The sequence below is a fragment of the Kitasatospora sp. NPDC051705 genome (assembly GCF_044453265.1).
GTDB lineage: Bacteria > Actinomycetota > Actinomycetes > Streptomycetales > Streptomycetaceae > Kitasatospora.
The window spans coordinates 1-115,343 of record NZ_JBITCO010000015.1; the positions used below are offsets into that span (position 1 = coordinate 1).

Annotated in this window: 88 protein-coding genes, 1 tRNA gene and 1 pseudogene (1 of these 90 running past the window's edge); 59 read left to right on the top strand and 31 right to left on the bottom strand. The window is 72.8% G+C overall.

The features are described 5' to 3' along the window. Positions 1 to 160: 160 nt before the first annotated feature. Positions 161 to 2,440 carry an FdhF/YdeP family oxidoreductase gene (locus ACIA8Q_RS20095; protein WP_396317503.1) on the bottom strand — a complete coding sequence of 760 codons (2,280 nt, stop codon included), beginning with the start codon at positions 2,438 to 2,440 and terminating at the stop codon, positions 161 to 163. 163 nt (positions 2,441 to 2,603) lie between these two features. Here ACIA8Q_RS20095 and ACIA8Q_RS20100 point away from each other — a divergent pair, with 163 nt between their 5' ends. Beyond that, positions 2,604 to 4,592, top strand: a complete 1,989-nt coding sequence (locus ACIA8Q_RS20100; RefSeq protein ID WP_396317504.1) for a protein kinase — start codon at positions 2,604 to 2,606, stop codon at positions 4,590 to 4,592. 47 nt (positions 4,593 to 4,639) lie between these two features. Here the strand turns inward: ACIA8Q_RS20100 and ACIA8Q_RS20105 are convergent, their stop codons facing one another. Both ACIA8Q_RS20105 and ACIA8Q_RS20110 read right to left on the bottom strand, forming a co-directional pair. Beyond that, positions 4,640 to 6,559: an FAD/NAD(P)-binding protein gene (locus ACIA8Q_RS20105; RefSeq protein WP_387902291.1), complete on the bottom strand. Its 1,920-nt coding sequence runs from the start codon at positions 6,557 to 6,559 to the stop codon at positions 4,640 to 4,642. Then, positions 6,556 to 7,541, bottom strand: a pseudogene (locus ACIA8Q_RS20110) (amino acid ABC transporter permease). The gene ACIA8Q_RS20105 and the pseudogene ACIA8Q_RS20110 overlap by 4 nt, the downstream one beginning before the upstream one ends. Positions 7,542 to 8,207: 666 nt before the next feature. Between ACIA8Q_RS20110 and ACIA8Q_RS20115 the strand changes: the two are divergent. The 8 genes from ACIA8Q_RS20115 to ACIA8Q_RS20150 all read left to right on the top strand — a co-directional run bounded on the left by ACIA8Q_RS20115 (position 8,208) and on the right by ACIA8Q_RS20150 (position 16,246). After that, positions 8,208 to 9,380: an LLM class flavin-dependent oxidoreductase gene (locus tag ACIA8Q_RS20115; RefSeq protein WP_396317505.1), complete on the top strand. Its 1,173-nt coding sequence runs from the start codon at positions 8,208 to 8,210 to the stop codon at positions 9,378 to 9,380. Beyond that, positions 9,377 to 9,898, top strand: a complete 522-nt coding sequence (locus tag ACIA8Q_RS20120; RefSeq protein ID WP_360204524.1) for a GNAT family N-acetyltransferase — start codon at positions 9,377 to 9,379, stop codon at positions 9,896 to 9,898. The genes ACIA8Q_RS20115 and ACIA8Q_RS20120 overlap by 4 nt, the downstream gene beginning before the upstream one ends. 10 nt (positions 9,899 to 9,908) lie before the next feature. After that, positions 9,909 to 10,853 (top strand): ABC transporter substrate-binding protein, encoded by a 945-nt coding sequence (locus ACIA8Q_RS20125; protein ID WP_396317506.1) that lies wholly within the window; start codon positions 9,909 to 9,911, stop codon positions 10,851 to 10,853. A 49-nt stretch (positions 10,854 to 10,902) separates the two neighbouring features. Continuing rightward, a complete protein-coding gene (locus ACIA8Q_RS20130) occupies positions 10,903 to 11,991 on the top strand; it encodes an amino acid ABC transporter permease (RefSeq protein WP_396317507.1) in 1,089 nt (362 codons plus the stop codon). 62 nt (positions 11,992 to 12,053) lie between these two features. Continuing rightward, on the top strand, positions 12,054 to 12,806 hold the full coding sequence (locus ACIA8Q_RS20135) for an amino acid ABC transporter ATP-binding protein (protein ID WP_360204858.1): 753 nt from the start codon (positions 12,054 to 12,056) through the stop codon (positions 12,804 to 12,806). Positions 12,807 to 12,896: 90 nt separating this feature from the next. Further along, complete coding sequence (locus tag ACIA8Q_RS20140; protein WP_396317508.1) at positions 12,897 to 13,883, top strand: ABC transporter substrate-binding protein; 987 nt, start codon at positions 12,897 to 12,899, stop codon at positions 13,881 to 13,883. Between the two features lie 84 nt (positions 13,884 to 13,967). After that, positions 13,968 to 15,188: a serine/threonine-protein kinase gene (locus ACIA8Q_RS20145; protein ID WP_396317509.1), complete on the top strand. Its 1,221-nt coding sequence runs from the start codon at positions 13,968 to 13,970 to the stop codon at positions 15,186 to 15,188. Positions 15,189 to 15,394: 206 nt separating this feature from the next. Then, positions 15,395 to 16,246: a fumarylacetoacetate hydrolase family protein gene (locus tag ACIA8Q_RS20150; protein WP_360204539.1), complete on the top strand. Its 852-nt coding sequence runs from the start codon at positions 15,395 to 15,397 to the stop codon at positions 16,244 to 16,246. Between the two features lie 244 nt (positions 16,247 to 16,490). Here ACIA8Q_RS20150 and ACIA8Q_RS20155 read toward each other — a convergent pair whose 3' ends face one another. Beyond that, positions 16,491 to 17,246 (bottom strand): helix-turn-helix domain-containing protein, encoded by a 756-nt coding sequence (locus ACIA8Q_RS20155; protein WP_360204542.1) that lies wholly within the window; start codon positions 17,244 to 17,246, stop codon positions 16,491 to 16,493. Between the two features lie 163 nt (positions 17,247 to 17,409). Between ACIA8Q_RS20155 and ACIA8Q_RS20160 the strand changes: the two genes are divergently transcribed. The 4 genes from ACIA8Q_RS20160 (at position 17,410) to ACIA8Q_RS20175 (ending at position 23,058) form a co-directional block, all read left to right on the top strand. Further along, positions 17,410 to 19,116, top strand: a complete 1,707-nt coding sequence (locus ACIA8Q_RS20160) for a DUF885 domain-containing protein (RefSeq protein WP_396317510.1) — start codon at positions 17,410 to 17,412, stop codon at positions 19,114 to 19,116. A gap of 211 nt (positions 19,117 to 19,327) precedes the next feature. Further along, complete coding sequence (locus tag ACIA8Q_RS20165) at positions 19,328 to 20,914, top strand: MFS transporter (RefSeq protein WP_387902273.1); 1,587 nt, start codon at positions 19,328 to 19,330, stop codon at positions 20,912 to 20,914. Positions 20,915 to 20,993: 79 nt separating this feature from the next. Beyond that, complete coding sequence (locus tag ACIA8Q_RS20170) at positions 20,994 to 21,902, top strand: carbohydrate kinase family protein (protein WP_360204551.1); 909 nt, start codon at positions 20,994 to 20,996, stop codon at positions 21,900 to 21,902. Between the two features lie 103 nt (positions 21,903 to 22,005). Beyond that, positions 22,006 to 23,058, top strand: coding sequence for a trypsin-like serine protease (locus ACIA8Q_RS20175; protein WP_360204554.1), 1,053 nt, complete (start codon positions 22,006 to 22,008; stop codon positions 23,056 to 23,058). A 122-nt stretch (positions 23,059 to 23,180) separates the two neighbouring features. Here ACIA8Q_RS20175 and ACIA8Q_RS20180 read toward each other — a convergent pair. Then, positions 23,181 to 23,252: transfer RNA gene (locus ACIA8Q_RS20180), tRNA-Arg, on the bottom strand. A 199-nt stretch (positions 23,253 to 23,451) separates the two neighbouring features. Here ACIA8Q_RS20180 and ACIA8Q_RS20185 point away from each other — a divergent pair. The 26 genes from ACIA8Q_RS20185 to ACIA8Q_RS20310 all read left to right on the top strand — a co-directional run bounded on the left by ACIA8Q_RS20185 (position 23,452) and on the right by ACIA8Q_RS20310 (position 51,490). After that, a complete protein-coding gene (locus tag ACIA8Q_RS20185; RefSeq protein WP_396317531.1) occupies positions 23,452 to 23,871 on the top strand; it encodes a response regulator in 420 nt (139 codons plus the stop codon). Between the two features lie 84 nt (positions 23,872 to 23,955). Next, the gene (gene argS, locus ACIA8Q_RS20190) at positions 23,956 to 25,617 is read left to right on the top strand and encodes an arginine--tRNA ligase (protein ID WP_360204560.1); all 1,662 of its coding nucleotides are present in this window, start codon (positions 23,956 to 23,958) and stop codon (positions 25,615 to 25,617) included. 86 nt (positions 25,618 to 25,703) lie between these two features. Further along, on the top strand, positions 25,704 to 27,095 hold the full coding sequence (gene lysA / locus ACIA8Q_RS20195) for a diaminopimelate decarboxylase (protein ID WP_360204563.1): 1,392 nt from the start codon (positions 25,704 to 25,706) through the stop codon (positions 27,093 to 27,095). A gap of 138 nt (positions 27,096 to 27,233) precedes the next feature. Next, positions 27,234 to 28,526, top strand: coding sequence for a homoserine dehydrogenase (locus tag ACIA8Q_RS20200; RefSeq protein ID WP_360204566.1), 1,293 nt, complete (start codon positions 27,234 to 27,236; stop codon positions 28,524 to 28,526). 9 nt (positions 28,527 to 28,535) lie between these two features. Further along, positions 28,536 to 29,633 (top strand): threonine synthase, encoded by a 1,098-nt coding sequence (thrC, locus tag ACIA8Q_RS20205; RefSeq protein ID WP_387902265.1) that lies wholly within the window; start codon positions 28,536 to 28,538, stop codon positions 29,631 to 29,633. Positions 29,634 to 29,994: 361 nt separating this feature from the next. Next, positions 29,995 to 30,933 carry a homoserine kinase gene (gene thrB, locus ACIA8Q_RS20210; RefSeq protein WP_360204572.1) on the top strand — a complete coding sequence of 313 codons (939 nt, stop codon included), beginning with the start codon at positions 29,995 to 29,997 and terminating at the stop codon, positions 30,931 to 30,933. A 593-nt stretch (positions 30,934 to 31,526) separates the two neighbouring features. After that, positions 31,527 to 33,617 (top strand): transcription termination factor Rho, encoded by a 2,091-nt coding sequence (gene rho, locus ACIA8Q_RS20215; RefSeq protein WP_360204575.1) that lies wholly within the window; start codon positions 31,527 to 31,529, stop codon positions 33,615 to 33,617. A gap of 140 nt (positions 33,618 to 33,757) precedes the next feature. After that, positions 33,758 to 34,867: an LCP family protein gene (locus ACIA8Q_RS20220; protein WP_360204577.1), complete on the top strand. Its 1,110-nt coding sequence runs from the start codon at positions 33,758 to 33,760 to the stop codon at positions 34,865 to 34,867. 202 nt (positions 34,868 to 35,069) lie between these two features. Continuing rightward, complete coding sequence (rpmE, locus tag ACIA8Q_RS20225) at positions 35,070 to 35,291, top strand: 50S ribosomal protein L31 (RefSeq protein ID WP_153462614.1); 222 nt, start codon at positions 35,070 to 35,072, stop codon at positions 35,289 to 35,291. A gap of 112 nt (positions 35,292 to 35,403) precedes the next feature. Beyond that, positions 35,404 to 36,480, top strand: coding sequence for a peptide chain release factor 1 (gene prfA, locus ACIA8Q_RS20230; RefSeq protein WP_360204580.1), 1,077 nt, complete (start codon positions 35,404 to 35,406; stop codon positions 36,478 to 36,480). Positions 36,481 to 36,540: 60 nt separating this feature from the next. Continuing rightward, positions 36,541 to 37,407, top strand: a complete 867-nt coding sequence (gene prmC / locus ACIA8Q_RS20235) for a peptide chain release factor N(5)-glutamine methyltransferase (protein WP_360204583.1) — start codon at positions 36,541 to 36,543, stop codon at positions 37,405 to 37,407. A 126-nt stretch (positions 37,408 to 37,533) separates the two neighbouring features. After that, the gene (locus ACIA8Q_RS20240) at positions 37,534 to 38,181 is read left to right on the top strand and encodes an L-threonylcarbamoyladenylate synthase (protein WP_360204586.1); all 648 of its coding nucleotides are present in this window, start codon (positions 37,534 to 37,536) and stop codon (positions 38,179 to 38,181) included. Between the two features lie 32 nt (positions 38,182 to 38,213). Beyond that, positions 38,214 to 38,855 carry a protein-tyrosine-phosphatase gene (locus ACIA8Q_RS20245; protein WP_360204860.1) on the top strand — a complete coding sequence of 214 codons (642 nt, stop codon included), beginning with the start codon at positions 38,214 to 38,216 and terminating at the stop codon, positions 38,853 to 38,855. Positions 38,856 to 39,015: 160 nt separating this feature from the next. Then, positions 39,016 to 40,296 (top strand): serine hydroxymethyltransferase, encoded by a 1,281-nt coding sequence (gene glyA / locus ACIA8Q_RS20250; RefSeq protein WP_360204589.1) that lies wholly within the window; start codon positions 39,016 to 39,018, stop codon positions 40,294 to 40,296. Between the two features lie 175 nt (positions 40,297 to 40,471). Then, complete coding sequence (locus tag ACIA8Q_RS20255; RefSeq protein WP_360204592.1) at positions 40,472 to 41,761, top strand: MraY family glycosyltransferase; 1,290 nt, start codon at positions 40,472 to 40,474, stop codon at positions 41,759 to 41,761. A gap of 296 nt (positions 41,762 to 42,057) precedes the next feature. After that, a complete protein-coding gene (locus ACIA8Q_RS20260) occupies positions 42,058 to 42,501 on the top strand; it encodes a hypothetical protein (protein ID WP_360204594.1) in 444 nt (147 codons plus the stop codon). 285 nt (positions 42,502 to 42,786) lie between these two features. Then, positions 42,787 to 43,602: a F0F1 ATP synthase subunit A gene (atpB, locus tag ACIA8Q_RS20265; RefSeq protein ID WP_360204597.1), complete on the top strand. Its 816-nt coding sequence runs from the start codon at positions 42,787 to 42,789 to the stop codon at positions 43,600 to 43,602. Between the two features lie 93 nt (positions 43,603 to 43,695). Beyond that, a complete protein-coding gene (gene atpE, locus ACIA8Q_RS20270) occupies positions 43,696 to 43,932 on the top strand; it encodes an ATP synthase F0 subunit C (RefSeq protein WP_030282059.1) in 237 nt (78 codons plus the stop codon). A gap of 33 nt (positions 43,933 to 43,965) precedes the next feature. Continuing rightward, complete coding sequence (locus tag ACIA8Q_RS20275; protein ID WP_329927974.1) at positions 43,966 to 44,526, top strand: F0F1 ATP synthase subunit B; 561 nt, start codon at positions 43,966 to 43,968, stop codon at positions 44,524 to 44,526. After that, positions 44,523 to 45,338, top strand: coding sequence for a F0F1 ATP synthase subunit delta (locus tag ACIA8Q_RS20280; RefSeq protein ID WP_360204600.1), 816 nt, complete (start codon positions 44,523 to 44,525; stop codon positions 45,336 to 45,338). Before ACIA8Q_RS20275 ends, ACIA8Q_RS20280 begins: the two co-directional genes overlap by 4 nt. Before the next feature lie 156 nt (positions 45,339 to 45,494). Continuing rightward, positions 45,495 to 47,069, top strand: a complete 1,575-nt coding sequence (gene atpA / locus ACIA8Q_RS20285; RefSeq protein WP_360204603.1) for a F0F1 ATP synthase subunit alpha — start codon at positions 45,495 to 45,497, stop codon at positions 47,067 to 47,069. 32 nt (positions 47,070 to 47,101) lie between these two features. Then, a complete protein-coding gene (locus ACIA8Q_RS20290; protein ID WP_396317511.1) occupies positions 47,102 to 48,004 on the top strand; it encodes a F0F1 ATP synthase subunit gamma in 903 nt (300 codons plus the stop codon). Positions 48,005 to 48,006: 2 nt separating this feature from the next. Continuing rightward, a complete protein-coding gene (gene atpD / locus ACIA8Q_RS20295; protein ID WP_360204608.1) occupies positions 48,007 to 49,452 on the top strand; it encodes a F0F1 ATP synthase subunit beta in 1,446 nt (481 codons plus the stop codon). 184 nt (positions 49,453 to 49,636) lie between these two features. Further along, the gene (locus tag ACIA8Q_RS20300) at positions 49,637 to 50,020 is read left to right on the top strand and encodes a F0F1 ATP synthase subunit epsilon (RefSeq protein WP_360204611.1); all 384 of its coding nucleotides are present in this window, start codon (positions 49,637 to 49,639) and stop codon (positions 50,018 to 50,020) included. Between the two features lie 149 nt (positions 50,021 to 50,169). Further along, positions 50,170 to 50,670: a DUF2550 domain-containing protein gene (locus ACIA8Q_RS20305; RefSeq protein ID WP_218201846.1), complete on the top strand. Its 501-nt coding sequence runs from the start codon at positions 50,170 to 50,172 to the stop codon at positions 50,668 to 50,670. Positions 50,671 to 50,917: 247 nt separating this feature from the next. Beyond that, the gene (locus ACIA8Q_RS20310) at positions 50,918 to 51,490 is read left to right on the top strand and encodes a cob(I)yrinic acid a,c-diamide adenosyltransferase (RefSeq protein WP_360204614.1); all 573 of its coding nucleotides are present in this window, start codon (positions 50,918 to 50,920) and stop codon (positions 51,488 to 51,490) included. Between the two features lie 19 nt (positions 51,491 to 51,509). On the opposite strand, the gene ACIA8Q_RS20315 is transcribed toward ACIA8Q_RS20310, so the two are convergent. Next, positions 51,510 to 52,103 (bottom strand): hypothetical protein, encoded by a 594-nt coding sequence (locus ACIA8Q_RS20315; RefSeq protein WP_360204617.1) that lies wholly within the window; start codon positions 52,101 to 52,103, stop codon positions 51,510 to 51,512. Positions 52,104 to 52,259: 156 nt separating this feature from the next. Between ACIA8Q_RS20315 and ACIA8Q_RS20320 the strand changes: the two genes are divergently transcribed. The 5 genes from ACIA8Q_RS20320 to ACIA8Q_RS20340 all read left to right on the top strand — a co-directional run bounded on the left by ACIA8Q_RS20320 (position 52,260) and on the right by ACIA8Q_RS20340 (position 58,425). Beyond that, positions 52,260 to 53,462 (top strand): histidine kinase, encoded by a 1,203-nt coding sequence (locus ACIA8Q_RS20320; protein WP_360204620.1) that lies wholly within the window; start codon positions 52,260 to 52,262, stop codon positions 53,460 to 53,462. Beyond that, positions 53,459 to 54,109 (top strand): response regulator transcription factor, encoded by a 651-nt coding sequence (locus ACIA8Q_RS20325; RefSeq protein ID WP_360204623.1) that lies wholly within the window; start codon positions 53,459 to 53,461, stop codon positions 54,107 to 54,109. The genes ACIA8Q_RS20320 and ACIA8Q_RS20325 overlap by 4 nt, the downstream gene beginning before the upstream one ends. A gap of 188 nt (positions 54,110 to 54,297) precedes the next feature. Beyond that, positions 54,298 to 55,167, top strand: a complete 870-nt coding sequence (locus tag ACIA8Q_RS20330) for a 3-hydroxyacyl-CoA dehydrogenase family protein (protein WP_360204626.1) — start codon at positions 54,298 to 54,300, stop codon at positions 55,165 to 55,167. A gap of 395 nt (positions 55,168 to 55,562) precedes the next feature. Next, positions 55,563 to 55,886 (top strand): STAS domain-containing protein, encoded by a 324-nt coding sequence (locus ACIA8Q_RS20335; protein WP_360204629.1) that lies wholly within the window; start codon positions 55,563 to 55,565, stop codon positions 55,884 to 55,886. Positions 55,887 to 56,115: 229 nt separating this feature from the next. Continuing rightward, positions 56,116 to 58,425: an ATP-binding protein gene (locus ACIA8Q_RS20340; protein ID WP_360204632.1), complete on the top strand. Its 2,310-nt coding sequence runs from the start codon at positions 56,116 to 56,118 to the stop codon at positions 58,423 to 58,425. A gap of 4 nt (positions 58,426 to 58,429) precedes the next feature. Here the strand turns inward: ACIA8Q_RS20340 and nucS are convergent, their stop codons facing one another. Further along, positions 58,430 to 59,089, bottom strand: a complete 660-nt coding sequence (nucS, locus tag ACIA8Q_RS20345) for an endonuclease NucS (RefSeq protein WP_030057515.1) — start codon at positions 59,087 to 59,089, stop codon at positions 58,430 to 58,432. Between the two features lie 480 nt (positions 59,090 to 59,569). On the opposite strand from nucS, the gene ACIA8Q_RS20350 reads away from it, so the two are divergent. Further along, on the top strand, positions 59,570 to 59,962 hold the full coding sequence (locus ACIA8Q_RS20350) for an SCO5389 family protein (protein WP_360204637.1): 393 nt from the start codon (positions 59,570 to 59,572) through the stop codon (positions 59,960 to 59,962). 77 nt (positions 59,963 to 60,039) lie between these two features. Here the strand turns inward: ACIA8Q_RS20350 and ACIA8Q_RS20355 are convergent, their stop codons facing one another. Next, positions 60,040 to 61,362 carry an LLM class flavin-dependent oxidoreductase gene (locus ACIA8Q_RS20355; protein WP_360204640.1) on the bottom strand — a complete coding sequence of 441 codons (1,323 nt, stop codon included), beginning with the start codon at positions 61,360 to 61,362 and terminating at the stop codon, positions 60,040 to 60,042. A gap of 230 nt (positions 61,363 to 61,592) precedes the next feature. Between ACIA8Q_RS20355 and ACIA8Q_RS20360 the strand changes: the two genes are divergently transcribed. Then, positions 61,593 to 61,916, top strand: coding sequence for an ATP/GTP-binding protein (locus ACIA8Q_RS20360; RefSeq protein ID WP_360204643.1), 324 nt, complete (start codon positions 61,593 to 61,595; stop codon positions 61,914 to 61,916). 6 nt (positions 61,917 to 61,922) lie between these two features. Here the strand turns inward: ACIA8Q_RS20360 and ACIA8Q_RS20365 are convergent, their stop codons facing one another. Both ACIA8Q_RS20365 and ACIA8Q_RS20370 read right to left on the bottom strand, forming a co-directional pair. Continuing rightward, positions 61,923 to 62,690 (bottom strand): ABC transporter permease subunit, encoded by a 768-nt coding sequence (locus tag ACIA8Q_RS20365; protein ID WP_360204645.1) that lies wholly within the window; start codon positions 62,688 to 62,690, stop codon positions 61,923 to 61,925. 1 nt (position 62,691) lies between these two features. Then, the gene (locus tag ACIA8Q_RS20370) at positions 62,692 to 63,696 is read right to left on the bottom strand and encodes an ABC transporter ATP-binding protein (RefSeq protein ID WP_360204648.1); all 1,005 of its coding nucleotides are present in this window, start codon (positions 63,694 to 63,696) and stop codon (positions 62,692 to 62,694) included. A 92-nt stretch (positions 63,697 to 63,788) separates the two neighbouring features. Between ACIA8Q_RS20370 and ACIA8Q_RS20375 the strand changes: the two genes are divergently transcribed. Both ACIA8Q_RS20375 and ACIA8Q_RS20380 read left to right on the top strand, forming a co-directional pair. Then, positions 63,789 to 64,586 (top strand): alpha/beta hydrolase, encoded by a 798-nt coding sequence (locus ACIA8Q_RS20375; protein ID WP_360204650.1) that lies wholly within the window; start codon positions 63,789 to 63,791, stop codon positions 64,584 to 64,586. Continuing rightward, positions 64,583 to 64,894 (top strand): hypothetical protein, encoded by a 312-nt coding sequence (locus ACIA8Q_RS20380; RefSeq protein ID WP_360204652.1) that lies wholly within the window; start codon positions 64,583 to 64,585, stop codon positions 64,892 to 64,894. The genes ACIA8Q_RS20375 and ACIA8Q_RS20380 overlap by 4 nt, the downstream gene beginning before the upstream one ends. A gap of 78 nt (positions 64,895 to 64,972) precedes the next feature. Here ACIA8Q_RS20380 and ACIA8Q_RS20385 read toward each other — a convergent pair whose 3' ends face one another. The 3 genes from ACIA8Q_RS20385 to mce all read right to left on the bottom strand — a co-directional run bounded on the left by ACIA8Q_RS20385 (position 64,973) and on the right by mce (position 71,647). Beyond that, on the bottom strand, positions 64,973 to 65,902 hold the full coding sequence (locus ACIA8Q_RS20385; protein WP_360204654.1) for a cellulose-binding protein: 930 nt from the start codon (positions 65,900 to 65,902) through the stop codon (positions 64,973 to 64,975). Positions 65,903 to 66,009: 107 nt separating this feature from the next. Next, positions 66,010 to 70,683: a hypothetical protein gene (locus tag ACIA8Q_RS20390; protein ID WP_396317512.1), complete on the bottom strand. Its 4,674-nt coding sequence runs from the start codon at positions 70,681 to 70,683 to the stop codon at positions 66,010 to 66,012. A gap of 520 nt (positions 70,684 to 71,203) precedes the next feature. Beyond that, positions 71,204 to 71,647: a methylmalonyl-CoA epimerase gene (gene mce / locus ACIA8Q_RS20395; RefSeq protein ID WP_360204660.1), complete on the bottom strand. Its 444-nt coding sequence runs from the start codon at positions 71,645 to 71,647 to the stop codon at positions 71,204 to 71,206. A 252-nt stretch (positions 71,648 to 71,899) separates the two neighbouring features. On the opposite strand from mce, the gene ACIA8Q_RS20400 reads away from it, so the two are divergent. Both ACIA8Q_RS20400 and meaB read left to right on the top strand, forming a co-directional pair. Next, positions 71,900 to 73,093, top strand: a complete 1,194-nt coding sequence (locus ACIA8Q_RS20400) for an acetyl-CoA C-acetyltransferase (RefSeq protein WP_360204663.1) — start codon at positions 71,900 to 71,902, stop codon at positions 73,091 to 73,093. 79 nt (positions 73,094 to 73,172) lie between these two features. After that, positions 73,173 to 74,129 (top strand): methylmalonyl Co-A mutase-associated GTPase MeaB, encoded by a 957-nt coding sequence (gene meaB / locus ACIA8Q_RS20405; protein WP_360204665.1) that lies wholly within the window; start codon positions 73,173 to 73,175, stop codon positions 74,127 to 74,129. A gap of 65 nt (positions 74,130 to 74,194) precedes the next feature. Here the strand turns inward: meaB and ACIA8Q_RS20410 are convergent, their stop codons facing one another. The 5 genes from ACIA8Q_RS20410 to ACIA8Q_RS20430 form a co-directional block, all read right to left on the bottom strand. Continuing rightward, complete coding sequence (locus ACIA8Q_RS20410) at positions 74,195 to 74,710, bottom strand: MarR family transcriptional regulator (RefSeq protein ID WP_360204668.1); 516 nt, start codon at positions 74,708 to 74,710, stop codon at positions 74,195 to 74,197. Between the two features lie 39 nt (positions 74,711 to 74,749). Continuing rightward, positions 74,750 to 75,571, bottom strand: a complete 822-nt coding sequence (locus ACIA8Q_RS20415) for an AIM24 family protein (RefSeq protein ID WP_360204862.1) — start codon at positions 75,569 to 75,571, stop codon at positions 74,750 to 74,752. 236 nt (positions 75,572 to 75,807) lie between these two features. Beyond that, positions 75,808 to 76,458, bottom strand: a complete 651-nt coding sequence (locus ACIA8Q_RS20420) for an AIM24 family protein (RefSeq protein ID WP_360204671.1) — start codon at positions 76,456 to 76,458, stop codon at positions 75,808 to 75,810. After that, on the bottom strand, positions 76,458 to 77,096 hold the full coding sequence (locus ACIA8Q_RS20425) for an AIM24 family protein (protein WP_360204673.1): 639 nt from the start codon (positions 77,094 to 77,096) through the stop codon (positions 76,458 to 76,460). The genes ACIA8Q_RS20420 and ACIA8Q_RS20425 overlap by 1 nt, the downstream gene beginning before the upstream one ends. An 80-nt stretch (positions 77,097 to 77,176) precedes the next feature. Next, entirely contained in the window at positions 77,177 to 77,971 is a 795-nt protein-coding gene (locus ACIA8Q_RS20430) for a DUF2127 domain-containing protein (protein ID WP_360204676.1), read from the bottom strand. Between the two features lie 264 nt (positions 77,972 to 78,235). On the opposite strand from ACIA8Q_RS20430, the gene ACIA8Q_RS20435 reads away from it, so the two are divergent. Continuing rightward, positions 78,236 to 78,547, top strand: a complete 312-nt coding sequence (locus ACIA8Q_RS20435; RefSeq protein WP_360204679.1) for a DUF3817 domain-containing protein — start codon at positions 78,236 to 78,238, stop codon at positions 78,545 to 78,547. 130 nt (positions 78,548 to 78,677) lie between these two features. Here the strand turns inward: ACIA8Q_RS20435 and ACIA8Q_RS20440 are convergent, their stop codons facing one another. Beyond that, positions 78,678 to 80,303 carry a M4 family metallopeptidase gene (locus tag ACIA8Q_RS20440; protein ID WP_360204682.1) on the bottom strand — a complete coding sequence of 542 codons (1,626 nt, stop codon included), beginning with the start codon at positions 80,301 to 80,303 and terminating at the stop codon, positions 78,678 to 78,680. Between the two features lie 480 nt (positions 80,304 to 80,783). Continuing rightward, positions 80,784 to 82,418 (bottom strand): M4 family metallopeptidase, encoded by a 1,635-nt coding sequence (locus tag ACIA8Q_RS20445; RefSeq protein ID WP_360204684.1) that lies wholly within the window; start codon positions 82,416 to 82,418, stop codon positions 80,784 to 80,786. Positions 82,419 to 82,909: 491 nt separating this feature from the next. On the opposite strand from ACIA8Q_RS20445, the gene ACIA8Q_RS20450 reads away from it, so the two are divergent. From ACIA8Q_RS20450 to ACIA8Q_RS20460, 3 genes are all read left to right on the top strand, one after another. Continuing rightward, positions 82,910 to 83,449: a MarR family transcriptional regulator gene (locus ACIA8Q_RS20450; protein ID WP_360204687.1), complete on the top strand. Its 540-nt coding sequence runs from the start codon at positions 82,910 to 82,912 to the stop codon at positions 83,447 to 83,449. A gap of 76 nt (positions 83,450 to 83,525) precedes the next feature. Beyond that, positions 83,526 to 83,867 carry a DUF3817 domain-containing protein gene (locus ACIA8Q_RS20455; protein ID WP_360204689.1) on the top strand — a complete coding sequence of 114 codons (342 nt, stop codon included), beginning with the start codon at positions 83,526 to 83,528 and terminating at the stop codon, positions 83,865 to 83,867. Between the two features lie 193 nt (positions 83,868 to 84,060). Beyond that, positions 84,061 to 85,746: a methylmalonyl-CoA mutase family protein gene (locus tag ACIA8Q_RS20460; RefSeq protein ID WP_360204692.1), complete on the top strand. Its 1,686-nt coding sequence runs from the start codon at positions 84,061 to 84,063 to the stop codon at positions 85,744 to 85,746. A gap of 129 nt (positions 85,747 to 85,875) precedes the next feature. On the opposite strand, the gene ACIA8Q_RS20465 is transcribed toward ACIA8Q_RS20460, so the two are convergent. Then, positions 85,876 to 86,565, bottom strand: coding sequence for a TetR/AcrR family transcriptional regulator (locus ACIA8Q_RS20465; RefSeq protein ID WP_396317513.1), 690 nt, complete (start codon positions 86,563 to 86,565; stop codon positions 85,876 to 85,878). A 363-nt stretch (positions 86,566 to 86,928) separates the two neighbouring features. Here ACIA8Q_RS20465 and ACIA8Q_RS20470 point away from each other — a divergent pair, with 363 nt between their 5' ends. From ACIA8Q_RS20470 to ACIA8Q_RS20485, 4 genes are all read left to right on the top strand, one after another. After that, on the top strand, positions 86,929 to 87,921 hold the full coding sequence (locus tag ACIA8Q_RS20470) for a tetratricopeptide repeat protein (protein WP_360204695.1): 993 nt from the start codon (positions 86,929 to 86,931) through the stop codon (positions 87,919 to 87,921). A gap of 759 nt (positions 87,922 to 88,680) precedes the next feature. Next, positions 88,681 to 89,343 carry a DUF6230 family protein gene (locus ACIA8Q_RS20475; RefSeq protein WP_396317514.1) on the top strand — a complete coding sequence of 221 codons (663 nt, stop codon included), beginning with the start codon at positions 88,681 to 88,683 and terminating at the stop codon, positions 89,341 to 89,343. Between the two features lie 130 nt (positions 89,344 to 89,473). Further along, on the top strand, positions 89,474 to 90,148 hold the full coding sequence (locus ACIA8Q_RS20480; protein ID WP_396317515.1) for a DUF6114 domain-containing protein: 675 nt from the start codon (positions 89,474 to 89,476) through the stop codon (positions 90,146 to 90,148). Continuing rightward, positions 90,145 to 91,662 carry a hypothetical protein gene (locus tag ACIA8Q_RS20485; protein WP_396317516.1) on the top strand — a complete coding sequence of 506 codons (1,518 nt, stop codon included), beginning with the start codon at positions 90,145 to 90,147 and terminating at the stop codon, positions 91,660 to 91,662. The genes ACIA8Q_RS20480 and ACIA8Q_RS20485 overlap by 4 nt, the downstream gene beginning before the upstream one ends. Before the next feature lie 74 nt (positions 91,663 to 91,736). Here the strand turns inward: ACIA8Q_RS20485 and pyk are convergent, their stop codons facing one another. The 9 genes from pyk to ACIA8Q_RS20530 form a co-directional block, all read right to left on the bottom strand. After that, positions 91,737 to 93,164 carry a pyruvate kinase gene (pyk, locus tag ACIA8Q_RS20490; RefSeq protein WP_360204703.1) on the bottom strand — a complete coding sequence of 476 codons (1,428 nt, stop codon included), beginning with the start codon at positions 93,162 to 93,164 and terminating at the stop codon, positions 91,737 to 91,739. Between the two features lie 111 nt (positions 93,165 to 93,275). Further along, a complete protein-coding gene (locus tag ACIA8Q_RS20495; RefSeq protein WP_360204706.1) occupies positions 93,276 to 94,490 on the bottom strand; it encodes an acetate kinase in 1,215 nt (404 codons plus the stop codon). Next, positions 94,487 to 96,616, bottom strand: a complete 2,130-nt coding sequence (gene pta / locus ACIA8Q_RS20500) for a phosphate acetyltransferase (RefSeq protein ID WP_360204709.1) — start codon at positions 96,614 to 96,616, stop codon at positions 94,487 to 94,489. The genes ACIA8Q_RS20495 and pta overlap by 4 nt, the downstream gene beginning before the upstream one ends. Before the next feature lie 180 nt (positions 96,617 to 96,796). Next, positions 96,797 to 97,486 carry a hypothetical protein gene (locus ACIA8Q_RS20505; protein WP_396317517.1) on the bottom strand — a complete coding sequence of 230 codons (690 nt, stop codon included), beginning with the start codon at positions 97,484 to 97,486 and terminating at the stop codon, positions 96,797 to 96,799. A gap of 87 nt (positions 97,487 to 97,573) precedes the next feature. Beyond that, positions 97,574 to 102,256 (bottom strand): ricin-type beta-trefoil lectin domain protein, encoded by a 4,683-nt coding sequence (locus ACIA8Q_RS20510; protein ID WP_396317518.1) that lies wholly within the window; start codon positions 102,254 to 102,256, stop codon positions 97,574 to 97,576. A gap of 627 nt (positions 102,257 to 102,883) precedes the next feature. Then, positions 102,884 to 105,337, bottom strand: coding sequence for a 1,4-alpha-glucan branching enzyme (glgB, locus tag ACIA8Q_RS20515; RefSeq protein WP_396317519.1), 2,454 nt, complete (start codon positions 105,335 to 105,337; stop codon positions 102,884 to 102,886). A 64-nt stretch (positions 105,338 to 105,401) separates the two neighbouring features. Beyond that, entirely contained in the window at positions 105,402 to 106,892 is a 1,491-nt protein-coding gene (locus ACIA8Q_RS20520; RefSeq protein WP_360204717.1) for a phosphotransferase, read from the bottom strand. A gap of 242 nt (positions 106,893 to 107,134) precedes the next feature. Then, entirely contained in the window at positions 107,135 to 108,859 is a 1,725-nt protein-coding gene (gene treS, locus ACIA8Q_RS20525; RefSeq protein WP_396317520.1) for a maltose alpha-D-glucosyltransferase, read from the bottom strand. Next, positions 108,856 to 110,811, bottom strand: a complete 1,956-nt coding sequence (locus ACIA8Q_RS20530) for an alpha-1,4-glucan--maltose-1-phosphate maltosyltransferase (protein WP_360204868.1) — start codon at positions 110,809 to 110,811, stop codon at positions 108,856 to 108,858. The genes treS and ACIA8Q_RS20530 overlap by 4 nt, the downstream gene beginning before the upstream one ends. A 1,033-nt stretch (positions 110,812 to 111,844) precedes the next feature. Here ACIA8Q_RS20530 and glgP point away from each other — a divergent pair. Further along, complete coding sequence (gene glgP, locus ACIA8Q_RS20535) at positions 111,845 to 114,526, top strand: alpha-glucan family phosphorylase (RefSeq protein WP_360204721.1); 2,682 nt, start codon at positions 111,845 to 111,847, stop codon at positions 114,524 to 114,526. A gap of 81 nt (positions 114,527 to 114,607) precedes the next feature. Here the strand turns inward: glgP and ACIA8Q_RS20540 are convergent, their stop codons facing one another. After that, positions 114,608 to 115,343, bottom strand: the end of a protein-coding gene (locus tag ACIA8Q_RS20540) for an ABC transporter ATP-binding protein (protein WP_360204723.1). The gene runs 1,097 nt beyond the window's last position; 736 of the gene's 1,833 nt are visible here — the last part of the coding sequence; its start codon lies beyond the right edge, outside the window — the gene reads right to left on this strand; it ends in the stop codon at positions 114,608 to 114,610.

Below are 115,343 nucleotides of genomic sequence, written 5' to 3' on the forward strand. Positions count from 1 at the left end.
CCCGGGGCCGCCCCGGCGCGCCGCGCCGGCGGGGGGCCCAGTGCGCTGGGTGGTCCCCGGGGGGGGGGGGCGGGGTATGGGGGGGCCCCCCCCGCGGGCCCGCCCGCCCGCCCCCCGGGGCGCGGGGCGCCCGTCCCGTTCCGTTCCGGGGCCTGCGCCGCTACTCCCCGCTGTCGGGCTCGAAGCGGACGACCACGGCCTTGGACGTCGGGGTGTTGCTGATGTCGGCCGTGGAGTCCAGCGGGACGAGCACGTTGGTCTCCGGGTAGTAGGCCGCCGCACCGCCGCGCGCGACGGGGTAGTGGACGACCCGGAAGTGCGGGGCGCGGCGCTCGACGCCGTCCTTCCACTCGCTCACCAGGTCCACGAACGCGCCCTCGGTCAGCCCCAGTTCGGCGGCGTCGGCCGGGTTCACCAGGACCACCCGGCGGCCGCCCTTGATGCCGCGGTAGCGGTCGTCCAGGCCGTAGATCGTGGTGTTGTACTGGTCGTGCGAGCGCAGCGTCTGGAGCAGCAGCCGGCCCTGCGGGACCTCGGGGGCGGTGAGCGGGTTGACGGTGAAGTTGGCCTTGCCGGTGGCGGTGGGGAAGCTCCGGGAGTCGCGCGGGCCGTGCGGGAGGGTGAAGCCGCCGGGGCGGCGCACCTTCTCGTTGAAGTCCTCGAAGCCCGGCACCACCCGGGCGATCCGGGCCCGCAGCGTGTCGTAGTCCGTCGCGAAGTCCTCCCACGGCAGGCTGTCCTGCGGGCCCAGCACGGCGCGGGCCAGCCGGCAGACGATCGCCGTCTCGGAGAGCAGGCCCGGCGCGGGCGGGCGCAGGCCGCCGCGCGAGGAGTGCACCTGGCCCATCGAGTCCTCGACGCTGACGAACTGGGCGCCGGCGCTGGTGACGTCCCGGTCGGTGCGGCCCAGCGTGGGCAGGATCAGCGCGCGGGCGCCGGTCACCACGTGCGAGCGGTTGAGCTTGGTGGACACGTGCACGGTGAGCCGGCAGCGGCGCATCGCGGCCTCGGTGACCTCGGTGTCCGGGGTCGCCGCGACGAAGTTGCCGCCCATCGCGAAGAACACCTTGACCTTGCCGTCGCGCATCGCGCGGATGGTGTCCACCGAGTCCAGGCCGTGCTCGCGCGGCGGCTCGAAGCGGAACTCGTTCTCCAGCGCGTCGAGGAAGGCCTTCGAGGGCCGCTCGAAGATGCCCATCGTCCGGTCGCCCTGGACGTTGCTGTGCCCGCGCACCGGGCAGACGCCTGCGCCCGGGCGGCCGACGTTGCCGCGCAGCAGCAGGAAGTTGACCACCTCGCGGATGGTGGGCACGGCGTGCTTGTGCTGGGTGAGGCCCATCGCCCAGCAGACGATGACCTTCTCCGAGGCCAGCACCAGCCGGCCCAGCTCCTCGATCTGCTCCCACGGCAGGCCCGTCGCGGCGAGCACCTCGGCGCGCTCCGTCGCCCGGACCTGCGCCTCGAAGTCCTCGTAGCCGTGGCAGTGCTCGGCGACGAAGTCGCGGTCCACGCCGTCCTGCTCCACGATGATCCGGTTCAGCGCGCGGAACAGCGCGAGGTCCCCGCCGAGGCGGATCTGCAGGAACAGGTCGGTCAGCTTGGTGCCGTGGCCGACCAGGCCGCGGGCGTTCTGCGGGTTCTTGAACCGCTCCAGGCCCGCCTCCGGCAGCGGGTTGACGCTCACGATCGTGGCGCCGGCCCGCTTGGCGCGCTCCAGCGCGGACAGCATCCGGGGGTGGTTCGTCCCCGGGTTCTGGCCGGCCACGATGATGAGGTCGGCCTGGTAGAGGTCCTTGAGGCTGACGCTGCCCTTGCCGACGCCGAGGGTCTCGTAGAGCGCCGAGCCGGAGGACTCGTGGCACATGTTGGAGCAGTCCGGCAGGTTGTTGGTGCCGAGCCGGCGGGCGAACAGCTGGTAGGCGAACGCGGCCTCGTTGCTCGTCCGGCCCGAGGTGTAGAAGGCGGCGCCGTCCGGGGTGTCCAGGGCGCGCAGCTCCTCGGCGATCAGCGCGAAGGCGTCGTCCCAGGAGACCGGCGTGTAGTGGGTGGCGCCCTCGTCGAGCAGCATCGGCTGGGTGAGCCGGCCCTGCTGGCCCAGCCAGTAGCCGGAGCGCCCGGCGAGCTCGGCGACCGGGTGGGCGGCGAAGAACTCGGCCCGGATCCGGCGCTCGGTGGCCTCCTCGGCGACGGCCTTGGCACCGTTCTCGCAGAACTCCGCGGTGTGCGTCTTCCCGGGCTCCGGCCAGGCGCAGCCCGGGCAGTCGAAGCCGTCGGGCTGGTTGACCTTGCGCAGCGTGGCCAGGGTCCGGCGCGGGCCCATCTGCTCGGCCGCCATCCGCAGGCTGTGGCCGACCGCGGGCAACCCGGCCGCGGCGTGCTGGGGCGCGGACACTTCGGGTGCGTCCTGCGCCGGGTCGCTCTGCGGGGCCTGCTTGGCCATGACCGCTTCTCCTCGGCTCTGCTCGTCCGACGGCCGTGCCGCCGTGGCCGCCGCGCCGTCGCGGGGGCCCGGTGCCCATCCTTACACCTGGTCGAAGCCGGGGGGAGGGGCGGCCGCCGGCGTCGGTAGAGTCGGGGGGTCCAGGAGGGTGGGGGAGGGGCGCGTGCGAGTCGGTGATGTCCTCGACGGCCGGTACGAGCTGGTGGAGAAGCTCGGCCAGGGCGGCTTCGGGGTGGTGTGGCGGGCGCTCGACAACCGGATGCGGCGGCCGGTGGCGGTCAAGGTCATCGGGCACCACGGCGGCGACCGGGCGAAGGCGGCGCTGCGGTTCGTCCGGGAGGCCTGTGCGGCCGGGAACCTCTCGCACCCGCACATCGTCACGGTGCACGACCTCGGCGAGAGCGCGCTCGGCGACCAGCAGATGACCTTCCTGGTGATGGAACTGCTGACCGGCCGCACCCTGACCGAGGTGCTGCGGGCCGGCCTGCCCGCCCCGGAGGAGAGCCTGCGCTGGGCGCGGCAGCTCTGCGAGGCGCTGGCGGTGGCGCACGACGCGGGCATGGTGCACCGGGACGTCAAACCCGACAACATCATGATCACCGACGCCGGGCACCTCAAGGTGCTGGACTTCGGCATCGCCCAGCTGGACACCGGCGCGGGCGGTCTGACCACCACCGGGACGATCGTCGGCAGCCCCGCCTACATGGCGCCCGAACGCTGGACCGGACAGCGGGTGGACGGCCGGACGGACCTGTACGCCCTCGGCTGCGTCCTGGTCGAACTCTTCACCGGGGCACGGCCGTTCGGCGGGGACTCGACGCCGGTGCTGATGTACCAGCACCTCAACGAGCCGCCGCCGGCGCTGGACCCGGTCCGGTTCGGGCTGCCGGCGGAGGTCGCCGGGCTGGTCGCGGAGCTGCTGGCCAAGGACCCGGCCGACCGGCCGGCCGACGCGCGGACCGTCGAGCGCCGGCTCCGCGAACTGGCCGGGCGCCCCGTCGGCGCGGCGGCCGGGCCGGCGGTGGTGCCCACGGTGCCGGACCGGCCGGCCCCGGCCGAGCTCCCGGCGCCGCCTAGCGTGCCGCCGAGTGCGCCGCCGAGTGCTCCGCCGGCCGGAGCGCCGAGTGCGCCGCCCGTCGCACCCCCGCCCGTGCCGGCGACCGCCCCGCCCGTGCCGCCCGCCGCGCCGCCCGCCGTCGTGGCACCTGCCGTCGGTGCACCGCCCGTCGATGCACCGCCCGTCACCGCGCCGCCCGTCGATGCACCGCCCGTCGTCCCGGCCCCGCCCGCGCCGGGGGCGCCGGTGCTGTCCCCGCTCACCACGCCGCCGGTGGTCGCCGCGGCCGTGCCCGACGCCGTCCGGGCCGCCCTGCGCGAGCGGCGCTCGGCGGCCTTCCGGGCGGCGACCGCCGGCGAGTCGGTGATCCAGCTCCAGGCGGTCGCCCAGGAGTGCGTCGCCGTCCTCGGCGCCGCCGACCGCGACACCCTCTGCACCTGGCGGGACTTCACCTGGTACCTCAGCCGGGCGGGCGACCTGGACGGCGCGATCCGGCTGCTGTCGACCCTGGTGGAGGACATGCGCTCCGCGCTCGGCCCGGCCGACCCGGACACCCTCGGCGCCCGCTACCACCTGGCGTGGTGCGTCGGCGAGAGCGGCGCGACGGTGACCGCGATCCGGCTGCTCTCCGAGCTGCTGCCCGACCTGCACGTCTCCTGGGGGCCGCAGGACACCCGGGTCCTGAAGGCCCGGCACGACCTCGCGCTCCACCGGGCCAACCGGGGCGACCTGCAGGGCGCCGTCCTCCAGCTGCACGGGCTGCTGCCGGAGCTCGTCCAGGCGCTCGGCGAGCGCCACCCCAGCACCCTGCAGGCCTGGCAGGACCTGGCCGGCTACCAGCAGCGGCTCGCCCAGGCGGGGCGGCATCCGGGGTCCGGCCCGCGCCGGGGCCGGACGCCGCGGATCAGCCCGATGGAGGCGCTGGTGCTGGTGCGGCGGCTGCGGCTGTGGGACTTCGCCGACGACCGGCAGGCCCGCGCGTGCATGGACGCGCTGGACCGCGGGACCGGCCTGAAGGGCGTCGCCGACCTGGTCTTCGAAGCTCCGGACCACGTCTCCGACGAGGACCTGGTGGAGGAGATCTTCGGGCCCTGACCCCGCGGCGCCCGGAGCCCCCGCCGGAGCTCGGTCGGACAACACACCTAGGCCGCCAGCGCCGCCGCCGGCAGGGCGGCCAGCGCCCGCAGCAGCGCACGGGCGGCGGCGTCGTTCTGCCGGAACCCCGGGGAGTCGGTGCGCGGGCGGGCGAAGGCGGCGGCGGCCCGCAGGCTGGTGTGCGGGCCGAGCGCGGTGCGCCGCGGGTGCGGGGCGCCGCCCAGGGCCGGATCGAGCAGTCCGCTGTCGCCGGGGGCGATGGTGACGAGCCCCGAGCGGTGGGTGAACTCCTCGTCCGCGACCACCTCCTCCACGATCCGGCCGGCGCGGTGCAGCCCGCGCAGCACCGGGTCGAGGGTGCGGGACAGCTGGTGCTTGGGCAGGTAGGCCTCGATCAGCGCGGTGGCCGTGACGGTGTGGCCGGGCACGGTGGCGCCGGAGGCCCGCCAGGTGCCGGTCGGTTCGTCCCGCACGACCCGCACGCCCGCACCGAGGAAGCGGACCACCCCGGCCTCGGAGAGGGCGAGCAGCTGGCGCAGCCGGAAGCCGGGCGGGCCGGAGGCGAGGTGGCTGAAGTAGCCGAAGAACCACTCGTCCACCTCCTCGGCGACCGAGCGGGCGGTGAGCCGGCCGGTCGCGAGGATCCGGGGGAGCTGGCCGAACAGCGAGAGCAGGGCGAGGAAGGCGCCGAGGTCGGCGCTGTGCGCGGGATCGGCGCGGCGGTCGGCGTCGGCGGTGACGTAGTCGCGCAGGTGCTGCTGGAGCTCCTCGGCGGAGCCGAGTTCGAGACCGGCCAGCGGGTGGTCGAGCCGTTCGAAGTCGATCCGGTCGGCCGGGTCGGGGACGGCCTCGGCGACCAGCGCGGCGAGGCCGGGGGAGTACCAGTCGAGCCGGTCGAGGCGTTCGAGGAAGACCGGCCAGGGCAGCGCGGTGCGCTCGGGGTGGGCGTGGAACAGCTCGTGGTAGTGCCCGAAGGCGATCTCCTTGGCCATCGACGGCCAGAAGTCGCGCCGGAGTTCGAGCGGGCCGTCGGTGGCGAGGACGGCGTCCACGGCGGCCGCGTCGAAGTACCGGGGGAGCGGGGCGCGCGGCCCCCGGAGCCGGTAGCCGGTCTTGGAGTGGTAGGGCACGCCGCGCCGGGAGCCGAGGTGGAGCACCGGCTCGCGGCCGGACGGGCGGTAGCGCAGCCCGCCGCCCGCGGGCTCGAAGCGGCCGCCGCGCCCCTCGGTGAGCAGGGCCACCAGGTCGACGGAGGCGAGGCCGAGGCCGCGCAGCACGACGTGCTCGCCCGGGGCGATGCCCGCCAGCCGGGCCTCCGCGTCGGCCGAGTAGGCGGGCGGGAGGTGGAAGCGGCCGTGCCGGGCGGCGAAGGCGGCGTCGGCGGCGTACCGCGGGTGCGGGGCGGAGTCGAGGTGGCCGAGGGTGAGGGCGACGTGGTCGGCGGTGAGCGTGCGGTCGCTGAGCCGGACGGTCTGCGGGCCGTCCGCCGGGCCGTCGACGCCCTGGACGGTGTCCCGGTGGACGGTGACCGTGACGTGCGGCGGGAGGTCGGCGACCGCGCGGCGGAACACCCAGTCCAGGTAGGCGCTCTGGGCCCGCCGGGTGGGGAAGTCGGTGGGCGCGAGGGTGGCCAGTTCGTCCCGTACGGCGGGGTCGGCGACCTCCCGGTACGGTGCGAACTCCTCCTGCCGGGGCGCCCATTCGGCGAGCGAGGGGCCAGGGCGGACCGGGCCGTCGATGGTCGAGCGCTCGTCGGTGAACATGGTGACGTCCTCGGCCATCGAGTTCATCCGCAGCAGCGGGGACTGCTCGCTGCGCCAGATCCGGCCCGCACCGGGCGGGTGCGGGTCGACCAGGTGGACGTGCAGGGGTCGCTCCCGGGGCAGGAGTTCGGCGGCGTTGGCGGCGATCCGCTCCAGCAGGCCGGTCCCGCGCGGGCCGGCTCCGACGATCACCAGCGCCGTCATGCCGCCACCTCGCGCAGCCGGCGCAGGGCGGCCCGGGCCCGCTGCAGCGGGGTGGGCGGCAGGGCCTCCCGGGTGGCACCCCTGGCGTAGTGCCGCTCGACGTAGTACTGGCCGACGGACAGCAGCGTGGTGATCACCAGGTACCAGAGGGTGGCGACCACCAGCATCGGGATGACCCGGTACGACTGGAGGTAGACCAGCTGCACCGAGTAGAGCAGGTCCGAGACGGCCAGCACGCTGACGATGCTCGTCCCCTTGAGCGCGCTGATCAGCATGTTCCCTGCGGTCGGCACGATGGAGCGCATCGCCTGCGGGACGACGATCCGGCGCAGCACCCGCCACCGGCCGAGCCCGAGCGCGGCCGCCGCCTCCAGCTGGCCGCGGTCGACGGAGAGGATGCCGCCGCGGATCACCTCGGCGGCGTTTACGCGCCCTCCAGCAGGGTGAGGCCGATGACGGCGGTCAGCGTGGGGCCGATCAGGTTGACCGTCCGCACGGTGACGAACTCGGGGCCGAAGGGGATGCCGAGGCCGAGCGTCGGGTACAGCGCGCCGATGTTGAAGAAGAACAGCAGCTGGACCAGGGGCGGGGTGGCGCGGAAGACCCAGACGTAGCCCCAGCCGAGGGCGCGCAGGACGGGGTTGGCGGACAGCCGCATGGTCGCGAGGCCGGTGCCGAGCACGAAGCCGAGGGCGAGCGTGACGGCGGTGAGCCACAGGGTCAGGGTGAGGCCGTCGAGCACCGACCGTGCGGTGAACCAGTCGGCGACCACGCCCCACTGGAAGGCCTCGTTGCGGGCGATCGAGTTGACGGCCATGGCGGCCAGCAGCAGGGCGACGCCGGCGGCGAGCCACTGGCCGGGGCGGCGGCGGGCGACGATCCTCGCCCCGGGGTCGGGGCCGGGGTCGGGGTCCGGTGGCGTGGCGGGGCGGCCGGGGGCCGTGCGGTCGGGGGCGGGCAGGACGTCCGGCGGGGTGGCCATGGCGGAGGCTCCTGGCGGGAGTGCGGGCGGGCGGGGAGGTACGGGTGTGGTCACGTACGGCCGTCGCACCGGCCCGCGTCCCTCAACACGGCCGGCGCTGTGCACTGCACTCCGCGGTGATCGTACGCATGCGCGATCGACGACTGTCAAGGGTGGGACGGGCCCGCCGGGCCGCCCGCCGGGACCGGTCGCAGGGCGACAGGAGATCGCAACAGAGCGGCAATGATGGATGGTTGACGGACCGATCGGCCGACTGCTCAACTTGAGGCCATGTACGCCGAGCAGCCCCTGGTCACCCGCGACCACATCGACTTCGGTCGGGTGTGGTCCGCGGCGTGTCACGGCTGACCCGGCAGCGGGCCGCACGTCCCCGGCCCTGATCCCTTCGGGGGACCATCCCTCGGTCCGCCCCGTCGCGGGCCCGGACCGCCGCCCCTGACCGGCGGCGCCCCGGGTGCCGGCCGCCGCCGTTGACCCCGCCCTGCGCTCCGGCAGTCCCCTCCCCGCACCACCGTCACGTACCCGTGCTCCCGGCCGCCCGTGCCGCCCCGCGCCCGGGCCGGCTCCGGTCTGCCCGGCCGTCCGGCCGGCCGTCCGCCCGTCTGCCTGCCCGTCCGCCCGCCCATCTGCGGTCCGGGCGTTCCACCCACCCCGAAAGGTTCCGCCATGCCCGTCGAGTTCCTCGGCATCGCCGCCACCGGCGACGGTTCGGAGACCACCGCCCGCACCACCGCCGCCTTCGACCGCGACTACACCCTGCGGCTGGCCCGCGCCCACGAGGACCACGGCTGGGACCGCGTGCTCTTCGCCTACGGGGCCGGCTCCCCGGAGCCCGCGGCCGCGGCCGCCTACCTCGCCGCGCACCTCGACCGGCTGCAGATCCTGCTCGCGCACCGGCCGAACGTCTCCTACCCGACCTTCGCCGCCAAGACCTTCGCCACCCTGGACCAGATCAGCGACGGCCGGCTGACCGTGCACTTCATCACCGGCGGCAACGACCACGAGCAGCGGCGGGAGGGCGACTTCCTGTCCAAGGACGAGCGCTACGAGCGCACCCGCGAGTACATCGGCATCGTGAAGAAGGCGTGGACCAGCCGGGAGCCCTTCGACCACGAGGGCACCCACTACCGCTTCCACGACTTCGTGTCGGACGTCTTCCCCGTCCAGCAGCCGCGCCCCGGGGTCTCCTTCGGCGGCTCCTCGGACGCCGCCTACGCGGCCGGCGGCGCCGAGGCGGACGTCTACTGCCTCTGGGGCGAGCCGCTGGCCCGCACCGCCGAGCAGATCGAGCGGGTGAAGGAGGCGGCCCGGGCCGCCGGGCGCACCGACGTGCCGCGGATCCAGGTGGCGTTCCGGCCGATCATCGCACCGACCGAGGAGCTGGCCTGGGAGAAGGCGCACCGGACGGTGGACGCGATCAAGGCCCGCCGGGCCACCGGGGAGGCCCGGCGGCGCGGCCGCCCGCTCGGCGACGCCCCGGCCGCGGCCCCCGAGAACACCGGCTCGCGGCGGCTGATCGAGATCGCCGAGGCCGGTGAGCGCTACGACCGGGCGCTGTGGACCCCGACCGCCGCGGTCACCGGCGGGGCCGGCAACTCCAACGCCCTCGTCGGCACCCCGGAGACGGTCGCCGAGGCCCTGCTCGACTACTACGACCTCGGCGTCGACATCCTGTCCGCCCGCGGCTACCACCTGCTCGACGACGCGATCGACTTCGGCCGCCACGTCATCCCGCTCGTCCGCGCGGAGGTCGCCCGGCGGGACGCCGCCAAGGCCGCCGCGGAGGCCGCCGAACGGGCCGAGCGCGACCGCCACCAGCTGATCGCGGTCCAGGCGTGAGCGACCCCGCCCCGGTGCCGGAGTTCCGCCGGGTCGACGTCGACGACCCGCTGGTCGAGCCGCTGCTGCGCGAACTCACCCACGAGTACGTCAGCCGCTACGGCCCCGAGGCGCACCAGGAGATGACCCGCTACCCGCGGGACGCCTTCGCCGAGCCGCACGGCGTGCTGATTCTCCTGCTGGAGGACGGCGAGCCGGTCGCCGGCGGTGCGTACAAGTGGTACGACGAGCGCACCGCGGAGCTGAAGCGGATGTGGACGCACTCCGCGCACCGCCGCCGCGGCCTGGCCCGCCGGGTGCTGGCCGAGCTGGAGCGCACGGCCGCCGCCGCCGGTTACGCCCGGATCCACCTGACCACCGGCCCGCGCCAGCCCGAGGCCAGGGGCCTCTACCTGGCCGCCGGCTACACCCCGCTGTTCGACCTCGCCGCCGATCCGCTGACCATCGGCCCGCTCCCCTTCGAGAAGCACCTGCCGGTGCCGTCCGAGCAGCACCTGCCGGTGCTGACCACCACCTGAAAGGCCCCCCGTGAGAACCACCACCGCCCGCCGCCTGTCGGCCGCCGCCGCCCTGCTGCCCGTCCTGGCGCTGGCCGCGTGCGGCTCGGACCCGGGCGCCACGGGCCCGGCGGGCGCGGGCGGAGCCGTCACGGCCGCCGCCCAGGACGTCGTCTCCGGCGTGCCGAAGTCGGACGCCGCCGCCGCGCTGCTGCCCGAGGAGGTGCGCGCGGCGGGCACCCTGACGTTCGGGGCCTCCTTCGGCGCGCCGCCCACCGCCTTCTACGCCGACCAGGCGAAGAAGAAGCCGGCCGGGATCGACGTGGACTTCACCGACGCGGTGGCCAGGGTGCTCGGACTGACCGTGCAGCGCGAGGAGGCCGCCTTCGAGACCATCCTGCCCGCCCTGGACAGCGGCAAGTTCGACGTGGGCACCGGCAACTTCGGCGTCACCACGGCCCGGTTGAGGACCATCGACTTCGTCACCTACATCGACGACGGCCAGGGCTTCGCGGTCCGCAGGGACGACACCCGGACCGAGCCGGTCACCGACCTGGTCCAGCTCTGCGGGCTGACCGTCGGCACCGGCGCCGGCACCACCTTCGAGACCACGCTGAACGCCAGGAAGGACGTCTGCGCCGCGGCCGGGAGGAAGCCGTACGAGGTGAAGGCGTTCAGCGACAGCGGCGCCGTGCTCACCAGCCTCCAGCAGGGCCGGGTGGACGTGCTGATGTCGACCATCAACGGCCTGCGCTACCAGGCCGCGCAGGAGGCCTCCGGGACGCGCTTCCTCGGCGAGTTCCACCGGCTGGACGTCGGCTTCGCGTTCAGGAAGGGCTCGAAGCTCACCCCGGCCTTCCAGGCGGCGGTCAACCAGCTGATCAAGGACGGGACGTACGAGCGGATCCTCCGCAAGTGGGGGGTCGCCGACTCCGCCGTCAAGGAGTCCCTGATCAGTCCGCCCGAACACCCGTGACCCGCCGGCCCGCCGGACCCGCTCCCCGGGCCGGTCGAAGGAGCCCCCGATGACCGTCACCACCGAGCCGCCCGCGCCCCCGCACCGCGGCAGACCCGATGCCGACCCGGCAACCCCGGCAGCCCCAGCAGCCCCGGCAGAAGCCGTCGCCGACGCGACAGCCGGAGCCCCGGCCCCGGCCCCGGCCCCCGACCTGGACGAACTGGCCGGCCTGCGGACCGTCCCCGCCCGGCACCCCTGGCGCTGGGCGCTGGGGATCGCCGCCCTGGTCGTGCTCGCCCAGTTCGCCCACGGCCTGGCCACCAACCCCGGCTGGGACTGGGCCACCTTCCGGATCTACTTCACCGCCGACACGATCGTCCAGGCGGTCGGCCGCACCCTCCAACTGACCTTCTACGGGACGGTGCTGGGCTTCCTGCTGGGTGCCGTGGTGGCCGCGATGCGGCTGTCCCGCAGCCCGATCCTGCAGTCGATCGCCTGGGCGTACGTCTGGGTGTTCCGCTCGATCCCGCTGATCGTCCAGCTGGTGTTCTGGTTCAACCTGTCGTACCTGTACAAGCGGTTCGGGTTCGGCATCCCGTTCGGCCCGACCTTCGGCGACTTCGAGACGGTCGGGGTGCTGAGCGCGCTCGGCGCGGCCGTCCTCGGCCTCGGCCTGCACCAGGCCGCCTTCGCCGCCGAGATCATCCGCGGCGGCGTCGTCGCGGTGGATGCCGGGCAGCGGGAGGCCGCCGCCGCGCTGGGCATCCCGCGCTGGCGGCAGGCCTGGCGGATCGTGCTGCCGCAGGCCATGCGCGGGATCCTGCCGGCCGCCGCCAACGAGGTGATCTCGCTGCTCAAGGGCACCTCGGTGGTCTACGTGATGGCCATCGGCGAGCTCTTCTACCAGGCGCAGGTGGTCTACGGCCGGACCGGCCGGGTGGTGCCGCTGCTGATGGTCGCCACCGTCTGGTACGTGCTGCTGACCACCGTGCTGTCGATCGGCCAGTACTACGTCGAGCGCTACTTCTCCCGCGGCTCGCAGCGCAGCCGGCCGCCCACCCCGCTCCAGCGCGCCCGGGCCTTCGTCCGGAGCCTGCCGGCCCGCCCGGCGCCCGCCCGCACGCCCGACACCCGCACCACCGGAGGACGCCCGTGACCACGCTCGCCAAGACCGACCCGGCCGCGCGGCCCGCCGGGCCCGACCCGGCGGCCGCACCGGTGGTGCGGGTCCGCGGCCTGCGCAAGAGCTTCGGGCAGCTGGAGGTGCTGCGCGGGGTCGACCTGGACGTCCCGGCCGGCTCGGTGACGGTGGTGCTCGGTCCGTCCGGCTCCGGCAAGTCCACCCTGCTGCGCGCGATCAACCACCTGGAACGGCTGGACGGCGGCCACGTCTCCATCGACGGCGAGCTGATCGGCTACCGCCGGGTCGGCGACCGGCTGCACGAGCTCAGGGAGCGCGAGGTGCTGCGCCAGCGCACCGGCATCGGCTTCGTGTTCCAGAACTTCAACCTGTTCCCGCACCTCACCGTGCTGGAGAACCTGGTCGAGGCGCCGATCGCCGCGCTGCGCCGGCCCCGGGCCGAGGCCAGGGCGTCGGCGCTGGCGCTGCTGGAGCGGGTCGGGCTGGCCGACAAGGCCGCCGCCTACCCCCGGCAGCTGTCCGGCGGCCAGCAGCAGCGGGTGGCGATCGCCCGGGCGCTGGCGCTGGAGCCGAAGGTGCTGCTGTTCGACGAGCCCACCTCGGCGCTGGACCCGGAGCTGGTCGGCGAGGTGCTGGACGTCATCAAGGACCTCGCCCGCACCGGCACCACCATGATCGTGGTCACCCACGAGATCGGCTTCGCCCGCGAGGTCGCCGACACCGTGGTCTTCATGGACGGCGGTGTGGTGGTCGAGCAGGGCCCGCCGGCCGAGGTCCTGGACCACCCCCGGCACGAGCGCACCAGGGCCTTCCTCGCCAAGGTCCTCTGAATCCCCCGGGCGGCGGACCTCCCGGACCGCCGCTCCCTCGAACCACCCCGCGAACCGCCGAACGACCCCTTCACGAGCAGGAGTTCCGCCATGTCCCTACCCCGTCGCGCCCTGGTGACCGCCGGCGCCGTCACCGCCGCCCTCGCCCTCGCCGCCTGCGGCAGCGGTGCCACCGGGGCCTCGGCGGAGCTCGCCCCGGCCAAGGGCAGCACCGCGCCGAACGGCGCCGTGGTCAACCTGACGGCCGACCAGAAGCGGGTGACCACGCCCAAGGTCGACGCCGTCGCGGCGCTCGTTCCGGAGGAGATCAGGAAGCGGGGCACACTGACCGTCGTGGACGCCATCGGCACCACGCCGCCGCTGGACTTCTACGCGAACGACGACCGGACGATCATCGGCGTCGAGCCCGACGTCGCCTCGCTGATCGGCGACGTGCTCGGCCTCAAGGTCGAGTTCAACCCGGTCTCCTGGGAGAACATCTTCGTCGGCCTGGACAGCGGCAAGTACGACGTCGGCATCTCCAACATCACCGTCACCGAGGCCCGCAAGGAGAAGTACGACTTCGCGACCTACCGGCTGGACGTGCTCGGCTTCGAGGCCCGGAAGGGCAGCGGCCTCAAGGTCGCCGGCGCCAAGGACCTGGCCGGCCGGTCGGTGGGCGTCGCCTCCGGCACCAACCAGGAGAAGCTGCTGATCTCCTGGAGCGAGGAGAACGTCCGCAACGGCCTCAAGCCGATCGACATCAAGTACTTCCAGGGCACCGAGTTCTACCTGGCGCTCTCCTCCGGCCGGATCGACGCCTACGTCGGCCCCAACCCCAGCCTGTCGTTCCACGCCGTGCAGACCGGTGAGACGGAGGTGGTCGGCACCTACTCGGGCGGCGGCGCCGACGTGCTCGGCAAGATCGCGGCGACCACCCGGAAGGACAACGGGCTGGTCAAGGCGTTGAGCGGGGCGCTCAACGAGGTGATCGGGAACGGGACGTACGCCCAGGTGCTCAAGCGCTGGGGCCTGGACAACGAGGCCGTGCCGGCCTCCGAGGTCAACCCGCCCGGCCTGCCCAAGCCCAAGCCCTGATGCCCCGAACCCGTTCACCCGCCGGCCTCCCCCCGCCGCTAAGGTGACCCCGCCGACGGCGAACGCCGTCCGGAGGAGCTGGAGTTGGGGGAGGCCATGCACGAGGGGGAGGTGCTCGACAGCCGCTACCGGCTGGAGGCGGGGCTGGGCCGGGGCGGGTTCGGCGTGGTCTGGCGGGCGACCGATCTGCGGCTCGACCGCGCGGTCGCGGTCAAGGTGCTGCTGGAGGAGCACGCCACCGACCGGGAGGCGGTGAGCCGGTTCGTCCGCGAGGCACGGACGGCCGGCGGCCTCTCCAACCCGCACATCGTCACCGTGCACGACTACGGCCGGGTCGCGGCCGGATCCGGGGAGACCCACTACCTGGTCCTGGAGCTGGTCCGCGGCCGGGCCCTGTCCGACATCCTCAAGGACGGCCTGCCCGAGCAGGAGGCCGCGCTCAAGTGGATGCGCCAGGTCTGCAAGGCGCTGGACGCCGCGCACAGCTGCGGGGTCGTGCACCGCGACATCAAGCCCGAGAACGTGATGATCGACGAGGGCGGCAAGGCCAAGGTGCTGGACTTCGGCATCGCCCGGCTGCTCTCCCAGTCCGCCGTGCTCACCTCCACCGGGAACGTCGTCGGCACCGTCCCCTACCTGGCGCCCGAGTGCTGGTCCGGCGCCACCGTGGACGGCCGGGCCGACCTCTACGCACTCGGCGTCATGCTCTACCAGCTCTGCGTCGGGCGCCGGCCGTTCCGCGCCGCCTCGGCCGCCGAGTACATGTACAAGCACCTGGAGGAGGTCCCGCCCCGGGTGCGCACCGCCGACCCGGCGCTGGCCGACCTGATCGCCCGGCTGCTCGCCAAGCGCCCGGAGGACCGGCCCGCCACCGCCGCCGAGGTGCTGGAGCGGCTGCGCCGGATCCGCCCCGGGGTGCTGCGCCCGGACGACCCGAGCCCGGAGCAGCTGCGCCGCCGGGCGGACCGGGCCTGGCAGTGCGGCGCGCAGGGCGCCCCCGGGGAGGCCGTCGGGATGCTGACCGCGCTCGTCCCCGACCTCGCCCGGATCTGCGGTCCGGGTGACCCGCGCACCCTGCGCACCTGCTACGACCTGGCCCTCTGGCTGGCCGAGGACGGCAGTCCGGGCGCCGCCGTCGCCCTGCTGCGGGAGCTGGTCACGGCGCTGGCCGCCGAGCCCGGCGCGCGGGCCGACGTGCTGCGCGACCTCGACCGCTGGCACCGGGTGGTCACCCGGTCCGGTCCGGGCGAGCCGCGGGCGCTGAGTCTGGCCGGCCTGCTCGGAGGCGGTCCGCAGCACGGCTGAGGGGGGCGGGCCGCCGCCCCGGCCGGGGGCTGTCAACCGTACGGCTCGCCGATTCGGGGCGTCCGGGGGCTGTGCGAATTGATAGGAATCCGCCCACCGGGACGGTCTGGTTCCACGGCAGTCGGCGTTGATATACCTCGTTGCCAGACTCGGGTGCGGTGTCTGCCGCCCCCGGTGAGCTGCGACGAAAGGCTGGTGACGGATCGATGAAGCTCCTCCGTGTCGGACCCCCGGGCGCCGAGCGCCCGGTCGTGCTGGGCCAGGACGGCACCGGGTACGACCTCTCCGGGCGCGCCCGGGACATCGACGGGGCCTTCCTGGCCGGGCTGGACGCCGCCGCGCTGGCGCGCGACGTGGCCGCGGGGCTGCTGCCCCGGGTGGACCTCGCCGGCCTGCGGGTGGGCGCGCCGGTCGCCCGCCCGGGCAAGGTGGTCGGCATCGGGCTCAACTACCGCGACCACGCCGCCGAGGCCGGGGCCGTGGCACCGGACGAGCCGGTGATCTTCCTCAAGCCGAGCTACACGGTGGTCGGCCCGTACGACGAGGTGCTGGTGCCGCGCGGCGGCGAGAAGACCGACTACGAGGCCGAGCTGGCCGTCGTGATCGGCCGGACCGCCCGCTACCTGGGCGGTCACGAGGAGGCGGCGGCGGTGATCGCCGGTTACGCGATCGCCAACGACGTGACCGAGCGGGCCTTCCAGTTCGAGCGCGGCGGTCAGTGGGACAAGGGCAAGTCGGCGGAGACCTTCACGCCGCTGGGGCCCTGGCTGGTCACCGCGGACGAGGTCGCCGACCCGCAGCAGCTGCCGCTGCGGCTCTGGGTCAACGGCGAGCTGCGGCAGGACGGCAACACCGCGAAGATGATCTTCCCGGTGCTCGAACTGGTCCGCTACGCGAGCCAGTTCATGGTGCTGGAGCCGGGCGACGTGATCGTCACGGGCACTCCGGCCGGCGTCACCCTGGGCCACCCGGGGACGCCGTTCCTGACCGCGGGCGACATCGTCGAGATCGAGATCGACGGTCTCGGCCGCCAGCGCCAGGTGTTCGGCAAGGCCTGAGCCGCCCGACGGGCGCCCCCGGCCGTTCCCCGGCCGCCCGCCCGCCGACCACCGCGGCGTTCCGGCCGCCCCGACCCCGGGCACGGGGGTCGGGAGGGCCCGCGCCGCCCGAGGCCGGCCACGCCGTCCGTCCGGCACCCGCGCACCCGAGGGGCCCCGGCAGCACGCCGGTCGCAGGCCCCCGGCAGCACGTCGTCGCAGCCCCAGGCGGAACGCACCCGCAGGCCCCGGCGGCACTCCCGCGCTACCGCGCCGCCAGCACCTCGCGCAGCCGGTCCGCCCGCTCCGCCCGCGGCCCCTCCAGCGCCAGCAGCGTGGCCAGCACCCCCGCGGTCTGCGGATCGTGCAGGGCCGTCGCCGCCGCCATCGCCGTGAACTGGTCCACCAGCCAGTCGCGCAGCTCCGTGACCGGCAGTGTGCGCCCCTCGTCCAGCCAGCTCAGCGACGCGCCCTCGACCACCGCGATCCAGGAGCGCACCAGCAGCGTCAGCCGCGGCCCGGCCTCCCGCACCCCCAGGTGCCGCAGGGTCCGCTTCAGCGCGGCCCGCCGGACGTCGTCCACGATGGCCGAGGTGCGGGCCGTCTCCACCACCGAACCGCCGCGCAGCAACGCCGAGTAGCCGGCGTCATGCTCGGCCACGAAGGCGAAGTAGCCGTCCAGGACGGCCGCCAGCTGCTCGGACGGCGTTCCGGCCAGCGGGACGGCGAAGCGGCTGGTCAGCTCGTCGGCGGCGGTGCGCAGGGCCGCCTCGTACAGCTGCTGCTTGCCGCCGGCGAAGTAGCGGTAGACCAGCGGGCGGGAGGCCCCGGCGGCCTCGGCGACGTCGTCCAGGCTCACCTCCTCGGGCGGCCGGACGGCGAACAGTTCCAGGGCGACCGCGATCAGCTGGTCGCGCCGCTGCTGGACCGGCAGCCGCCGGTAGCCGGCGCGCCGCGGGCGCGGGTCGGGTGCGGCCGGTTCGGGCAGCGGGCCGGTTGCCGTGGTGGGGCGGGCTTCCATGGCGGTCAGCGTAATGGGCGTCGACCCGATCGGATCCTGTCGCGCGCGGCGGTTCGCCGAACGCGCGTTTGCCCGGGCGACCTGTGACGAACATTCGACCGGTGCATGTCACCGATCTCGGTCAAGGGCTTGCAATCCCCCCGTGCCACGAAATGATGTCCGAATGGTTGAAGAACTGATCACCTCCGACGGCACCACCCCGCGCCGGATCGCCGACGGTTACGTCCACGCCCTGGCCGAACTCAACCCGCTCGCCGCGGTCTACCTGGGACTCAACCCCGAGGACGACCGCCTCCCCGACCTCTCGCCCGCCGGTGCCGAGGCGATCGCCGACCTCGCCCGCCGCACCCTGGCCGCCCTCGACGGGGCGGAGCGGGCCGGGGCCGCCGAGGACGAGGCCGAGCGCCGCTGCGCCCGACTGCTGCGCGAGCGGCTGACCGCCGAGCTCGCCGTCCACGAGGCGGGCGAGCACCTCCGCGCGGTGCGCAACCTGGGCTCGCCGGTGCACGAGCTCCGCGACGTCTTCACCCTGATGGCCACCGGCACCGAGGACGAGTGGCGGGTGGTCGGCCGCCGGCTGGCCCGCGTGCCGGTGGCGTTCGCGCAGTACCGGGAGACCCTGGCCGCCGGCATCGCGAGCGGGCTGCTCTCCGGCCCCCGCCAGGTCTCCACCGTGGTCGGGCAGTTCGGCGAGTGGCTGGCCGGGGACGTGCCCGGCGGCTGGTTCGGCGAGTTCGTCCAGGACGCGCCGGAGGGCGTGCGCGCCGAGCTGACCGGGCCCGCGGTGGCCGCCGCCGAGGCGCTCGCCGAGCTGCGCGACTGGATGCGCGACGTCTACGGACCCGCGGCCGCCGACACCCCCGACACCACCGGCCGGGAGCGCTACCGCCGCCTCGTCCGCCTGTGGACCGGCGCCGACCTGGACCTGGACGAGGCCTACGCCTGGGCCTGGAGCGAGTTCCACGACCTCGCCGCGCAGATGGAGGCCGAGGCGGAGAAGGTCCTCCCCGGCGAGGGCCCGATGGCCGCGATGAAGTGGCTGGAGGTCGAGGGCCCGGTCGTCGAGGGCGCCGAGGCGACCCGGCTGTACCTGCAGGGCCTGATGGACCAGGTGATCCGGGACCTCCAGGACACCCACTTCGACCTGGCCGAGCCGGTCACCCGCGTCGAGTCGCGGATCGCCCCGCCCGGCAGTGCGGCCGCCCCGTACTACACGGCGCCCTCGCTGGACTTCACCCGCCCGGGCCGGACCTGGCTGCCGTCGCTCGGCCGGGAGCGCTTCCCGGTCTGGGACCTCGTCTCCACCTGGTACCACGAGGGCGTCCCGGGCCACCACCTGCAGCTCGCGCAGTGGAACTACGTCGCCGACCGGCTCTCCACCTACCAGGTCAGCATCGGCGGGGTGAGCGCCAACCTGGAGGGCTGGGCGCTGTACGCCGAGCGCCTGATGGACGAGCTCGGCTACCTCACCGACCCGGGGCACCGCCTCGGCTACCTCAACGCCCAGATGATGCGGGCGCTTCGGGTCATCGTCGACATCGGCATGCACGCGGACATGGACTTCCCCGCGGACTCCCCGTACAAGCCGGGCGAGCGGGTCAGCCCGGAGGCCGCCCGCGAGTTCTTCGGCCTCTACTGCGGCCTTACCCCGGACTACCTGGACAGCGAGCTGGTCCGCTACCTGGGCATGCCCGGCCAGGCGATCGGCTACAAGCTGGGCGAGCGCGCCTGGCTGCGCGGCCGGGCGGCGGCACGGGCGGCGCACGAGGCCCGCGGCGAGGAGTTCGACCTCAAGGCCTGGCACATGGCGGCGCTCTCGCAGGGCTCGCTCGGCCTGGACGACCTGGTCGAGGAGCTCTCCGCGCTCTAGGACCGTCCGTGCGCCGGGACCGCCCGTGCGCCTGGACCGTCCGCGCTGCAGGACCGTAGGGCCCCGGGTCTCGTCCGCGAGACCCGGGGCCCTAGTCCTTTCGTCCCGAAAATGTCGATTTGGTGAGGTTTTTCCTTGCCAATCGCCCGCCCGGGAGTTTGGCTGGAAGGCGACTGCGTGACCTCTCCGTCCCCTCCGGAAGGCTCGACCAGTGTCTGCGCAACCTGCCACCGGTCATGAGAACGCGGACAGCCGCCGTTGGTGGGCCCTGGCGGTCATCGCCATCGCCCAGCTCATGATCGTCCTCGACATCACCATCGTGAACATCGCACTGCCGTCGGCCCAGCGGGACCTGGGCATATCCGACGCCGACCGGCAATGGGTGATCACCGCCTACACGCTCGCCTTCGGCGGCCTGCTGCTCCTCGGCGGCCGGCTGGGCGACCTCTTCGGCCGAAAGCGCGTCTTCACCATCGGCCTGCTGGGCTTCGCCCTGGCCTCCGCCCTCGGCGGCGCCGCGGCCGACCCGGCCATGCTCTTCGGCGCCCGCGCCCTCCAGGGCGCGTTCGGCGCCCTGCTCGCCCCCTCCGCGCTGGGGCTGCTCTCCACGACCTTCTCCGATCCGAAGGAACGCAGCACGGCCTTCGGCATCTTCGGTGCGATCGCCGGCGGCGGCGCCGCGATCGGCTTCATCGCCGGCGGCCTGCTGACCGAGTACCTGAACTGGCGCTGGTGCCTGTTCGTCAACACCCCGATCGCCATCGCCACCGCCTTCGCCGCGTTCTCCGTGCTCCAGCGCGACCACGTCGCCAAGGGGAACCGGATCCGACTCGACCTGCCGGGCGCCCTGCTCGGCTGCGGCGGCCTGCTGGCGATCGTCTTCGGCACCTCCGAGGCCGTGACCCGCGGCTGGGGCGACGCCCTGGTGCTCGGCTCGCTGGTCCTGGGCGTGCTGCTGCTCGCGGCGTTCGTCCTGGTCGAGCGGCGCAGCGCGCACCCGCTGCTGCCGATCCACATCGTCGCCGACCGCAACCGCGGCGGTGGCGCGCTCTCGGTGGGCCTGGCGATGGTCGGCATGTTCGGCCTGTTCCTGTTCCTGACCTACTACCTGCAGGCCATCAAGCACTTCTCGCCGATCGTGTCCGGCCTCTCCTTCCTGCCGATGACGGCCGCCATCGTGATCAGTTCGACGGGCATCGCGGCCCGGCTGATGACCAGGGTGCCGTCCCGGAACCTGATCGGGCCCGGCCTGCTGCTCGCCGGGGCCGGCATGGCCTGGCTGACCCAGATGAAGGTGGACAGCCCGTGGGCCGGCATGGTGCTGCCCGCCGAGCTGCTGCTGGGCTTCGGCATGGGCCTGGTCTTCATGCCGTCGATGAGCCTGGCCACCCTCGGGGTCGCCCCGAACGAGGCCGGAGCGGCCTCGGCCACGATCAACTCGGCCCAGCAGGTGGGCGGTTCCTTCGGTACGGCGCTGCTGAACACCATCGCGGCCAGTGCCACCGCGAGCTTCCTCGCCACCCGGATCGCCTCCGACCCGGCGGTCCAGGCCCAGGGCGCGGTGCACGGGTACGTGGTCGCCACCTGGGTGGCGATGGGCATCCTGCTGCTGGCCGCGCTGGTCGCCTTCCTGATGATCGACCACCGGCCGGCGCCCGGTGAGGCCACCGCCGTCGAGGGCGGGGCGTCGCGGCCCGCCGAGGAACCGGCCGCCGCCGCGCGCTCCGCGGACGCGCAGTCCGGCCCCGCCGCCGGCGCCGGGGCGACCGCCCCGACGGAACGCCAACGGGCCACCTGAAACCCTTCAGCAAGGTCTTGCAGTCGACCTCCGGCGCCTGCTTGACTCCTGGCCACTGCCCAGGGATCAAGGAGGCGCCGTGGCGCTGCCCGAGTTCGACCTGCTCGTCGTCGGCGGCGCCGGCGTGGACACCATCGTCCGGGTGGAGCGCCTGGAGGTCCCGCCCGGCGACTCCCTGTCCGTCGGACCGGTCCACGACCACCTCGGCCACACCGGCAACGGCGTCGCCCTCGGCGCCCACCACCTCGGCCTGCGCACCGCCCTCCTCGACTTCCTCGGCGACGACCCGCAGGGCGACCTGGTCCGCGCCGCCCACGAGCGCCACGGCCTGCACCTCGCCCACCTGGTGAGCCCGCACGGCACCCCGCGCGGGGTCAACCTGGTCGACGCCGCCGGCCGCCGGTTCTCCTTCTACGACGGCCGCCACCCCGCCGACCTGCGGCTGCCGCGCGCGTTCTACCTCCCCTACGCGGAGCGCAGCCGGCACGTCCACCTCTCCATCACCGGCGTCAACCGGGACATGTACGCCGACCTGCACCGGCTCGGCCGCACCACCTCCACCGACCTGCACGACTGGGACGGCGCCGACCCGCACCACCTCGACTACGCGCTCGGCTCCGACCTGGTGTTCCTCTCCACGGCCGGCTGCCGCGGCCGCCACGAGGAGGTGATGCGCCGGATCCTCGCCGAAGGCCGCGCGACCGTCGTCACCGCCACCGCGGGCGCCGACGGCTGCTACCAGCTCACCCGGGGCGGGAGCGCGGTGCACCACCTGCCGGCCGTCGACCCGGGCCGCCCGGTGGTGGACACCAACGGCGCCGGCGACGCCTTCGTCGCGGGCTTCCTCGCCGCCTGGTTCCGGGGCCTCGCACCGCTGGACTGCGCCCGGGTCGGCACGGCCGCCGGCGCCTTCGCCTGCACCCGGGCCGGGACGCACAGCGCGTTCCTCGGACCCGCGGACCTGGAGCGCCTGTTGGGCGAGGGGTGACGGATTCTCATCCTGCTCCCAGACACCGGTAACGACGTTTCGAGGCGGAGGCGTCATAGTCGTTGACCGGACACCGCCACCGACACCGGTAGGAGACACGGGCATGGCTCAGCACCGCCGCCACACGAAGCGCCACCGCCTGCTGGCCCCGACCCTGTTCACCGCGCTCTCGGCGGTGGTGGTGGCCGCCGTGGTGACCGGCACGCACGGGCTGAGCCTGTCCGACGCGACCGCCGCGGGGAAGGCGGCCCGCAGCCCCCGGGCCGCCGTCGCGCAGGCCACCGCCTCGCCCGGAGCGCTCGACGCCGCGGCGCCGACCGACGGCACCGACCAGGCCCAGGGCCCGACCGGGAGCCCGGCCGCGAGCCCCGCCGAGTCCCCGGAGCCGGCGCCGACCGGGACCGCGAGCGAGACCCCGACCGACTCCCCGAGCGAGGACGCGGTGCCCGCCGGGACGCCGACGGCGTCCGCCGGTGCGAAGGCGAGCACCCGGACCGCCGTCCTCGGCACCACCACGGTCGCCGCGTCCACGGACCCGGAGGCCGCCACCGTCGGCGCCCTGTTCAGCGGCGGCATCGCGGCCGGCAACCACTTCTGCACCGCCAGCGTCCTGCACAGCCCCACCGGCAACCTGCTGCTGACCGCCGCGCACTGCCTCAACAGCGCCGACGGCGTCACCTTCGTCCCGGGCTACCGCGACGGCTCCGCCCCGTTCGGCAGCTGGCGGGTCACCGCCGTCCACACCACCTCCGGCTGGTCCGGGAAGGGCGACCAGGACGAGGACTTCGCGATCCTGGAGACCGCCCCCAGCAACGGCCGGAACGTCGAGGACGTGGTCGGCGGCAACCACCTCGGCACCGACGAGCCGTTCGGCGCCACCGTCCACCTGTACGGGTACCCCGGCGACGCGGAGACGCCCAGCCTCTGCACCAACAGCACCGGCAAGCAGAGCACCTACCAGCGCGTCGTCTCCTGCCCGGCCTACCCGGCGGGCACCAGCGGCGGCCCGTGGATCGACGTCGCGACGGGCGACGTGGTCGGTGCCATCGGCGGCTTCCAGCAGGGCGGCGACTCCGACGACGTCTCCTACAGCGCCTACTTCGACCACACCATCGCCGCGCTCTACGCCGAGGCCGAGGCCGCCGCGGCCTCCTGACCGGCCCGGCCCCGGGCCCGGCCGCCCGGCGTGTCCGGCCCCACCCGGGGCCGGACATGACGAAGGCCCAGATCCGTGGATCAACTCCACTGATCTGGGCCTCAGTTGCACTTCCTGCGAAGTGCCCCCGGTAGGATTCGAACCTACGCACCCGCCTCCGGAGGGCGGTGCTCTATCCCCTGAGCTACGGGGGCCTGGCTGGTGTCCTCGGCGCTGGCGCCTCCGACGTGAAGAACACTACCAGGCTCCGGGCGTGCTCCGTGCACGGGTTTCCCGGGGAGCCGTCCCGGGCGGTGCGGAGGAGTCGAGGGGGAGGGGTGCCGGGGGCGGTGGAAGTGCCCAAAGGCCGGACGGGGCGGCGGGGGCGCCGATACCCTCGGTGAGGTGTCGGGAGTGTCCGGGCGGGTCCTCGTGGTGGACGACAGCGAGGTGATCCGCCAGCTGATCAGGGTCAACCTGGAGCTCGAGGGCTTCGAGGTGGTGACCGCCGCCGACGGCGCCGAGTGCCTGGAGGTCGTCCGCCGGGTGAAGCCGGACGTGGTGACCCTCGACGTGATGATGCCGCGGCTGGACGGCCTGCGGACGGCGGCCCGGCTGCGGGCGGCCCCGGCGACCAGCGGACTGCCGATCGCGATCGTGAGCGCCTGCACCCCGGCGGACCTCGACCTGGGCGAGGCGGTCGGCGTGGACGGCTACCTCGGCAAGCCCTTCGACCCGGCCGACCTGGTCGCGCTGGTGCGGCGGTTGATGGAGCTCGGCGGCCGGCCGAGCGCGTTTCGCCCTGAGCGAACAGAGCGCACCGATCGCGGCTGACACCCCGGCCCGGACGGCGCGACGGCGTCTCAACCGGTAAACCGGGTGGCGGGCGGGCACCCCGTCTCGCCTACGCTTGGCGTCGTGACCCCCGCAGAGCTTTCCCAGGCAGTCCAGGCCGCAGTGAGCGCCGCCGTCGAGGCGGGCGAGCTGGCCGTCGCCGTGCCCGAGCACGTGACGGTCGAGCGGCCCAAGAACAGGGACCACGGCGACTACGCGACCAACGTGGCCCTCCAGCTCGCCAAGGCGGCCGGCAAGCCGCCGCGAGCCGTCGCCGAGCTGCTGGCCGACCGCCTGCGAGGGATCACCGGCGTCGCCAAGGTCGACATCGCCGGCCCGGGCTTCCTGAACATCACCCTGGACACCGCCACCGCCGGTGCGCTGGCCCGCACCATCGTCGAGGCCGGCGAGGGCTACGGCCGCAACCGGGACCTCGCGGGCCTGAAGATCAACCTGGAGTTCGTCTCCGCCAACCCGACCGGCCCGATCCACATCGGCGGCGTCCGCTGGGCGGCCGTCGGCGACTCCCTGGCGCGCGTGCTGCGGGCCTGCGGCGCCGACGTCACCACCGAGTACTACCTGAACGACGCCGGCGTGCAGATCTCCAAGTTCGCCGCCTCGCTGCAGGCCGCCGCGAACGGCCGGGAGGTGCCGGAGGGCGGGTACGTCGGCGAGTACATCGTCGACATCGCCAAGGCGCTCACCGACGCCGTCCCGGGCGTGCTCGACCTGCCCGAGGACGAGCAGCTGCAGGTCTTCCGCACCGAGGGCCTGAAGCTCATGGTGGCCGAGATCCAGCGCTCCATGGACGAGTTCGGCACCCACTTCGACGTCTGGTTCTCGGAGCGGTCGCTGCACGAGTCCGGCGCCGTCGGGCAGGCCATCGACCGGCTGCGCGAGCAGGGCCACGTCTTCGAGCAGGACGGCGCGGTCTTCCTGCGCACCACCGACTTCGGCGACGACAAGGACCGCGTCCTGATCAAGGCCGACGGCGACACCACCTACTTCGCCGCCGACGCCGCGTACTACCTGTCCAAGCGGGACCGCGGCACCGAGGTCGCGCTCTACATGCTGGGCGCCGACCACCACGGGTACGTCAACCGCCTGAAGGCCATCTCGGCCTGCGCGGGCGACGACATGAACCACAACATCGAGGTGAAGATCGGCCAGTTCGTGAAGATGCTTCGCGACGGCGAGGAGGTCCGCATGTCCAAGCGGGCCGGCAACATCATCACGATCGACGACGTGGTCGAGTGGATCGGCGTCGACGCCGCCCGCTACACCCTGGCGCGGTCCTCCACGGACTCCACCATCACGCTCGACATCAACGTCCTGACCAGCCAGACCAACGAGAACCGGGTGTACTACGTCCAGTACGCCCACTCCCGGATGTGCGCGGTCCAGCGCAACGCCGACGACCAGGGCATCTCGCGCGGCGCGGCCGAGGACTTCAAACCGGAGCTGCTGGCCACCGACTGGGAGTCCGACCTGCTCGGCCACCTCGGCGAGTTCCCGCGCGTGCTGGCCTCGGCCGGCGAGCTGCGCGAGCCGCACCGCGTCGCCACGTACCTGGAGGACCTGGCGGCCAAGTACCACCGCTTCTACGACAACTGCCGCATCCTGCCGCGCGGCGACGAGGAGGTCACCGACCTCACGCGCGCCCGGCTGTGGCTGGCCGACGCGACGCGCACGGTCGTGGCCAACGGGCTGACGCTCCTGGGCGTCACGGCGCCCGAGCGGATGTAGGCACCACCCCCATCGCGCACAGCGGGGGCGGCTGACGGTCAACGGGGACCGTCGCCGCCCCTCGCCATAGGTCAAGGAACAAGGACATGTCTCGCTCAGCACACCCCGCGGGCCCCCGTCACGGCGACGTCCTGCCCGAGGGCCACTACCAGGCCCCGCCGGCGGACCTCAACGCGCTCGACCCCAAGGTCTGGTCGCGCACCGTCGCCCGGGACGCCGCGGGTGCGGTCACCGTCGGCGGCATCGACGTGCGGACGCTGGCGGCCGAGTTCGGCACGCCGGCCTACGTGCTCGACGAGGAGGACTTCCGGACCCGGGCCCGCGCCTGGCGGGACGCCTTCGGCACCGGGGCGGACGTCTACTACGCCGGCAAGGCGTTCCTCTCCAAGGCGATCGTGCGCTGGCTGCACGAGGAGGGCCTGAACCTCGACGTCTGCAGCCCGGGCGAGCTGGCCGTGGCGCTGGCCGCCGGCATGCCGGCCGAGCGGATCGCGCTGCACGGCAACAACAAGTCGGTGGACGAGCTCGAGCACGCGGTGAAGTCCGGGATCGGGCACGTCGTGGTCGACTCCTACGAGGAGATCGAGCGGCTGGCCGCGATCGCCGCCCGGCACGGCGTCCGCCAGCAGGTGCTGATCCGGATCACCGTCGGCGTCGAGGCGCACACCCACGAGTTCATCGCCACCGCGCACGAGGACCAGAAGTTCGGGCTCTCGCTGACCGGCGGCGCGGCCGCCGAGGCGGTGCGCCGGGTGCTCGCCCACGACAGCCTGGAGCTGCGCGGCATCCACTCGCACATCGGCTCGCAGATCTTCGACACCGCGGGCTTCGAGGTGGCCGCCCGCCGGGTGGTCGGCCTGCTGGCCGGCATCCGCGACGAGCACGGCGTCGAGCTGCCCGAGATCGACCTGGGCGGCGGCCTCGGCATCGCCTACACCAGCGACGACGACCCGCGCGAGCCGGCCGAGATCGCGGCGGCGCTGGGCGAGATCGTGCGCCGCGAGTGCGCCGCCGCGGACCTGCGGGCCCCCCGGCTGAGCGTGGAGCCCGGCCGGGCGATCGTCGGCCCGACGGCGTTCACGCTGTACGAGGTCGGCACCGTCAAGCCGCTGGAGGGCCTGCGCACCTACGTCAGCGTGGACGGCGGGATGTCCGACAACATCCGCACCGCGCTGTACGACGCCGAGTACTCGGTGGCCCTGGTGTCGCGCCGCAGCGACGCGGAGCCGATGCTGGTGCGAGTGGTCGGCAAGCACTGCGAGTCCGGCGACATCGTGGTGCGGGACGCCTTCCTGCCGGCCGACCTGGCTGCGGGCGACCTGATCGCGGTGCCCGCCACCGGCGCGTACTGCCGGTCGATGGCGAGCAACTACAACCACGCCCTGAAGCCCCCCGTGCTGGCCGTCAGGGACGGTGCGGCGCGGGTGATCGTCAGGCGCGAGACGGAGGAGGATCTCCTGCGTCTCGATATCGGATGACGAAATTCTCGTCTCAGATCATGGAACGACCGTAGATCCGTGCGGAAAGTCCCCGAGACTGGTACGGACCGAAGTTCCCGGCGGCCCCGAGAATCCCGCCGGAATTACCGAAGCACGATGAATGCAGAGCGGAGTCGGATGATGCGTACGCGCCCGCTGAAGGTGGCGTTGCTGGGCTGTGGTGTGGTGGGCTCCGAGGTGGCGCGCATCATGACGACGACGGCCGACGACCTCGCCGCGCGCATCGGCGCCCCGGTGGAGCTCGCCGGCATCGCGGTCCGCCGGGCCGGCCGGACCCGCCCGGGCGTCCCCGAGCACCTGATCACCACCGACGCCGAGGCCCTGGTCAACCGGGGCGACATCGACGTCGTGGTCGAGGTGGTGGGTGGCATCGAGCCCGCCAAACACCACATCCTGTCGGCGTTCGCGCAGGGCGCCTCGGTGGTCAGCGCCAACAAGGCGCTGCTCGCCCAGGACGGCGCCGAGCTGCACGCCGCGGCCGCGGCGGCCGGGGTGGACCTGTACTACGAGGCCGCCGTGGCGGGCGCGATCCCGCTGCTGCGGCCGCTGCGCGAGTCCCTCGCGGGGGACAAGGTCAACCGGGTGCTGGGCATCGTCAACGGCACCACCAACTTCATCCTCGACAAGATGGACACCACCGGCGCCGGCTACTCGGAGGCGCTGGAGGAGGCCACCGCGCTGGGCTACGCCGAGGCCGACCCGACGGCCGACGTCGAGGGCTTCGACGCCGCCGCCAAGGCCGCGATCCTGGCCGGCATCGCCTTCCACACCAAGGTGACCGCCGCCGACGTCTACCGCGAGGGCATCACCGAGGTGACCGCCGCCGACATCGCCTCCGCGAAGGCGATGGGCTGCGTGGTCAAGCTGCTCGCGATCTGCGAGCGGGCCGCCGACGGCGCCTCGGTGACCGCCCGGGTCCACCCGGCGATGATCCCGCTGTCGCACCCGCTGGCCTCCGTCCGCGAGGCCTACAACGCGGTGTTCGTCGAGGCCGAGGCGGCCGGTCGGCTGATGTTCTACGGCCCCGGCGCCGGCGGCTCGCCGACCGCCTCCGCGGTGCTCGGCGACCTGGTCGCGGTCTGCCGCAACAAGCTCGCGGGCGCCCCCGGCCCCGGTGACTCGGTGTACACGCAGCTGCCCGCCAAGCCGATGGACGAAGTGGTCACCCGCTACCACGTCAGCCTGGACGTGGACGACCGCGCGGGCGTGCTCGCCCAGGTGGCGTCCGTCTTCGCCGAGCACGGCGTCTCCATCGACACCGTGCGCCAGCAGGGCCGCGACGGCGACGCCTCGCTCGTCGTGGTCACCCACCGTGCCACCGACGCCGCCCTGTCGGCGACGGTCGACAAGCTCCGCGCGCTGGACAGCGTGCGGGACGTGGCCAGCATCATGCGGGTCGAAGGGGAGTAAGGAACAGCCATGAACGCCGTTGCCGAGAACGTCGTCCGAGGCGCGCACACCCACCAGTGGCGCGGCCTGATCGAGGAGTACCGGGACCGCCTGCCGGTCACGGACTCCACCCCGGTGGTCACCCTGCTCGAAGGCGGCACGCCGCTCGTCCCCGCCCAGGTGCTCTCCGAGCGCACCGGCTGCGAGGTCTACCTCAAGGTCGAGGGCGCCAACCCGACCGGCTCCTTCAAGGACCGCGGGATGACGATGGCCATCTCCAAGGCCAAGGAGGAGGGCGCCCAGGCCGTCATCTGCGCCTCCACCGGCAACACCTCGGCCTCCGCCGCCGCGTACGCGGTGCGGGCCGGGATGGTCTCCGCGGTGCTCGTCCCGCAGGGCAAGATCGCCCTCGGCAAGATGGGCCAGGCGCTGGTGCACGGCGCCAAGATCCTGCAGGTGGACGGGAACTTCGACGACTGCCTCACCCTTGCGCGTGAACTGTCCGAGAAGTACCCGGTGGCCCTGGTCAACTCGGTGAACCCGGTGCGGATCGAGGGTCAGAAGACCGCCGCGTTCGAGATCGTCGACATGCTCGGCGACGCCCCGGACATCCACGTCCTGCCGGTCGGCAACGCGGGCAACATCACCGCGTACTGGAAGGGGTACCGCGAGTACGCCACCGACGGCCTCGCGGCGCGCACGCCGCGGATGTGGGGCTTCCAGGCCTCCGGCTCGGCCCCGATCGTCGACGGCGCGCCGGTGCTCAAGCCGCAGACCATCGCCACCGCGATCCGGATCGGCAACCCGGCCTCGTGGGACTTCGCGCTCGCCGCGCGGGACGAGTCGGGCGGCCTCATCGACAAGGTGACGGACCGTCAGATCCTCGCCGCCTACCGGCTGTTGGCCTCGCAGGAGGGCGTCTTCGTGGAGCCCGCCTCGGCCGCCTCGGTGGCCGGCCTGCTGGCCAAGGCGGAGGCCGGCCTGGTCGACCCGGGCCAGCGCATCGTCTGCACCGTGACCGGCAACGGCCTCAAGGACCCGGACTGGGCGGTGGCGGGCGCGCCGCAGCCGCAGGTCGTCCCGATCGACCCGGAGGCCGCGGCCCGGCGCCTGGGCCTGCTCGACTGACCCGGGACCGGGCCGGTCACCGGGTCTGACGCTTCGACGGGCCTACCCTTTCGGGGGTCGGCCCGTCGACGTTCTCCGGTGACACTTTTGTGTCAATTACGCTTCGCATTCCGAACCGAATCCGGTGCGCATTCCGGCCAGAAGCGGCAACACACCAGATCGAAGGCCCATGGGGTGTACCACTGGGGAACCTCTCTTCGATACTCTGGGTTCGGCCGTGTGGCACATGCCCCGGGTCCTGGCCCTCCGGGCCGAACCGACGACCGTGACCGCCCGCCCCGGACGGGGCCCGCGGTCCGTTCCCGCCCCTGCACCGACGACGCGCTCCGCGCCGCCCGATTTCCCCAGGAGAGTCCACCGCATGGCCGGTCCCGCGTTCCGTGCCGCCGCCGTCCGGGTCCGGGTTCCCGCGACCAGTGCCAACCTCGGCCCGGGCTTCGACGCCTTCGGGCTCGCGCTGGGCCTGTACGACGACGTCGTCGTCCGGGTCTCCGACTCCGGCCTCTCGGTCGACATCGCCGGCGAGGGCGCCGAGACGCTGCCCCGCGACGAGCGCCACCTGCTGGTCCGCTCGATGCGCGCCGCCTTCGACCGCCTCGGCGGCCAGCCGCGCGGCCTCGAAGTGGTCTGCGCCAACCGGATACCGCACGGCCGCGGCCTGGGCTCCTCCTCGGCCGCCATCTGCGCCGGCATCGTGGCCGCCCGCGCCGTCACCATCGGCGGCCCGTCCGCCCTGGACGACGACGCGCTGCTGGCCCTCGCCTCCGAGCTGGAGGGCCACCCCGACAACGTCGCGGCCTGCCTGCGCGGCAGCTTCACCATCGCCTGGACCGACGAGGAGTCGGCCAAGGCCGTCACCCTGGAGCCCTCCGGCCAGGTCGTCCCGATCGTCTTCGTGCCCGCCGGCGAGGTGCTCACCGAGACCGCCCGCGGCCTGCTGCCGAAGACCGTCCCGCTGACCGACGCCGCGGTCAACGCCGGCCGCGCCGCGCTGCTGGTGGAGGCGCTGACCCGGCGGCCCGAGCTGCTGCTCGCCGCCACCGAGGACCGGCTGCACCAGGACTACCGCTCCTCCGCGATGCCGGACAGCGCCGCGCTGGTGGGCGCGCTGCGCGCGGAGGGCGTCCCGGCGGTCATCTCCGGGGCCGGCCCGACCGTCCTCGCCCTCACCGACGAGGCGGGTGCCGACAAGGTGCTCTCCTTCGCCGGGCACCACGGCCACGGCGGTGACCCGGCGTTCGCCGCGCACCGCCTGGAGCTTGACCGGACCGGGGCCACCGTGCTCCCGCTGGACGTCTGAGCAGCCCGTTCGGGCCGCTCGCCGGGGCCCGGCTCGGCACCGCGCCGAGCCGGGTGCTCCGGACACGATTGGCAAGCGCAAGGCTGGGGAATGTCTGAGGGGGTCGGTAGTGTTAACCTCATTGCTGCACCAGGTGCCCTCCGGGGCTCGGTGCGCCGCGTCCCGATCCCAGCTCTCCACTGCCGTGGAGTCGCGGCGATGCACGGGGCGACGATTCTCCGGGAGCCCACCGCAGCGCGTACGCAGCCTGCCTGCGCGACATGCGGCCGCATCCCGAAGCCGTGACGGCACCTGACTCCCACCCGCGGCCTCCCACCTCGAGGCCAGGACGGGCGGAGCGCGGGCCACCGTCACGCGACGGGGGCCCGGGATTCGCAGGCAGCGTGGGGGTACGCCCGGTCGGCACACGACCGGCCCACCGCGCCACTCAGCACCACCGTGCTTCAAGCACCGCACCTCGCAGCTCTCCCTCGACCGGCTTCCGCCTTTCGGGGGATCACCGCCTCGGACCGACGCAGTCGAGCGTTGGTCAGGACAGCACAACCGGTCGCCGAGCCAGACAGGCCGACGTCCGCTCCAGGGAAGGACCCTTAGTGAGCGACTCCACCGATCTGATGGGCGCGCGCCCGGACGCCGAAGCGTCGGACGCAGCCGCCGCACCCGCGGCCCCGGCGCGGCGCCGCCGCACCGCCGCCGCGGGCCTGGACGGCATGGTCCTGGCCGAGCTGCAGAAGCTCGCCGCGGACCTGGGCATCACCGGTACCGGACGCATGCGCAAGAGCCAGCTGATCGAGACCATCAAGGAGAAGAGCGGCGGGGACCCGCTGCTCGCCGCCGGTGGCGCCCCGGCCGCCGCCAAGCGCACCGCCGCCAAGGCGGACGCCGAGGCGCCGGCCGAGAAGCCCGCCCGCCGCACCAAGGCCGCCGCCGCGGCCGAGGCCAAGGCCGCCGAGCCACAGGCCCAGATCGACATCCCGGTCCAGGCCGCTGCGGAGACCGCCGCGCCCGCCCGCGCCGAGCGCACCCGCCGCCGCGCCACCTCCGCCGCCGGTGCCCCGGTCGCCGAGGCCGCCGCCGCCGACGCCGCGGTGGTCGTGGCCGAGCCCAAGCAGGCCGAGCCCAAGCAGGCCGAGACCCGCGCCTTCGAGGGCCGCGAGGAGGGTCGCACCGAGACCCGCCGCGACCGCCGCGACCGTCGTGACCGCCGCGAGGCGGGCGAGCGCCCCGAGCGCACCGACCGCCAGGAGACCGGCGAGGCCCAGGACGGCGAGGGCCGCGAGTCGCGCCGCGACCGCCGCAACCGCCGTGAGCGCGCCGACCGCCAGCCCCAGCAGGGCGGCGGCCAGCAGCAGGGCGGCCAGGCCGAGGGTCAGCAGAGCCGCCAGGGCGGCCAGCAGACCCAGCAGCCGCAGGCCCAGCAGGGCGGCTACGAGGACGACGAGTTCGGCGACGGCCGTCGTGGCCGTCGCGGCCGCTACCGCGACCGCCGTGGCCGCGGCCGCCGCGAGGGCTTCGAGGCCGGCCCCGCCGAGCCGCAGATCGGCGAGGACGACGTCCTGATCCCGGTCGCGGGCATCCTCGACATCCTCGACAACTACGCGTTCGTGCGCACCTCCGGCTACCTGCCGGGCCAGAACGACGTCTACGTCTCGCTCGCCCAGGTCCGCAAGAACGGCCTGCGCAAGGGCGACGCCATCACCGGAGCGGTGCGCCAGCCCCGCGACGGCGAGCGCCGCGAGAAGTTCAACGCCATGGTGCGGCTGGACTCCGTCAACGGCATGGACCCGGAGAGCGGCCGCGGCCGCCCCGAGTTCAACAAGCTCACCCCGCTGTACCCGCAGGAGCGGCTGCGCCTGGAGACCGACCCGGGCGTGCTGACCACCCGGATCATCGACCTGGTGTCGCCGATCGGCAAGGGCCAGCGCGGTCTGATCGTCGCGCCGCCGAAGACCGGCAAGACGATGGTGCTGCAGGCGGTCGCCAACGCGATCACCCACAACAACCCCGAGTGCCACCTGATGGTCGTCCTGGTCGACGAGCGTCCGGAGGAGGTCACCGACATGCAGCGGTCGGTGAAGGGCGAGGTCATCTCCTCGACCTTCGACCGCCCGGCGGAGGACCACACCACCGTCGCCGAGCTGGCCATCGAGCGCGCCAAGCGCCTGGTCGAGCTGGGCCACGACGTGGTCATCCTGCTGGACTCGATCACCCGTCTCGGCCGCGCCTACAACCTGGCGGCGCCGGCCTCCGGCCGCATCCTGTCCGGTGGTGTCGACTCGACCGCGCTGTACCCGCCGAAGAAGTTCTTCGGCGCCGCGCGCAACATCGAGAACGGCGGCTCGCTGACCATCCTGGCCACCGCGCTGGTCGAGACCGGCTCGCGCATGGACGAGGTGATCTTCGAGGAGTTCAAGGGCACCGGCAACATGGAGCTCAAGCTCGACCGGAAGCTCTCGGACAAGCGCATCTTCCCGGCCGTCGACGTGGACGCCTCCAGCACCCGCAAGGAGGAGATCCTGCTCGGCAGCGAGGAGTTGGCCATCGTCTGGAAGCTCCGTCGGGTGCTGCACGCGCTGGACTCGCAGCAGGCGATCGAGCTGCTCCTGGACAAGATGAAGCAGACCAAGAGCAACGCCGAGTTCCTGATGCAGATCGCCAAGACCACCCCCGGCTCCAGCGACTGACGGTAGCCGGACGGCAGTCGGACACGGAACCCCGGATCGCGCGAGCGGTCCGGGGTTCCGTGCGTCCGGCCGGGCCTTTGTTCCAGGATTGGGACATCCCGGGGCCTTTAGATCATCTTGTCCGATTTACTCTGGACCGTATGGCCGAACACAAGAGGGTCCTGACCCGCCGCCGCAAGGTCCTGCGGGCGGCGGCCTGCGCGTTCGCCGCACTCGTCGTCCTCGGTGCCGGAGCGGCCGGGTACGCGTACTACAAGCTCAACGGCAACATCAAGAGCGTCGACATCAACGCCCGGCTCGGCGACGCCCGCCCGCCGGCGGCCACCGACGGGTCCTTCAACATCCTGGTGCTCGGCTCCGACTCGCGGAACGGCCGGAACGGCGACCTGGCCGGCGGCGACACCGGCGACACCGCCCGCTCGGACACCGCGATGGTGGTGCACGTCAACCAGGACCACTCGCGCGCCGAGGTCGTCTCGATCCCGCGCGACACCCTCGTCGCCCGGCCCGACTGCACCGACGCGACCGGCCGGACGGTGCCCGGTGCCAAGCGCGCCATGTACAACAGCGCCTTCGAGACCGGCGGCGCCGCCTGCGCGGTCAAGACCACCGAACAGCTCACCGGGCTGCGGATGGACCACTACGTGCAGATCGACTTCGCCGGGTTCGCCCGGGTCGTGGACGCGCTGGGCGGGGCCACCGTGACCACCACGGTGGCCATCCACGACAAGGACAGCGGCCTCGACCTCGCCCCCGGCGAGCACCACCTGGACGGCCAGCAGGCCCTGGCCTTCGTCCGCACCCGGCACGGCGTCGGCGACGGCAGCGACCTCGGCCGGATCGAACTGCAGAAGCAGATGGTGCGGTCGCTGCTGCAGCAGGCCGGCGGGCTCGGGCTGTTCTCCAACCCGGTCAAGCTGTGGTCGATCGGCGACACCATGACCAGCAGCGTCACCACCGACTCCGCACTGGGCTCGGTGAACGCCCTGGTGGGCCTCGTCCAGGAGCTCAAGGGCATCGGGCCGGACCAGCTCGGCATGGTGACCCTGCCGGTGGTGACCGCACCCAGCGACCCCAACCGGGTCGTCGAACAGCAGCCGCAGGCCGACCAGCTCTGGGCCGCGCTCAAGGCCGACCAGCCGCTCCCGCAGTCCGTCGTCTCGGCGCAGCCGGAGAACCCCGCCCAGGCCGCCCCCACGGCCCCCACGGGCCCCGCGACGGGCGCGGCGAAGGCCCCGGCCAGGCGCTGACCGGGCGCCGGGCCGCGGCACGGCCGGCGCGGCACGGTCGGGGCGGGCGCGCGACGGGCCCGCGGCGGCGCGCGGAATATCCCGGAGCGGGCCCCGGTTTGGGAAGATGCGGCCGGTCCTGGCAGACTGGTCCGTCGGTCCCGGTTCACGTGCGGCGCTCCAGCCGCCGACCCGGTGCCCTCCCGAAACCTAGGAGAACCCCTTGAAGCCCAACGTTCACCCCGAGTACGTGGTCACCCGTGTGACCTGCACCTGCGGCGCCGAGTTCGTGACCCGCTCGACCGAGACCAGTGGCGAGATCCGCGCCGAGGTCTGCTCGCAGTGCCACCCGTTCTACACCGGCAAGCAGAAGATCCTCGACACCGGTGGCCGCGTGGCCCGCTTCGAGGCCCGCTTCGGCAAGCAGCACAGCGCGAAGGCCTAGCGCTCCCTCGGCGCCGGTTCCCGGTGCCCCCGTACTCGTTCCGGGGGCGCTGGGGACCGGCGCCGTTCGCGTCCCACCACACCAACCGATCTCCGGGAAGAAGGCCACCCCCATGTTCGAGGCAGTCGAAGAGCTCCTCGTCGAGCACGCCGACCTCGAGAAGAGGCTGGCCGACCCGTCCGTCCACGCCGACCAGGCCAACGCGCGCAAGCTGGCCAAGCGGTACGCCGAGCTGACCCCGATCACCCGGGTCTTCCGGGAGTGGCGGCAGGCCGGCGAGGACATCGAGGCCGCGCGTGAACTCGCGGCCGAGGACCCGGAGTTCCTCTCCGAGGTGAAGGACGGCGAGCACCGCCGCGAGGAGCTGACCGAGGAGCTGCGACTGCTGCTCGTGCCGCGCGACCCGAGCGACGAGAAGGACGTCATCCTGGAGATCAAGGCGGGCGAGGGCGGCGAGGAGTCCGCGCTGTTCGCCGGCGACCTGCTCCGGATGTACCTGCGCTTCGCCGAGCGGATCGGCTGGAAGACCGAGATCATCGACTCCAACGAGTCCGACCTCGGCGGCTACAAGGACGTCTCGGTGGCCGTGAAGACCAAGGGCAACGCCGAGCCCGGCCAGGGCGTCTGGGCCCGGCTGAAGTACGAGGGCGGCGTGCACCGCGTGCAGCGCGTCCCCGCCACCGAGTCGCAGGGCCGCATCCACACCTCCGCGGCGGGCGTGCTGGTCACCCCCGAGGCGGAGGAGGTCGAGGTCGAGGTCCTCGCCAACGACCTGCGGATCGACGTCTACCGCTCCTCCGGCCCCGGCGGCCAGTCGGTCAACACCACCGACTCCGCGGTCCGGATCACCCACCTGCCGACCGGTATCGTGGCGTCCTGCCAGAACGAGAAGAGCCAGCTGCAGAACAAGGAGCAGGCGATGCGCATCCTGCGTTCGCGGCTGCTGGCCGCCGCGCAGGAGGAGGCCGAGCGGGAGGCCTCGGAGGCGCGTCGCAGCCAGGTCCGCACGGTGGACCGCTCCGAGCGGATCCGGACGTACAACTACCCCGAGAACCGCATCTCGGACCACCGCACGGGGTTCAAGTCGTACAACCTGGACCAGGTCCTGGACGGCGACCTGAACGCGGTGATCCAGTCCTGCGTCGACGCGGACGCGGCGGCCAAGCTGGCCGCGGCCCAACAGAACTGAGACCGGCGCGCCCCAGCCCGAAAGCCAGAAGCCGGAGCGCAGAAACAAGAGGTCGTACGGATGAACCTGCTGCTCGCCGAGGTGGCCCAGGCCACCCAGCGGTTGGCCGCGGCCGGCGTGCCGTCGCCGCGCTTCGACGCGGAGGAACTCGCCGCCTACGTCCACGACGTCAAGCGCAGCCAGTTGCACACCGTGCAGGACGCGGACTTCGACGCCCGCTACTGGGAGGCCGTCTCCCGCCGCGAGGCGCGCGAGCCGCTCCAGCACATCACCGGGCGGGCGTTCTTCCGCTACCTGGAGCTCGAGGTCGGCCCCGGGGTCTTCGTGCCCCGGCCGGAGACCGAGACGGTCGTCGAGTGGGCCATAGACGCCGTCCGCGACATGGACGTCGCCGAGCCGCTGGTCGTCGACCTGTGCTCCGGCTCCGGCGCCATCGCGCTCGCCCTGGCCCAGGAGCTGCCGCGCTCGACCGTGCACGCCTTCGAACTCGACGAGGGCGCGCTGCAGTACACCCGGCGCAACATCGAGGCCAGCCCGGACCGGGCCCGGGTCACCCTGCACGCCGGTGACGCCACCCTGGCCTTCGCCGACGACCGCTCCTGGGACGGCCGCTTCGACCTGGTCATCTCCAACCCGCCGTACATCCCGCTCACGGAGTGGGAGTACGTCGCGCCGGAGGCCCGCGACCACGACCCGCAGATGTCGCTGTTCTCCGGCGAGGACGGCCTGGACACCATCCGCGGCATCGAGCGGGTGGCCGCCCGGCTGCTGCGCCCGGGCGGCGCGGTGGTGGTCGAGCACGCCGACCAGCAGGGCGGCCAGGTGCCGTGGATCTTCAACGAGGAACGCGGGTGGACGGACACCGCCGACCACCGCGACCTGAACAACCGGCCGCGCTTCACGACGGCCCGAAGGGCCTCGCTGTGAACCGTCCGGCACCGTACGACCGCCCGCAGGGCGTCGTGCCGGGCCGTCCGGCACCGTGCCGGACCGCCGTGCACGAGGCCGTGCTGTGACCGCTGTGATGAGCCGTTCCGGAAGGGGACCGCACCGATGAGCCGCCGCTACGACTGTGCCGACGCCGGGGACCGTGCCACCGGCCTGCGCGAGGCCGCATCCGCCATCCGCCGCGGCGAACTCGTCGTGCTGCCGACCGACACCCTGTACGGGGTCGGCGCGGACGCCTTCTCCCCGGAGGCCGTCGGCGAGCTGCTGGCCGCCAAGGGCCGCGGCCGCAACATGCCCTCGCCGGTGCTGGTCGGCTCGCCGACCACCCTGCACGGCCTGGTCACCGACTTCTCCGAGCAGGCCTGGGAGCTGGTCGACGCGTTCTGGCCGGGCGGGCTCACCCTGGTCGCCAAGCACCAGCCCTCGCTGCGCTGGGACCTCGGCGAGACCCGCGGCACCGTCGCCGTCCGGATGCCGCTGCACCCGGTCGCCATCGAGCTGCTGAACGCCACCGGCCCGCTGGCCGTCTCCAGCGCCAACAAGACCGGCGGTCCGTCCCCGGCGACCTGCGACGAGGCGCAGGCGCAGCTCGGCGACGCCATCTCGGTCTACCTGGACGGCGGGCAGGCGGACCACGCCACCGCCTCGTCCATCGTCGACGTCACGGGCAAGGTCCCGGTCCTGCTGCGGGCGGGCGCGATCAGCGTCGAGCAGCTGAGGGAGGTCGTCCCCGACCTGGAGGCCGGCAGTTGACGCCGACCGCCTCGCTCCACGCCGGGCCGGGCATAGCACCGTACCTGGCCGTGGGCCCCAGGCCGCTGGACCACTTCCGGATCCTGTTCGTCTGCACCGGGAACATCTGCCGCTCGCCGATCGCCGAGCGGCTCACCCGGCGTGAGCTGGACACCCGGCTCAGCCCGCGGGTGGCCGGGCGGATCCTGGTGGAGAGCGCCGGCACCTGGGGCCACGTCGGCGCGCCGATGGAGGACCACGCGGCGACCGTCCTGGACGAGTACGGCGCCGACAGCGGCGGTTTCACCGGTCGCGAGCTGCTGGACGAGCACGTCGTGGAGGCCGACCTCGTCCTCACCGCGACGCTCGACCACCGGGCGCAGGTGATCTCGATGGGGCACGAGGCGGGCCTGCGGACCTTCACGCTGAAGGAGTTCACCCGCCTGGTCCGGACGATAGACCCGGGCACCCTGCCCGACCCGCGGCGCGGCGCCGACGTCACCGAGCGCGCCCGCGCCCTGGTCCGGGCCGCCGCCGCACTGCGCGGCTGGCTGCTGGCCGCGACCCCGGAGTCGGACGAGCTGGAGGACCCGTACGGGGCGCCGATCGGCATGTTCCGCAACTGCGGCGAGGAGATATTCCACGCCGTCGACCCGGTGGTCACCGCACTCACCGGCGTGTCCGCGCTGCGCTGAGCCCCCGCCCGGGGCGACCACCCGGGCGACCGCCGGAACGAAGGCGCCGAATGGCCCCGCGTCGGCGCGCCACCCGGCCGGGCCGGTCCTACGCTGGAGGAATCGATCCTTCCCGGCCCGCGCGCCGGGAGGCGCCCCCACGCGGCCCGGGAGCCCCGCCATGACCGTCACCGACGCCCCGACCGGTCCGAGAGCGACGAACGGGCGCCCCTGGGCGTCCGAGGCGCTGCACCGGGCGGATCCGCAGCTGGCCGACCTGCTGGCGGCCGAGGCCGAACGACGGGCCGAGTCGATCCAGCTGCTGGCGGGCGAGAACCTGACCTCCCCGGCCGTCCTGGCGGCGCTGACCGGGCCGTTGATCGACAAGTACGCCGAGGGCTACCCGGGCCGCCGGCACCACACCGGCTGCGCCCTCGCGGACGCCGCCGAGCTGCTGGCGATCGACCGGGCCCGCCAGCTGTTCGCCGCCCCGCACGCCAACGTCCAGCCCCGGTCGGCGACTTCGGCGATGCTGGCGGCCTACGCGGCGCTGCTGCGGCCCGGCGACGGGGTGCTGGCGATGTCGCTGGAGCACGGCGGCCACCTGAGCTGCGGCTCGCGCGCGAACTTCTCCGGCCGCTGGTTCGCCTTCACCGGGTACGGCGTGCGCGAGGCCGACGGCCTGATCGACCTCGACCAGGTGCGCGACCTGGCCCGCCGGCACCGTCCGAAGGCGATCGTGGCCGGTTCGATCTCCTACCCGCGGCACCCGGACTGGGCGGCGTTCCGGCAGATCGCCGACGAGGTGGACGCCTACCTGATCGCCTCCGCGGCGCAGACCACCGGCCTGATCGCGGCCGGCGTGGCGCCCTCACCGGTGCCGTACGCGGACGTCACCGTGGCGGCCACCCACAAGCTGCTGCGGGGCCCGCGCGGGGGTCTGCTGCTGTCCACCGCGGAGCTGGCCGAGCGGATCGACCGGGCGGTGTTCCCGTTCAGCCAGGGCGGCGCGGCGATGAACGAGGTGGCGGGCAAGGCGGTGGCCCTCGCGGAGGCGTCCACGCCCGGCTACCGGGCCTACGCGCACCGGACGGTGGCGGGGGCGCGGGTGCTGGCGGCAGGGCTCGCGGAGGCCGGTGCACGCCCGCTGACCGGCGGCACCGACACCCACCTGGTGACGGTGGACGTGAGCCCGCTGGGCGTCACCGGCGCGGAGGCCGAGCGGCGCTGCGCGGCGGCCGGGCTGCTGCTCGGCAAGTGCGCACTGCCGTACGACCCGGCGCCCGCCGCCGAGGCGTCCGGCATCCGGCTGGGCACCGGCACGGTGACCAGCCAGGGGATGGGCGAGGCCGAACTCGCCGAGGTCGCCCGGCTGATCGCACGGTTGCTCGTGGACGGAACGGTCGTGCCGGTGGCGGAACGGGTCCGGGAGCTCGCGCTGGCCTTCGCCGACCGGCCGTGAGCGGCCCGGGCGGCCGCGGGCATCGAGATCTCCTACCCGGGAGGGCGAACCGCGATGCACGCCCGAGGCGTCCGACTCAATAAGGTGTGTGCCGTGGCGACGCACCTCGAAACCCGGACAGGCAGGGGAGTACCTTCGGTACCTTCCCGTCGGACAGTGATGCAGGAGGCCAGTGGTGCGTGAGTATCTGCTGGTGCTGTTCTGCACCGCCGCCGTCACCTACCTGCTGACCGGCCCGGTCCGGAAGTTCGCCATCGCGGCCGGCGCGATGCCGCCCGTGCGCGCCCGTGACGTGCACCGCGAGCCCACCCCGCGGCTCGGCGGGATCGCCATGTTCGGCGGTCTCTGCGCGGGCATCCTGGTCGCCTCGCAGCTGGACAACCTGAGCAAGGTGTTCTCCCAGGGCACCGACATCCGGGCCCTGCTGTCCGGCGCCGGGATCATGTGGCTGCTCGGCGTGCTCGACGACAAGTGGGGCGTGGACGCGCTGGTCAAGCTCGGCGGCCAGATGATCGCCGCCGGTGTGATGGTCTGGCAGGGCGTCACGGTGATCACCCTCCCGGTGCCCGGCGTCGGCGCCGTCGCGGTGAGCCCCACCCAGGGCATGGTCATCTCGGTCACCCTGGTCGTCGTCATGGTCAACGCGGTCAACTTCATCGACGGCCTCGACGGCCTGGCCGGCGGCATGGTCTGCATCGCCGCGATCGCGTTCTTCCTGTACAGCTACCGCCTCTGGTACGGCTACACGATCACCGACGCGGCCCCCGCGGTGCTGTTCAGCGTGCTGCTGATCGGCATGTGCCTGGGCTTCCTGGCGCACAACATGCACCCCGCGCGGATCTTCATGGGCGACTCCGGCTCGATGATGCTGGGCCTGATGCTGGCCGTCGCCGCGATCTCCATCACCGGCCGCGTCGACCCGGACCTGATCACCAGCGAGACCGGTTCGCAGACCGCCACCGTGCACGCCCTGGTGCCGATCTACATCCCGCTGCTGCTGCCGCTGACGGTCATCGCGCTGCCGCTGGCCGACCTGCTGCTCGCCGTGGTCCGCCGCACCTGGGCCGGCCAGTCGCCGTTCGCCGCGGACAAGCGCCACCTGCACCACCGGCTGCTGCAGGTCGGGCACTCGCACAGCCGTGCGGTGCTGATCATGTACTTCTGGGCCGCGCTGATCGCCTTCGGCACGGTGGCCTTCTCGGTGACCAACACCGGTCGCACCGTGGTGCTGACGCTCGCCGGGCTCTGCCTGGTCGGCCTGGTCGTGCTGCTGACGCCGCGGTTCCGGCCGCGCGCGCCGAAGGCCGTGCAGTCCTTCGTCCCGCCCCGCTACCGCCGCCAGCAGTCCGCCCCGATGGCTGAACTGTCGGCCAAGGACAAGCAACTTCTCGGTGAAGCCGGCCAGGACGCGGGCCGGGGCGCCTCGGCGCTCGGCACCCAGGACCGGACCACCGGCCGCCGATAGCAAGCGAGTTGACGTTAGGTCAAACGGCCTCACCCGTTCGGCGGCACGGTTGGGCCGTCGGTGTGACAGGTACCACACATTCATGGTAAAGCTCTCATCAAATAGTTTGTGATACCGTTCACGAGTACCGAGAACACGCCGAAAGACCTGACAGGTGGATGCCTTCCGTCCCTGTCGGCCTCCCTCGACGGGCCCGCCGCAGCGGGCGGCCCGGGCGGCGGCCTCTCGGTCGGTGTCACCCACCACCTTCTGTGCCCCGTCCCCCGCCACATCGACATGCCGCCGGAGCTGCCGACATGCCGTCCACCGACGCCCGGATCCTCCGAGGCGCCGCGATTCCCACTGCGGTCGCCGGGATCATCGCCATGGCGATCTCCTTCGCCGTCGCCGGTGGGAAGGGTTTGCTCGGAGCCCTCTTCGGCGTACTGCTGGTGATGGCCTTCTTCAGCTCGGGCCAGATCGCGCTCGACCGGCTGACCAGGTCGAACCCGCAGATCATGATGGCCGCGGCGCTCCTGGTGTACACCACGCAGATCCTGCTGGTCGGCATCGTCCTCGCGGTGTTCAAGGACACCGACCTCTTCAACCGGCAGGCCTTCGCCTTCACACTGCTCGGCTGCGCGTTGATCTGGACGGGGTTCCAGGTGCGCGGCGCGCTGAAGGCCAAGACCTTCTACGTGGACCCCGACGCCTCGGAAAACAAGGGCGACAAGCCCTCCGACTCCGGGCGTCAACAGTGACGAGGCCTCACTGTCCCCCCAACGAGGGGGGCGGTGTTTATGCCGCACTGACGGACTGCTATCGTCCGTCGCAACAACGGAGTACGGGAAGCGGCCAGGTCTGTCCGGACAGTGGACGGATCGCCCCCCGGACCCGCGCAGTCTTCGATGATCCCGCAGCGGTGCAGCGCACTGCCGGACGGGGTCGGCGAGAAACCCATCAAGTTCCAGTGCCGCACCGTGGCCGCAGGCCGCGCCGACACACCGAGGTTGCCGTAACCATGCGTCACGACGAAGGAGTCCGTGGTGAGTGCTGAAAAGCTCACGTACCTCGCCTCAGGCAGTTGCCACTTCGGGGACGCCGGCTGCGGCTTCCCGGCTCCTGGCCTGAACGAGTTCGACTTCAAGCCGATCTTCTCGATCGGCAGCTTCTACTTCAACAAGCCGATGCTGCTGTCGATGATCGTCGCAGTGCTTGTCGTCGTCTTCTTCTGGGCCGCGTTCGCCAAGCCGCGCCTGGTCCCCGGCAAGATGCAGCTCGTCGCCGAGATCGGCTACGACTTCGTCAAGCGCTCCATCGTGCTGGAGACGATCGGCAAGAAGGGCGAGAAGTACGTCCCGATGCTGGTCTCGATGTTCTTCTTCATCTGGCTGATGAACATCATGTCGATCATCCCGTTCGCGCAGTTCCCCGTGACGGCGGCGATCGCGTTCCCGGCGGGTCTCGCCGGCGTCGTGTGGATCACCTACATGACGCTGACCTTCAAGAAGCACGGCTTCGTCGGCGGCTTCAAGAACCTCTGCTGGCCCTCGGGCATCCCCGGCTGGGTCATGTTCATCCTGGTGCCGATCGAGTTCTTCTCGAACATCTTCGTGCGCCCCTTCACGCTCGCGGTCCGAGCCTTCGCGAACATGTTCGCCGGCCACCTGCTGATCGTGATGTTCTCCATCGCCTCCTGGTACCTGCTCAGCCCGACCCTGGGCGCGCTGTACGGCTCGGCCTCGTTCGTCGTCGCCGTCGCGCTGACCGCCTTCGAGCTGCTGGTCCAGTTCCTGCAGGCCTACATCTTCGTGATGCTGGCCAGCAGCTACATCGCCGGTGCCCTCGAAGAGTCGCACTGAGCCAGGGGGCCTCGGCCCCACCCCTGAACCAACCTCCCGGATCGCCCGGTGGCCAATCACCACCGGTTCACCACCCTGCAAAGGACAACGTCAATGAGCATCCTCGCTGAGGGCACTGTCTACGGTTCCGTCGCCTCGATCGGCTACGGCCTCGCCGCCATCGGCCCCGGCATCGGCGTCGGTCTCATCTTCGGTAACGGTGTCCAGGCCATGGCCCGTCAGCCCGAGGCCGCCGGTCTCATCCGCTCCAACATGTTCATCGGCTTCGCGCTGACCGAGGCGCTCGCCCTCATCGGCATCGTCATGCCGTTCGTCTTCGGCAACAAGTAATCGCCGTAGACCCTTTCTGAGGAAGGTCCAGATATGAGCATGGCGATCGTCCAGCTCGCGGCCGAGGAGAAGATGAACCCTCTCCTCCCCGCGTGGCCCGAGATCATCATCGGCCTGCTCTGCTTCTTCATCGTCTTCGGTCTGCTCGGCAAGAAGCTCCTCCCCAGCATCGAGAAGGTGCTGTCGGAGCGCCGGGACGCGATCGAGGGCGGGATGGAGCGCGCCGAGGCCGCCCAGGCAGAGGCGCAGGCCCTGCTTGAGCAGTACCGCGCCGAGCTCGCCGAGGCGCGCCACGAGGCTGCCCGCATCGTCGAGCAGGCTCGCGAGCAGGGTGCCGCCCAGCTCGCCGAGATGCGCGAGGAGGGCCAGCGCCAGCGCGAGGCCATCGTCGCCGCCGGTCACGCCCAGATCGAGGCTGACAAGAAGCAGGCGACTGCCGCCCTGCGCCAGGACGTGGGTTCGCTGGCCTCCCAGCTGGCCTCCCGCATCGTGGGTGAGTCCCTCGAGGACCACGCCCGGCAGAGCGGCGTGATCGACCGCTTCCTGGACGAGCTGGAGGCCAAGGCCGCCGTTGCTCAGGGTGCGGCCAAGTGATCGGCGCCAGCCGTGAGGCCCTCGCCGCCGGCCGGCAGAACCTGGAGAGCCTGACCGACTCCACCTCGGTGGACGCGGCCAAGCTCGCCGAGGAGCTCACCGCCGTCACGGCCCTGCTGGACCGTGAGGTGTCGCTGCGCCGTGTCCTGACCGACCCGTCCCGGTCCGGCCAGGACAAGGCCCAGCTGGTCTCCTCGCTGCTGACCGGCCAGGTCTCCGGCGAGACCGTCGACCTCGTGTCCGGCCTGGCCCGGTCCCGCTGGTCGGGCTCGCGCGACCTGGTCGACGCCACCGAGCAGCTCGCCGCGTACGCGGAGATCATCGGTGCGGACAAGGCCGGCGCCCTGGACGACGTCGAGGACGAGCTGTTCCGGTTCGGCCGGGTGGTGAGCGGCTCGCACGAGCTGCGCGCCGCGCTGACCGAGCCGAAGGCCGGTGCCGTCGCCAAGGCGGAGCTGATCGGCAAGCTGCTCGGCGGCCGCGCCCACGCGGGCACCGTGCGACTCGTCACGGCCCTCGTCAACGCGCCGCGTGGTCGTAGCCTGGAGCAGGGCCTGGAGTCCTACTCCAAGCTCGCCGCCGCTCGCCGCGGCCGCGTGGTGGCCCTGGTCACCACCGCGGTGCCGCTGTCGGACACCCAGAAGGAGCGCCTGTCCGGTGCTCTGGGCCGGATGTACGGCCGCCAGGTCCACCTGAACATCGACGTCGACCCCGAGGTCGTCGGCGGCGTCCGGGTGCAGATCGGCGACGAGATCATCGAAGGCACCGTGTCGAGCCGCCTCGAAGGCGCTCGCCAGTCGCTCGAAGGCTGAGCACCGAAGCAGTACATCCGACCCTCGGTCGGGAAACCGGTTCCCCCAGGAGCCGGCACATCGGACGGCCGGTTCGGCAGACCCGGCCGAGAGTCGAATACTTGCGGCCCTCAATGGCGGGCCGAGGATCGCAAACTAGGAGAGCAGGGAAGCCTGATGGCGGAGCTTACGATCCGTCCGGAGGAGATCCGGGACGCGCTGGCCGACTTTGTCCAGTCGTACCAGCCGGACGCCGCTTCTGTGGAAGAGGTCGGCACGGTCACTGACGCAGCGGACGGCATCGCGCATGTCGAGGGCCTGCCCTCGGTCATGGCGAACGAGCTGCTGAAGTTCGAGGACGGCACGCTCGGCCTCGCGCTGAACCTCGACACCCGTGAGATCGGTGTCGTCATCCTCGGTGAGTTCGGTGGCATCGAAGAGGGCCAGACCGTGCGCCGCACGGGCGAGGTCCTCTCGGTTCCGGTCGGCGACGGCTACCTCGGCCGCGTCGTGGACCCGCTGGGCAACCCGATCGACGGCCTGGGCGACATCGCCTCCACCGGCCGCCGTGCCCTGGAGCTGCAGGCCCCCGGCGTCATGGTCCGCAAGTCGGTCCACGAGCCGATGCAGACCGGCATCAAGGCCATCGACGCGATGACCCCGATCGGCCGTGGCCAGCGTCAGCTGATCATCGGCGACCGCCAGACCGGCAAGACCGCGGTGGCGATCGACACGATCATCAACCAGCGCGACAACTGGCGCTCGGGCGACCCGAAGAAGCAGGTCCGCTGCATCTACGTCGCCGTGGGCCAGAAGGGCTCCACCATCGCGTCCGTCCGCGGCGCCCTGGAGGAGGCCGGCGCGCTGGAGTACACCACCATCGTGGCTGCTCCCGCCTCCGACCCGGCCGGCTTCAAGTACCTCGCCCCGTACACCGGTTCGGCCATCGGCCAGGAGTGGATGTACGACGGCAAGCACGTCCTGATCATCTTCGACGACCTGTCGAAGCAGGCCGAGGCCTACCGCTCCGTCTCCCTGCTGCTGCGCCGCCCGCCGGGCCGCGAGGCCTACCCGGGTGACGTCTTCTACCTGCACTCCCGCCTGCTGGAGCGCTGCGCGAAGCTCTCCGACGAGCTGGGCGCGGGCTCGATGACCGGTCTGCCGATCATCGAGACCAAGGCCAACGACGTCTCGGCGTACATCCCGACCAACGTCATCTCCATCACCGACGGCCAGTGCTTCCTGGAGTCCGACCTGTTCAACGCCGGCATCCGCCCGGCCGTGAACGTCGGCATCTCGGTCTCCCGCGTCGGTGGCTCGGCCCAGATCAAGGCCATGAAGTCGGTCGCCGGCCGCCTGCGCCTGGACCTGGCCCAGTACCGCGAGCTCGAGGCCTTCGCCGGCTTCGGCTCCGACCTGGACGCGGCCTCCAAGGCCCAGCTGGAGCGCGGTGCGCGCATGGTCGAGCTGCTGAAGCAGGGCCAGTACCAGCCGTTCCCGGTCGAGGAGCAGGTCGTCTCCATCTGGGCCGGCACCACCGGCAAGCTGGACGACGTCCCGGTCGCGGACATCCGCCGCTTCGAGCGCGAGTTCCTGGACCACCTGCGCCTGCAGCACAAGGACCTGCTGGCCGGCATCGTCGAGACCAGCAAGCTGGAGGACGGCACCATCGACGCTCTCACCAGCGCGATCGCCGCCTTCAAGCAGGGCTTCACCACCGCCGACGGCAAGCTCCTCGGCGAGCAGGCCTGAGTCCGGTAACGAGGGAAAGGACGTAACGACCCATGGGAGCACAGCTTCGGGTCTACAAGCGCCGGATCCGCTCTGTCACCGCGACGAAGAAGATCACCAAGGCGATGGAGATGATCTCCGCGGCGCGCATCGGTAAGGCGCAGCGCGCGGTGGCCGCCTCCACTCCGTACGCCGACGAGCTCACCCGGGCGGTGACGGCGGTGGCCACCCGGTCCAACGCCAAGCACCCGCTCACCACCGAGAACCCCTCGGCCTCGCGCGCCGCCGTCCTGCTGATCACGGCGGACCGCGGCCTGGCCGGCGGTTACTCGTCCAACGCCATCAAGGCCTCCATGGTGCTCACCGAGCGCCTGCGCGGCGAGGGCAAGGACGTGGTGACCTACATCATCGGCCGGAAGGGTCTGTCGTACTACACCTTCCGCGACCTCGCGGTGGGCCAGTCGTGGACGGGCTTCTCGGACAAGCCGAGCTACGGTGACGCGAAGGCCGTCGCGGCCGAGCTGATCACGGCCTTCACCGCCGAGACCGGCGGTGTGGACGAGATCCACCTCGTCTCGACCGAGTTCGAGTCGATGCTCACGCAGACCGCGGTCGAGGCGCGGCTGCTGCCGCTGAAGCTGGACGAGGTCCAGCAGTCGGCCAAGCCGGAGATCTTCCCGCTGTACGACTTCGAACCGTCGGCGGAGGGCGTCCTGGACGCGCTCCTCCCGCGGTACGTCGAGAGCCGGATCTACAGCGCTCTCCTGCAGTCGGCCGCCTCCGAGCACGCCGCGCGACGGCGTGCGATGAAGAGCGCGACCGACAACGCCGGCGAGCTCATCAAGTCGCTCACGCGGCTTGCCAACTCGGCCCGTCAGGCCGAGATCACCCAGGAAATCAGCGAGATCGTCGGCGGGGCCAACGCCCTCGCTGACGCTAGCCGCGGGAGCGAATGAGTATGACTACCACTGTTGAGCCGACCACGGCGACGGGCCGCGTCGCGCGGGTCATCGGCCCGGTCGTCGACGTGGAGTTCCCCGTCGACGCTATTCCGGACATGTTCAACGCCCTGCACGTCGAGGTGGACAACCCCGACGGCTCGGGCAAGAAGACCCTCACCCTCGAGGTCGCCCAGCACCTCGGCGACGGCCTGGTCCGCGGCATCTCGATGCAGCCGACCGACGGCCTGGTCCGCGGCGCGCAGGTGTCCGACACCGGTGCGGCGATCTCCGTCCCCGTCGGCCAGATCACCAAGGGCAAGGTCTTCAACGCCCTCGGTGAGGTGCTGAACGTCGACAAGGCGGAGTTCGACTCGCAGGTCGAGGTTCGCTGGCCGATCCACCGCAAGGCCCCGAACTTCGCCGAGCTCGAGTCGAAGACCGAGATGTTCGAGACCGGCATCAAGGTCATCGACCTGCTCACCCCGTACGTCCAGGGTGGCAAGATCGGTCTGTTCGGTGGTGCCGGTGTCGGCAAGACCGTTCTGATCCAGGAGATGATCTACCGCGTCGCCGAGAACTTCGGTGGTGTCTCCGTGTTCGCCGGCGTCGGCGAGCGCACCCGTGAGGGCAACGACCTCATCCACGAGATGGTCGACTCGGGCGTTCTGGACAAGACCGCGCTGGTCTTCGGCCAGATGGACGAGCCGCCGGGCACCCGTCTGCGCGTCGCGCTCTCCGCGCTGACCATGGCGGAGTACTTCCGTGACGTCGAGAAGCAGGACGTGCTCCTCTTCATCGACAACATCTTCCGGTTCACCCAGGCCGGTTCCGAGGTGTCGACCCTGCTCGGCCGCATGCCCTCCGCGGTGGGCTACCAGCCGAACCTGGCCGACGAGATGGGCCTCCTGCAGGAGCGCATCACCTCGACCCGCGGTCACTCGATCACCTCGATGCAGGCGATCTACGTCCCCGCGGACGACCTGACCGACCCGGCCCCGGCCACCACCTTCGCCCACCTGGACGCGACGACCGTTCTGTCGCGCCCGATCTCGGAGAAGGGCATCTACCCGGCCGTCGACCCGCTGGACTCCACGTCCCGCATCCTCGACCCGCGGTACATCGCGCAGACCCACTACGACACGGCCGTCCGCGTCAAGGGGATCCTGCAGAAGTACAAGGACCTGCAGGACATCATCGCCATCCTCGGTATGGACGAGCTGTCCGAGGAAGACAAGATCACGGTGCACCGCGCCCGTCGCATCGAGCGCTTCCTCTCGCAGAACACCTACGTGGCGAAGCAGTTCACCGGCGTCGACGGCTCGACCGTTCCGCTGTCGGAGACCATCGAGGCGTTCAACGCGATCGCGGACGGCAAGTACGACTCCGTCCCGGAGCAGGCCTTCTTCATGTGCGGTGGCATCGAGGACCTCGAGAAGAACGCCGCCGAGCTGGCGAAGAAGTAGTCGCGGCCGGTAGCAGCCGAGTGACCGTGAGGGGTGGCCCCCGAGTCTGGGGCCCACCCCTCGCGTCGCATCGGCTGTGATTCCGGTCAAATCCGCGCCGCCGGTTTCATGCCGGAGGTGCGGGGCCGTTATTCTTACCGAAACTCCCGAGTAATCGGGGGTTGCATGAGCCTAGGAGCCCACGTTGGCTGAGCTGCACGTCGAGCTGGTCGCAGCCGACCGCAAGGTGTGGTCCGGTGCGGCCACCATCGTCGTCGCCCGTACGGCCTCCGGTGACACCGGCATCATGCCGGGCCACACCCCGGTGCTGAGCGTGCTGGAGACCGGTCCGGTCACCATCCGCACGGTGGACGGCGGCACCGTCATCGCCGCTGTGCACGGCGGCTTCATCTCCTTCGCCGACAACAAGCTGTCTCTGCTCGCGGAGATCGCCGAGCTGGCGGACGAGATCGACGTCGCGCGTGCCGAGCGTGCACTGGAGCAGGCCAAGTCCGACCTGGACGCGCACGCCGAGCGTCGCGCCGAGGTCCGGCTGTTCGCGGCGAACGGCCTCAAGGCGCACGTCTGAGTACGCCGGACCCCGGTTTCAGCGGGGTCGACCGACGGTCCCGGGGACGCGTGAGCGTGACCCCGGGACTGTCGTCGTAGTTGGTAGGTCAACGCGGTCGCTTGATACGACCGATACGGGGAACGCGGGTAGCGAGGAGGTAGGTGAGCATGGTCCTCGCGCTTGTGGTGTGTGCGGCGGTCGTGGCACTGGGTGTGATCGGCCTGGTGGCGTTCGCGGTACGCCGCCGATTGATCCAGCGCGTCGGTGGCACGTTCGACTGCAGCTACCGCCTCAAAATGCCCGCCGACGCCTCGACGCAGCCCGACCTCGACGAGAACGGCAAACCCACCTCGGCCCCGGTCCCCCAGACCGACGGCAAGGGGTGGGTTTTTGGTATCGGCCGCTACAGCGGCGACTCGATCGAGTGGTTCCGGGTCTTCTCCTACGCCCCCCGCCCCCGCAAGGTGCTGCCCCGCCGGGAGATCGAGGTCCTCGGCCGGCGCTACCCCGAGGGCCAGGAGGAGCTCGCGCTGCTCTCCGGCTCGGTGGTGCTGCGCTGCCTGCACAACGGGGCGCCGCTGGAGCTCGCCATGAGCGAGGACGCGCTCACCGGCTTCCTCGCCTGGCTCGAAGCCGCCCCGCCCGGGCAGAGGGTCAACGTCGCGTAGCGACGAGACCCTCGGGGTGGGGGTACCTCCCGGCCGGAGGCTGGGGGTGGGGGTACCTCCCGGCCGGAGGCTGGGGGAGTCAACGTCGCGTAGCGACGAGACCCTCGGGGTGGGGGTCCCCCCGGCCGGAGGCTGGGGGTGGGGGTACCTCCCGGCCGGAGGCTGGGGGAGGTCAACGTCGCGTAGCGACGGGACCCTCGGGGTGGGGGAGTTAACGCGGCCTAACGTCCGGGGCTAGGGTGTCCGCATGGTCAATCTGACGCGCATCTACACCCGTACCGGCGACGACGGCACCACCGCGCTCGGCGACATGAGCCGGACCAGCAAGACCGACCCGCGGCTGGTGGCGTACGCCGACGCCAACGAGGCCAACGCGGCGATCGGGGTGGCGGTGGCCGCGGGCGCGCTGCCCGAGGACGTCGTGGCCGTGCTCGTCCGGATCCAGAACGACCTCTTCGACGTGGGCGCGGACCTCTCCACGCCGGTCGTGCCGGACCCGCAGTACCCGCCGCTGCGGGTGCTCCAGTCGTACATCGACCGGCTGGAGGGGGACTGCGACCACTACCTGGCGCAGCTGGAGAAGCTGCGCAGCTTCATCCTGCCCGGCGGCACCCCCGGTGCGGCCCACCTGCACCTGGCCTGCACCGTGGTGCGGCGGGCCGAGCGGTCCACCTGGGCGGCCATCGCGGAGCACGGCGACACCGTCAACCCGCTGACCGCGAAGTACCTCAACCGCCTCTCCGACCTGCTGTTCATCCTGGCCCGGGCGGCCAACAAGGAGCGCGGCGACGTGCTCTGGGTGCCCGGCGAGAACCGCTGACGACCACGGGCGGAGCGCCTCAGGGCCGCTTCTCCGGGACGGGCCGCTCGACCGCCCGGCCGTCGACCACCAGGACGCCGGCCGGGGCCTCCTTCGGCCACACCGAGTAGCAGCCGGCGACGACGAGGTTGACGACGGCCGCGATGCCCAGCTTCACGTACCACTGGGTGAAGGTGCCGAAGTGCGCGGAGCCCGCGGAGAGCGGCACGAGCAGGGTGATCAGGCCCAGCGTGATCGCCGCCGAGACCACCGTGCGGCCGGCGATCCGCCACTCGTGCCTGGTCCGCTCGGGGCCGTACTTGGGCGCGGGCAGCGGCTCGGGGCCGCCGGCGAAGCGGTGCTGGAAGCGCTGGTCGGCCCAGCGGACCAGGGAGGGCCCGTAGCCGACGGAGAACCCGGTGTAGCTCGCCGCGAGGGCGTGCGTCCAGCTCGCGGTGGCGCCGCCGCGCAGGTCGAGGACGGCGAGCGCGTAGAGGACGAGGTCGACGGTCGGCAGGCCGAGCAGCAGCGCGGTGCTGGCGCGGCGCCACCGCAGCAGGTAGCGGGTGGCGAGGGCGAGGCCGAGCACGATCCACCACGAGACCTCGGCCGCGACGATGAGTGTGATGATCACGTTCTGCTCCCGGTCGGTCGGCGGTGTTCCCAGCCTCGCGGGGGTGCGCGGCCGTGTCGTCGTCGCCGGGTGCCGTCCCCGACTGCATCCTTCGATGTAGCCGGCTCCTCCCCGCACCGGAGCCGGGCGGGCCGTCCGGGATGGTGGGATGGGGGTGTGCCGCGACCTTCCCTGCCCCCGCACCTGCTTGACCGGCTGATCGCCCTGTGCGGGCTGGTCGGCGGCGCGGTGCTGATCGCCTTCGGGGTGTACGACCGCGCCGACCGGGTGCCGCTGTGGGCGGTGCTGCCGCCGATGCTGGTGATGGCGGGGCTGGAGCTGGTCCGGCGGACCAGGCCGGTGCTGGCGGTGTCGGTGGGCGGTCTGGCCTTCGTGGCGAGCCTGTTCGCGGGGAGCCTGCTGGCGACCCTGATCATGTACACCGACCTGCTGTACGCGGCGGTGATCTACGGCAACCGCCGGATGTCGCGGGTGCTGCACCTGACCGGCGGGTCCACGGTGCTGGTGCTCGCCACGCTGACGGCGATCTACCAGGGCACCTCGGCCGGGCTGCTGGTCGCGGTGGTCAGTTCGCTGGTCTTCCTGGCGCCGGTGTGGACGGGTGACGTGGTGCGCAAGCACCGGCAGGAGGCGGAGGCCGAACGGCTGCGGGCCGAACAGACCGCACTGCTCTCGGAGATGGACCGCCGCGAGGCGGTGGTGGCCGAACGGGCCAGGATGGCAAGGGAGTTGCACGACGTGGTGGCCAACCACCTGTCCGCGATCGCGATCCACGCGACGGGAGCGCAGTCGGTGGCCCGGCGCCGGCGGCTGGCCGCGGACGATCCGCTGGTCGAGGTGCTGGCGGTGATCCGGGAGAACAGCGTCCAGGGTTTGGCCGAAATGCGCCGCATGATCGGACTGCTGCGGGACAGCGGCGGGGGCGAGGCGGACGAGTCGTACGCGGCGCCGGACCTGGCCGCGGTCGACGCGCTGCTGGCCAAGGCCCGGGCGGCCGGCCACGCCGTCGGGCTGGACTTCGAGCTGACCGAGCAGGGCGAGCGCGGGGACGTCCCGGTACCGGTCGGCCTGGCCGCGTACCGGATCGTCCAGGAGTCGCTGACCAACGCGCTCAAGCACGCCGGCCCCGGGCTGGTCAGCCTGCGGCTGGAGTTCGGCCCCGCGGAGCTGGCGATCGCCGTGGACAGTCCGTACCGGGGCGGGGCCGGCCGTGCGCTGCCCGGGGCCCGGGCCGGGCTGGTCGGCATGGCGGAACGGGCCGGGCTGCTCGGCGGCAGCTTCGAGGCCGGGCCGCGGGACGGGTACTGGAGCGTGCGCGCGGTGCTGCCGCGCGACGGGCGGACGGAGGGACGGGAATGACGATCCGGGTGCTGGTGGCCGAGGACCAGGCCGCGGTGCGGGCGGCGCTGGTGATGATCCTGCGGGCGGAGCCGGACGTCGAGGTGGTCGGGCAGGCGGCCGACGGCGAGGAGGCCGTCCGGATGGCGCTGGAGCTGCGCCCGGACGTGGTGCTGATGGACGTGCAGATGCCCCGCCTGGACGGCGTCTCGGCGACCCGCCGGGTGGTCGACGCCGGAGCCGCCCAGGTGCTCGTGCTGACCACCTTCGACCTGGACGAGTACGTCTACGGCGCGCTGCGCGCCGGCGCGGCCGGCTTCCTGCTGAAGGACCTGGAGGCGGACACCCTGGTCGAGGGCGTCCGGACGGTGGCGCGCGGGGACGGCATGCTGGCGCCCTCGGTGACCAGGCGGCTGATCGGGGCCTTCGCCCGCCCGGAGCGGCCGGTGGCGCCGGAGGCCCGGGGCGCGGTGGCCGGGCTGACCCCCCGCGAGCGGGAGGTGCTGGCCTGCCTCGGGGCCGGGATGTCCAACGGGGAGATCGCGGCGCGGCTGGAGATGGCGGAGGCGACCACCAAGACGCACGTCAGCCGGATCCTGGCGAAGCTGGGGCTGCGCAGCCGGGTGCAGGCGGCGATCCTCGCCCAGGACCTCGGACTGACCGTCTGACGAGCCGGGGAGCATCTGGTTCGACCGACCAGGTCGGTCACAGATCACACTCCCGATTGCCACCACGGGGGCGGATTCGGCATTAGAGTCCGGGCAACGAGCGACGCGGCTCCTGCGGCGGTGACCCCTGCCCTGAGCCGCCTTCAGGGCCCGCCCCCAGGGCGGCGACGGCATCGGGAGACCCAGCCATGAGCAATGCGTCCAGCAAGCAGATCGCCGTGATCGGTGCCGGCCTGATGGGCGCCGGCATCGCCCAGGTGTCCGCGCAGGCCGGTCACCCGGTGGTGCTGCGGGACGTCACCGAGGAGGCGCTGCAGCGGGGTCTCGCGGGGATCCGCGCGTCCTACGAGAAGTTCGTCGCCAAGGGCCGGCTGAGCGCCGAGGACGCCGAGGCCGCGCTGGGCCGGATCACCACCACCACCGACCTGGGCGCCGTCGCCGAGGCCGACATCGTGGTCGAGGCCGTGTTCGAGAAGCTGGAGGTCAAGGAGGGCGTCTTCCGCGAGCTCGACAAGCTCGCCAAGGACGGCGCGGTGCTGGCCTCCAACACCTCCGCCATCCCGATCACCCGGATCGCCGCCGCCACGCAGCGCCCCGAGTCGGTCGTCGGCGTGCACTTCTTCTCGCCGGTGCCGCTGATGAAGCTGGTCGAGCTGGTGCGCGGCTACAAGACCAGCGACGAGACGCTGGCCGCCGCCCGGGCCTTCGCCGAGGGCGTCGGCAAGGACGTCGTGGTGGTCAACCGCGACGTGGCCGGCTTCGTCACCACCCGGCTGATCACCGCCCTGGTCGTCGAGGCCGCCAAGCTCTACGAGTCCGGCGTGGCCACCGCCGAGGACATCGACACCGCCTGCCGCCTCGGCTTCGGTCACCCGATGGGCCCGCTGGAGACCGCCGACCTGACCGGCGTGGACATCCTGCTGCACGCCGCCCGCAACATCTACGAGGAGACCCAGGACGAGAAGTTCGCCGCCCCGGAGATCATGGCGCGCATGGTCACCGCCGGCGACCTCGGCCGCAAGAGCGGCCGCGGGTTCTACCCGTACCCGGGCAAGTGAGCCGTCGCCGCGCCTGAACCACGGGCCGGGCGAGCGGGCGGGCCGTGCGGTCGGAGCATCGTACGACCCGGCCGCTCGGGGCCGGGTGAGTTTCCTCACGCCGGGTGCCGCAGACGGGTGATTTGGGCGGTAATCGAGCGTAGGTGTGGAGACTTCCTGCGTATATTCCCTCGGACGAGTGAAGTTGCTTCAGATCTGACCGGAACCAGCAACCCGCGATGCTGATCCGCCGTCAGATGAGGGGGAACCCGGCATTCCGACCGGGCCCGGGCGCGGCGCGCGAGCCGAGCGGCCCACCGGCCGCGATCCGCCCGGACGGACCCCTGCGACCCCCGGACCGGCACGGCCGGGGCGGAACCATCCCGTACCGGGCCAGCCAGGCGAAGGAGGAGAGCATGCGCATCACCGGCGACCACACGGCGCTGGCCATCGAAGGCCGCCTCGACGTGCGCACCGCCGCCGACGCGCGCGTCCAGCTGCACCAGGCCGTGGACGGCGGCCTCGGCGACCTCGTGCTCGACCTCGCCCGGCTGGAGTTCTGGGACGCCACCGGACTCGGCGTCATCATGGGCACCCACCGCCGGGCCGGCCGGATCGGCCGACGCCTGGTGCTCCGCTCCGTTCCGGCCCAGCTCCAACGGCTGCTGGTGGCCACCAAACTGCACCGCATCCTGGCCGTCGACGGCGGGATCGCCGAGCCGCACGGGGTCGTCCTCTAGTTCCCGCACGGTCCCCGCGCGGGGTCGTCCTCCGGTTCCCGCACGGTCCCCGCACGGGTCCGCCCTGCACGGGCGGGCCCGGATGTGCGAGAGTCTGCCCGTCAGAAACGACGGCCGCCCCGGCACGACTGCTTCCCGCACGACTGCCCCCACGCCCGCGCGCGGCCGCGACCGAGACGTCAGCCGGCCGGAGCGGGCGCCGGCGGCCGAGCACGAGGCGGAGCAGAACGTGGCACAGCCAACCGGGGAGTTCCGGCAGGAGGCCGTCCGCACCCGGGGCGGCGAACTGGTCTCCGGAGGCCTGCTGGTCGGCGTCGGCGCCCCGGACGGTTCCGAGTTCAGACCCTGCCCCGAGGAGTGGCGCCCCCGCCCGCGCCGGATCGAACGCAGCGAGCCCGCCCGCGGCCCGGTCGGCGGCGTCGGCCGCGCGGTCGGCCCGCTCGCCCTCGGCACCGGCCCGGCCGACCTGCCGCTGCTCGACCGCGAGGCCGACATCGCCGAACTCCTCGGCCTGCTCGCCGAGGGCCGCTCGATACGCCTGGTCGGCCAGGCAGGCTCGGGCCGCAGCGCGCTGCTGTCGGCCGTCGCCGAAGCCGCGGCCGACCTCGCCCCCGGTGGCGTCGTCCAGCTCTGCGGACACCGCCGCACCCCCGCGGACCTCCTCCAGGACCTCTTCGCGGCCACCCATCACGCCCCCGGCTTCCGGCCGGACCCGGGCCAGTCGGCCGCCCACCTCGCCGAGGTCCGCGCGATCGTGGTCGTCGACGACGCCGAGCAGTCCGCCGCCGAACTGGAGGAGCTGCTCGCCGCGGCCCCCGGCTGCGCCTTCCTGGTCTGTGTCGCCCCCGGCAGCGCGGCGCTGCCGATCGGCTCCCGGTTGCAGGACCACCTGGTCGCCGGGCTCTCCCGCGCAGCCTGCCTCGCGCTCTCCGCCCGGCAGGCCGGCCGGCCGCTGGACGTCGCCGAGAAGGCCTGGGCGGTCGACCTCTGGTTCGAGTCCGAGGGCCTGCCGCTGCGCTTCGTCCAGGCCGCCGCACTGCTGCGCCAGCGGGACGTCTCGGTGGACGCCCTGGTCGCCGCCGAGGAGGACCGGATGGGGGTCTTCGGCGCCGTCGAGGAGCCCGTCCACGACCCCGACCCGGCGGTCCGCGAGAACGAGCTGCGGCGGACCGTCCCGCTGCCCTCCGTCGCCGAGACCGCCTCGCCCGCCGTCCGGCTCGCCGAGGGGCTGAGCGAGCCCGCACAGGCCGTCCTGCGGCTCGCCGTGGCGCTCGGCGGCGAGTGCCCCACCGCACCGCACCTGCCCGCGCTGATCGACGTCGGGCAGGCCGAGAGCGCGCTCGCCGAACTCGTCGACGCCGGACTGGCGGTGTCCATCGGCGGGCACCACCGGCTGACCGCCGGGGTGCTCGAACTGCTCGCCCCGCACTGGCCGGCCCGCGGCTGTCTGGACGGCGCCGCCCAGCACTTCGCCTGGTGGGTCGGCCACAGCTCGGTGTCGTTGGAGCAGGTCGCGGCCGAGGCCGAGGTGCTGATCGGCGTCCTGCTCGCCGACCGGGAGGCCGGGCGGCACGAGGCGGTGGTGCGGCTGGCCAGGGCCGCCGCGCCGGCCCTGGCGCTCTCGCTGCGCTGGGGCGCCTGGGAGCGGGTCCTGGAACTGGGGCTGGAGGCGGCCCGCCGCTCCGGCTCGGCGACCGACCAGGCCTGGTTCCACCACGAGTCGGGCGTGCACGCCTTCTGCGTCCGCGAGCCGTCCAGGGCGATGGCCGAGCTGGAGACCGCGCTCACCCTGCGGGCCACCGCCGGGGAGCAGCGCGGCGTGGCGGCGGCGCGCCGGATGCTGGACCTGCTGCGTGCCGACGGGCGGCAGTTGGAGGCGGCGCCGGCCCCCGCGCCCACCCGGCGACCCGTCATCCGGGCGATCGCCAACAAGGTGCCGTCGCGCCTGCGGGCCAGCCGCCGGCGCCGGGTGATCACCGCGTCGGCGGCCGTGCTCGCGCTCGGGGCGCTCACCACGGCGGTGGCGCTGAGCGCCACCGGGCCGGAGCAGCACCAGGGCAACGACCCGCACAGCCGGCTCGACGAGCCCGGCGGGGCCCAGGACGCGCCGCTGCCGGTGCCGCACACCAGCGGCTCCCCGGCCACGCCCGGCGCGACGGGGACGGACGCGAGCAGCAGCCCGGCGGCGGACGGGACCAGCCCGGAGCCCTCGGCGAGCGGCAGTGCGTCCCGCTCCCCGAGCGCGTCGCCCTCCCGGAAGCCGAGCCGCGGGCCGAGCAGCAGTGCCTCGGAGAGCGCGCAGCCGTCGCAGCCGCCGTCCCAGCAGCCGACGCCCGGTCAGTCGCAGCCGCCGGCCCCGCCGACCGGTCCGCAGCCGGGCGGGGGCCCGACGCCCGGGCCGCCGAAGCCGTCGAGCAGTTCGAGCTCGCCGAGCCCGACCGGCACGCCGTCCTCGCCGCCCACCGCTGGTCCGAGCGGAACGCCGAGCCCGTCCGGTACGGCGAGCCCGACGGGGACGACGAGCCCGTCGCAGGGGTGACCGGTCAGAACAGCTTGAGCTTGTCGTCGTCGATGCCGCGCAGCTCGTCGTAGTCCAGCACCACGCAGCCGATGCCCCGGTCGGTGGCCAGCACACGGGCCTGGGGCTTGATCTCCTGCGCGGCGAAGACGCCCTTGACCGGGGCCAACAGCGGGTCCCGGTTGAGGAGTTCGAGGTAGCGGGTGAGCTGCTCGACGCCGTCGATCTCGCCGCGGCGCTTGATCTCGACGGCGACCGTGGCGCCGTCGGAGTCGCGGCAGAGGATGTCGACCGGGCCGATCGCGGTCGGGTACTCGCGGCGGATGAGCGACCAGCCGGCGCCGAGCACCTCCATCCGGTCCGCGAGCAGCTCCTGGAGGTGCGCCTCGACGCCGTCCTTGATCAGGCCCGGGTCGACCCCGAGCTCGTGGGACGAGTCGTGCAGCACCTCCTCCAGCGTGATGATGAGCTTCTCGCCGGCCTTGTTCTCCACCGTCCAGACCCCGTCGGCCTCCTTGAGGGCGCACGGCGGGGACATCCAGTTGAGCGGCTTGTAGGCGCGGTCGTCGGCGTGGATGCTGACGCTGCCGTCGGCCTTGACCAGGATGAGCCTGGTGGCGGAGGGCAGATGGGCGGAGAGCCGACCGGCATAGTCGACTGAGCAGCGGGCAATTACGAGACGCACGGTCGACCACGCTAGCCCACCGGGGCCAGTTGATGCGATTCCACGACGACCGGGTGAAGAAACCGCGAACCCCGCGAACATGGAGGTTCGGCAATCCCGGTACCGCACGCCGCGGTCTGGCGCCCGCACCCTGGGGTAGCTACCGTGTGTGACGGCACGCTTGCGGGATCGCTGTCAACGGGGATGGAGACTTCAGATGAACGATCCGACGGGATCCGGCCAATCTGGTGCACCACGGCGTATTTCCCAAGCAATCCCCAGGAATGACCGACCCGGTCCGCCGTTGACTGCCACGCTGTTCTGAGCGCGGTCGGTGTTCGGGGCGTCACGTCCCGTTGCGCCACCGCCCTCGCCCGGGTGCCGGAAACTCCCGTCCCACGGTGTTCCGGACACCACGCGCGACCGCCCACCCTCACTGTGAGCTTTGGACTACGCATGACCACCCGGGCGCCGCACGGGTGGACCGCGAGAGGAGAACCCATGTCGCTCGACGTCTCACCGGCCCTGCTCGAGAAGGCCGAGCGGGGCGAGGTCGACGAGCGGGAATTCGTCGACTGCGTCCGCGTCTCCCTGCCGTACGCCTGGGACCTGATCAGCTCGCTGGTCGCCCAGGCGAAGGTCGACGGCACCGACTTCGCCGACAACCAGGTACCGCCGCCCAGCGAGCAGGCCCGCGGCCAGCTCCTGCGCGCGCTCGCCAGCGACGCCATCCGGGGGGCCCTGCAGCGGCACTTCGGGGTGCGGCTGGCCTTCCAGAACTGTCACCGGGTGGCGGTCTTCCTGCCGTCGGAGGCCAACGAGGCGCGGCACACCCGCTTCACCTCGGTCCGGGAGCAGCTGCTGAACCAGTCCGAGGAACTCCGGGACTGCTGACCGGTCGCAGGACCGGGCACGCCGTCGGGTCGCCCCCGTCCCCCGGTGCGGGGGGAGGGGAGGCGGCCCGGGCGGGCTCACGCCAGCTGCGGCAGCACCTCGGAGCCGAGCCGGGCGATGTTGTGCAGGGTGGCCTCGTTGTCCCCGCTGCCCTCCGCGAGCAGCGCGAAGCGGCGGATGCCGGTCCGCTCGGCGGTGGCCAGCAGCTTGTCGGCGCACTGCCGCGGGGTGCCCACCGCGTGCAGGTCGCAGAGGAGTTCGGTGTACTGGCGCGGATCGCGCATCTTGCGCTCCCGGCCGTCCACGGTGCGGTGGGCGCCGAGCCCGTACTCGAACCACCCCGGCATCGCGTTCAGCAGGGTGGCCCTCGCCGCCGAGGTGCGGTCGTCGACCTGCGCCACCCCGGCCGCGACGTGCTGGCGGCCGACCCGGCGCAGCTGCTCCTCGCTGCGCCCCGCGGCCAGCCAGGCGGTGCGGTACAGCTCCAGCATCTGCAGCTTGTCCTCGTCGCCCGAGTGCATGCCGAGCAGCATCGGCAGGCCGCGTTCGGCGGCGAGCCGCACCCCGCCCGGCGAGGTGCAGGCGACCACCACCGGCGGCCCCGCCACCGGCCGCCCGGACGCGGTCAGCTCCTCGCCGGGCCCCTCACCGCCGAGGCCCTCGACGTCCTGGCGCTGGCGCGGCAGGCGCACCGGGCCGGCGGTCTCGCCGAGGCCGAGCCAACTCCCCAGGCCCGACCGGCGCAGGGGCTCGGCGGCCCGCGGCACCACCGCCACCTCGGGGAAGGAGAACTGCGGGCCGTCCGCGCCCACCCGGGAGCCGCGCAGCCAGCGCAGCAGCAGCTCCAGCCGTTCCGCGAAGCCGTTCTCGAAGGCCTCCACACCGCTGCCGAACACGTCCAGGTCGATCCACGGCCCACCGCGGCCCACCCCGAGCGTGAACCGCCCGCCGGAGGTGAGGTGCAGCAGCGCGGCCTGCTCGCCGAGCGCCACCGGGTGGGTGGTGGAGAGCACGCTCACCGCCGTGCCGACACCGATCCGGCGGGTCCGGCCCAGCAGCAGCCCGGCCATCGTGGCCGCATTGGGGCAGACGCCGTACGGGACGAAGTGGTGCTCGGCCAGCCAGACGCTGTCCAGGCCGGCCCGTTCGGCCTCGACGGCGGCCCGGACGGTGCGGTCCAGCACCTCGCCGTGCGTCTGCCCGGGGAACTGCGCGGACAGCAGGAACGCGCCGACCCGTACCGGAGCGGTGTCCGCCGGCAGCGCGCCGGCCCGCTGGGGGAGCGGCAACGGCTCGCCGGCGGCCGCCACCGGGGTGACGGCGGTCAGGGCCGCGCCGGCTGCGGGCGGCCGGACCCCGACGGGGCGACGGGTCTCGGCGCGGGCGCTGGTCTTGGTCATGGATGGGGCCTCCTCGGGTGCACGCAGGGTTTGCGGGCCCCGCCTGTTCCCCTCGTGGGTATCCGATGTCATGTGCCAACGGCACGCGGAAACCCGAATTTCCCCGAAGATCGGGTGGATCTCGGCAAAAACCCGGGACCACCGGGCGATGCCGTGATAGAGGCCTCCGGGAGGGCCGGGCGGCCGTAGGCTGGAACGGCCCGATCCCCCCGGAAGAGAGGTATGCCGACGTGTCGCCGCGCCGCAACCGGATCAAGACCGCCGACCCCCGCGACAGCGCCGAACCGGCCGCACCGCTCGGCGGATCGCTGCGCCGCACCGAGAGCTACCAGGGCGACGACTGGGTGGTCCAGACGGTGGCCGGGACGGCCGGGCGGCACTACCGCTGCCCCGGCTGCGACCAGGAGATCCCGCCCGGCGTGGGCCACGTGGTGGCCTGGCCGATGCACGGCGCCGGCGTGGACGACCGTCGGCACTGGCACCGGGCCTGCTGGGGGGCGCGCGAGCGCCGGGCCTCCAACGTGCTGCGCGGCCGCGGCGCCCCCCGCTACTGAACCCGTTCAGGCGTCCCGCTTCTTGAGCACCAGCGCACCGCCGAGCAGGGCCGCGAGCGTCCAGGCCAGGCAGATCGCGAAGCCGGCCCACGGCCCGTACGGCTGGCCGTGCTGCTCGTACACCAGCAGCATCCGGGAGCCCGCGTAGTCCGGGAAGTAGTGGGCCAGCGTCTTGACCTTCGGCACCGCCGAGAGGATCGGCGACAGCAGGAAGAAGAACGGCACCAGCACGCCCAGGGCGAGCGTCTGGTTGTGCAGCATCGTGGTGACGCCGGCCGAGAACAGGCAGAGCATCGTCAGGTACAGCGCGGCGCCGAACACCGCGCGCAGCACGTGCGGTTCACCGAGGCCGGTGGAGTGCGAGCCGAGCAGCGACTGGCCGACGAAGAAGGTGACGAAGGCCGTCACCAGCGAGACCGCCAGGGCCAGTCCGCCGAGCACCGCGGCCTTGCCCGCCAGCAGGGTGCCGCGCTGAGGGACGGCCGCCAGGGTGACCCGGATCATGCCGCTGCTGTACTCGTTGCCGATCGCCAGCACGCCGAACACGATGATGGCGAGCTCGCCGAGCATGATGCCGGAGAAGGCCGTGCCGGTGGCGTCGAACGGGGACTCCTCGTTGCGCCGGAACTCGGAGAAGTTGTTGTTGGTGAGCAGGGACAGCAGCGCACCGATGCCGACCGTGACGACGAAGGCCAGCGCGAGCGTCCAGACCGTCGAGCGGACGCTGCGGATCTTCGTCCACTCGGAGCGCAGGATCGCGGGGAAGGACGTCATCTCAGTTCTCCTCCTGCCGGGCCGCCGCGGCCTGCCGGGCGCCGTCCGCCTTCCACCCGGCACCCCACGTGCCGGGCGCGCCGGCCGCGTCGCGGCCCGGGCCGTCACCCGCGTGGTACTCCACCGAGTCGGCCGTCATCTGCATGAACGCCTCCTCCAACGAGGCCTGCTGCGGGCTGAGTTCGTGCAGCACGACGCCGTGCGCCGCCGCCAGGTCGCCGATCCTGGCGAGATCGCCGTCGACCACCTCGTAGGAGCCCTCCGGGCCCGGCTCGTGCCGGATCCCGGCGTCGGCCAGGACGTCGAGCAGACGCTCCGGGTGCGGGCTGCGCAGCCGCACGGCGGAGCGGGAGTTGCGGCGGATGAACTCCGGCATCGGCAGGTCCGCGAGCAGCCGGCCCCGGCCGATGACCACCAGGTGGTCGGCGGTGACGGCCATCTCGCTCATCAGGTGCGAGGAGACGAAGACCGTCCGGCCCTCGGAGGCGAGCCGCTTCATCAGGTTGCGGATCCAGAGGATGCCCTCCGGGTCGAGGCCGTTGACCGGTTCGTCGAACATCACGATCTCCGGGTCGCCGAGCAGCGCCGAGGCGATGCCCAGGCGCTGGCCCATGCCGAGCGAGAAGCCGCGGGCCCGCTTGCGGCCGACCGGGGTGAGGCCGACCAGGCCGAGCACCTCGTCCACCCGGCGCTCCGGGATCCGGTTGCTCTGGGCGAGCCAGAGCAGGTGGTCGCGGGCGGTGCGGCCGGGGTGGACGGCCTTGGCCTCCAGCAGCGCGCCGATGTACTTGAGCGGCTCGCTGAGCTGCCCGTAGCGCTTGCCGTCGATGGTGACGCGGCCGCCGGTGGGGCGGTCGAGGTCGAGGATCATGCGCATGGTGGTCGACTTGCCGGCGCCGTTGGGGCCGAGGAAGCCGGTCACCACGCCCTGGGGGACCCGGAAGCTGAGCCGGTCCACCGCGAGTGTCTTGCCGTAACGTTTTGTCAGGTCGTGCAACTCGATCATTCGCGCTCCCTTACTCTCAGTCAGGCTAGGACAAAGGGGATATCGCGGCCCGCTGAGTGGGCCCGCCGGGCGTGCCGGAATACGGTGGGCCCATGACCCAGCTCCCCTCCGCAGTGTCGGTCCGCGAGAGCGGTACCGGAACCCCACTCGTGCTGCTGCACGCCTTCCCGCTGAACGCCTCGATGTGGTCCGCCCAACTGGACGCGCTGCCCGGTCGCACCGGTGACGAGGCCCGGGTGATCGCCCCGGACCAGCGCGGCTTCGGCGGCACCGAGCTGGGCGCCGACGAGCCCTCGCTGGACCTGGTGGCCGACGACCTCGCGCTGCTGCTGGACGCGGCCGGCATCGACCGGGCGGTGGTCGGCGGGCTCTCCATGGGCGGCTACGCGGCGCTGGCCTTCGCCCGCCGCCACCCGGAGCGGTTGGCCGGCCTGCTGCTGGCCAACACCCGCGCCACCGCCGACACCGACGCGGTGCGGGCCAACCGGGAGCGCATCGCGGCCGCCGTCACGGCCCGCGCCAGCGTCCAGCTGCTGCTCGACGAGGAGGTGGCCGCCGGGCAGCTCGGCCCGGACTCGCGGCACCTGGTGGAGCGGGTCCAGGCGCTCGTCGCCGCCGCTGCGCCGGCCGCCGTCGCCTGGGCCCAGCGGGCCATGGCGGCCCGCCCGGACGCCCTGGACGTGCTCGCCGGGCTTCGGGTGCCGGTGGCGGTCGTCGCGGGCGCGCAGGACGCCCTGGTGGCGCCGGAGGAGGCCGAGCTGATGGTCCGGGCCCGCCCGGACGCCGAACTGACCGTCATCCCCGGGGTGGGTCACCTGAGCGCGCTGGAGGCGCCGGAGGCGTTCGACGCCGCCGTCCGCAAGCTGCTGGCCCGGGTGGCGGCCGGATGAGGGACGACTCGGCCGGCTGGGACTTCTCCGCACTGGAGGTGACCGGCCGGATGCCCGTGACCAACCGGGGCGAGGGCCTGGTCGAACTGACCCTGGAGCCGCTCGGCGAGGACTACTGGCTGCGCCCGGGGGAGACCTTCATCGTCACCTCCTACGGCGACCACGGATCCGGTCACCCGTTCGAGGTGCAGTACTGGCCCGACTCGGTCTCGGTCTGGTGCACCTCGTGGTTCGGCACCGTCTCCGACGACGAGGGCAACCAGCTCAGCAGCGGGCACCAGCGGCCCGACGGGGCCTACCCGAGGTGATGAAGCCGCACACGACGACAGGCCCTCACCCGGGCGGGTGAGGGCCTGTCGTCGTCCCGCGGGGTGCGGGACACGGCGTCAGCGCGACTGCTGGGCGGGCACGCCCATGGTGTCGTCGCCCGGCAGCGAGGCGGCGGCCACGGCCGCGCCGGTCAGCGTCGCCAGCATCTCGCGGACGTTGGTCAGCTGGGCGTTGATGCTGTCGCGGCGGTTGGTGAGCGCCGCCAGCTCGCGCTCGGACTCGCTGCGGATCCGGTCGGCCTTGGCGTTGGCGTCGGCCACGATGTCCTCGGACTGGCGCTGGGCCGTCTCGACGGTCTGGCGGGCGCGGCGCTCGGCGTCGGTGCGCAGCTTCTCGGCCTCCAGGCGCAGCTGCTCGGCCCGGTGCTCGATCTCCGCCAGGCGCTTCTCGGCCTTGGCCTGACGGGCGGCGAGGTCCCGCTCGGACTGCTCGCGGCGCTTCGCCAGGTTGGTCTCGAACTCCAGCGCGGCCTGGGCGGCCTTGGTGCGGGTCTCCTCGAAGAGGGCGTCCGCCTCCTCGCGCTTGTTCTGGGCGTCCTTGTTGGCCTCGGCGCGCAGCTGGGCGCTGTCGCTCTTCGCCTTGTCGACGATCCGCAGACCCTCGTCCTCCGCCTTGGCCTTGCGGTCCTTGGCGTAGTTCTCGGCCTCGGTGCGGACCTGCTGGGCGGCGGCCTCGGCGAGCTCGCGGTGCTGCTCGGCGGCGCGGTGCGCCTCGTCGCGCAGGTCCTTGGCCTCCTCCTCGGCGAGGCGCAGGATCTTCTCGACCCGGGCGCCGAGACCGGCGTAGGACGGCTCCGCCTCGGTGACCGCGGCCTGCGCGGTCTGGGTCTCCAGGTGGAGCTCCTCGATGCGCTTCTCCAGCGCGCTGATCCGGGTCAGTGCGCTGTCACGGTCGGCCACCAGCTTGGTGATCCGCTCGTCGACCTGGGCACGCTCGTACCCACGGCGCACCAGGTCGAAGCCGTGAGGGGAGTGACTGTCGCTCATGGGGTTCTGGGCTTCCTGTCGTCAAACCGCTGAGGTGGTTGAGGGAATCCTGACACGGTACCGGAGTGTCGACGGCGAAATGCCGTTGTCCCGCGGACAATGTCCGCTCAATCGGGTGGTGCGTTCTTGGAGCGATTGCCACCCGACCGGGGGGAGCCGATTCCGGCACCTGCCTTGGCGCCCCCGTCCTTCTTGGTGTTGCTTCCCCCGTTTGCCTGTGCGACCGGTGACGGCGCCTCGAAGGCCTCCAGGGCGGACAGCACGTCCTGGACCCTGGAGATCTCGGTGTTGATGTCCTTGCGGCGGCGCACCAGTTCGTCCAGCTCGCGCCGGCCCTCGTCGGTGATCCGCTTCGCCTCCGCCCGAGCGTCGGCGAGCAGCCGCTCCGCCTCCGCCTTCGCCAGCTCGACCTGCTCCTCCGCACTGCGGTCGGCGTCCTGCAGGCGCTTCTCCGCCTCGGCGGCCGCGCTCTCCAGCCGCTCCTCGGCCTCGGTCTCGGCCGACTGCAGCTTGGCCTCGGCCTTGACGATCAGCGCCTCGGCGCGGTCGGTGGAGTCGGACAGCTTGGTCTCGGCCTCCTTCAGCAGGCCCTCGGCCTTGCGGACGGCCGAGATCCGGACCTTGCTGGCCTCCGCGGACGCCTCCGAGGTCAGCTCGTTCGCGCGGTCCTCGGCGGCCGCGACCAGCGCCGCGGCGCGGTCCTCGGCCTCGGCGACGGTGTTCACCGCCTGCTCCTCGGCCTCGGTCAGCTGCTCCTGGGCGGCCGTCACCAGCGCGTCCACCCGCTCGCCGGCCGACTTCATGGCCGCCGCGTTCTCCTTGCGGGCGCGCTCGTGCAGCGCCTCGACCTCGGCGTCGGTGCGCTCGCGCAGCTCCTCGGCGCGCTCGCGGATCGCGGTGGCGTCCCGGCGGGCCTCGGCGAGCAGCGCGTCGGCGTCCGAGCGGCCCTTCTCGACCTCGCCCTGGCCGGCCGCCTCGCCGGCGGCGACCAGCCGGTCGGCCTCCTTGCGGGCGGCGGCGACCATCGCGTCCGCCTGCTCCTCGGCGGCGGCGGTGGTGGCCAGCGCGGTGGTCTGGGCGTCCTCGCCGAGCGCCTCGGCGTCCGCGAAGGCCTTCTCCAGGACGGAGTTGGCCTGCTCGCGGGTGGCCCGGTCGAACTGCTCGGCGGCCTCCCGGGTCTCCGCGTCGTACGCGTCGGCGCGGCTGTGGGTGGCGGCGTCGTACTCGTCGGCGAGGGTGCGGGTGGCGAGCGCGTACTCCTCGGCCTCGGCGCGCAGCGCGGCGGCCAGCTCCTCGGCGTCGGCGACCAGGGCGGCGGAGCGCTCGTCGGCGGCGGCCACGGTGCGGACGGCCTGGTTCTCGGCCTCCGTGCGCAGCTGGTCGGCGGCGTCCTGGGCGGCGCGCAGCTCGGCGTCGGCCGCGGTGCGCAGCTGCTCGTCGTAGGCCTGGGCCTCGGCGCGCTCGTGGGCCAGCTCGGCCTCGTGGGCCTCGCGCTCGGCGGCCAGCTCCAGCTCGGTCCGCTCGCGCAGCGCGGTGGTCTCGGCCTCGGTGCGGGCCCGCAGCTCGGCCGTCTCGCGCTCGGCGAGCTCGCGCAGCTCCGCGGTCTCCCGCTCGGCGAGCTCGCGCAGCTGCGCGGTCTCGCGGTCGGCGAGGGCCCGCTGCTCGGCGGTCTCGCGGTCGGCCAGTTCGCGCTGCTCGGCGGTCTCCCGCTCGGCGAGCTCGCGCAGCTCGGCCGCGGCCTGCTCGGCCTGGCCGAGCACCTCCGCTGCCTCGCGCTCGACGGCGGCCTTCCGCTCGGCGATCTGCTCCGCGGCGGCCTCGTGCATGCCGGCCACCGACTGGCGGACCTCGGCGGCCTCCTCCTCGGCGGCCTCGACCAGACCGGCGCCCTCGGCCCTGGCGGCGGCGACGAGCTCGTCGCCGTCGATCCGGGCCTGCTCCAGGACGGCGGTGGCCTCGGCGCGGATGCCGTCGGCGGTCGCGCGGGCCTCGGACAGCTCACGGCCGGCCTCGGCGCGGACCGTCTCGGCCTGCTCGGCGGCCAGGGTCAGGTCGGCGGCGGCCTTCTCGCGGACGGCCTTGGCGTCCCGCGCGGCCTCGGCCTGCCGCTGCTCGGCGGCGCTGAGGGCGTTCTCCAGCAGCTCCTCGGCCTCGGCGCGCAGGGCGGCCGTCTCGGTGGCGGTGCGCTCGGTCAGTTCGGCGGCGGCCTGTTCGGCCACGGCCCGGACGTCGGCGGCGTGCGCCTCGGCGGCCTCGCGCTGCTCGGCGGTCTCCCGCTCGGCGAGGGCCCGCTGCTCGGTGGTCTCCCGCTCGGCCAGCTCGCGCTGCTGGGCGGTCTCGCGGTCTGCGGCCTCGCGCTGCTCGGCGGTCTCCCGCTCGGCGAGCTCGCGCAGCTCGGTGGCGGTCTGCTCGGCCTCGGTCCGGACGCGGTCGGCGTACGCCTCGGCCTCGGAGCGGCGGGCGGCCGTCTCGGCGGCGGTGCGTTCGGTCAGTTCGGCGGCGGCCTGCTCGGCCTGCTCGCGGGCGGTCCGCGCCGCGGCCAGCTGTTCGGCGGTCTCCTCGCGCTCACGCAGCAGCCCGGCGGCGGCCTCCTCGTGGGCGCGCAGGCTCTCCTGGCGCAGCGCCTCGGCGGCGGCCTCGGCCTCGCTCCTGGTGCGGACGGCCTCGGCGTCGGCCTCGGTGCGCACGCGCTCGGCGTCGGCCACCGCGGCGTCCCGGACGGCGTTGGCGCCGGCCTGTGCGGCGGCGGTCAGGGCGTCCGCGGCGGCGGTCGCCTCGGCCCGCACCCGCTGGTCGAACTCGGCTGCCTCCCGGCGCAGTTCGGCGGTCTCGCGCTCGGCGGCGGTCCGGTTCTCGGCGGCCGCGGCCTTGGCCGCGGCGAGGGCGTCCTGGCCCTGCTGCTCGGCGGCGGCGGTGGTCTTCTCCGCCTCGGCGCGGGCCCGGGCCAGGGTCTGCTCGGCCCGGCCCTGGGTCTCGGCGGCCTGCTGCTGGGCCTGCTCGCGCAGCCGCTCGACCTCGCCGGCCGCACCCGCGCGCAGCTCGTCGGCGTCGGCCTTGGCCTTGGTGAGCAGCTCCTCGGCGTTCTTCGCCGACTCCTCGATCTGCATGACGGCCTGGCGGCGGGCCTCGCCGCGGACCCGGTCGGCCTCGGCGGCGGCGTGGGCGCGCAGCTCCTCGGCCTCGGCCCGCAGCCGGGCCGCCTCGTCCTGCATCTGCTCGATCCGCTCGCGGATCGCGGCGGCGTCGTCCAGGGCGGCGTTCTGGGCCTGCTCGACGGCGGCCTGGGCCTGCTCGCGCAGGCGCTGCGCCTCGGCGGCGGCCTCGGTGCGGATCCGCTCGGCCTCGGTGGCGGCCTCGGTGCGGGCGGTCTCGGCGTCCCGGTCGGCCCGGCCGAGCACCTCCTCGGCGGTCTTGGCGGCCTTGGCGAGGTGGACGGTGGCGTCCTTGGCGCCGGCCGCCCGGCCCTCCTCCTCGGCCTCGTTGCGCAGGCGCTGGGCCTCGGCCTCGGCGAGGGCGCGCAGCTCGGCGACGTCCCGCTCGGCCTGGGCGCGCAGCTCGGCGATCGCGGCCTCGGCCTCGGCGCGCAGTTCGCCGGCGACGGACTCGGCGGTGGCCCGCAGCCGCTCGCTCTCCTCGGCGGCGGCGGCCTTGGCGGCGTCCGCCTGGGCCTGCTTGGTGGCGGCCTCGGCGCGGATGGCCTCGGCCTCCTTGGTGGCCTGGGCGACCATCCGGGCGACCTCGGCGCGGGCGGTCTGCGAGCGCTGCTCGTTGGCGGCCTCGCCGTCGGCGACCTTGCGCTCGGCGGCGGCCTCGGCGTCGGCCTGGAGCTGTTCGGCGGCCTGCTCGGCCTGGGCACGGAGTTCTGCGGCCTCGCGGCGGGTGCGCTCGGCCTCGGCGATCGCCTCCGCGCGCAGCCGCTCTATCTCGGCCTTCGCGGCGGCGAGCTGCTGCTCGGCGCGGGTCTGCTCGGCGGTGGCCTGTTCCTTGAGCCGGTTGATCTCCGCCCGGGCGGCGGCGAGCTGCTGCTCGGCGGCCGCATGGGCGGCGGCGAGCTGCTGCTGGGCCTCGCCGCGGGCCGCGCCGACCTCGGCAGCGGCCTGGGCGCCGGCCTGCTGGGCCTGCTCGGAGGCGGCGCGCAGCAGGCGCTCGGCGTCGCTCTGGGCGCGCTGGATGGCGGCCTCGGCGGCGGCATGGGCCTCGCCGCGGGCGGCGTCGACGTCCGCGGCGGTCTGCGCGCGGGCCTGGTCGGAGAGGGCGACGGCTTCGGCGCGGGCGGCGGCGACCATCCGCTCGGCCTCGACGCGGGCCTCCTGCAGGAGGCGCTGCGCCTCCTGCTCGGACCCGGCCCGGGTCTGCTCGGCCCAGCCGTTGACGTGCTGCTCGGCGGTGCGGCGCAGCTCGGTGAGCTCGTCCTCGAGCTGGCGGCGGCGGGCGGTGAGCTCGGCCTCCAGCCGGGCGGTGCGCTCGGCGGCCTCGGCCATGATCCGCTGGGTGGCGGCCTGGGAGTCGCGCAGCTGCCGTTCGGCGTCGGCGCGCAGCTGCTGGGCCTGCATCTCGGCGGTCCGGAGCATCTGCTCGGCCTGGCCGGAGACGGCGTCGAAGGCGCGCGGCTGGGCGAGCATGCGCCGGGACTCGTGCAGCTTGGCCCGGAGCACCTCCACCTGGTAGGCGAGGTCCTCGGCATGCTCGACTGCTTTGTCCCGCTCCTTTCGAGTCCGACCCATCTCGGCCTCGAACTGGGAGAGGTGATCGTCAACCTCGTAGCGGTCGTTGCCCCGCACTCCGCGGTCCCATCCATCTCCTGGTCGCGTCCTCGACCCGGCCGGTCCGGGGTCCCCGTTGTCCGGGGGTCGGTCCGACTGGCTCCTTGCATCCGCAGCCGGTGGACGGCCCGCCGGTCTGTCCGGGGGCGCCCGCCGCGGTCGTCGGAGCCCTCGGCGTGGAAGCGCGGTGGTTCCGCGTTCCCCCGTCCGGGTGGACTCCTGGGCGAACTCTTGCCTTGTGGAGAATGGTGACAGATCCGTGTTGCGACGGTTCAGCCGTGCCCGCGTACTGGACTCCCCTGCGACGGGCCGGCCACCGGGGGGCGGACGGGCCTGTCATCGGCCGTGCCCGTCGCCTCCGTCACCCGGAGCCTTCGCGCACCTGGGCATTGTAGTGGGACGGCAGGGCGGGGGAATGGCCGCGTGGGGGTTTTCCGGCCTCCGGGCGAGGTTACTGACGGGTCATGACCGTCGGCCGGGGCGGTGCCGCCCCGGCGGGCGGCACCGGGAGGCCCCGGCGGGCGGCACCGAGGGGCCCTCAGTGGGCGCCGTCCGCGCCCGGTCGGGCGGAGGTGACCAGCTCGGTCAGCACGCCGCCGCAGTCCTTGGGGTGCAGGAAGGTGATCCGCGAGCCCATCGAGCCGATCCGCGGCTCGTCGTAGAGGACCCGGACGCCCTTGCCCCGGATGGCCTCGGCGTCGCCGTCGACGTCCGCGGTGCCGAAGGCGATGTGGTGCACGCCCTCGCCGTTCTTCTCCAGCCACTTGGCGACGGTCGAGTCGGGCCGGGTCGGCTCCAGCAGCTGGAGGTAGGAGGCGCCGCCGTCCCCGGTGTCGTTGATCTTGAGCATGGCCTCGCGGACGCCCTGCTCCTCGTTGACCTCCTCGTGGAAGACCTCGAAGCCGTAGGTGGAGCGGTAGAACTCGACCGTCCGGTCGAGGTCGCGGCAGGCGATGCCGATGTGGTCGATACGGGTCAGCACGGCGACCTCCGGGAGGCGGGTCGGGGGTGGGAAAGCGGTGGCACCAGTGCAGCGCATCGGTCTTGAGCGGCGCCAGCGCCGGAGGTGCGAATCTGCTCACACGGTCGCGTTTCACCCGGACCGCGTTGACACGGTGTTGACTGGAGGGTGCCAGTGCGCTCGATCACACCGTCGCTCCGGTGACGGGCGGGTAGCAGGTCAGTACATTGAGCGCATCCTCACCTGGCCACGACGTGCGAAGGGGCTCGTCCCATGACCAACACCACCTCTGTGATCGTTGCCGGTGCGCGGACCCCGATGGGCCGCCTGCTCGGATCCCTCAAGGGCTTCTCCGGCGCCGACCTCGGCGGCTTCGCGATCAAGGGCGCACTCGAGCGGGCGGGCATCACGGGTGACCAGGTCCAGTACGTGATCATGGGCCAGGTGCTGCAGGCCGGCGCCGGCCAGATCCCGGCCCGCCAGGCCGCCGTCAAGGCCGGCATCCCGATGAACGTCCCGGCGCTCACCATCAACAAGGTGTGCCTCTCCGGCCTGGACGCCATCGCGCTGGCCGACCAGCTGATCCGCGCCGGCGAGTTCGACGTGGTGGTGGCCGGCGGCCAGGAGTCGATGACCAACGCCCCGCACCTGCTGCCGAAGTCCCGCGAGGGCTACAAGTACGGCGCGGTCGAGCTGCTCGACGCGATGGCCCACGACGGCCTCACCGACGCCTACGAGAACATCCCGATGGGCGAGTCGACCGAGAAGCACAACACCCGGCTGGGCATCGCCCGCGAGGTGCAGGACGAGATCGCGGCCGCCTCCCACCAGCGGGCCGCCAAGGCGCAGGCCGACGGCGTCTTCGACGCCGAGATCGTCCCGGTCGCCATCCCGCAGCGCAAGGGCGAGCCGGTGCTGTTCTCCCAGGACGAGGGCATCCGCGCCGACACCACCGTCGAGGGCCTGGCCCGGCTGCGCCCGGCGTTCGCCAAGGACGGCACGATCACCGCCGGCACCTCCTCGCAGATCTCCGACGGCGCCGCCGCGGTGGTCGTGATGAGCAAGGCCAAGGCCGAGGAGCTGGGCCTGAGCTGGATCGCCGAGATCGGCGCGCACGGCAACGTGGCCGGCCCGGACAACTCGCTGCAGTCGCAGCCGTCCAACGCGATCAAGCACGCGCTGGGCAAGGAGGGCCTGGAGGTCTCCGACCTCGACCTGATCGAGATCAACGAGGCCTTCGCGGCCGTCGCCCACCAGTCGACCAAGGACCTGGGCGTCTCCGCGGACATCGTCAACGTCAACGGCGGCGCGATCGCGCTCGGCCACCCGATCGGCATGTCCGGCGCCCGCGTGGTGCTGCACCTGGCGCTGGAGCTGCAGCGCCGCGGCGGCGGTGTCGGTGCGGCCGCGCTGTGCGGTGGCGGCGGTCAGGGCGACGCGCTCATCGTGCGCGTTCCGAAGGCCTGATCATCTGACATACCTTCGGGGCTGCGGACCGCCACAAGCGGTTCCGCAGCCCCGTCGGCATCTGCGCTAGGAGCTCCTGATGATCGATGTCGCCACGCTGGTCGAACAGGCCCGCGAGGGACGGCCGCGGGCGGTCGCCCGGCTGATCACGCTGGTCGAGAACGCCGCCCCGGAGCTGCGCGAGGCCATGGCCGCCCTCGCGCCGTACACCGGTCGGGCCTACACGGTGGGCCTGACCGGCTCGCCCGGGGTCGGCAAGTCCACCTCCACCTCCGCCCTGGTCTCCGCCTACCGGCGGCTCGGCAAGCGCGTCGGCGTACTGGCCGTCGACCCGTCCTCGCCGTTCTCGGGCGGCGCCCTGCTCGGCGACCGGGTCCGGATGCAGGACCACGCCACCGACCCCGAGGTGTTCATCCGCTCGATGGCCACCCGCGGCCACCTCGGCGGGCTGTCCTGGGCGGCGCCGCAGGCGCTGCGGGTGCTCGACGCCGCCGGCTGCGAGGTGATCCTGGTCGAGACCGTCGGCGTGGGCCAGTCCGAGGTGGAGGTCGCCGCCCAGGCGGACACCACCGTGGTGCTGCTCGCCCCCGGCATGGGCGACGGCATCCAGGCCGCCAAGGCCGGGATCCTGGAGATCGGCGACCTCTTCGTGGTCAACAAGGCCGACCGGGACGGCGCCGACGCCACGGCCCGCGAGCTCAACCACATGCTGGGGCTCGGCGAGGCCCGCGGGGCGGGGGACTGGCGCCCGCCGATCGTCAAGACCGTCGCGGCCCGCGGCGAGGGCGTGGACGAGGTCGTCGAGGCGCTGGAGAAGCACCGCGCCTGGCTGGAGGAGCACGGCGAGCTGGCCGCGCGCCGGCGCCGGCGCGCCGCCGACGAGATCGAGGCGATCGCGCTGGCCGAACTGCGCGCCCGGATCGGCGACCTGCACGGGGACCGCCACCTGGCCGGCCTGGCCGAGCGCGTGGTGTCGGGCGAGCTCGACCCCTACGGCGCCGCCGACCGCCTCGTCGCCGGCCTGACCCAGGCCTGACGCACGTCTAAGGGCGGGCCCGTGCGCACGCGCACGGGCCCGCCCTTAGACGTGTCGGGGAGGGGTCAGGAGCGGCCGCGGAGGCCGCGGAGGTGTTCGGCGACCGGGGCGAGGGCCTCGTACATGGCGTCCAGCTGCTCCGGGGTGAAGCGGTCGATGAAGTGCGCCCGGACGCTGCGCACGTGGTCGGGGGCGACCCGCTGCATGGTGTCCCAGCCCTGCTCGGTGAGGTGGGCGTAGAGGCCCCGGCGGTCGCCGGGGCACTCCTGGCGCAGCACCAGGCCGGCCGTTTCCATGCGGGTGATCTGGTGCGAGAGGCGGCTCTTGGACTGCAGGGTGGCCGTCGCGAGGTCGGTCATCCGCATCCGGCGGTCGGGGGCCTCGGAGAGGACGACCAGGATCTCGTAGTCGTTGATGGCCAGGTTGTGCGGCTGGAGTTCGCGGCTGAGCTGGTAGTCCAGCAGCTTGGCGACCTCCAGGTGGGCGCGCCACATCCGCTGCTCCCTGGCGGTCAGCCAGGGGGTTTCCCCCTCCGGCTGCGACGGAGGGGTGTCCGCGGTGTCGATCGTGTGCGCATCCATGGGGACAGCATACCCGATTTAGTTAAATCTTGTACAAGTTTACAGGCCGAAACGCCGTCCCAGGTCGCCCAGGTTACCGAGACCCGGCACGTTGAGGTTGCCCCCGCCGTGCCCGCCGTGGCCGGCCGCGCCCGGCTGGGACGGCACGCCGCCCATCGGGATGCCCGCCTCGGCGCCCACCTGGCCGACCGAGCGCTCGGCCATCAGCTTCTCGCTGGACTGCAGCAGCACCTGCCCGGCGCCGATGAACTCGAACTGGTGCTCCTCGCCGGACGCCCCGCCGAGCCCGGTCAGCCGGCGGATGCCGCCGATCAGGCCGTGCATGTAGTCGTGGTCGTAGTGGTGGCACGGCGCCGGGCAGTCCGCCCAGCCGACCAGCGCCTGCGGGTCCACCCGGATCGGCGGCTCGACGAAGTGCACCGGCCCGTTGGAGGCGGCGACGAACTTGCCGGTGCCGATCAGGGTGAGGAAGCCCGGGATGATCGACTGCTTGAGCCGCAGCGTCGGCTCGAAGGCCAGCAGGTTCCCCGAGCGGACGGTCAGGTTGCCCTCGTCCAGGTCGTAGGAGTTGAGGTCGAAGGCGCGGTCCGCCAGCAGCAGCTTGCCGCGGCCCTGGGCGACCACCCAGTCCGCCGCGTGCATCGGCGAGTTGAAGTGCTGCCCGATCATCCGGTCCAGCACGCCGGCGCCGACGCCCTTGAAGCTGATGTCGCCGTAGTAGGCGACCATCTTGCCCTTCTGCAGGAAGTACGAGCCGTTCAGGTCGACCGAGAAGGCGTACGGGTTGACGTTGTCGTTCGCCGGCAGGCTGTGGGCGTCGTACACCACCGGGCCGGCGCCGCCCCCGTGGGCGCTCGGCAGCGGGGCCTGCGGCCCGCCGAACTGCTCCTGGGCGTAGGCCTGCTGGGGCTGCGGCGGAGGCGGCGGCGGGTAGCCGCCCTGCTGGGGGTAGCCCCCCTGCTGGGGGTACCCGCCCTGCTGCGGGTAGCCGCCCTGCGGCCCGTAGCCCGGGGGCGGCGGCGGGGGGACGGCGAAGCCGGGCTGGGTCGGCTGGTCGTACGGGGACTGCCCGTGGGGCGGCTGCGGCGGGTAGGACATCAGAGCTTCTCCTCGCTCGCCTGGACGTACACCGCACCCTGTCCGGACAGTTCCAGCTGGAACGCCTCGCCGGAGCCGCGGCCGATCATGTCGCGCCACCCCAGCGCCGTGGACAGCTTGTTCTGCACCTGGCCGCGGTGCGCCACGTACGCCTGCGGGTCGACGTGCACCGACTGGCCCGGGACGATCGGCAGCTCGAAGACGCCGCCGTGCGCCATCACCGCGACCGAGCCCTGCCCGTCCAGCTTGGTGGTGAACAGGCCCTGGCCGGTGACCTGGCCGCGGACCATGCCCATCACGCCGCCCTGCGAGCCCATGAACATGGTGGACTGCTGCAGCGTGCCCTCGAAGGCCAGCAGCCGGTCCGCCTCGACGTACAGGGTGTCGCCGACCAGGTCGATCACGTGGACGTGGTGGCCGCCGTGGCCGAACATGACCCGGCCCTGACCCTCGACGGTCATCAGCGGGGTGTCCTCGTTGGCCACCCGGCGGCCGATCATCGACATCACGCCGCCCTGCCCGCCGGTGATGTTCGGCGTGAAGCGGACGTCCCCGGTGTACGCGAGCATCGCGCCGCGCTGGCTGAACAGCCGCTGGCCGGGCACCACGACGGCCTCGACCATCTTGCCGTTGATCTTCGTGAAGGCCATCAGACGTCGCCCCCGATGGTGACCTTCTCCGACGGCTGCACGTAGACCAGTCCCTCTCCGGAGAACTCCACCTGGACGGCCTCGCCGCCGCCCTCCCCGATCACCGTCGTCCAGCCGGCGCCCGACTTCAGGCTGCGCTGCAGGCTGCCGGTGTGCGCCACGTAGGCGCCGGGGTCGACCCGCAGCGGCTGGTCCTTGCCGACCCGCAGGATGATCGCCGGCCCGTTCGAGGTGACGGCGGCCCAGCCGTGGCCCTCCACCTTGGTGGTGAACAGGCCGTTGCCGGAGGACATGCCGTTGAGCCCGGTGAAGGTGGTGCCGGTGCGCAGCGAGCCCTCGGTGCAGAGCAGGTTGTCCGCCTCGACGAACAGCGTCTCGCCGTTCAGTCTGACCAGGTTGATCTCGGTCGCCTTGTCGGCGAAGTAACAGGTGCCCTGTCCCTTGACCTCCATGACGGTCATCTGTTCGCCGGTCAGTCGGCGGGCGACCATGCCGCGCAGGCCGTCCCCGCCGCCGGTCAGCTTCTTGAAGCTCATCTGGCCGGTGTAGGCGACCATCGAGCCGTGTCTGGCCTTGACGGCCTCGCCGGCCAACTCGACCGCGAGTACCCGGGTTCCCTGGAGTCTGAACTGTGCCACGGCCGCAATCTACTGGCAGCGGCCGTGGCAGGGGGAGGGGCGGGGTGGGAACTGGTACCGGTCTGCGACATTCGCGCCGGTCACGCGCGCGCGTGCGCCCCGTGCGCGGGCGCGACGGTGCCGGCGGCCTCCTCGACCTCCAGCAGCGAGGCCGAGTGGCGCTCCGCCTCGAAGGCCACCACGCCGCCGCGCAGCCCGAACAGCCGCTTGGAGAGCATGATCCACAGGACGGCCGCGATGTTCAGCAGCAGGGTGCAGATCTTCACCGCGCTGACGTGCTCGCTCAGCTCGTAGCCCTCCAGCGGCAGGAAGGCCGCGGTGGCGACCACCGTCAGGTACTCGGCCCAGCGCCGGCCCAGCCAGAGGCCGACCGCCTCGACGATCTCGATCAGCGCGTAGGCCAGCAGGGCGCCGGCGACGATCAGCAGGGTGTTCTTGTGGTAGTCGAAGGTCTTCCGGATCGTGTCGACGATCGGGGAGTGCTCGAGGTCCCAGTGGAAGTGGTCGGTGACCGGCCGGAAGACCGTCAGGTTCTCGTCGAAGATCCGGTGCACCGCGTCCTGGCTGTTGGAGAACTTCCAGACGGCCCAGGCGACCACGATGATCAGCAGCCCGCGCAGCACCCGCTCGACGGCCAGGAAGCGCAGGATGAAGAGGTCGCGCAGCGCCTTGCCGCGGGGCACCAGCGGGGCGTCCTGCGCGGGGCCGGAGCCGTGCGGGGCGCCGAGCGCGAAGTCGCCGCAGCGCAGGCAGCGCCAGGCGTCGCCGAGGGCGGTGGCGGCGTGCAGCCGGGCGGCCAGCTCGGGCTCGGTCGGCGCGTAGGTGACGTGGCCGCGCTTGGCGCAGGTCCTTCGGTCCCAGTCCCGCTTGAACATGAGTGGCTACCCCCGGTCGTCCGATGCGTGCGGCCCCCGGTCCGGTGGGCGCGCGGGCAGCAGGATAGGGGCAGCGGGTGACGGGCCGCCCGCGCCGGGCGGGTTCTGGCGCACAGCTGTGACATCGGGCCGGCCGGTGTGAGACCGCTCACGGGGGGCACCCCGGGCCGGGCTCCGGACGTGTGCTCGGTGATAATGGCCAAGGCTTGTGCGTCGCTTCACAAGCGTGTCCGCGCCTCCGACCCCCGTATTGAGGTACCCAACGTGAACAGCAGCGCCGTCCACCGCCTGCGCCTGGTCTCCGGCCCCGAAGGGGTCTCCTTCGTCCTGCTGCTGATCTGCTCCGTGCTGAAGCGGACCACGTCCTTCGACGCCGTCCCGGTGATGGGCATGGTCCACGGCGTGCTGTTCGTGCTCTACGTGGTCTTCTGGATCCAGGCGTGGCAGGCGCAGAAGTGGGACGTCAAGCGCGGCGCCCTGCTGTTCGTCCTCTCGGTGATCCCGCTCGGCGGCCTGGTCGCCGAGCGGATGCTCGGCAAGGAGGAGCGCGGCGAGCTGGAGCCGGCCGCCGCCTGAGCCGCTCCCCCCGAACGCGACGGTCGACAGGCTGCCGCGGCCTCCTCTCCCAAAGGGCCGCGGCAGCCTGTCGCCGTTCTTACCGGGGGTGGTCAGGTCCTACCGGGTGGTCGGGGCGCGCCGGGCGCGCTCAGTTGACGTTGACGCCGCTCCAGGCCGCGGCGACCGCCTTGTACTCGGTGCTGGTGGCGCCGTACAGGTCGGTCGCGGCCTTCAGGGTCGCCGTGCGGGCGGCCTTGTAGTTGGTGGTGGAGGTCATGTAGACGGTCAGCGCGCGGTACCAGATGGCGGCCGCCTTGGTCCGGCCGATGCCGGTGACCGTCGAGCCGTTGGAGGTCGGGCTGTTGTAGCTGACCCCGTTGATGACCTTGGCGCCGCTGCCCTCGGCGAGCAGGTAGAAGAAGTGGTTGGCGACGCCGGAGGAGTAGTGGACGTCCTTGTTGCCGACGGTGGAGGACCAGTAGTCGGCCGAGGCGCCGTCCTTGGAGGGCTTGTCCATGTAGCGCAGCGGGGTGCCGTTGCCGTTGATGTTGAGCTTCTCGCCGATCAGGTAGTCCGGCGGGTCGGAGGGCAGGTTGGCCGACCACTCGACCATCGTCCCGAAGATGTCCGAGGTGGCCTCGTTCAGGCCGCCGGACTCGCCCGAGTAGTTCAGCTTCGCGGTGGCCGAGGTGACGCCGTGGCTCATCTCGTGGCCGGAGACGTCGATCGCGGTCAGCGGGTGGGTGTTGCCGGAGCCGTCGCCGTAGGTCATGCAGAAGCAGGAGTCGTCCCAGAACGCGTTCACGTAGTTGGTGCTGTAGTGGACCCGGCTGGCGGCGCCGACGCCGTTGTTCTTGATGCCGCTGCGGCCGAAGGTGTTCTTGTAGTAGTCCCAGGTGGCCGCGGCGCCGTACTGGGCGTCCACGGCGGCCGACTCGCGGTTGGACGGCGAGCCGTTGCCCCAGGAGTTGGTGGTGTTGCTGAACAGCGTGCCGCTGCCGGAGGTGCCGCCCTTGAGGTCGGTGGTGGACTGGTTGCCCCGGGAGGCGTCCTTGAGCTGGTAGGTCGAACCGCTCTGGGTGGTGGTCAGCGTGACGGTGCCGACGTTGACGCCCTTGCCGGTGCCGGTCGCGGTCTGCACCTGCTCCTGGCTGGAGAGCACCTGGCCGGTGGCGGCGTCGGTGACGACCTCCTGGCGGCTCGGGGTGCCGTCGGCCCGCTCGCCCGTGACCACCGTGCGGTGGGCCAGCCGCGGGGCGCCGTCGGCGGCCCAGACCACCAGCTCGGCCGCGCCGGCGCCGTCGACCCTGGCGAGCGCCGCCTCGTCCTCGTCGGCGGCGAGCCCGACGGTGGCCCGCACGGCGGCGGTGGCGCGCTCGGCCGCCTGCCCGGCGGCTATGCCCGGGGTCAGGCTCGGCACCGACAGCCGGCCGTCGAAGGCCCGGTCGACGGACTTCACCGAGCCGTCGGCCTTCTGGTGGACGACCAGGTCGCCGCCGAGCACCGGGAGGCCGGCGTAGGTCCGCTCGTAGCGCAGGTGGCGGGTGCCGTCCCGGTCCGCGATGACGTCCTTCACGACGAGCTGCTCCTGGCCGCCGAGGGCCAGGGCGTGGGCGACCGGGGCGCTCTGCCCGGCGGCCAGGGCGAGCAGCTCGGCGCGCTGCTCCGGCGCGGGGGCGGCGGCCTGGGCGGCGGGGACGACGGCGATCTGGATCACGCCGGCGAGCAGGGCGGTGGCGGAGAGTACGGCGCCGGCTGTCAGCTTTCGCTTCACGTGCGGGGGTTCCTTCCACGAAACCGCGGTGTGCGCGCGGTTGCGCCGCGTACCGGGGCGCCGGGGTTGGCGCCTTGGGGGCGGTAGGGCGCGGACGTGCCGCTCCCGTGCGGTCACTGGCGGTCCGTCGATGGGTGGGGGTGTGACGGGCCGTCGGACGGGGCTTGGTCAGAAGCATGACAATCGGTGGCAGGAAATGACAGGCCGCCCACCGGGATTGGCCAGGAACCGCCAGCGCTGGTGCGGGTGGTTCGGCTGCCGATCCGTGCCCCGGTACGGGCGGGTTCGTCCCCCTGGCGGGACCTCGCCAGCGGGCGGTCTTGCCGGGCCGCTGGAGCGCTGCTACCCACCGCGCCGGGGGCCCCGGACGCGGCGCGCGCCCGGGGCCGGCCCTCCGCGCGCCGGGCCCCGGACGTGCCGGACGCCCGGGGCCTGCCCTCCACGGAGGCCCCGGGCGTCCTGTTCACCGTGCGGCGTGCGTCAGTTGACGTTGACGCCGCTCCACGCCGCCGCGACCGCCTTGTACTCGGCGCTGGTGGCGCCGTACAGGTCCGCCGCGGCCTTCAGGGTGCCGGTGCGGGCGCCCGCGTAGTTGGTGGTGGAGGTGAAGTACACGGTCAGCGCGCGGTACCAGATCTGCGCGGCCTTGTCCCGGCCGATGCCGCTGAGCGTCGAGCCGTTGGAGGTCGGGCTGTTGTAGCTGAAGCCGTTGATGCTCTTCGCGCCGCTGCCCTCGGAGAGCAGGTAGAAGAAGTGGTTGGCCACGCCGGAGGAGTAGTGGACGTCCAGGTTGCCGACGCCCGAGTACCAGGAGTCGGCCGAGCCGCCGTCCTTGGAGGGCTTGTCCATGTAGCGCAGCGGGGTGCCGTCGCCGTTGAGGTCGATCAGCTCGCCGATCCAGTAGTTCGGCGGGTTGGAGGGCAGGTTGGCGGAGAACTCGACCATGGTGCCGAAGATGTCCGAGGTGGCCTCGTTGAGGCCGCCGGACTCGCCCGAGTAGTTGAGGTTGGCGGTGGCGGAGGTGACGCCGTGGCTCATCTCGTGGCCGGCCACGTCGATCTCGGTCAGCGGGTGGGTGTTGCCCGAGCCGTCGCCGTAGGACATGCAGAAGCAGGAGTCGTTCCAGAACGCGTTCACGTAGTTGGAGCCGTAGTGCACGCGGCTGGTGGCGCCGACGCCGTTGTTCTTGATGCCGTTGCGGCCGAAGGTGTTCTTGTAGAAGTCCCAGGTGGCGGCCGCGCCGAACTGGGCGTCGACGGCGGCGGACTCGCCGCTGGAGACCGAGCCGGTGCCCCAGGTGTTGGACGACTTGCTGTAGAGGGTGCCTGAGCCGGAGGTCCGGTTCTTCATGTTGACCGTCGACTGGCCGCCGCGGGTGGCGTCCTTCAGTGTGTACGAGCTGCCGCTCTGGGTGGTGGTCAGCGGCACGGTGCCGACGAAGACGCCCTTGCCGGTGCCGGCGGCGGTCTGCACCTGCTCGTGGGTGGAGAGCACCTCGCCGGAGGCGGCGTCGGTCACCAGCAGCTGGCTGCTCGGGGTGCCGTCGGCGCGCACGCCCTCGACGGTGGTGCGGTAGGCCAGGCGCGGGTTGCCGTCGCTCGCCCAGACCACCAGCTCGGCCTTGCCGGTCTGGTGCACGGCGCTCAGCGGGGACTCGTCCTTGTCGGCGGCCACGCCGACGGTGGCCTGGACCGCGCCGGTGGCCTGCGCGGCCGCCTTGTCGGCCGGGATCTGCGGGGTGAGGCTCGACAGGCTCAGCTGCGCGGTGACGGCCTTGTCGACCGACTTCACCGAGCCGCCCGCGCTCTCGTGGACGACCAGGTCGCCGCCGAGCACCGGCAGGCCGGCGTAGGTGCGCTCGAAGCGCAGGTGGCGGGTGCCGTCCTGGTCGACCACGGCGTCCTTCGCGACCAGCTTCTCCTGGCCGCCGAGCGCCAGCGCGCCCGCCAGCGGACCGGACTGACCGCCGGCCAGGGCGATCGCCGCGGCCTGCTGGTCGGCGGCCTGCCCCGGCGGGACGGGGGCCGGGCCGGCCTGGGCGGCGCTCGCCTGGACGACACCGGAGAGCAGGGCGGTGGCGGAGATGACGGCGACTGCTGCGAGCTTTCGCTTCACGGACGGGTCCTTCCGGGAAACCGCGTGTGGGCGCGGGCGCACCTCGCTCCGGGGGCCGGGGTCGGCACCTTGGGGCGGAACGGGCACTGGCGTGCGGGGGCCCGATCGAGCGGCTGGCCACCGGTGGGTGGGGGTGGTGGCTGCCGGACTGGGTTGGCGGAAAGCATGACAATCGATCACGTCAAATGACAGGTCTTGCTCAGGAATTGGCCAGGTCCCGCCAGTGGTGGTGAATGTGAACAGGCCGACAAAAGGGGTGAAACACCCCGACGTGCGGCGGGTTACCGCCCGAACCGAGGCCTGCTGGTGCGGCGGTGGGCGAACGCCTCCCCAACTCCGTCCGGACGGGGGTTCGTTGCCCCGCGTTCACACCCGTGCAACGTCCTGGTCCGGACCTGGGCGCCCGACTGGCGGGATCCCGCCACGTGTTGCGCTTGTCCACCATCAGGACAGCTGGTAGCACACGTCCCTTCCGCCGGTACGGTAAGGAGGTGCCCAAGCCCCTCGCGCTCGACTTCGACCCGATCGCCCGCGCCGACGAACTCTGGACCCGCCGCTGGGGCGGAGTGCCCTCGATGGCGGCGATCACCTCGATCATGCGGGCCCACCAGATCCTGCTCTCCCGGGTCGACGCGGTGCTCAAGCCGTACGGACTGACCTTCGCCCGGTACGAGGCGCTGGTGCTGCTGACCTTCAGCCGTACCGGCGAGCTCTCGCTCTCCAAGATCGGCGAGCGCCTGATGGTGCACCCGACGAGCGTCACCAACACCGTCGACCGGCTGGAGCGGGCCGGACTCGTCGCCCGCCGCCCCAACCCGCTGGACGGCCGCGGCGTGCTCGCCGCGATCACGGACCGCGGCCGCGAGGTGGTCGAGGAGGCCACCCGGGAGCTCATGGCGATGGAGTTCGGGCTGGAGGAGTACGGCGCCGACCAGTGCCGCCAGGTCTTCGAGCTGCTCAGGCCGCTGCGGGTCGCCGCCGGCGACTTCGCCGAGGATGGCGGCGAGGGGGCTGCGCGGGCCAGGCCGTGAGGGCGGCTACCCTCGTGGGAGCGGTGCGCGGATCCGGGCGTGCCCTCCGATCCTGCCGAGCGAGGCGATGCGAAGTATGAAGGCGACCCCCCTGCTGGGCTGGTACCGGGCCCTGGCCGTGGCGACCGGTACGGCGCTGCTGGTGTTCTGCGGCTTCATGGTCGCGAAGTACGGCTTCGACACCGCCGAGGACCTGACCACCTACGTCGCGATGCTGCACGGCTACCTGTACATCGGGTACTTCGTGGTGACCTTCCTGCTCGGGCAGAAGCTGAAGTGGCCGCTCGGCCGGATGGTCCTGACCCTGGCCGCCGGCTGCATCCCGTTCGCCTCGTTCGTCTTCGAGCGCAAGGTGGCCCGCGAGGCCGCCGAGCTGCTCGAGCCGGGCACCGGGGCCCGCCAGCCCGCCGGAGTCTGACCCGCGCGTTCGTCCGCCGAGAGCGCCCCTCCCCGCCCGGGGAGGGGCGCTCTCGGCGTTCCGGGGCGGGGATCCGCCGTTCGGCCCCGGTGGCCGTCGACAGGTGGTAGGACGTCCGAGTAAATTAGTAGGACGTCCTAATAGCTGTGCCGCCCCGGTGCCGTGGCGGCCGTACGGAGCGGAGTTCGGGGTCATGGACGCCGAGGAGATCGAGCGCGGCCGGCAGCGCTGGCAGCAGCGGTACGACAAGGCCCGCACGCGGGACGCCGACTTCACCACCCTGTCCGGCGACGAGGTCGAGCCGGTCTACGGGCCCGCCCCCGGGCAGGCCGTCGAGGGCTTCGAGCGGATCGGCTGGCCGGGCGAGTACCCGTTCACCCGCGGGCTGCACCCCACGGGCTACCGGGGCCGCACCTGGACCATCCGCCAGTTCGCCGGCTTCGGCAACGCGCAGCAGACCAACGAGCGCTACCGGATGATCCTGGAGGCCGGCGGCGGAGGCCTCTCGGTCGCCTTCGACATGCCCACCCTGATGGGCTACGACTCCGACGACCCGAAGTCGCTCGGCGAGGTCGGCCACTGCGGCGTGGCCATCGACTCGGCCGCCGACATGGAGGTGCTGTTCGACGGCATCCCGCTCGGCGAGGTCACCACCTCGATGACGATCAGCGGCCCGGCCGTCCCGATCTTCTGCATGTACCTGGTCGCCGCCGAGCGCCAGGGCGTCGACCCGGCGGTGCTCAACGGCACCCTGCAGACGGACATCTTCAAGGAGTACATCGCCCAGAAGGAGTGGCTCTTCGCCCCCGAGCCGCACCTGCGGCTGATCGGCGACCTGATGGCCTACTGCGCCCAGGGCATCCCCGCCTACAAGCCGCTGTCCGTCTCCGGGTACCACATCCGGGAGGCCGGGGCGACGGCCGCGCAGGAGCTGGCGTACACCCTCGCCGACGGCTTCGCCTACGTCGAGCTGGGCCTCTCCCGCGGCCTGGACGTGGACGTCTTCGCGCCCGGCCTGTCCTTCTTCTTCGACGCGCACCTCGACTTCTTCGAGGAGATCGCCAAGTTCCGCGCCGCGCGCCGGATCTGGGCCCGCTGGATGCGCGACCGCTTCGGCGCCAAGACCGACAAGGCGCAGTGGCTGCGCTTCCACACCCAGACCGCCGGCGTCTCGCTCACCGCGCAGCAGCCGTACAACAACGTGGTCCGCACCGCCGTCGAGGCGCTGTCGGCCGTGCTGGGCGGCACCAACTCGCTGCACACCAACGCCCTGGACGAGACCCTGGCGCTGCCCTCGGAGCAGGCCGCCGAGATCGCCCTGCGCACCCAGCAGGTGCTGATGGAGGAGACCGGCGTCGCCAACGTGGCCGACCCGCTGGGGGGCTCCTGGTACGTCGAGGCGCTCACCGACCGGATCGAGCAGCAGGCCGAGGCGATCTTCCAGCGGATCCTGGACAAGGGGCACGAGGACCACGGGATCGGCCCGATCACCGCCGGCATCCTGCGCGGGATCGAGGAGGGCTGGTTCACCGGCGAGATCGCCGAGGCGGCCTTCCAGTACCAGCAGTCGGTGGAGAAGGGCGACAAGCGCGTCGTCGGCGTCAACTGCCACCCGCGCAGCGTCACCCCCGAGCTGGAGATCCTGCGGGTCAGCCACGAGGTCGAGCGCGAGCAGGTGCGGGTGCTGCGGGAGCGCAAGGCGGGCCGGGACGACGCGGCGGTGCGGGCCGGGCTGGACGCCATGCTGGCGGCCGCGCGCTCGGGCGAGTCGATGATCCCGCCGATGCTGGACGCGGTGCGCGCCGAGGCGACCCTGGGCGAGATCTGCAACGCGCTGCGCCAGGAGTGGGGCACCTACCAGGAGAACGCCGCCTTCTGACGGCCACCGGGCCCGGCGCCCCTCGGACGCCGGCGGAGCCGCCCCGCACGCACCCCGGTGCGGGGCGGCTCCGCCGTGTCCTCCCCCGGTCGGTCCCGAGCCTGTCTCGAGTCGGTCCTCAGCCGGTCCTCAGTCGGTCACCAGGCTCGGGAACGGCCCGAGCAGCAGGTTGGTGAACCGGCGGGTCCAGTCGGCGGTGATCGGCTCGCCGCTCACCAGGACGCGGTGCTCGACCGTCCCGGCGATGGTGTCGAAGATGATGTCGATCTCCTCGCAGGCCGTCTCCGGGTCGGTGTCCGGGGCGAGTTCGCCGCGGGTCTGGGCGGCCGCCCGGCCCTGCCGGACCAGCCGCTTCTGCGGGTCGACGATGGCCTCCCGGATCCGGCGGCGCAGCTGCGGGTCCCGGGTGCCCTCGGCGAAGAGCGCGAGCAGCGCGGCCTGGGTCTCGGGGCGGGCCAGCAGGTCGGCGAACTGGGCGACCACGGCCTCGATGTCGGCTCGCAGGCTCCCGAGGTCGGGCATCACCAGGTCGTCGAAGAGGCTGGCGACGGCGTCGACCACCAGCTCGTTCTTGGACGGCCAGCGGCGGTAGAGCGTGGTCTTGGCGACCTTGGCCCGGGTCGCGACGTGGCCCATGGTCAGCCCGCCCCAGCCGAGTTCGGCGAGGGCCTCGCGGGTGGCGTCGAGGATGGCGCGGTCGGCGGCGGCGCTGCGCGGTCTCCCCTTGGCCCTGGCCGCGGCGCCGGCCGCGGGGGTGGGGTCGTCCGCGGGCTCCGGGGCGGCGACGTCCGGGCTGGCGGGGGGCTGGGCGGCCGGCACCGGGCCTCCTTGCGCTTTACTGGTGAGTAACTTGGGCGGGGCTGGTAACGGTAGCGGCTGTCGGCCGATTCGGGCAGTCGGGCCGCCCGCGAAAGTGGGGCAGGTCACGTCCCCGAACCGCCGGAGGGGCTTGCGGGCGGGGGTCGGGCTCCAGTTACGCTACGACTCGTAGCGAAAGCAGTGACAACCAGGCGCCGCACCCGTGGGACGGGGCGGCGCGGGCGCGGGTGGGGATCCGCGCCGAACGGTTCAGGCTACCGGGGGAGGGGCACGGCGCCCGGGAACCCGCGCCGCGCGGCCCGCGCGGGGCGACTTTCCGGAGGTTGGTGCCCGCGAGCAGCGCGGACGGGGGAGGATGGTGCCATGCAGCCACGGAATTCGCGTCTCAACAGCTCCGCCCTGCGCGGTGCGGTCGACCTCGCCGCAGTGAAGGCAGCCGGCGAGGCTGCCCAGAAGGCCGAGCAGGCCCGGGTCGAGCGGGCCCGTCAGGCGGCCGCCGCCGAGGCGGCCGGAGTCGCCCCCGCCCAGCCCGCCCACGCGCTCGTCATCGACGTCACCGAGGACACCTTCGAGGCCGAGGTCGTCCAGCGGTCCACCGAGGTGCCGGTCGTCATCGACTTCTGGGCCGAGTGGTGCGGCCCCTGCAAGCAGCTCAGCCCCGTCCTGGAGGGCCTGGCCGAGGAGTACGCCGGCCGCTTCGTGCTCGCCAAGATCGACGTGGACGCCAACCCGCTGCTGTCCCAGCAGTTCGGCATCCAGGGCATCCCGGCCGTGATGGCCGTGGTGGCCGGCCAGCTGGTGCCGCTGTTCCAGGGCGCCGAGAGCGCGGCCAACGTCCGCAAGGTGCTGGACCAGCTGATCCTCGTCGCCGAGCAGCGCTTCGGCGTGGTCGGCGGCGCCGCGGCCCCGGGCGAGGCCCCGGCCGCCGCCCCGCAGCGCCCCGAGGACCCGGCGCTGGCCGCCGCGCACGACGCGCTGGACAGCGGCGACCTGGGCGGCGCCATCCAGGCCTACCGGAACGTGCTGGCCGACCAGCCGGGCAACACCGAGGCCGTGCTGGGCCTGGCCCAGGCCGAACTGCTGCAGCGGATCGAGGGCCTGGACCCGCAGGCCGTGCGCTCGGCGGCCGCGGCCGACCCGAAGGACGTCGCGGCCCAGCTGCGGGCGGCCGACCTGGACCTGGTGGGCGGTCACGTCGAGGACGCGTTCGGACGGCTGGTGGACACCGTCGGCCGGACCGCGGGCGAGGACCGGGACACCGCGCGGGTGCGCCTGCTGGAGCTCTTCGAGGTGATCGGCCCGGAGGACCCGCGGGTCACCGCGGCCCGGACGGCGCTGGCGCGCGTGCTGTTCTGACGCCGGTTCCGGGGTTCGCCCCGGGTGGTTCGCGGGGGCCCGCCCCGGCCGGTTCCGGGCCCGCCCCGGGCGTGCCGTGGCACGTCGGATGACCTGCGGTGTCGCCTGGTGATTTGGCGACAATCCGGTCAACCGGACAGAGGTTTACCAAATCTTGACAACACCCGTGGATGGTCACAGCTGGTGACCGTCCACGGGTGTTTCACTGCTGTTTCCGGCAGATTTCACCGTCACGTTTCCTTCAAGGCGTCACGCACGGTGCACGAGGCACTGATTCCATGATCGACGCCGTCGGGTGTTGCATTACCCGTCAGTAAGGAACCTCTTGTGCTTCGCCCGGGATTCGAGCACGATCGGCGACGCCCGGTCCCAGACTCCACGGCCCCCGACACACCGGTCGGTCACGAGGAGCGCGGGATCCCCACCGGGTGATCCGCCGGCCCCGGCCGGCGGTAGGGAGGGCAGGGGGGTATCCGCGGTCCCACGGCGGTTCCTGTCCTTTTTCCGGCCGCGCGGCCCTGCGCGGTCGCTGGTTGTCGCTCGGGGGTGATCGCCGATGTCGTCGGTCCTGCCCGCCGCCCCACAAGGACGGTCGGTGAAGGGACGGGAGTGCCGCAGCACGCAGGCCGCTCCCGCGTCCGACGACGCCCAAGGCGCTCTCCGCTACCGAGGACGTAGCTCTCTCCCATCCCAGGCCCCCACCGGCGCGGGACGCGCCGCCGGGGAGCCGGAGATGTACGTCCTAGAAGGAGGACTCGCATGTCCCAGACCCACGGCAAGACCCGCTGGAAGCGCTTCGCACTGGTGATGGTGCCGACCATTGCGGCCACCGCCGCAGTGGGCGCTGCGATGGCCAACAACGCCCTGGCGGCTTCGTTCAGTGTCTCCGGCCAGAGCTTCAAGGTCACCGCGCAGGAGCTGCACGGCAAGAACTTCGCGCAGTTCGGCTCGATTGACGCCGAGGTGAATGGCACTCCGCACCCGGTCGCCGTCTCGGCGTTCGACTCGGCCACCATCAAGGGCCTTTGCCAGTCCGTGGTGACCGACCCCAACGTCATTCCGGGCCTGCCGTGGAAGCTGCCCAAGATCACGTTGCGCCTGGAGGCGGGCCTCAGCGACGACGAGAAGAAGCAGGTGTCCGCCAAGAACCTGTTGATCGACCTCGACCAGCTGAACGCGGACGCCGTCTTCACCAACATCAACATCGGCCAGGATGCGTCCACCCTCAAGGGCGAGGCCACCCAAGGCTGGAAGTCCAAGCTCGGCGGCCTGCCGTCCGGCGCGACCGGATTCGCCCAGGCTGCCGATAAGGCCGACCTGACCAATGTGCAGCAGACCGCCTGGGCTACCTCGGCCGGCACCTTCACCCTGAACGGCCTGAAGCTCCAGCTGCACACTGACGGCACCGGCGAGTGCTACTAAGCCATTGAAGGGCAGTGGGCCGGGTCCGGCCCACTGCCCTGATGGCACCGAGGGGCCGGGGGCGGTGCGTGCGCCGTCCCCGTGCCCCGTGTCTCGTTCCCCCCTCGTTCGCAACTCGAGGAGCTGCATCGTGTCCAGCGCCCTTGCCGCCTACCGGCCCGCCGAGCACGAGAACCCCGTCCAATGGCTGCGCCGGGTGTTCCGTACCTTCCGCCGGACCCGGCCGTACTACGGCGGCCTGTTGGCCATGATGGCCGGTTTTCCGATCATGTACTTCCCGTACGCGAAGCTCTCGTTGGGTGGCATGACCGTCGCCATGGCCACGACGGCGGGGGCGGGCTCGCTCATCATCGGCGTACTGCTGATCGTGCTGGGGCTGACCGCATGGTTCCAGCCGGCCGTACGGGTCTTCGGAGGAGTTGCGACGATCCTGCTGACGCTGGTCTCGATCCCGGTCTCCAATCTGGCGGGCTTCGGGCTGGCGCTGCTGCCGGGGCTGATCGGCGGCGCACTGATGGTCTCCTGGGCTCCGCTGCCGGAGCCTAGGGTCGCGTCGGGCCGCGGACGGCTCCGCCGCCGCCGGGGCAAAGACGCCGTAGACGTTGAGGCCCTCACCGCCGGGCCCGCGGGGACCACCACCGCCGGCCCCGCCGGCACGGCTGAGGCCGAGGCGGCGGCCGAGAGCGCCACCGCGGCGCCCACCGCCGAGCTGCCCGTCCAGGGCGGGGCGCCCGGGCCGGCCGCCGGCCCCGCCACGGCCACCGTCCCGCGCCAGGCCGCCGGGGACTCCGAGGAGGCGCGGTGACCACGTCGGAGGAGCAGCCGGGCGGCCAGGCCGTCCCCGCGCAGCGCTCCGGCCGGCACGCGGCGCCGCGCACCCCGGTCCGGGTCCGGCTGAGAGGCCGGGCGCTGGCGATGGCCGCGGTGCCGACGGCGCTGCTGATGGCCGCCGCGTACACCCCCAATCCGGCGGTCGCCGAGTCGTCGGCGGGCAAGCCCTGCGGCACCGCGCCCGCCGCCGTGCCGGACGTCGCGCCGGTGGAGACACCCGTCCCCAAGAGCGAGCTGCCCGAGCCGCCGCCCGGCCCGTCCACGGCGCCCTCCGCGCCCGCGACGACGCCCGCGGCACCGCCGTCGACGCCGCCCTCGACCGGTCCGAGCGCGCTCCCGACCACGACGCCGAGCGGCACGCCCGCCCCGCAGCCCTCCGCGCCGGCCGGCACGCCGAGCGCGAGCGCCACGCCGAGCGCCACCACCCCGGTGACGCCGCCGGCCGCCCGCACCGCCGCCACCGGCGGCGGCCCGGGCGCGGTGAGCGCGGTCTACCAGGGCACCGGTGCCGGCACCGGCACGGCCAGTCAGGCCGGGCTGATCGACGACATCGTGGGTGGCATCAACCACCTGCTGAACCCGAGCAGTTCGCCGAGCGCGACGCCGAGCGCCCAGCCGACCACCCCGGCGCCGGCCACCACCCAGGCCCCCGCCCCGGCCGCCCCGCGGATCGGGACGCCGGCCCAGCCCACCCCGCCGCAGACCCCGGCCTCCGGTGCGGCGACGGACCCGGCGCCCGCCGCGCAGCCGCCCGTCGCCTCGTCCTCCGGCGGCCCGGGCGGCCGGCCCTCGCCCGCCGCCGCGCCGTCCGCGGGCGCCGGGGCCACCGGCAGGGCCACCGGGAAGGCGAGCCCGAAGGCGGCGCCCTCCGCGGGCGCCTCCGGCACGGCCGCGCCGTCCGCCGGGGCCTCCGCGACGCCGTCCGGCTCGCCGTCCGCCAACCCCAACTGCGCGGTGGACACCCGGGGTCTGACGGCCGGTGCACCGGCCGGCGGGCAGGTCGTCCCGGAGCAGAACTGGACGCTGCTGACCAGCCGGCTGGCGCTGCACGGCGCGGCCTTCCACGGCGTCTACGACGTGAAGACGCCGACCGGCAGCAAGCGGGTCCTGAAGTTCGTGGTGTCGAGCGTCGACATCGACAACCTCGACATGTCGACCCTGGAGGGCAACGGCGTCACCTTCCACGTCCAGGGCGCCCCGGGCTCGACCTCGACCATGCGCAACGGCCCGGTCACCATGTACGTGGAGCGGCTGTCCGGCCACCTCGCCAAGGTGCTCGGCCTGCCGCTCCCGATCGACCTGGGCGAGATCACCCTCACCCCGGACACCCTGCCGCGCTGGCTGTACGACCTGATCGGCTCGATCCCGATCCCGCTGGACCTGGAGCTCACCGGGGTCACCGCCAAGCAGGCCGGCCAGTTCGGCGGCACGCTGACCATCCCCGGGATGCACCTGTTCAACGACAACGCGCCGTACAGCGACAAGTAGGGCCCGGACACGCCCGTGGGGCGGCCCTCCCGCACGGGAGGGCCGCCCCACGGGCGTTTTCCGCTACCGGGTGCTCACTCGCTCCGGGTGCCCAGGTGGTGCACCTGGACCATGTTGGTGTTGCCGGGGATGCCGGGCGGGGAGCCGGCGGTGACGATGACCGTCGCGCCCTCGGCGAGCCGGCCCATCTTCAGCAGCTCGCGGTCGACCTGGGCGACCATCTCGTCGGTGGTCTCGACCTGCTCGGTGACGTGCGCCTCGACGCCCCAGCTCAGCGAGAGCTGGCTGCGGGTGGCGGCGTCCGGGGTGAACGCGATCACCGGGATCGGCGAGCGGTAGCGGGACAGGCGGCGGGCGGTGTCACCGGACTTGGTGAACGCCACCAGTGCCTGGCCGTTCAGGAAGTCGCCGAGCTCGCACGCGGCGCGGGCGATGGAGCCGCCCTGGGTGCGCGGCTTGCGGCCCGGGTTGAGCGGCTGCAGGCCCTGGGAGACGAGCTCCTCCTCGGCCTTCTCGCAGATCCGGCTCATGGTGCGGACGGTCTCGACCGGGTACTTGCCCACGCTGGACTCGGCGGAGAGCATCACCGCGTCGGTGCCGTCCAGGATGGCGTTGGCGACGTCCGAGACCTCGGCGCGGGTCGGGCGCGAGGCGTGGATCATCGACTCCATCATCTGGGTGGCGACGATGACCGGCTTGGCGTTGCGGCGGGCCAGGGTGATCAGCTGCTTCTGGACCAGCGGCACCCGCTCCAGCGGGTACTCGACGGCCAGGTCGCCGCGGGCGACCATGATGGCGTCGAAGGCGAGGACGATCTCCTCCATGGCCTCGACGGCCTGCGGCTTCTCGATCTTGGCGATGACCGGCACCCGGATGCCGACCTCGTCCATGACCTCGTGGACGTCCTTGATGTCGGCCGCGTTGCGGACGAAGGACAGGGCGACCATGTCGACGCCCAGGCGGAGCGCGAAGCGCAGGTCGTCCTTGTCCTTCTCGGACAGGGCGGGCACGTTCACGGCCGCGCCGGGCAGGTTGATGCCCTTGTTGTTCGAGAGCACGCCGCCCTCGACCACCACGGTCCTCACCCGCGGGCCGTCGACGCTGACGACCTCCAGGGCGATGACGCCGTCGTTGATCAGGATCGGGTCGCCGGGCTTCACGTCGCCGGGCAGGCCCTTGTAGGTGGTGCCGCAGATGTGCTGGTCACCGGGGACGTCCTCGGTGGTGATGGTGAACTCGTCGCCGTTGTCGACGGTCACCGGGCCGTTGGCGAAGGTCGCCAGACGGATCTTGGGACCCTGGAGGTCGGCCAGGACGCCGATGGCCTTGCCGGTGTCCTCCGAGACCTGGCGGACCTTGCGGAACCGCTCCTCGTGGTCCGCGTGGTTGCCGTGGCTCATGTTCAGTCGGGCGACGTTCATGCCCGCCTCGACGATGGCCTTCAGCTGTTCGTAGGAGTCCGTCGCCGGACCCAGGGTGCAGACAATTTTCGCTCGGCGCATATGGGTCAGTCTATCCGTTCGTGTTATAGGTGCATTCGGCACGAATCGTGAGGAATCGCCGACGAAGGATTCCGCGGAGCGAGACGACGGTGTGTCAGTCCCCGGACCGTCTCACCCCTCGGACCGTTGGTGCACCAGGGCGAAGGCCTGGCGGGCGATCTCCAGTTCCTCGTCGGTGGGCACCACGGCGACCGCCACCCGGGAGTACGCCGGCGAGATGATCCTGGGCTCCGCGGAGCGCACCGAGTTCAGCTCGGGGTCGACCGCGATGCCCAGCTCGTCCAGCCCTGCGGTGGCCGCCGCGCGCACCGGCGCCGCATTCTCCCCGACACCCGCGGTGAACGCGATCGCGTCCACCCGGCCGAGCACCGCGTAGTAGCCGCCGACGTACTTGCGCAGCCGGTGCACGTACGCGTCGAAGGCCAGCCGGGCGTCCGCGTCCCCGGCCTCGGCCCGGCGCATGATCTCGCGCATGTCGTTGTCGCCGCACAGGCCGCGCAGGCCGCTGCGGCGGTTGAGCAGGTCGTCGATCTCGTCGACGGACAGTCCGCCGACCCGGTGCAGGTGGAACACCACGCCCGCGTCGATGTCACCCGAACGGGTGCCCATCACCAGGCCCTCCAGCGGGGTGAGGCCCATCGAGGTGTCCACGCACCGGCCGCCGGCGACCGCCGAGGCGGAGGCGCCGTTGCCCAGGTGCAGCACGATCACGTTCACCTCGGCCGGGTCCTTGCCGAGCAGCCGGGCGGTGGCCCGCGAGACGTACTGGTGCGAGGTGCCGTGGAAGCCGTACCGGCGCACCCGGTGCTCGTCCGCGACGCCCCGGTCGATCGCGTACCGGGCCGCGTACTCGGGCATCGAGGCGTGGAAGGCGGTGTCGAAGACGGCCACCTGGGGGAGGTCCGGGCGCAGCGCCCGCGCCACCTCGATGCCGGTGATGTTGGCCGGGTTGTGCAGCGGGGCGACCGGGATCAGCCGGCGGACCTCCCGGAGCACCTCGTCGGTGATCACGGTCGGCTCGGTGAACCGCTTGCCGCCGTGCACCACCCGGTGGCCGATCGCGGCCAGCTCCGGGGAGTCCAGCCCGACCCCGTCGGCGGCGAGCTCCTCGGCGACGGCCTTCAGCGCGGCCGAGTGGTCCGGGAAGACCTGCACGGCCTCGCGCGGCCCGCCCGAGCGCGGGGTGTGCACCAGCCGGCCGCTCGGCTCACCGATCCGCTCGACCAGCCCGGAGGCGAGCCGGGCGCCGTCCAGCATGTCGATCAGCTGGTACTTCACCGACGAGGAGCCGGCGTTCAGCACGAGGACGCGGGTACCTTCGGTCATGCCTGCGGCTCCTTGCGGTCCTGGGACTGGATGGCGGTGATCGCGACGGTGTTGACGATGTCCTCGACCAGCGCGCCGCGGGAGAGGTCGTTGACGGGTTTGCGCAGGCCCTGCAGCACCGGCCCGACCGCCACCGCGCCCGCCGAGCGCTGGACCGCCTTGTAGGTGTTGTTGCCGGTGTTGAGGTCCGGGAAGATCAGCACGGTGGCCCGGCCGGCCACCGGCGAGCCGGGCAGCTTGGTCGCCGCGACGTGCTCGTCCACCGCCGCGTCGTACTGGATCGGGCCCTCGACCAGGATGTCCGGCCGAAGCTCGCGGACGAGCTCGGTGGCCTTGCGGACCTTGTCGACGTCGGCGCCGGAGCCGGACGTGCCGGTCGAGTACGAGAGCATCGCGACCCGCGGCTCCACCCCGAACTGCGCGGCCGTGGCGGCGGACTGGATCGCGATGTCCGCCAGCTGCTGGGCGTCCGGATCCGGGTTGACGGCGCAGTCGCCGTACACCAGCACCCGGTCCGCCAAGCACATGAAGAAGACGCTCGACACGATCGCCGCGCCCGGCGAGGTCTTGATCACCTCGAACGCGGGCCGGATGGTGGCCGCGGTGGAGTGCACTGCGCCGGAGACCATCCCGTCCGCGATGCCCTCCTGCACCATCAGGGTGCCGAAGTAGGAGACGTCCGTCACGACGTCCAGCGCCAGCTCGACGGTCATCCCCTTGTGCGCGCGCAGCCGGGCGTACAGCTCGGCGAACTGGCGGCGCAGCGGGCTGGTGGTCGGGTCGACGACCCGGACCTGCGCCCGGTCGGCGTCCGGCTGCTCCTGCGGGAGGTTGATCCCGAGCCCCGCGGCCTTGCGGCGCACCGCGTCGACCTCGCCGAGCAGGGTGAGGTCGCAGATGTTGCGCCGCAGCAGGATCTCCGCCGCGCGCAGCACCCGCTCCTCGGTGCCCTCCGGCAGGACGACGTGCCGCCGGCCGGCCCGGGCCCGCTCCAGCAGCTCGTGCTCGAACATCATCGGGGTGACCCGCTCGGACCGGCCGACCTCGATCCGGCTGGTCAGCTCGACGGTGTCGACGTGCAGTTCGAACAGGCCCAGGGCGATCTCGGCCTTCCGCGGACTGGCCGCGGTGAGCTTGCCCTCCAGGTGGGTCAGCGTGGCGGCGGTCGGCCAGCTGCCCTCCGGGACGACCGCCACCGGGGTGCCCGGGGCGAGCCGCGCGGCCAGCGCCATCACGTTCGGGCCGGGGTGCTGGCCGAGCGTCAGCAGCACGCCGGCGATCGGCGGCGCCCCGGCGGCGTGCGCGGCCAGCGAGCCGATCACCAGGTCGGCGCGGTCCCCGGGGGTGACGACCAGGGCGCCCTCGGTCAGCGCGTCCAGGAAGGTCGGCAGCATGGCGCCGCCGAAGACGAAGCCGCGGACGTCGCGGGCCAGGCCGGCCGCGTCCCCGAGCAGCACCTCGGCGCCGGTCGCCTCGACCAGCTGGGCGACGGTCGGCGCCGCCAGCGCGGGCTCCTCCGGGATGACGTAGGCGGGGATCGGCAGCTTCTCGGTCAGCTTGCGCTGGATCCGCTGCTTGGCGCCCGGGGCGACCCGGTTGGCGACCATCGCCAGCGTCTCGCAGCCCAGGTCGGTGTACGCCCGGTGGGCGTTGCGGACCTCGGCGACCACGGCCTCCGGGTCCTCGGCGTGCCCGCCGACCACCGGCAGCACGGCCGCGCCGAACTCGTTCGCCAGCCGGGCGTTGAAGGCCAGCTCGTCCGGGATGTTGGTGTCGGCGAAGTCGGTGCCGAGCACCAGCACCGCCTGGCAGCGCCGCTCCAGCGCGCGGAACCGGTCGACCAGCGTGGACACCAGCTCGTCCTGCCCCTGCGCGGCCTGCAGGGCGGCCGCCTCCTCGTACGTCAGCCCGTACAGCTCGGCCGCCGGCAGGTCGATCCGGTAGCGCCCGCGCAGCAGCTCCACCACGTGGTCCGAGCCCACCGCCCCGGGCGCGTGCGCGTGCACCAGCGGCCGGAACACCCCGACCCGGTCCACCTGGCGGGTGAGCAGTTCCATGACCCCGAGTTCGACGGCCTGGCGGCCGTCCCCCCGGTCGATCCCGGTCACGTACACGCTGCGCGCCACGCCGGATTCTCCGTCCCGTCGTCTCAGCTGGTGGTCATGTCGACCATACCTTCGCACCACGAACACCCGCCCGCGAGCAGAACCACCCCCGGGGAGCAAGGGACGAAGGTCATGATCGCGGCGGACGGCGGTTCGTCGAGCGCCGGACGCGCCACGAACCGCCGGTCCGACCTGGAGGGATCAGCGCTGGGTCGGAGCTCCGGAGCGCTCGGGGCCCACCAGCTCCACTGATGCTCCACGTGGGCCTTCCGTTACGAATGCCCGGACCACGCGCCTGTCCAGCAGCCACCCGTGTGGATGTTCGAGGGAGTCGGACGGTCCGACTGTCCATCCGTCGGCGATGAGACTGTTTCGCAGCCGGGTCACCACTTGCGATGGTCGGAGGCCGTCGACGCTGCCGATGGAAAGCTCCCTGCCGCAGTCGTGCAGAGCACAGCCCCCGGAGGTTCCGGAGTCGTGTTCGATGGTCAGCCCGGGCGGAATCGGAAGCTCGGCAAGGCTCGGGTAATAGGGATTGGCGGAGATGTAGAACGGATAGGCGGTTGCGATGACCACGCTGATCGTGGCCTGCCCGGCGAGGGTGACCATCGTCCCGCCCAGGCGACCATCGGGACTGATGGGGCGGATGCCGCGCAGTCGCCGTTCGGTCAGCACGCCTGCAATGGACACAAGGATCGAGGTGAACGGATATGTGACCGTCACCTCGGCCGCCGCAAGTGGTGCCCACCACTCATAGTCCAGCCCGATCAGTACGATCGCCTGCCCGAGCAGAACGGCAGCCACGACCATGCCGACCAATCGCGTGCGGGACAATGCCGCCCAGCACCCCAGCGGACACAGGACGTACAGCCACCACAGGACCTGGAACAAACGAACCCCCTGCTGTCGAATTCCTTCTCGAAAGGATCCTGGGCCGTCCGGGACGGGCGCGACGCCCCGCCCCGGACGACGGTCGGGTCAGGAGAAGGTGCAGGTCATGATCCCGCTGCCGCAGATCTCCCGGTTGGCGCGGTCCCAATGCGCCTTCCAAGCAGTGATGTTGCCCGTCACCAGAGGGCCGAAGTGGCCGTAGTGGTCGCCCTTGGCGTCGTAGAACGCGCGGTAGGACTCACTGCTGGGGTCGATGCCTCCGTTGTAGAAGCCGTAGAGCAGGTCGTAGGGGGCGTAATCCCGGATGCTCTCCTGAGGGAGCTTGGGCAGCTCCACGGTCTCCAGGTACTTGACGTAGTACGCAGCCGCAGTCATGTCCAGATCGGTCTGATCGCGAAGGTCGGCCCACTCGTGCCCCTTGAAGACATTCGGGTATGCCTTCGCGATGTAGTCCCAGGTCACCGGCTTGATATTGGTGAGGCCGAGCGAGGCCACCCCGTCACCGCCGTGTCCGGGCCACAGGTGTACCGCCGACAGCGCCGCAGCTCGCTTCTCGTACTCCAGGTAGACGTCGAGACCGTAGTCGCGGACCATGGGCACTTCCTTGCCACTGGTTTCCATCAGCGCGATGGAGTAGACCAGTCGCGGATCGACGTTCGCTTTGGAGGCCGCGATGACCGCCGTCTGCATCAGGATGGACGGCTGGCAGCTGAGGTTCTCGAACTTGGCGTTGGCACAGTCCCCGTAGGTCCTGCTCATGGCCGCTTGATAGTCGCTGTTCAGAACGTAGCGCTGTTTGCAGTTGTACTGCTCCCAGGGGCTGTCGCACTTCCCTCCACCAGGCGCTCCGGCTCCTCCTGTGATCTCCGTCGCGTTCGCACAGACTTGCCCAGTTGCCGCATCGCACCAGCCCTTGTCGGCGGAGGCCTTGATGCCGGCCCTGTTCGCGGCCTCGGCTGCTGCCGCGGCGTCCTGCTGGGCCTTGGCGATCGCAGCCTCGGCCGATGTCGCCGAGGCATCCGCTGCCGCAGCTGACTGCTGGGCCTGGTTCGCCGCGGCACGGGCTGTTGTGGCCGCTTTTCGAGCGCCCGCCGCGTCCCGTTCAGCGGTGGTGGCCGAAGCGCTGGCCGAGGACGCATCGCCGGCGGCGTCCTTCGCCGACTGGTGCGCCGCACTCTGGTCGGCCTTGGCCTGGGTCACCAGCTGGTCGCTGTGCGCGGCGGCCTGGACCGCGACCGCCGAGTCCGCGGTCGCGGAGGCAGCGGACTTCATGGCGTCCGCGGACGATTTGGCTGCCGATGCAGCCGACTTGGCTGCATCTGCGGCGGCCTGAGCGGCGAGTTTGGCTTCCCCGTCGGCCTTGTCGGCCGCCTGCTGGGCGGCCACCGCGGCGTCGGCCGCCTGGACAGCCCGAGCCTGGGCGACCTCGGCCTGCTGCTGAGCGACCGTCTTGGCCGCCTGGGAGGCCAGTGTGGCCAGGCCCGCGGCCGAGTCGGTGTTGGCGTACGGCGCGCTGAGGTCGATCGCCTTGTCGGCGGGAGCGGCAACGGTCGCTGCTGCGGTCGATGCTTGCTGGGCTGCCTCGGATGTCGCCGCCGCCTTGCCGGCAGCGATCGCACTCTCGGAGACTGCGCCGTCCGCCTCGGACCGGGCTGCCGTCGCCCGCTCCAGTGCCTCGGAGGCGGTCTTGGTGGCCTGGTCGGAGGCAGTCTGGGCGCCTTGGGCGTTCGTTGAGGCCTGGGCCGAGGCCTCGATCGAGTCGGCCGCCGCTGCGTGCGCGTCGGCGGCGGCTGCGGATGCCGCCGCCGTGTCCGAGTCCGCCTTGTCCGAGGCGGCCTTGGCCCGGGCCGAGGCCGCATTGGCCGCGTCGGCAGCCTTGCGGGCTTTGCCTGCTGCGATCGTCGCGGTCCCGGCCGCACTACGGGCCTGGTTGGCGGCGGTGACCGCAGCGGCCGCGTCCGCCTTGGCCCGGTCAGCCGCAGCTCGTGCTGCGGCTGCGTTCGGGCCACCGACAGCGGCTGCCGCAGCGGCTTCGGCAGCACTGGCTCGGGCGTCCGCAGCGTTCTCGCTCTGCTCCGCCGTCAGGGCCTGCTTTCGCGAGGTATCGGCTGCTTGTTCCGCCTGTTGTGCCGCGCTCTCGTTGGCTGCCGCAGTCCCGGCCGCTGCTGCAGCATCCTTCCGCAGGTTCTGAGCCGTGGCGGCCTTCTGCTGGGCGAGTGTCTCCGCCTGCTGGGCCTTAGCGCGCTGGGTGTCGGCGGTGGCCTTGGCGGTGGCTGCGTTCTGCCGCTCCTTGGCGGCCTTGGCGGCGCTGTCGTGGGCCGCAGCGGTTGCGGTTGCGGCAGTCGTCTCGGCAGCCTGGGCCTTGACCTTGGCCGCAGCGGCGCGCTGGGCGGCGCTGGCGGCGGCGGTCGCCCGTTCCTGACTCGTGGTGGCGAGCGAAGCGGCGAGCTTGGCGTCTCCCTGCGCCATTTCACGGAGGAATTGGGCGCGGGCGGCGTGGGCCTGGGCCTTAGCGTTGGCGAGAAGCGTGGCGCTGTCGTTGACGGTGGCGTTCGTCGTGGCCAGAGCTGTCTGGATGGCGTTGGAGACAGCGGTGGCGGCCGAGGCGGAAGCCTTGGTCACCTGCGCGGACTGCAGGGCGTAGGTCAGGGCACGACCTTCGGGGGCACCATTGCTTCGGGCAGTCGCGGCGGCGGCGTCCTGGGCGGCCTGGACCTTGTCGGCGGCCTCCTTGGCCTGGCCGGCCGCCATCTTCGCGCTCTCTGCGAGTCCGGCGACCTTGGCCTTGATGATGCCGAGGTCGTGCGGGATCCGTTCGACCGGGGCGTGCCAGCTGGGGTCGGTCCTATACTGCTGGGCCCAGAGTAGCCGGTCGGCGTACCAAGCGTAGCTGAGGGCATCGTTCATGGCTTCGGAGCCGGTCCGCAGGGCTTCAAGACCTTGGATCTCGGCGGTGATGATGTCCGCGCGCGGCTGCGCCTGGGAGTTGAGTTCGTTCTGGTATTCGGTCCAGGCCGTCTCCACGGCATCCATCAGCATGTACTTGGGGTCGAACGGGTTGGTCGCGTCGCCGCTGGCCCAACGTGCCTTGATGGCCTCGACCTCGATTCGGAACTCCGGGGTTCCGGGGACGGGCGCGACGGTCGGGTACCCGTTGTACTGGATGAAGCGGCGGACGTCGTCGGCGGAGCCGTCGTTGGTCTGGCGGGCGTAGACGTCCCACAGCCAGGCCACGCTCGGCTCCTTGGCGCCGTTCTCCTTGGCGATCGCGTTGACCCGGTCCTTGGCCGCCTGATTTGCCTTCGGCGTGTCCAGTACGACGTTGACGGAGAGCAGACCCCGCCAGAACGTGGAGTTGGACGACATGTAGGAGATCACGTTGTCGTCGAAGTCGGGCTGGCGGTCGAACATCGAGAAGTCGTCGAGGAAGTGTTGCCGCCCGGCCCAACGCTGGTCCCGCGCTTGATCGGCGATCTTGGTGTCGACGACGTCCTTCGAGAGCGCGCTGTTGGGATCGTCGGCCCAGCCTCGGCTGATCCAGGCGGCCCAGACCGCGCTCATCTCGACGTCGTTACCGGAGAGGGCGGCACCGGCCTCGGTACGCATCTTGGTGCCGCCGGCGTGCATGGCGCGTGCCAGCCGGGCCCGGTTCTTGCGCTTCTCCTCCGCGTCCTTGATCGCGTCGAGCCGGGCGGACAGCGGGCCGGTCCCGACCGGATATATCACCGGGGCAGAGACCACAGGACCCGCGGCGGAAGTGTGCGGACGCTGCGGAGTCTTCCAGACCTGTGCGTCGGTGTCGTTGCAGGTCCACAGCTGGAGGTCGGTGGCGTCGGAGGTGGTGCCGCCCGGGACGTCGAGACAGCGTCCGGAGTTGGGGTTGAGCAGCGTGGTGCGCCCCCCGGCGTCGAAGCGCACTACCCATTGCTGGTTCAATCCGCCGACGCAGGACCAGAGGTGGACCGGTGTGCCGTCCGCGACGGCCGTCTCGCCGCCTGCGATGTCGAGGCACTGGGAAGCGTGGGTGACGGTGCCGTCCTGGTTCAGCGTCCAGACCTGAGCAGAGGTGCCGTTGCACTGGCTGCTCTGGACACGCGTGCCGTTGGCCGGATTGTTCCAGGGGTCGTCTACGCACTTGCCGCCAAGGGACGGGTTGGTGATCGGCCCGGTTGGCTGGGGAGCGGCGGCAGGCGGAGTGAACCACTGGGCCGTGCTGCTGTTGCAGTTCCACAGCTGGAGTGTGATGCCGTCGACGGTGGAGTAGCCGGGTACGTCGACGCAGCGGTAGCTCATCGGGCTGTAGATCCGGGGGCTGCCGTTGCTGGCGTACTGCATGATCCACTGCTGGTTCTTGGCGCCGTTGCAGTCCCAGACCTGCAGTTTGGTGCCGTTGGTGATGCCGCTGCCGTCACCCGCCGGGTTGGGTACGTCGAGGCACTTTCCCGGGGTGTTGGTCAGCGTGATCGTGCCGTAGAAGAAGTTGTCGAATATGTACGGTTCCTTGGGGTTGAATGTCCAACTCTGATTGCCCTGGTCGTTGCAGGTATAGGACACCACCGCGGCGCCGTTCCGCGTGTCACCGGCGGCGTCGTCCATGCACTTGTCGAGGCCGATGTTGCGGATGGGGCCGCTCGCCTGGGCATTGAGGTTGACCGGAGTGGCGAGTGCGGTGTTGCCGAGATCCCATGGAGGTGTTGCGGCTGAGGCTGTAGACGTTGACAGCCCGAGGATGAGCGTTACGGCCGATACGAGCGCGGCCAGCCTCGCCATGAGTGGGTGAGCTCGCCCTAATGCTCTTGGTTTCATCGAATCGTGACTCACTGTCGGATATCTCCGGACATCGCCTTGCTGACGAACCGTCTCGGATTTCCGCGTAGCCTACTGGGATCGTTCGTACTCTGTTCGAGAAATTGCTCGATCGGTCCCTCGGGTTCGCCGCTGCGCGCGCTGACCGTCGCAACGCCCCGACCGGGTGGCGGCATGGGACTCAGAGCTCCTATGCATCCAGACCCGGGAGTCCGGTGAGTCGGAGCGCGCAGGCCTCGCGGCACCACCGACGCGCGATGGTGTCGCCCTCGAGCTCGTGTGATAGCCGCGTGACGACGAGCGTATGCGCGCCGTCACGCGGCTCCGAGAGAGGGATACGGCTCGCTGGACCGTGAGCGTGCCCTCAGTCGAGGGGCCTCCCACGGGCAGCTGGGGAAGGGCTTGCCTTCACCGCGCTGACCTCGGCCGAGGTCGGCTCAGCCGTTGCTCCTGTCACACGCCCAGTTGGCAAACTCCGGACGAGAGCCTGGCTGAACTCCGTGCGGCCTGACCATGGGCATCCGGCCACGTGTTGGCAGGACTCCAGGAGACACAGGTGCGCCCTACCTTCCCCCGTCGCGTGGCGGGGTGCTACGCCGGGCGGAGCCAGAGGGTGGCGAGCGGGGGGAGGACGAGTTCGGCGGAGCGGGGCTGGCCGTCGCGGGCGACGGGTTCGGCCTTGACCGGGTGGGAGTTGCCGATGCCGCTGCCGCCGTAGGCCTCGTCGTCGGTGTTGAGCAGCTCCTCCCAGAGCTGGTCGCGGCCGTCCAGGGCGGGCAGGCCGACCCGGTGGCCGTGCCGGACGACGGGGGAGAAGTTGCAGACCGCGACGAGCGGGGAGCCGTCGGCGGCGTAGCGGACGAAGGACAGCAGGTTGTCCTCGGCGGCGCCGCCGTCGAGCCAGCGGAAGCCGTCCGGGGTGGTGTCGCGCTCCCAGAGGGCGGGGGTGTCGAGGTAGTGCCGGTTGAGGTCGCGGACCAGGCGGCGCACGCCCAGGTGTTCCCGGTGGGCCGGCCACTGCTCGTCGAGCACCCACCACTGCGGGCCCTGCTCGTGGTCCCACTCCGCGCCCTGGGCGAACTCCTGGCCCATGAAGAGGAGCTGCTTGCCCGGGTGGGACCACATGAAGCCCAGGTAGGCGCGGTGGTTGGCGCGCTGCTGCCACCAGTCGCCGGGCATCTTGGAGACGAGGGACTGCTTGCCGTGCACCACCTCGTCGTGGGAGATCGGCAGGACGTAGTTCTCCGAGTAGGCGTACACCATCGAGAAGGTGATCTCGTTGTGGTGGTACTTGCGGTGCACCGGCTCCTTGGACATGTAGACCAGCGAGTCGTGCATCCAGCCCATGTTCCACTTGAGGCCGAAGCCGAGGCCGCCGCCGTCGGTGGGGCGGGTGACGCCGTCCCAGGCGGTGGACTCCTCGGCGATGGTGACGACCCCGGGGCAGCGCCGGTAGACGGTGGCGTTCATCTCCTGCAGGAACGCGGCCGCGTCCAGGTTCTCCCGGCCGCCGTACTGGTTGGGCGTCCAGGCGCCGCCCTCGCGGGAGTAGTCGAGGTAGAGCATCGAGGCGACGGCGTCGACCCGCAGGCCGTCGATGTGGAACTCCTCGCACCAGTAGACCGCGTTGGCGACGAGGAAGTTGCGCACCTCGGTGCGGCCGTAGTCGAACTCCAGGGTGCCCCAGTCGGGGTGTTCGGCGCGCAGCGGGTCGGCGGGCTCGTAGAGCGGCTCGCCGTCGAAGCGGGCGAGCGCGAAGCCGTCCTTGGGGAAGTGGGCGGGCACCCAGTCGACGATCACGCCGATGCCGTGCTGGTGCAGGGTGTCGACCAGGTACCGGAAGTCGTCGGGGCTGCCGAGCCGGGCGGTGGGGGCGTAGTAGCCGGACACCTGGTAGCCCCAGGAGCCGCCGAAGGGGTGTTCCATGACCGGCATGAACTCCACGTGGGTGAAGTTCAGCTCCTTGAGGTAGCGCGGCAGCTCCTCGGCGATCTCGCGGTAGCCGGTGAGGTCGGGCCGCCAGGAGGCCAGGTGCAGCTCGTAGACGGACATCGGCGCCCGGTGGTGCGCGGCGCGGGCCCGCCGGGCCATCCACTCGCCGTCCTGCCAGGTGTGGCGGGAGGCGGTGACCACCGAGGCGGTGCCGGGCGGGCACTGGGCGGCGCGGGCCAGCGGGTCGGCCTTGTCGAGCACCCAGCCCTGCCGGGTGTGGATCTCGTACTTGTAGGCGGCACCCTCGCCGAGGCCGGGGACGAAGAGTTCCCAGACGCCGGAGGAGCCCAGCGAGCGCATCGGGTGCCCGGTGCCGTTCCAGTGGTTGAAGTCGCCGATCAGCCGGACCCCGACGGCGTTCGGGGCCCAGACCGCGAAGGCGGTGCCGGCGACGCCGTCGACGGTGCGCAGGTGCGAGCCGAGGGCCTGCCAGAGCTGCTCGTGCCGGCCCTCGGAGATCAGGTGCAGGTCGAGCTCGCCGAGGGTGGGCGGGCAGCGGTAGCCGTCGTGCTGGAGCAGCGGTTCGCCGCCGGGGTAGCCGACCAGCAGCCGGTAGTCCGGGACGCTGCCGCCGGACACCAGGCCGGTGAACAGGCCGCCCTGCTGGTGGGTGAGTTCGGCCGGGCCCTGGTCGGTCTCGACGACCACCCGGTCGGCGAAGGGGCGCAGCACCCGGATCGCGGTACCGCCGTGCACCGGGTGGGCACCGAGCAGGGCGTGCGGGTCGTGGTGCTGTCCGCCGACCAGCCGGTCCACCTCGGACGGGGGCAGGGGCGCCTCGGGCAGCCGCAGCACCGCGGCGCGCCCGCCGGGCCCGGCGGCCGCCGCCACCGCGTCGGCGCGCTCCGGGCCGCCCGGATCCGCGCAGCCCGGGTCTGCGCCGGCCGGGTCTGCGCCGGCCGGGTCCGCGCCGGCCGGGTCTGCGCCGTCGGTGCGTCGCTCGCCGTCGCCGTCTTCGTCGGCGGCGCTGCGCGCCCCGGCACGGGGCGGGCCGGCCAGGAAGGTGGCCGGTACGGGGCGGGTGGTGCGGCCGGGCGGGTCGAGCGGCGTCACGGCTGGGTCCTCCTGCGGCGGGGGTGGGCTGAGCTCCTGGGCGGCGGAACCGGGGTCGGGCGGGTCAGACGGTGAGGGCGAGCCGGTTGATCGCGGCGAGCGGGATCGGCAGCCAGCTCGGGCGGTGCCGGGCCTCGTACACCACCTCGTACACGGCCTTGTCGATCTCGAGCGCCCGCATCAGCTCGGGGGAGGCGGCCGGGTCGGCGCCGCCGCCGGCGGTGTAGCCGGCGCAGAAGGCGGTGCGGTTGCGCTGGGCCCAGGCGGCGGCCAGATGGGCGAGCTCCGGGTCGACGGGGCCGCCGGCCAGCAGGTGGGCGGCGGCGTAGTCGAAGGAGCGGAGCATGGCGGCGACGTCGCGCAGCGCGGGCTGCGGTTCGCGGCGTTCGTTGACGGACTTGGCGGGTTCGCCCTCGAAGTCCAGCAGCACCCAGCCGTGCGGGGTGCGCATGGCCTGGCCCAGGTGCAGGTCGCCGTGGATGCGCTGGACGGGCAGGCCGTCGGGGTGGGCGTCGGCGAGCTGTTGGAAGGCGCTGCGCAGCGCGGCCCGGTAGCGCAGCAGGCCGGGGACGGCGGCGACGGCGCTGTCCAGCCGGTCGGCCATGGTGGTGGCGAGCATGCGGGTCTGGGTGCGGTCGAGGCGGGCGACCGGCATGGAGCGGGCCAGTACCCGGTGGACCTCGGCGGTGGCACGGCCGAGCCGGTGGGCCTCGATGGCGAAGTTGCCGGGGGACGGGTCGCCCTTGAGCCGGCCGACCTGGTCGAGGGCGAGCTCCCAGCCGTCCTCGGCGTCCGGCAGGTAGCGCTGCAGCAGGCCGAGGGTGGCGGGTTCGGCGCGTTCCATCCGGCTCTCGAACCAGGCGGCGACCCGGGGGATCCGGGTGGAGCCGGCCCGGGAGAGGGCGAGGGAGAGTTCGAGGTCGGGGTTGGTGCCGGGGTGGATGCGGCGGAACAGCTTGAGGATGTAGGAGGTGCCGTAGATGACGGAGCTGTTGGACTGCTCGGCGGTGGAGGCGCGGCCGGGGAGGTTGGCGGGGAGCCCGGAGCCGGGGGTGCGGCGGAAGGCGAGGGAGCCGAAGCGGTCGCCGGTGGCGAGGTGCTCCAGCAGCCGTCCGGTGAGCTCCGGGTCGTGCACCGCGTCGTAGAGCGCCGCGCCGTCGTACGGGCCCTGGCTGAGCCGGCCGAGCACGGCGCCGGGGTCGATGTCCGCGGAGCCGTGGGAGCGGATGCCGAGCAGGAGTTGGTAGATGTCGCCGTGCGGGGCGCCGGCCGTGGTGGCGTGTTCGACCCGCAGCAGCAGGTGCAGCAGGGCCGGGTCGCCGACCTGCAGCGGGGTGCCGACCACGGGGGTGAGGCCGGTGATGGGCCGTCCCTTCCCGGCGTACCAGCGCTGGGTGGGGAGCCACTCGGCGATCAGCGGCAGGGCCGCCTGGACGAGTTCGCTGACCCCCAGGGCGGTTCTCCGGGCCCCGGTGCTCCGCGCGGCGGCCGGCGCGGCGGAGCCGGCCGGGGCGTCGTGCTGCACGTGGGCTTGAGAACGGGAGGTTTCGGACATGACTCCCTTTCCCCGGAAGCGGGCGGACTGCCCGACGGGTCTGGCCGGGTCCGTCAGTCTTCCGGATTTCGGCGGCGCGGCGGCGACGGCACGCGAGCGGGGCTCAGGTGTCACGCCTTCGTGTGGGTGGCCGTTGGGCTGTTCTCCGTACGCGGTGGTGCAGAGAACTCCGGGGGCGCGGGGGTTCAACTCGCGCCCCCGGAGGGTCTGGTGGTGCGGTGCGGGCCGGGTGCGGCGGATCGTTACTTCGAGCGCCTGGTCCCGCTCAGGCGCGGGGGCTGCCGGAGCTGGAACCAGTAGAAGCCGTGGCCGGCCAGGGTGAGCAGGTAGGGCCACTCGCCGATCGAGGGGAAGCGCACCCCGCCGATCAGTTCGACCGGGTACCGTCCGCCGTACTGCCGCAGGTCCAGTTCGGTCGGTTGCGCGAACCGCGAGAAGTTGTTCACGCACATGACCAGGTCCCCCTCGTGCTCGCGCACGAAGGCGAGCACGGCGGGGTTGCTGGAGGGCAGTTCGGTGTAGGTGCCGAGGCCGAACGCCGGGTTGAGCTTGCGGATCTCGATCATGCGACGCGTCCAGTGCAGCAGCGAACTCGAACTGCTCTGCTGCGCTTCGACGTTGGTCACCTGGTAGCCGTACACCGGGTCCATGATGGGCGGCAGACTGAGCCTGCCCGGGTCGGCGGAGGAGAAACCCGCGTTGCGGTCCGGGGTCCACTGCATCGGCGTGCGCACGCCGTCCCGGTCGCCCAGCCAGATGTTGTCGCCCATGCCGATCTCGTCCCCGTAGTAGAGCACCGGCGAGCCGGGGAGGGAGAGCAGCAGGGCGGTGAACAGCTCGATCTGGTTGCGGTCGTTCTCCAGCAGCGGGGCGAGCCGGCGGCGGATGCCCACGTTGGCGCGCATCCGCGGGTCCTTGGCGTACTCCGCGTACATGTAGTCGCGCTCCTCGTCGGTGACCATCTCCAGGGTCAGCTCGTCGTGGTTGCGCAGGAAGATGCCCCACTGGCAGCCGTTGGGGATCTGCGGGGTCTTGGCGAGGATCTCCGAGACCGGGTAGCGCGACTCCCGCCGCACCGCCATGAAGATCCGCGGCATCACCGGGAAGTGGAACGCCATGTGGCACTCGTCGCCGCCCGCGGTGAAGTCGCCGAAGTAGTCGACGACGTCCTCGGGCCACTGGTTGGCCTCGGCGAGCAGCACGGTGTCGGGGTAGTCGGCGTCGATCTCCTTGCGGACCCGCTTGAGGAACTCGTGGGTCTCCGGGAGGTTCTCGCAGTTGGTGCCCTCGCGGGCGAAGAGGTACGGCACCGCGTCCAGCCGGAAGCCGTCGATGCCGAGGTCCAGCCAGAACCGCAGCCCGGCGATCATCTCGTCCTGGACCCGGGGGTTGTCGTAGTTGAGGTCCGGTTGGTGGGAGAAGAAGCGGTGCCAGAAGTACTGCTTGCGGACGGGGTCGTAGGTCCAGTTGGAGGTCTCGGTGTCGATGAAGATGATCCGGGCGTCCGGGTACTGCTTGTCGTCGTCGGCCCACATGTAGAAGTCGCCGTACGGGCCGTCCGGGTCCGCCCGGGAGGCCTGGAACCACGGGTGCTGGTCGCTGGTGTGGTTCATCACGAAGTCGATGATCACGCGCATGCCGCGGGCGTGCGCGGCGTCGACGAACTCCATGAAGTCGGCGATGTCGCCGAACTCCGGCAGCACCGACTTGTAGTCGGCCACGTCGTACCCGCCGTCGCGCAGCGGCGAGGCGAAGAACGGCGGGAGCCAGAGGCAGTCGACCCCGAGCCACTGCAGGTAGTCGAGCTTGGCCGTGAGCCCCTTGAGGTCCCCGACCCCGTCGCCGTTGCTGTCCTGGAAGGACCGCACCAGCACCTCGTAGAAGACCGCACGCTTGAACCACTCCGGGTCCAGGTTCTTCTTCGAGGTCTCCGGGAAGGTGTCGGGGACGGGCTCGTTCACTGTCACGCTGGGTTCCTCCGAACCGTGAGGAGGTGAGCCGGCTCGGCTGAGGGATCGAGCCGGACGTAGTTGTGCCGGCCCCAGGTGTAGACGGCGCCGGTGAGCTCGTCGTGCACCGCGAACGGGCCATCGCCGTCGAGCGTGACGGTGGCCTCCTGCACGTGGTGCGGGTCGAGGTTGACCACGGTGATGACCTGGTCGGTGATGCCCTCGGGGGTGGTCGCGGTCTTGGAGTAGGCGAGCACCTGGTCGTTGTCGGTGGGGTGGAAGCGCAGGTCGCGCAGCTGCTGCAGGGCGGGGTGGCGCCGGCGCAGCCGGTTCAGCACGGTGAGCAGCGGGGCGAGGGAGTCGCCGCGGGTCCAGTCGCGCGGGCGCAGCTCGTACTTCTCCGAGTGCAGGTACTCCTCCGACCCGGGGTGGGCCGGCTCGTTCTCGAACAGCTCGTAGCCGGCGTAGACGCCGTAGCTGGGGGCGAGGGTGGCGGCGAGCACGGCGCGGACGGCGAAGGCGGCCCGGCCGCCGTGCTGCAGGTAGCCGTGCAGGATGTCCGGGGTGTTGGCGAAGAAGTTGGGCCGCATGTAGGCGGCGGCGTCACCGGTGAGTTCGGTGAGGTAGTCGGTGAGTTCCGGTTTGGTGGTGCGCCAGGTGAAGTACGTGTACGACTGGTGGAATCCGATCTTCGCCAGGGTGTGCATCATCGCGGGGCGGGTGAAGGCCTCGGCCAGGAAGACGACGTCCGGGTCGGTGCGGGCGATGTCGCCGAGCACCTTCTCCCAGAACACGACCGGTTTGGTGTGCGGGTTGTCGACGCGGAAGATCCGGACGCCGTGGGACATCCAGAACCGGAGGAGGCGGACGGTTTCCTTGACGATTCCGTCCATGTCCTGGTCGAAGTTGATCGGATAGATGTCCTGGTACTTCTTCGGCGGGTTCTCGGCGTACGCGATGGTGCCGTCCGAGCGGTGGCTGAACCATTCCGGGTGCTTGTTCACCCACGGGTGGTCGGGGGAGCACTGCAGGGCGAAGTCCAGCGCCACCTCCAGGTGCAGCGCGCGGGCCTCGGCGACGAAGTGGTCGAAGTCCTCGATGGTGCCGAGGTCCGGGTGGACGGCGTCGTGGCCGCCCTCCGGGGAGCCGATCGCCCAGGGCGAGCCGACGTCGTGCGGACCGGCCGTCAGGGTGTTGTCGGGGCCCTTGCGGAAGGCTCGTCCGATCGGGTGGACCGGGGGCAGGTAGACCACGTCGAAGTCCATCGCGGCGACGGCCGGCAGCCGCTCCGCGGCGGTGCGCAGGGTGCCCGAGCGCGGCGGCTCGACCCCGTTCGGGTCCACCACCGCCCCCTCCGAGCGGGGGAAGAACTCGTACCAGGAGCCGAACAGGGCGCGTTCGCGGTCCACCTGGAGCGGCAGCGGGCGGGAGGCGCTGAGCAGCTCGCGCAGCGGGTGGCGGGCCAGCAGGTCCAGCACCTCGGGGGCGAGCGCGGCGGCCAGCCGGGACAGCGGCGGCAGGCCGGGGTCGCGCAGCGCGTCGGCGGCGGCCAGCACGTGCGCGCGGCCCTCCTTCTTCGGCACCCCGGCCGCGGCCTGCTCCATCAGCCGGGCGCCGTCCTCCAGGACCAGCGCGGTGTCGATGCCGGCGGGCAGCTTCACCGCCGCGGTCTTCCGCCAGGTCGCGATCGGGTCGCTCCACGCCTCGACCAGGTACGACCAGCGGCCGGGCGCGGTCGGCGTGACGTGGGCGCCCCAGCGGTCGGTGCCCTCGGCGAGCTCGCGCATCGGTGTCCAGGGGCCGCTGCGGCCGCGCGGGTCGCGCAGCACCACGTTGGCGTTGACGGCGTCGTGGCCCTCGCGGAACACGGTGGCGGTGACCAGGAAGGTCTCGCCGACGACGGCCTTGGCCGGGCGGCGGCCGGAGTCGACGAGGGGGCTGACGTCCAGGACGGGGATGCGGCCGATCACGGTGTCGCTCTCTGTCGTCTTGCGGGCGGCTGACTTGCGGGCGGGTGCCTTGCGCGGCGCGGCCTCGGCCTTGCGCGGCACAGCCTCGGCCTTCGGGGTGGCGGCCTTCGGGGTGACGGCCGCCGTGGCGGCGGGCTCCGCCGCGCTCCTCGCGGTGGCGGCGGTGCGGCGCGTCGTGGTGGTGCGCCTGCGCGGAGCCGCCGTCCGGCCGTCCTCGGCCCCGGGTTGTCGGGCCGCGTCGGCCGGCTCGGTCCGGACCGCCCCGGCCCGGGGCGCCGGCATCGCCGGGTCTGTCCGAGTGTCAGAATCCGTCCGTCCGGCGGATTCCGCGACCGCTGCGTCGATGGTTTCGGCCACCGGTGTGGACTGGTCCCGCGTGTCGCCGTGCATGCCAAACTCCTGCCCGAGATCGGCGGCAACTCCCGCGGGCCGGGCTGGGCCAGGGGAGTACCGGAGGACTGCTGGGTGGGGAGGACGTGCGACCGGAAGCCTGCCCGCGCCGCCGTCCCCGGCAACCGCCCGGCGCCCGCCGAGCCCGCGGCGGGAGGCCCCGGAGCCCGCGCGCGTCCCGGCGCACGCCTCCAGGGGCACGCCCCTGGGCGACCCGGTCCACCCGTGAACGAGCAGCCCGAGCACGAGGACACGCGTCGGTGCGCGGTGAGCGCCGAACGGGCTAAGAGGGAAGGGGAACGATCAACGCGAAAAGGATTCGGACGTGCTGCTTCGAGGGGGACGCCACCCGTCGCCGTACTCCCCGCAGCAGCTACGACCCTGGGTCATCCTCGCACCGGCGACAAGACTTTTGCAGCGGTACGACAGTAGTTTCGGGCTTTGTCCTGAGTGGATGCGCCATCGGAAATGGACCTGTTCCGCAGTGTTCACGCATTGGTAGCGCGGACCCCCGGAATGTGCGCCTCGCGCGCCCCCTGTGCAGACCAATGCGCCGAATGCGATCTCATCAATAGCCCGAACGGATGCCCAATAGGCCACTTGACGCACTGCCACGACGGCCGTCACGGCTACGCTTCACGCCGTGAAGGCAATCCGCAGATTCACCGTCCGCACCGTCCTGCCCGAACAACTCCAGCCGCTGCACGAGCTGGCCCTCAACCTGCGCTGGTCCTGGCACCCCGAGACCAGGGACCTCTTCCGGTCCGTGGACCCGGAGGTCTGGGCCGCGACCGGCGAGGACCCGGTGCGGCTGCTCGGGGAGGTCCCGGCCGCCAGGCTCGCCGCGCTCGCCGCCGACCGGCGCTTCCTGCGCAGACTCGGCGACCTCGCCGAGGACCTGCGCGAGTACCTCACCGGCCCGCGCTGGTACCAGGCCCAACAGGAGGCCGGCCCCACCCCGCCGCCCGCCGCGATCGCCTACTTCTCGCCCGAGTACGGCATCGCCGCCGCGCTGCCCCAGTACTCCGGCGGGCTCGGCATCCTGGCCGGGGACCACCTCAAGGCCGCCAGCGACCTCGGCGTCCCGATCATCGGCGTCGGACTGTTCTACCGGCACGGCTACTTCCGGCAGTCCCTCAACCGGGACGGCTGGCAGCAGGAGCGCTACCCGCTGCTCGACCCGGACGAACTCGCGGTCAGCCTGCTCCGGGAGGCCGACGGCACGCCCGCCCGGGTCGACCTCGCCCTGCCCGGCGGCCGCACCCTGGCCGCGCACGTCTGGAAGGCCCAGGTCGGGCGCGTCCCGCTGCTGCTCCTCGACTCCGACATCGAGGCCAACTCGCCCGCCGAACGCGACGTCACCGACCGCCTCTACGGCGGCGGCAGCGAGCACCGGCTGCTCCAGGAGATGCTCCTCGGCATCGGCGGCGTCCGCGCCGTCCGCACCTACTGCCGGCTCACCGGGCACCCCGCCCCCGAGGTCTTCCACACCAACGAGGGCCACGCCGGCTTCCTCGGCGTCGAGCGGATCCGCGAGCTGGTCGCCGCCGGCCCGGCCGCCCCCGAGGGCGCCGGCCTCGACTTCGCCGCCGCCCTGGAGTCCGTCCGGGCCGGCACCCTCTTCACCACCCACACGCCCGTCCCGGCGGGCATCGACCGCTTCGACCGCGAGCTCGTCGCCCGGCACTTCAGCGGCGACGCCGCGCTCCCCGGCGTCCCGGTCGACCCGGTGCTCGCGCTCGGCGCCGAGACCTGGCGCGGCGGGGACCCGAAGCTCTTCAACATGGCCGCCATGGGCCTGCGGCTCGCCCAGCGCGCCAACGGGGTCTCCACCCTGCACGGCGAGGTCAGCCGCTCCATGTTCAACGGCCTCTGGCCCGGCTTCGACGCCGCCGAGGTGCCGATCACCTCGGTCACCAACGGCGTCCACGCCGCCACCTGGATCGACCCGGCGGTCGTCCGGCTCGGCGCGGCCGAGATCGGCGCCGAGCGCGCCGAGGACGCCATGACCACCGGTGACGCCAAGCGCTGGACGGGCCTGGAGCGGATCGGCAACACCGAGATCTGGGACCTGCGCCGCAGCCTGCGGGCCCAGCTCGTCGAGGAGGCCCGCCGCCGGCTGCGCGCCTCCTGGCGCCAGCGCGGCGCCGGCGAGGCCGAGCTCGGCTGGGTCTCCTCGGTGCTCGACCCCGACGTGCTCACCATCGGCTTCGCCCGCCGGGTGCCCTCCTACAAGCGGCTCACCCTGATGCTGCGCGACCCGGACCGGCTGCGGGCGCTGCTGCTGCACCCCACCCGGCCGGTGCAGATCGTGGTCGCCGGCAAGGCCCACCCGGCCGACGACGGCGGCAAGCGGCTCATCCAGCAGATGGTGGCCTTCGCCGACGACCCGGCCGTCCGGCACCGGATCGTCTTCCTGCCGGACTACGACATGGCGATGGCGAGGCTCCTCTACCCGGGCTGCGACGTCTGGCTGAACAACCCGCTGCGCCCGCTGGAGGCCTGCGGCACCTCCGGGATGAAGGCCGCGCTGAACGGCTGCCTCAACCTGTCCGTCCTGGACGGCTGGTGGGACGAGTGGTACGACGGCCAGAACGGCTGGGCGATCCCGACCGCCGACGAGACCGGCGGCGTGCTCGACCCGGACAGCGGCGAGGCCGAGCGGCGCGACGACATCGAGGCCGCCGCGCTGTACGACCTGATCGAGGAGCAGGTCGCCGGCCGCTTCTACGACCGCGGCGCGGACGGGCTGCCGCACCGCTGGATCGCGATGGTCCGGCACACCCTGGTGACCCTCGGGCCCAAGGTGCTGGCCGGGCGGATGGTCCGCGAGTACGTCGACCGGCTGTACACCCCGGCGGCGCTGGCCCAGCGGGAGCTGGCGGGCTCGGCCCACCGCGGCGCCCAGGAACTGGCCGCCTGGAAGGCCAGGGTCCGCGAGGCCTGGCCGGCCGTGCGGGTCGAGCACGTCGAGGCGGACTGCCCGGACGAGGCGCAGGAGCTCGGCAGCTCGCTGGCGCTGCGGGTGCAGGTCGCGCTCGGGGCGCTCGCGCCGGGCGACGTCGAGGTGCAGGCGGTCTCCGGGCGGGTCGACGAGTCGGACGGCATCTCGGACGCCTGCGTGCTCGCCCTCAAGCCGGTCGGCGGGCCCGACCTGGACGGGCGGACCCGCTACGAGGGCTCGCTGGAGCTCTGCCGGACCGGCCCGTTCGGCTACACCGTCCGGGTGCTGCCGACCCACCCCCGGCTCGCCTCCCCGGCCGAGCCGGGACTGGTCGCGCTGCCCGCCGAGTCGGTGGGCATGGACGCGGGCGTGCTGCGCTAGCGAGCCGCCCGAGGGCGTGCCCCGGCGCCGCGGACGCGCACGGGGCACGCCCCCGGTGCGTCCGGCGGCACCGGGCACACCTCAGACGAGGCTGTCCCGCCAGGCCCGGTGGAGGGCGGCGAAGCGGCCGGATCCGTCGACCAGCTCCTGCGGGGAGCCGTCCTCGACGATCCGGCCCTGGTCCATCACCAGGACGCGGTCGGCGATCTCCACCGTGGAGAGCCGGTGCGCGATGATCACGGCCGTCCGCCCGGCCAGCACCGTGCGCATGGCCCGCTGGACGGCCTGCTCGCCGGGGACGTCCAGCGAGCTGGTCGCCTCGTCGAGGATCAGCACGGTGGGATCGGCGAGCAGGGCGCGGGCGAAGGCGACGAGCTGGCGCTGGCCGGCGGAGATCCGGCCGCCGCGCTTGCGCACGTCGGTGTCGAAGCCGTCCGGGAGCGCGGCGACGAACTCGTGCGCGCCGATGTCCCGGGCGGCCTGCTCGACCTCCTCGCGGGTCGCGCCGGGGCGGCCGATCGCGATGTTCTCGGCGACGGTGCCGGAGAACAGGAAGGACTCCTGGGTCACCATCACCACCCCGCGCCGCAGCTCGGGGGTGGCGAGGTCGCGCAGGTCGACGCCGTCCAGCCGGATCCGGCCGTCCGTCGGGTCGTAGAAGCGGGCCAGCAGCTTGGCGACCGTCGACTTGCCGGCGCCCGTCGCGCCGACCACCGCCACCGTCTGTCCGGCCGGGATCAGCAGGTCGAAGGGCGGCAGCACCTCCTTGCCGGTGCGGTAGGCGAAGCGGGCCCGCTCGAAGCGGACCTCGCGGCCC

Excerpts from the sequence above, each read along its gene's own strand:
- ACIA8Q_RS20095 (WP_396317503.1), bottom strand. The coding sequence starts at position 2,440 with ATGGCCAAGCAGGCCCCGCAGAGCGACCCGGCGCAGGACGCACCCGAA.
- ACIA8Q_RS20105 (WP_387902291.1), bottom strand. The coding sequence starts at position 6,559 with ATGACGGCGCTGGTGATCGTCGGAGCCGGCCCGCGCGGGACCGGCCTG.
- ACIA8Q_RS20115 (WP_396317505.1), top strand. The coding sequence starts at position 8,208 with ATGCCCGTCGAGTTCCTCGGCATCGCCGCCACCGGCGACGGTTCGGAG.
- ACIA8Q_RS20130 (WP_396317507.1), top strand. The coding sequence starts at position 10,903 with ATGACCGTCACCACCGAGCCGCCCGCGCCCCCGCACCGCGGCAGACCC.
- ACIA8Q_RS20140 (WP_396317508.1), top strand. The coding sequence starts at position 12,897 with ATGTCCCTACCCCGTCGCGCCCTGGTGACCGCCGGCGCCGTCACCGCC.
- ACIA8Q_RS20150 (WP_360204539.1), top strand. The coding sequence starts at position 15,395 with ATGAAGCTCCTCCGTGTCGGACCCCCGGGCGCCGAGCGCCCGGTCGTG.
- ACIA8Q_RS20155 (WP_360204542.1), bottom strand. The coding sequence starts at position 17,246 with ATGGAAGCCCGCCCCACCACGGCAACCGGCCCGCTGCCCGAACCGGCC.
- ACIA8Q_RS20160 (WP_396317510.1), top strand. The coding sequence starts at position 17,410 with ATGGTTGAAGAACTGATCACCTCCGACGGCACCACCCCGCGCCGGATC.
- ACIA8Q_RS20175 (WP_360204554.1), top strand. The coding sequence starts at position 22,006 with ATGGCTCAGCACCGCCGCCACACGAAGCGCCACCGCCTGCTGGCCCCG.
- lysA (WP_360204563.1), top strand. The coding sequence starts at position 25,704 with ATGTCTCGCTCAGCACACCCCGCGGGCCCCCGTCACGGCGACGTCCTG.
- ACIA8Q_RS20200 (WP_360204566.1), top strand. The coding sequence starts at position 27,234 with ATGATGCGTACGCGCCCGCTGAAGGTGGCGTTGCTGGGCTGTGGTGTG.
- thrC (WP_387902265.1), top strand. The coding sequence starts at position 28,536 with ATGAACGCCGTTGCCGAGAACGTCGTCCGAGGCGCGCACACCCACCAG.
- thrB (WP_360204572.1), top strand. The coding sequence starts at position 29,995 with ATGGCCGGTCCCGCGTTCCGTGCCGCCGCCGTCCGGGTCCGGGTTCCC.
- ACIA8Q_RS20220 (WP_360204577.1), top strand. The coding sequence starts at position 33,758 with ATGGCCGAACACAAGAGGGTCCTGACCCGCCGCCGCAAGGTCCTGCGG.
- prfA (WP_360204580.1), top strand. The coding sequence starts at position 35,404 with ATGTTCGAGGCAGTCGAAGAGCTCCTCGTCGAGCACGCCGACCTCGAG.
- prmC (WP_360204583.1), top strand. The coding sequence starts at position 36,541 with ATGAACCTGCTGCTCGCCGAGGTGGCCCAGGCCACCCAGCGGTTGGCC.
- ACIA8Q_RS20240 (WP_360204586.1), top strand. The coding sequence starts at position 37,534 with ATGAGCCGCCGCTACGACTGTGCCGACGCCGGGGACCGTGCCACCGGC.
- glyA (WP_360204589.1), top strand. The coding sequence starts at position 39,016 with ATGACCGTCACCGACGCCCCGACCGGTCCGAGAGCGACGAACGGGCGC.
- ACIA8Q_RS20260 (WP_360204594.1), top strand. The coding sequence starts at position 42,058 with ATGCCGTCCACCGACGCCCGGATCCTCCGAGGCGCCGCGATTCCCACT.
- atpE (WP_030282059.1), top strand. The coding sequence starts at position 43,696 with ATGAGCATCCTCGCTGAGGGCACTGTCTACGGTTCCGTCGCCTCGATC.
- ACIA8Q_RS20275 (WP_329927974.1), top strand. The coding sequence starts at position 43,966 with ATGAGCATGGCGATCGTCCAGCTCGCGGCCGAGGAGAAGATGAACCCT.
- atpA (WP_360204603.1), top strand. The coding sequence starts at position 45,495 with ATGGCGGAGCTTACGATCCGTCCGGAGGAGATCCGGGACGCGCTGGCC.
- ACIA8Q_RS20290 (WP_396317511.1), top strand. The coding sequence starts at position 47,102 with ATGGGAGCACAGCTTCGGGTCTACAAGCGCCGGATCCGCTCTGTCACC.
- atpD (WP_360204608.1), top strand. The coding sequence starts at position 48,007 with ATGACTACCACTGTTGAGCCGACCACGGCGACGGGCCGCGTCGCGCGG.
- ACIA8Q_RS20305 (WP_218201846.1), top strand. The coding sequence starts at position 50,170 with ATGGTCCTCGCGCTTGTGGTGTGTGCGGCGGTCGTGGCACTGGGTGTG.
- ACIA8Q_RS20310 (WP_360204614.1), top strand. The coding sequence starts at position 50,918 with ATGGTCAATCTGACGCGCATCTACACCCGTACCGGCGACGACGGCACC.
- ACIA8Q_RS20325 (WP_360204623.1), top strand. The coding sequence starts at position 53,459 with ATGACGATCCGGGTGCTGGTGGCCGAGGACCAGGCCGCGGTGCGGGCG.
- ACIA8Q_RS20330 (WP_360204626.1), top strand. The coding sequence starts at position 54,298 with ATGAGCAATGCGTCCAGCAAGCAGATCGCCGTGATCGGTGCCGGCCTG.
- ACIA8Q_RS20335 (WP_360204629.1), top strand. The coding sequence starts at position 55,563 with ATGCGCATCACCGGCGACCACACGGCGCTGGCCATCGAAGGCCGCCTC.
- ACIA8Q_RS20350 (WP_360204637.1), top strand. The coding sequence starts at position 59,570 with ATGTCGCTCGACGTCTCACCGGCCCTGCTCGAGAAGGCCGAGCGGGGC.
- ACIA8Q_RS20355 (WP_360204640.1), bottom strand. The coding sequence starts at position 61,362 with ATGACCAAGACCAGCGCCCGCGCCGAGACCCGTCGCCCCGTCGGGGTC.
- ACIA8Q_RS20365 (WP_360204645.1), bottom strand. The coding sequence starts at position 62,690 with ATGACGTCCTTCCCCGCGATCCTGCGCTCCGAGTGGACGAAGATCCGC.
- ACIA8Q_RS20370 (WP_360204648.1), bottom strand. The coding sequence starts at position 63,696 with ATGATCGAGTTGCACGACCTGACAAAACGTTACGGCAAGACACTCGCG.
- ACIA8Q_RS20375 (WP_360204650.1), top strand. The coding sequence starts at position 63,789 with ATGACCCAGCTCCCCTCCGCAGTGTCGGTCCGCGAGAGCGGTACCGGA.
- ACIA8Q_RS20380 (WP_360204652.1), top strand. The coding sequence starts at position 64,583 with ATGAGGGACGACTCGGCCGGCTGGGACTTCTCCGCACTGGAGGTGACC.
- ACIA8Q_RS20385 (WP_360204654.1), bottom strand. The coding sequence starts at position 65,902 with ATGAGCGACAGTCACTCCCCTCACGGCTTCGACCTGGTGCGCCGTGGG.
- ACIA8Q_RS20400 (WP_360204663.1), top strand. The coding sequence starts at position 71,900 with ATGACCAACACCACCTCTGTGATCGTTGCCGGTGCGCGGACCCCGATG.
- meaB (WP_360204665.1), top strand. The coding sequence starts at position 73,173 with ATGATCGATGTCGCCACGCTGGTCGAACAGGCCCGCGAGGGACGGCCG.
- ACIA8Q_RS20410 (WP_360204668.1), bottom strand. The coding sequence starts at position 74,710 with ATGGATGCGCACACGATCGACACCGCGGACACCCCTCCGTCGCAGCCG.
- ACIA8Q_RS20420 (WP_360204671.1), bottom strand. The coding sequence starts at position 76,458 with ATGGCCTTCACGAAGATCAACGGCAAGATGGTCGAGGCCGTCGTGGTG.
- ACIA8Q_RS20430 (WP_360204676.1), bottom strand. The coding sequence starts at position 77,971 with ATGTTCAAGCGGGACTGGGACCGAAGGACCTGCGCCAAGCGCGGCCAC.
- ACIA8Q_RS20455 (WP_360204689.1), top strand. The coding sequence starts at position 83,526 with ATGAAGGCGACCCCCCTGCTGGGCTGGTACCGGGCCCTGGCCGTGGCG.
- ACIA8Q_RS20460 (WP_360204692.1), top strand. The coding sequence starts at position 84,061 with ATGGACGCCGAGGAGATCGAGCGCGGCCGGCAGCGCTGGCAGCAGCGG.
- ACIA8Q_RS20470 (WP_360204695.1), top strand. The coding sequence starts at position 86,929 with ATGCAGCCACGGAATTCGCGTCTCAACAGCTCCGCCCTGCGCGGTGCG.
- ACIA8Q_RS20475 (WP_396317514.1), top strand. The coding sequence starts at position 88,681 with ATGTCCCAGACCCACGGCAAGACCCGCTGGAAGCGCTTCGCACTGGTG.
- pyk (WP_360204703.1), bottom strand. The coding sequence starts at position 93,164 with ATGCGCCGAGCGAAAATTGTCTGCACCCTGGGTCCGGCGACGGACTCC.
- ACIA8Q_RS20495 (WP_360204706.1), bottom strand. The coding sequence starts at position 94,490 with ATGACCGAAGGTACCCGCGTCCTCGTGCTGAACGCCGGCTCCTCGTCG.
- ACIA8Q_RS20510 (WP_396317518.1), bottom strand. The coding sequence starts at position 102,256 with ATGGCGAGGCTGGCCGCGCTCGTATCGGCCGTAACGCTCATCCTCGGG.
- ACIA8Q_RS20520 (WP_360204717.1), bottom strand. The coding sequence starts at position 106,892 with ATGTCCGAAACCTCCCGTTCTCAAGCCCACGTGCAGCACGACGCCCCG.